Here is a 115,343-nt window from a genome sequence, read left to right as displayed (position 1 = left end):
CGCGCAGTATGTTTCCAAGGTGCGTATTAATCCTGGAAATTTTTACGACAAACGAGCGCAGTTCAAAAATAAAATATACACCGATGTAGAGTACAATCAAGAGCTTGCTATTATTGAAAAGCAGTTTGTACCTTTTCTTCAAATGCTGAAAGATACAAAAACAGCATTGCGAATTGGAGCGAATCATGGCTCGCTTTCCGACAGGGTGATGAGCCGCTATGGCGATACTCCGGCCGGAATTGCCGAATCGGTAATGGAATTTCTGCGCATTTGTAAAAAGGAAGACTTTAACAATGTTGTGGTGTCGATTAAGTCGAGCAACACACGCGTAATGGTTTATACCGTTCGTTTGCTCAACTTTAAAATGCGCCTCGAGAATATGAAATTCCCAATTCATTTGGGAGTTACCGAAGCCGGCGAAGGCGAAGACGGACGTATAAAATCGGCCGTTGGAGTGGGAGCTTTATTAAGCGACGGAATTGGCGACACGGTGCGCATTTCGTTAACTGAAGCACCGTTAAACGAAATTCCGGTGGCATTGAAACTGGTAAATCATTTTAAACGCTACCAGAATCACGAGCCTATTTCGGCACCAATGATTGCACAAACCAACCCGTTTGAATACGAGCGCCGCGATACCCGCCCGGTACTGAACATGGGAGGGAAAGAACTTCCGGTGGTGATTGCCGATTTAGGCGACAGAAGTTTGCGCGAAATGATACCGATCCGTGGGAAACTGGTTCCTGATTATTTTATCTCGGGAAACAAAATACTCGATATACAAGGCGAAGAATATCCGGTAATTACGCTCGAGGAGTACTTGTTTGAAAGTACACGTTGGGGACGAATGAAATTTATTCGTACCAACAAAGCGGAATTCGACAGATTTATGGATATGCATCCGGAGATCATCATGAAATTGAAGCAGACCCGGAAAACGGTACTGATTCTGGAAAGTTACAACGCGAATCCGATGGCCGAGTTAAGGGCGTTCTTTATGTCGCTTGAAACACACATTTGGAAAGTGCCGGTTGTGCTTTACCGCCGATACAACGAAAGCCGTTTGGATGATCTCCAGATCACTGCTTCGGCCGATCTTGGTGGTTTGCTGATCGATGGTTATGGCGATGGAATCTGCCTGTCGAACGACAACGAAAATATTACTTTCACCGAGCTGAAAGACTTGAGTTTTGGCATACTGCAGGCCAGCCGCATGCGCGTTACCAAAACCGAATTTGTTTCGTGCCCGGGTTGCGGACGAACCCTGTTTAATTTGCAGGAAACAACCCGCGCCGTAAAAGCACATTTTAAACATCTCGACCATTTGAAAATTGGTATTATGGGCTGCGTTGTTAACGGTCCCGGCGAGATGGGCGATGTGGATTATGGTTTTGTTGGAGCCGGTAATAACAAGGTTAACCTGTATAAAGGTTTGAAGCCGATAAAACGTCATATTTCGTACGAAAATGCTGTGGAGGAACTGGAGCAATTGATTCGCGAAAATGGCGACTGGAAAGATCCTGAAGATTAATATTTATACTATTATATAATAGTAAAGGATCCGATCATCAAATGATCGGATCCTTTTTTTTTGCCGCTTTTTCGATGGAGCTGTTCTGAATTTCGTCCGGAACAACCAACAGCCTTGAACGGCTTTCTTCGCCGGACGAGTTTTACTTCGTTTCGTTTCCTTTCCCGGCGCTTCATGACTGTCGTCAGTCGCACCGGGCTATTGACTGTCGCCCCTTTGGGGCTTTTATTTAGAAGCGCTGAAAGTGCGTTGTCTTTTAGCCCGGGGCAAAGTAATTCTTTGAATTGCGTCGCCCCGGGAAATAGAATAAAGATGTAAATCGTCCGGCGAAGAAAGTTGGATAGAAATGGTTCGCAGCCCCCGGACGAAATAAATCGAAAGCATCGTACTCAGTACGATTAAAGAAAACCCCGTGGGGAAGCATCGTACTCAGTACGTTCGAAGAAAATCCTGTGGGCGAAGCGTCGTACTCAGTACGATTGAAGAAAACCCCGTGGGTGGAGCATCGTACTCAGTACAATTGGAGAAAACTTCATGGGTGGAGCATCGTACTCAGTACGATTGAAGAAATACATCTGGGGTAGTAATGTACTTAGTACGTTGGCAGAAAGATTGAAAGAAGATGGGAAATTAATATTCACGCATTTCGATAAGAAGCTCATTCAATCGTTCCTGAAAGGCTTCCAAACCCTCAATTTCAGTCGAAGGATCATAACGGATTCCGTGTTCGTTATCAGTCTGTGTTATCCGAATAATATCATCGCAGCCATCAAAGCTGATGTTCATGGATTCGTAATCCAGTGTCAGGAAGAAATCAAAGTCGTACAGATTTGATAGTTCGGTCCATTCTTCATTACTTATCGATTTGCTTTTTGATTCTATGTCAGGGCTTTCCACTCCCAAAGATGTTCTGACATAGTCAACTTTATTCTCGCTAATGCTTATGAATTCGCCAACACCCCACCCGCATTCTTTACCATATTCAATAAGAATAGCAGGATTGTCGGGATTGTCGTTACATGCGAAAAGAGAGACCAAAAGAAATAATAGAAGTAGTTTTTTCATGCCTTTGTTTTTAAGGTAGATGTGTTAAATGTAGAAAAGGTTGCGCCGGCTTTATTATTGCAAAAGCCCTGTATTTCCTATCTTTGAGTAGAACTACATAAAACAAAGAATATGGCACGAACGTACTGGAAACCCGGAACAATTGTTTATCCCTTGCCTGCAGTAATGGTAAGCTGCGGCGAAAATCCTGAAGAATACAATATTATAACCATTGCCTGGACCGGCACCATTAACAGCGATCCGCCAATGTGTTATATTTCGGTTCGTCCGGGGCGTCATTCGTACGATATTATTAAACGTACCGGCGAGTATGTTATTAATCTAACCACCGAGAAGCTGGCAAAAGCAACCGACTGGTGTGGCTGCCGATCGGGCCGCAAATACAATAAATGGGAAGAAATGAACCTCACGCCCGCGCCTGCCAAAATGGTGAAAGCGCCCATTATCGAAGAGTCGCCGGTAAACATCGAATGCCGCGTAAAAGATATTGTTGAGCTGGGGTCGCACCACATGTTTATTTCCGAGGTGGTGAGCGTTTCAGTCGACGATACTTATATGAACGAAGAACAGGCTTTTAGTTTTTCAAAAGCCAATCCTTTGGTTTACAGTCATGGCCACTATTTTGGAATGGGAAAACGTATTGGCAAGTTTGGCTGGTCGGTTGAGAAAAAGAAGACGAAGAAAAAACGTAGGAAGACTGACTGAAACATATAACGGTTTACCCCCCGTTTCGGCCGCACTCCGTTAACCGGAGCTTGTCGGCCTCAACTGTCCCCCTACTTGTAGGGGGACGGCTGGAGCCGGTAAATTCGAAGAATTATCGGAGAAAGCCGGGGGGTACAGCACATTTTAATCTTGCATTTTGAATGAAATAAATCATTCTTTTTAAACAATTTCCGCTCTTTTTTTGTAATCCTTTAAACTTTCTGAAGACTATTCAGAATAATATTTAATTGTGATAAAAATGAAGAGCATCTATTTATTAGCAGTAATCTTTTTAATGAATTTAGGAATGGTAACAGCACAAACAAATCCGTTACTCGGAGATTTTAATACACCGCACGATGCGGCACCTTTCGACAAGATTAAAAACGAGCATTTTATGCCGGCTTTCGAGGAAGGAATTAAAGAAGGTAAGGCCGACGTGGAGAAAATTAAAAATAACCCGGAGGCACCAACATTCGAAAACACCATCGTTGCATTAGACGAGGTTGGCCGTTTGTTAACACGTACATCGGGTATCTTTTTTAACCTGATGAGTTCGGAAACCAACGACGAATTGCAGAGCATCGCGCAAGAAGTATCGCCAATGCTTACTGCTTTTCAGAACGACATTTCGTTAGATCCCGTGCTTTTTGAGCGCGTTAAAGCCGTGTACAACAAAAAGGACGAGTTAGATTTAACCATCGAGCAACAAACGCTTTTGGAGAATAATTACATTGGTTTTGTACGTAGCGGGGCAAATTTGTCGGACGCCGATAAAGAAAAGTTTCGCGAATACAGCACCGAGTTGTCGAAATTAAGCCTCGATTTTGGTGAGAACGTACTAAAAGAAACCAATAATTACGAACTGAACATTACCGACGAGAGCAAACTGGCAGGCATGCCGGAAGGAGCTTTGGAAGCTGCTGCCGGAAAAGCAAAGGCGAAAGATAAAGAAGGTTGGATTTTCGATATTTCGATGCCAAGCTATTTGCCGGTAATGAAATATGCCGACAACCGCGAGTTGAGAAAAGAATTGTACATGGCGTACGGTTCGAAATCGTTTAAAGGCGATGAGCTCGATAACCAGAAAAATGTAAAACGTATTGTTGAGTTGCGCCTGGAAATGGCAAAACTGCTGGGCTATGATAACTATGCCGATTACGTTTTAGAGCGTCGAATGGCAATGAATGCCGATGGTGTTTACGGTTTGCTTAACGACTTGTATGCTGCATCGTACAAAGTGGCGAAAGAGGAAAAAGCAGAGATTGAAGAATATGCCCGCAAGAGTGGTTTCGAAGGCGATTTAATGCCTTGGGACTGGAGCTACTACAGCGAAAAACTAAAGGTGGAGAAATTCGACCTGAACGACGAAATGCTAAAACCTTACTTCGAATTAAGCAGCGTTGTTGACGGTGTTTTTGGGTTGGCAACCGAACTTTACGGCATCACTTTTAAAGAGAACAAAGACATTCCGGTATACAACGACGAAGTTACCGCTTACGAAGTGTTTGATGCCGACGGAACTTTCCTTTCTGTGTTTTACACCGATTTTCACCCACGCTCCGGAAAACGTGGTGGTGCATGGATGAACGACTTTAAAGGTCAGTGGCTGGAAAATGGCGTTGATTCGCGTCCGCACGTAACCATTGTAATGAACTTTACCCGCCCAACTTCAAGTAAGCCGGCGTTGTTAACGTTCAGCGAAGTGGAAACATTTTTGCACGAATTTGGTCACGCGCTGCACGGAATGTTGGCAAAATCAACTTATGCAAGCTTGTCGGGAACCAATGTATACCGCGATTTTGTTGAGCTTCCATCACAAATTATGGAAAACTGGGGAGTGGAAAAAGATTTCCTCGATCGTTTTGCCAAACATTACGAAACAGGCGAGCCTATTCCTGCCGAACTGGTTCAAAAGATTGTTGATTCGCAAAACTACCTGGCCGGTTACCTTTCAATTCGCCAGTTGAGTTTTGGTTATTTAGACATGGCCTGGCACACGCTTGAAAAGCCTTTCGAAGGCGATGTGAAAGATTTTGAAGAAACGGCGTGGAAGAAAACACAGATCTTCCCGGCAATCGACGGCGTTTGTATGAGTACACAATTCGGACACTTGTTTGCCGGCGGTTATGCAGCCGGTTATTATGGTTACAAATGGGCCGAAGTGCTGGATGCTGATGCATTTAGCGTATTCAAAGAAAAAGGATTATTCAATAAAGATGTGGCAGCTTCGTTCCGTACAAACATCTTGGAAAAAGGTGGAACAGAGCACCCGATGATTCTTTACAAACGTTTCCGCGGACAAGAGCCAACTGTTGATGCTCTACTCGAACGTAGCGGACTGGTTGAAGGACATAAAACTGTAAATCCGTAAGGTTTAAAATCTATGATATTACAAAAGGCATCTCGTTGGGAGGTGCCTTTTTTTGTGAATTTTATTAAGCCACGAATGGTTTGTGTCTTGCTGTTCAGAAACATAATATTTGTAGGTATTAAAAAGAGGTAAGATTTATATCTTTATAGATATCAATAGCCAATACAAACAATGAAAGCCAAAATCAAACAAACGCACCGAGGCCTCACAAAAACCGACAAAAAGAATTTAAGAAATCAATGTAGAATGGGAATGAGTTTATCATTGCTGGTCTTTGTTCTTGCAACAATTATTGGAGTGACGATTTACGAGTTGTCTTTTGACTCGGATCTTAATGGATTAAACATTAGAATGGCTGCTTCAATTGCAATAGTAACTTTGATCCTTTCTGCGCTGTTAAATCTTCTGCTAAATCGTAAATTTTATCGTGACTTACAATTCAATGAAAAGATTCAAATAATAAGGACATTGATGAGTAAATCGGAAAGAAAAGATTATCATGCAGCATCTCCTCGTAGTGGTATGTCGAAGGCTTATAATGAAATATATGAGTTCGTTGTTGATGATGTAAAGTTCGACGTTGATAAAGAGTTATTTGAGCTTTGCAGCGAAGGAGACAAACTCATTTTTAATTATGCTCCGAAAAGTGAATATTTATTGAGTATTGAAAAGAAGTAGGCTAAAGTGGTTTAATAAGACTTAGGTCTATTAAATAATATTGGAAAAGGCATCTCAAAACGAGATGCCATTTTTGTTGAGAATCAATTTTGAATTTATATGACCTCCTAAATCCCTGAAAGGGGACAATTTTTCTCCGCCAGTTGGCGGAAGGTTAGGTGGGGTTCAAATAGAAGTTATTTCTATTCATATTCCTTGTCGTTATGAATGTTTTTGAATAGAGTTTTAGCTTTGCAGAAAAAACAATGATCGAATTACTAAGAAACCGCCGTAGCATACGAAAATACACTTCTCAGAAAGTAGAAGCCGAAAAGATTGAATTGTTAAAAGAAGCTGCTTTGCGCTCGCCGTCGTCAAAAAATATCAATCCCTGGGAGTTTGTTTTTGTGGATGATAAGGAAGTGATTGAGAAGCTGAAAAGTTGCAAACCTCATGGCGTTACTCCGCTTTCAACAGCTCCGCTTGCCATTGTAGTTTGTGCCGATGAAACGAAAAATGATGTATGGGTGGAAGACTGTTCCATCGCCTCTATTTTGTTGCAGTTAGCGGCACAGTCGCTGGATTTGGGAAGCTGCTGGGTACAGATTCGAAAACGTATGCACGATGAAACAGTTCCAGCAGAAAAATACATTCAGGACTTGTTGAATATCCCGGAGAATTTCAGGGTGCTGAGCATTGTAACAGTAGGTTATCCTGAAAAGCAGCGCGACGGTAAACCGTTTGAGGAGCTGCAGTTTGAGAAGATCAGAATGAATGATTTTGAGAAGTAAGCATAAAAAAAGAACCGATCCTTTTTGAAAAAAGATCGGTTCTTTCAATTGTATTTTAGCTGACTCTAAAAGAAATCGTCGAATTCTTTAGGAGTCGAGTTCTTTTGCTCCAGTTCGTCGCAATCGAGGTTTATATTAAAGCCGGCTGGTCGTTTAAATTCCATCTCGTCTTCTTTGTAACCGATCGATTCGTCGGCCAAAACTTTCTTATAAAAGTAACCCCAAATTGGCAGCGCCATATTTGCACCCTGTCCGGATGCGATGGTTCTAAAGTGAATGCTTCGTAAATCGGCACCGGTCCAAACACCGGCAGTAAGTTTTGGTGTCGTACCAATAAACCAACCGTCGGAGTGGTTCTGTGTAGTTCCGGTTTTTCCGGCAATTGGCATGCTAAAACTTCCGTAGTCGGTTGTTACGCGATCGCGGAACAGGTTAGAAAAACGTAAACGAATTCCGGTTCCTTCGTCGATTACTCCTTGTAATAAGTTTAACATCAGGTAAGCAGTCTGTTCGTCGATGGCCTCGTGGCGCTCGGGAACAAAACGTGCGATAACATTGCCGTGGCGGTCTTCAATTTTTGTTACAAAATAAGGCTTGATAAACACACCCAGATTTGTGAAGGTATTAAACGCACCAACCATTTCGTAAAGCGTAACATCCGAAACTCCAAGGAACATCGAGTTTACCGGATCGATGGGGCTGTAAATACCCATGTGTTTCATTACATCGACCACTGCCTGCGGGTTGTATTGTTTGAGTACCCACGCCGAAATGCGGTTTTTCGAGTTCGCCAGTCCCCACTTTAAAGTTACCATTTGTCCATCCATTTCCGGATCAACATCGGCATCTTTTGGCTCGTAAATAGTGCCGTCCCACTGAATAAACTGCTGACTTACGTACGGAACTTTGGTACATGGAGTAAGTCCGTTTTGCATAGCCAGTGTATACAAAAATGGCTTAACGGTAGATCCGATCTGGCGTTTTCCGCCTTTTACCATGTCGTACATAAAATGCTGGTAATTGGGGCCGCCAACGTAGGCTTTTACTTTCCCCGATTCCGTATCCATAGCCATAAACGACGAGCGGAAAAATTTCAGGTAATATTTGATCGAATCCATCGGAGTCATCAAAGTATCTACTGCGCCACCCCATTTAAAAACGTTCATTTCAACGGGCTGGTTAAACGTTTTTTTGATCTCAGAAAAACTTTTTCCTGCATTGTTCATTACGCGGTAACGTTCGCTTTTACGTATTTCGCGGTTTAACAGATCGTCCACCTCGTTGCTGCTCATGTTATTCGCAAAAGGAGGGTTGTCCAAATCCGACAAACTTTCATCGAAAAGGGGTTGCAGGTCGTTGCGCAAATGCTGTTCAACGGCCTCAACCGCATATTTTTGCATGCGCGAGTCGAGCGTGGTGTATATTTTTAAACCGTCGGCGTAAATATCGTAAGGTTCGCCATTGGGTTTGGTATTTTTATTACACCAGCCAAACAGCGGATTGTTCTCCCACTCGTCCAGGTCTTCAATATATTTTTGTTCCTGCCACGAAGCATAATTTTCGCGCTCAGGTTTTTTGGCGGTAAGCGTTAATCGCAGGTATTCGCGGAAATACGGTGCCGGACCGAGTTTGTAATCCACTTTTTTATATTCCAGATCAAGCGGAAGCTTTTTGGCAGAATCGGCAACTTCGGGGGTGATGTAGCCGTATTTTTCCATCTGGCTCAACACAACATTCCGGCGTTGCAACACCATTTCGGGGCGGCGAACCGGGTTAAATAGCGATGAGTTTTTAGCCATACCCACCAACATGGCCGCCTGGTGAAGTTTCAACGAATCGGGTTGCGTATTAAAATAAACATCGGCAGCCGAACGAATTCCAACAGCGTTGTTCAGGTAGTCGTACTTGTTCAGGTACATTAAAATAATTTCTTCTTTGGTGTAACTGCGTTCCAATTTTACGGCGATTACCCACTCCTTGAATTTTCGCAGTACCAGTTCCATGCTGCTGGTAAATCGGTCGCGCGGAAAAAGCATTTTTGCCAGCTGCTGACTTAAGGTACTTCCACCTCCCGAACTAGTGTCGCTGGTAACAATACCTTTTATTACACGAATTAGTCCGCGAAAATCAATTCCCGAATGATCGTAAAAACGAACATCTTCTGTGGCCACTAACGCATTTACAAGGTCGGGTGGCAGATTTTCGTAATTTACGTAGGTACGGTTCTCCTGGTTGAAATATTTATCAATGGTCGGGCCGTCTTCAAAATAGATCTCCGAGGCCAGAATATTTTGTGGGTTTTCAAGCTCTTCAAAACTCGGCATAAAACCCAGCTTCCCTTTGGCTATCAGAAAGAAAAGCAGAAAAACGGAAACGATCCCCAGGGCAACGATCGACCAGAAAATTATGATGTATTTCTTAAAGCTTTTTTTTGTTTCGCTCATGAATTTCGCTCATTTTAATGTGGCAACAAATATATACGATTCTGTTATGGGAACCACCTAAATAACGCCCCGAAATTGGATAATATTTTATTTTTTAAAAAATAAAATCGTCATTTTCAATTAAATAGAAAATGAAAAAATAGCTCATTAAATTTTGAACTTAGCCCATCATTTTCTTTAATTTGCAGAATTTTTAGAACGGATTAGAAAGTATATGCACAAAAACCTGGTTATAGTCGAGTCCCCTGCAAAGGCGAAAACAATTGAAGGATTTCTTGGAGAAGGATATGTGGTGACCTCAAGTATGGGGCATGTTAGAGACCTGGAAAAGAAAGACTTCGGGATTGATATTGAGAACAATTATCAGCCCAGATACAAAGTTTCTTCCGATAAAAAGAAATTAGTAACAGAACTGAAAAAGTTAGCGAAGGAGGCCGAAACGGTTTGGCTCGCATCCGATGAGGACCGCGAGGGAGAAGCCATAGCCTGGCACCTGAAAGAGGTGTTGAAGCTGAAAGATGATAAAATAAAACGCATCGTTTTTCACGAAATTACCAAGGATGCCATTACGCGTGCTGTCGATAATCCACGCGATATCGACGAGCATTTGGTAAATGCACAACAGGCCCGCCGCGTTTTAGACCGAATTGTGGGTTTCGAAGTGTCGCCGGTTTTGTGGAAAAAAGTAAAACCATCGTTAAGTGCCGGTCGTGTGCAGTCGGTAGCAGTTCGCCTAATTGTGGAGCGCGAACGCGAAATCCGTGATTTTAACACAGAAACCTGGTTTCGTGTAAACGGATACTTTTTAGTGCCCGATGAAAATGGGAATACCACCGAATTAAAAGCAGAACTTTCAAAACGTTTTAAAACCCGAGATGAGGCCAATGCTTTCCTCGAAAAGTGTAAAACTGCCGAGTTTAAAGTAAGCGATGTAGTGAAAAAACCGGGTAAACGATCGCCGGCACAACCATTTACAACCTCAACATTACAGCAGGAAGCCAGTAGAAAGCTGGGATTCTCGGTGTCGCAAACCATGGCGGTTGCCCAGCGTTTATACGAAAGTGGAAAGATTACTTATATGCGTACCGACTCGGTGAATCTGTCGGGTTTGGCTATAAATACCTCGAAACAAAAAATTACTGAACTTCATGGTGAAAACTATGTGAAGATCAGGAAATTCAAGACTAAATCAAAAGGAGCACAGGAAGCTCACGAGGCTATTCGTCCTACTTACATGGAAAACCAAACGGTTGACGGATCGTCGCAGGAGCAGCGTTTGTACGAGCTGATTTGGAAACGTACGATTGCGTCGCAAATGGCCGATGCTATTTTGGAACGTACCAATGTAACCATCGATGTGTCGAATGCTGCTGAGAAGTTCCAGGCAACCGGCGAGGTGATTGTTTTTGATGGTTTCCTGAAAGTTTACATCGAGTCGACTGACGATGAAAATGCAAACGGAAACGGCCAGGCTTTAATTCCGCCGGTGCATGTAAACGATCCGCTTGAGATGACTTCGGTTGTTTCAACACAGCGTTTCTCTCAGCGCCCGCCACGATTTACGGAAGCGTCGCTGGTAAAACGTTTGGAAGAATTGGGGATTGGACGTCCGTCAACTTATGCGCCAACAATTACAACAGTTCAAAACCGAAACTACGTTGTAAAAGAAGAGCGTCCGGGTGTGGAGCGTAATTATACGGTTCTTACCCTCGAGAACGGAGAAATTAAAGAGGAAGAAAAGACCGAGATTACCGGTTCTGAAAAAAATAAATTGTTCCCAACCGATATCGGTATTGTAGTTAACGACTTTCTGATGGACAATTTCGATCAGATAATGGATTACAATTTTACCGCAAATGTTGAAAAGGAATTTGACGACATTGCTGATGGCAAGCGCGTTTGGAATGAGATGATCGATAAGTTCTATCAACCGTTTCATGGAAAAGTAGAACATGCTCTTGAAAATGCCGAGCGCTCTAAAGGAGAACGTATTTTGGGTGTTGATCCGAAAACCGGAAAAGAGGTGTCGGTTAAGATTGGTCGTTTTGGTCCGTTGGCCCAATTGGGTGAAGCATCGCAGGAAGAAGGAGCTGAGAAACCACAGTTTTCAAGCCTGCGTACCGGTCAGCATATCGAAACAATTACGCTGGAAGAAGCACTCGACCTGTTTAAATTGCCACGCGAACTGGGAAATTACGAAGACAAAAAGGTTACTGTTGCCATCGGCCGTTTTGGTCCGTATGTGCGTCACGACAATAAATTTGTTTCGCTCGGAAAAGAAGACGATCCGTATTCTGTAGAACTCGACAGAGCGATTGAGCTGATCGAAGCCAAGCGCGAAAAAGACCGTAAGGCGGTTATTAAGAAGTTTGATGAAGATGCAGAACTTCAGGTGCTTAACGGCAGGTGGGGGCCTTACATTAAACACGGAAAGAAGAACTATAAAATACCAAAAACGACGAAGGCTGAGGAGCTGAGTTTCGAAGATTGTATGAAGATCATCGAGACGGCTCCGGAACCAAAAAGCCGACGCGGTAGAAAAAAATAAAGAATAAAGGCAGGTGAATTGATCATTTGCCTTTATTTTTAAAAGCAAAAAAATGAATTTGTTTCCCTACTTCGATGCGGTTGATTTTTCGCAGTATGTCGACGATGTGCCTTTTGCCTGGAAATATTCGATGGGTGCTACCATTGAAAAGAATACCGTAAAATTACAGGAAGGTCGGTTGAGAAATATTGAACTGGCGATTGTTGGCGTTCCGTTTAACAGCGAGCACGATGATTTTAAACGAACAGCGACACCCGATAAATTGCGTAAGGCATTTTATGGTTTGGCCGGTGTTGGGAAACTCAACATCATCGATCTTGGAAACCTGAAGGCATCAACAAGCCACAAAGGAAATTACCTGGCACTGCGCGATGTGGTGGATTATTTGAGCGAACTGGATATTGTTACCATCGTTTTTGGTGGAAGCCAGGATTACAGTTACGGCATTTGCCAGGCTTTCCGGTCGAATCCGTTTTTTTCGTTTAGTGCCATCGATGCCTTTTTAGATGTGAAAAAAGGTGTTGAATCGCTAAGTTCAACAAATTATCTGTCCCAGGTTTTTAAGGCCTTGCCCGATCTTTTTCAGTTTAATTTGCTGGCGTATCAAAGTCATTATGTACCCGATATTTATTTCGAGAAAACCAAAGGAATTGGCGCGCACCTACGTTTGGGAAAATTACGTGATAATATCAGCGATGCCGAGCCAGTCCTTCGAAACAGCGACTTTTTGACTTTCGATATGGCTGCGTTCAAGTCCTCGGAAGCGCCAAACAGTCTGAATCTTCCGAATGGTTTATATGCCGACGAAGCCTGCCAGCTAATGAAATATACCGGAGCAAGTAATCGAATGAAAGTGTTTGGTTTGTTTGGGTTAAACATCGGAGAAGCGCCAACAGAATTGTCATTGAATCTGGCAGCACAACTGGTTTGGTATTTTGTACAGGGCTACCTTATCAGAGACAAGCGGAAACCGGAGCAAGGAGATGGATTCTCTGTTTTCAGTGTGGAAATACCTGAACTTTCAGCTCCACTTGTATTTTACAAAAACGACAATACCGGGCAATGGTGGGTGCAGGTGCAGGCAATAAACAACCAAACCAAATATTTTGCCTGTTCAGAAAAAGATTACGAAGTGGCCAGCGGGAATGAAATTCCAGAGCTTTGGTTGAAATATGTTCAAAAAACCGACGAAATAGTAAAATAATACCTCTTAATAACCGTTCTTTGCATACCTTGTTAACAGTTGATTGTTACAAACAACTAAAATTTGTTTCTTTGCCGCAGCAGAGAAAAGGCTAAATTGCCCTATGAAAAGAGAAGTATGAAGAAGGCTGTATCTTTTTTATTTATTATAATGTCGGTTACACTAGTTACGTACGGTCAGCAGGATCCTCAGTACACCAACAATATGTTTTATAAGTTAGGTGTAAACCCGGGTTATGCAGGTGCTGAAAACGCAATTAACGGCATTTTGTTAAATCGTTATCAGTGGGCAGGTTTCGACGGAGCCCCGAAAACACTGGTTTTTAGCGTTGATGCAGCAATTAATGCTTTTGGTTCTCCCGGAGGAGTAGGAGTGAATGTAATTAGCGATGAATGGGGATTTTTCCAGAATACCTGGGTGAATTTTAATTATTCATATAAAGTAACAACCGCATTAGGAACGCTGGGACTTGGAATCTCGCCCGGAATTTATAATTTTAATATTAATCCGGAATGGGACGTGCCACAAGGAGATATGTATACACAGCCCGAATCAGACCCTTCGGTGCCAAATGAAGAGTCGAGCCAGATTACCTTCGATGTAGGTTTTGGTGCATACTTGTATACAAATAAATATTACGCCGGATTTTCGGTTACGCACCTTAACCAGGGAGAAGTAAAGTACGACGATGTAGCGGTTGATTTTCTTACCCGGCACTATTATTTAACTGGTGGATACAATATTAAGTTATCCGATCCGTTATTTGAGGTGCGGCCATCGTTCTTGCTGAAATCGGATTTGGCTTCGTGGCAAATGGATTTGAATGCAAACGTGGTTTATAACGATAAATTCTGGGGAGGAATCTCCTACAGAGTGCAGGACGCGGTAGCCCTACTTATGGGAATGGAACTATTTAATGGGATGCGAATAGGTTATTCGTTCGATTTGGTAACATCGACAATAAAAAGTAACGGTTTTGCCTCGAATGAATTTTTTGTAAGTTATTCGCTTGATTTAGAGAGAAATCGTAACCAAAAATACAAGAGTATTAGATTTTTGTAAAATATGTTTAATGTAAATAAGAAAAGGAACAGAATTTAATATTTTATTATTTCATTGTTTCTACTTATTTTTAACGACTAATCAGAGCTCGTAAAGTATAAAAGACACATTATGAAAAAACTACTTTCTATTGCAACCTTATTCTTGATTGCACTTAGTTTTGCCGGCTGCTTTGGTGGTGGCGGGGGAGGAAACGGAGAGCTTACAGGAGTAGAAAGAAGGCAGCGATTTAAAGAAACACAGCCCCTGGGAATGGTTTACGTTCGTAGAGGGAGTTTCAATATCGGGCCCAGCGATGAGGACGCAAGTAGGGCAGGTGTTCCAACAAAAACGGTTTCGCAAGAACCATTCTGGATGGACGACACCGAAATTACAAATAACGAATATCGCCAGTTTGTTGAATGGGTAAAAGAATCGATGGCACGCCGAATGTTAGGCGACCAGTATCCTGAATTTATGATAACTGAAGACAGGAACGGAAATATCATCGATCCTCCACAGATCAATTGGAGAGAAAAGATTGACTGGGAAGATCCTGATATGCAAATGGCCATGGAAGATCTTTACTTACCCGAAAACGAACGTTTCTTTGGCAAAAAGGAAATCGATACCCGTAAGCTGGTTTATGAATATTGGTGGGTTGACCTGAATCAGGCAGCCAAAAGAAGTAACAGTTTCAACTACGAAACACAACGTTACGAAGGTAATGTGTATAACGTTGAAGGCGATCTTGTTCCAATCGAGAACCGCTCTTCATTTATGATGCGCGATCAGGTGCATGTTTATCCTGATACCCTTTGCTGGATCAGAGATTTCACCTATTCATATAACGAACCATTGGCAACCCGTTATTTCTGGCATCCCGGATTTGACGAATATCCGGTTGTAGGTGTTACCTGGAAACAGGTAAATGCATTCTGTAACTGGCGTACAAAAATCCAATCGGATTACCTGTCGGAAAGAGGAGAGCCAACATTAATGGCTTATCGTTTACCAACCGAAGTTGAGTGGGAATATGCCGCCCGTGGTGGTAAAGATTTCTCGATGTACCCTTGGGGAGGTTATTATACCCGCGATGAGGATGGTGTATTTTTAGCCAACTTTAAGCCGCTACGTGGTAATTATGTAGAAGATGGTTCGATAGCAACCATAAAAGTAGGAAGTTACGATCCGAACGAATACGGATTATACGATATGGCCGGTAACGTAGCAGAGTGGACAAGCACTGCATACGACGAAGCCGGTTACAATTATTTTAGCGATTTAAACCCAACTTTTACATACAATGCCCGTAAGGATGATCCTGCTGTTATGAAACGAAAAGTGATTAGAGGAGGATCGTGGAAAGATATCGCACAATTTGTGCAGGTTTCTACACGAAACTATGAATATCAGGATACGACTAAATCTTACGTTGGTTTCCGATGCGTTCGCTCTACATTTGGCGAAGAATTTTAGTACTTAAATCATAACTTTATACCAAACGATATGAATCTGGGAGAACTTTTTAAAACTAAGCGCTGGAAAACATTCATGGGTTTTGTTTATGGATGGGGAGCAGCCGTCGTGATGGTTGGTGCCTTGTTCAAACTTGAACACTGGAAAGGTTCCAGCGAGTTATTAACTGTAGGATTGCTTACTGAGGCATTCATCTTTTTCCTCTCAGCATTTGAACCGCCTGCCAACATTCCGGAATGGGAAAAGGTTTATCCGGAGTTAAATGAAGACTATGAGCTTGAAGAAGTGAAAGAGTTGAGGACCAGTAACAAAAGCAATGGTCTGGAAACACTTTTCGGAAGCTCAGAGCTTACACCGGAATTAATGGACCGCGTTGGAAAAGGTTTGTCAGAGTTGAGCAACACTGCCAAAGGAATCAGCGATATATCTTCGGCAACACTTGCCACCGATATGTACGTTAAAAACCTGGGATCAGCTTCGGAATCGATGAATTCGTTCGCCCAAATCAATAACAAGGCAAACGAATCGATCAACAGTTCGGTGAATACCTTACTCGATTCATATTCTGTTGCAGCCACTCAACTTACTGAAACCGGAAAAAATCTTTCTGCCGTTTACCAAAAATCATCAGATGTTATATCGGGTGAATTGGAGAATATTGGAAGCAGTTCAAAACAATATTCGGGTAACCTGGAAAGACTCAATAAAAATTTAGATAGCCTTAACAGCAATTTCGAAAACCAGCTGAAAGATACTCAGGATCAATTCAAAGCCAACCAGAAATTTAATCAGGATCTGGCTGAAATGAATAGTATCCTTAACTCTTCGGTTGATGAATTGAAAAAGTATAAAGAAAATGCTGAATCACTCAACAAAAACCTTGAAGCCTTAAATACTATTTATGGCAACATGTTGGGTGCAATGAGCTATAAAAAGTAAAGTCCTAGCGTATGGGTGCAAAGAATTGTCCGGAAACACCGAGGCAAAAAATGATAAACATGATGTACATTGTACTCACCGCAATGTTAGCACTTAACGTTGCGGCTGAGGTACTTGAAGCGTTTCGCGTGGTAGACAGTAGTCTGCTGCAAACGCTCGAGGCAGTGGACATGCAGAATGCGCAGATTTATTCATCGTTTGAGCAAGCTTATATCGAAAATCCAACTAAAGTACAGGAATGGAAAGATAAAGCCGATCAACTGAAGAATAAGTCGGAGGAAATGATCACCTACGTTTCGGAGTTAAAAGACGAAGTTGTTGCTTACTCCGGCGAGAAACCGGTTAATGAAGATAACCCGATGTATGAAGAGGGTTACTATCATACTAAAGTTGATGGTTCGGTTGTGGAGGTAGTTAAGAAGGATGACCTTAACGGACCTTCGGAATTGATGATTACCCAGAAAAGAGCTACTGATCTTAAAAATAAAGTTGCTGAATACCGCGAGTTCCTTTCTACATTGATCAATGAGGATGACGAAGACCTTCGCCAAACAATTTTAAGCGAGCTTAGAACTTCAGATCCTGAACGTGGATCGAAAGCAGAAGGAAATTATAAATCGTGGGAATCGGAGCACTTTGAAGACAAACCTTTAATTGCGGTAATGACTTTGCTATCTAAGATTCAGATAGATGTTAAAAACTCTGAAGCTTCTGTAGCAAAATATTTGTATGCCGAAATTGACGAAGGCTCATTCAAATTTAACCGTTTGGGAGCCCGCGTTATCGCCAATTCAAATGTAGTTTTGATGGGCGATGAATATAAAGCTGAAGTTTTCCTCGCTGCAGAAGATACTACGCAGCAACCTGTTATCCTGATCAATGGTAAAGAGGTTGACGTGGAAGATGGCAAGGCAACATTTATAGGAAATACAAGCCAGGCCGGTAAATTTACCTGGAGCGGTTTAATAAAATACAAAACGCCGGGTGGAATTATAAAGAGTTATCCTTTTGAGCAGGAATATCAGGTGTCGGAGCCAACAGTAACCATGTCGGCTACAAAAATGAACGTGTTCTACAAAGGTCTGAAAAACCCGTTTGATGTGGGTGGAGGAGCTATTCCGAATGAGGATCTGGAAGTTCAAATGACCAATGGTAGGGTTACAAAAGAAGGCGATGCCTATATGATTGTACCAACCGACTTAGATGAAATGGGGCGTAATACTAAAGTAAGTGTTTACGCAACAATTAACGGAAGCCGACGTTTGATTGGTACAACTGATTGGCGTGTGAAACGTGTTCCCGATCCGGTAGCGCAAGTTAACGGAATATCGGGAGGCGATATTCGTAAAGAGGTTTTACAAATTCAGGATGGTATTTTAGCAGTTCTTGAAGATTTTGATTTTGAATTTGGTTACAAAGTAACTCAGTTTACCATGGAAACAACAAGCGGAGGATACACCAACCGCTATCCGTCAAATTCAAATCGTTTTACGACCGAGCAAAAAAATGCTCTACGGAATGTAAATGTAAATAGTATAGTTTATATAGGAGATATTAAGGCTGTTGGAGATGATGGAACAACAAGGGATCTCGACCCAATATCATTCAAAATAAAATAGGTAGTTATGAAGAAGATAGTTGTTTATATAGGAATATTTGTTTTTGCGTTAGGTATTATGCATAAAAGTGCTGATGCCCAAATCGTAAATGGCGCATATAAACAAACCGATATTTACGAGAAAAAACCAATGCCGTTGGTATCGGTTCGCGAGGCAGATGTTTTCTGGCAAAAGACGCTGTGGCGTGTGATCGACTTACGCGAAAAGATGAATATTCCGTTGTATTATCCAACGATCCCAATAGCAGATCGTTCAAACCTGATTTCGTTATTATTGAAAGGAATTGAAATGGGACAGCTTACACCATATGATGCACAAGCTGATGACGATTTTAAAATTCCGATGAGCTATGCACAGGTAAAAGCTAGGTTTGGAGCGGAGGCAACTACAGAGGAAAAAATCGATTTCGATACAGGGGAAAGAACAACTGTTCAGGTTCAGGGCGAAATTCGTCCAACCGAGATCAAACAATACATGATTAAAGAACAGTGGTATTTCGATAAACAAACATCTACATTGAATGTGCGGATTCTTGGTATTTGCCCGATTCGCGAATACATGCGCGATGGCGATACTTCAGGCGAAGTACAACGTCAGAAAGTATTCTGGATCTATTATCCGGAAGCACGTCCGTTGTTGGCAACCAATTTGGTTCAAAATCCTTACAACGAAGCGCGTCAGCAATCTTTCGACGACATGTTCATAAAGCGAATGTTCAACAGCTATATCGTTAAAGAATCGAACATGTACAACAACCGCGACATTAGTTCTTACCTGGTAGGTAAAGATGCAATGTTGGAATCAAAAAGAATTGAAGACGAGATCTTCAATTACGAGCAAGATCTTTGGGAATATTAATGCGATAACCAGCATAAAAAAAGCCTTATGTTGCCATAAGGCTTTTTTTTGAAACAATTTTAAAATTGATAAGGCGTTTAGAAAGGTAGCATCGAATATTAACTGATGAGAAAAACCATTACATACTTGTTTATACTTACGCTTTTTCTCGCTTCGTGCAGAAACGAAAGCAATAAGTACCTTACTTTGGGTAAGGGAACAGGTGAAAAATGGTTTGAGCCAACGCCTTTCGGGATGGTTTATGTTGAAAGAGGATCGTACAACATCGGCCCGAATGACGACGAGTTGTACCCCATAACCCAAAGCCGAACCATATCAACAGAAGCATTTTGGATTGATGATACCGAGATTACAAATAACGAGTATCGACAGTTTGTTTACTGGGTGCGTGATAAAAAAGCACGCGAATTGCTGGGGCAAACCTACACCGATTTCCTGATAACAGAAGACAAATACGGTGCTCCGTTGGAAGAGCCAAAAATAAACTGGGACGAACGAATTGAATGGGACGACCCGGAGTATCAAATGGCGATGGATGAATTGTATATTCCGGAAAATGAACGTTTTGGATACAAGAAGGAAATTGATGCACGGAAGCTGGTTTACGAATATTACTGGGTAGACTATAAACAAGCAGCAAAACGAAGCAACGCTTATAATTACGAAACACAGCGTTACGAGGGGTCTGTTGTAAATTCTGATGGAGAATTGGTTCCTATCGAAAACCGAAGCTCATTTTTAATGCGCGAATCGGTACCTGTTTATCCTGACACCTTGTGTTGGATAAGGGATTTTGCCTACACCTACAACGAGCCTTTTACCATGAAATATTTTTCGCATATTGGATTCGACGACTATCCGGTTGTTGGTGTAACGTGGGATCAGGCGAGAGCATTTTGTAACTGGCGTAACAACCTGAGTGTAATTGTTGTCGATCGTTTTAATGAGGCTCCGGCGCACGATTACCGCTTGCCAACTGAAAGCGAATGGGAAATTGCAGCTCGCGGAGGTATGCACAACAATATGTATCCGTGGGGAAGTTATTATACCCGAAACGTAGACGGCTGTTTTGTGGCCAATTTTAAGCCATTACGAGGAAATTATGTTGCCGACAGTCCAACAACCACAACAGCCATGAAAGTGGGGCAATTCGATCCAAATCCTTATGGTGTTTACGATATGGCCGGTAATGTTGCCGAATGGACGTCAACAGCTTTTTTCGAAGCGGGCTACAATGCTATCGACGATTACAATCCGGAAATTCAGTACGATGCCCGTCCCGATGATCCGCCGGTAATGAAACGTAAAGTTGTTCGTGGTGGATCGTGGAAGGACATTGCATACTACATCCAGTCAGGAACTCGTACATTTGAATATCAGGACACAGCAAAATCATATATCGGATTTCGTTGCGTTCGAACTTCTTTCCGCGATGATCTTGGTGGCCGCCGTGGTATTCAGGAATAAAGTCTAATTCTCTTCTCAGAACATCAAACTCAACCCGCCAAACACAGTGATTTCCGGCATGGTATAATAACGGTTAACGGCGTAGTTGGTGCTTAGCAGATTTTCTCCACTAACGTAAAGTTTTACATTCCTCGTCAAGTTGTAACTGGCCTTTGCATTTAGTAGTGAGTAGCTTTCTAAATTAGTGACGGGTGTTGGGTCGTTATCCAGTCCCGAAATATGTTGCATATTGGCCACCAACAATAGCTTCTTAATGCGATAAGATGCATTGATGAAAAGATGATGTTCCGGCGTAGCATAAACCGGATTCTTCATGTTGGTATAGCTGTATGTAGCATTCAAAGTCAGTTCTTTTGTCGGTGTTGCATCCAGCGAGAACTCAATTCCTTTATTCGAAACTTCCCCCGTATTTTGATAACCGTTTGGCTGACCGGTATTAACGATCAGGTTATCGCCTTTTACCAAAAAGGCAGTAAGTTCTGCGCGCATCATCCCTTCAAAAAAGGCTTGCATAATGCCTGTTTCGTAATTCCAGATCGACTCCGGGTCGAGATTAGGATTTGGTCCCCACATAAACAGTTCGCGCATTGTAGGGCTTCTAAAGCCTTTTGAAATGGTTCCCTTCCATGTGGTTGCCGGCGAAAATGAATTGGCAAAACCTACCGAAGGAATCCAAACCGAACCATATTCGCTGTGATGATGATAACGAAGACCTGCGTTGACAATCAGTTTCTCGCCAATGCTTTGTTGCGAGAATAAGTAGGTCCCAATTTCTGTAATTGTCGTGTCGGCAAAGGTCAGCCCCTGGCCGCCCATTGCAAAAGTATTTTCAGCATCTCCTCCGTAATTCATCAAATCGATTCCGGCTGTCAGATTATTACCTTCAAAAAGCTGAAAAGTTTCGTACAGATTCAATCCATAATTGTGGTCGTTTGAATGGAAGCCATCAGTAATTTCGTGCTCTCCAAAATTATAGAAGAACTTTAGTGCACCCGACGCTCTTTCAAAATTATTCCGCAATGAGAAAGATCCGTAACCACGTAAAATATCAATTGTTTCTCCTGCCGATGCATTGAGTGTATCCGGGCCCGGATCAGATGCATCAAAGGCAGCCAAGCTAAAATCAGCTGCGGCATCAAAATGGTCGCTGATCTGGTAACCCAATTTCAGGTAACTATTTGTTATTTTGAAATCAGAATTGGGGCGGTGACCATCCGTCTGATCATGATTTCCTGAAATAAATACGCTGAATTTATCCTTCTTAAAACCAACCGATCCCATGTACTTTTGCGTGTTGTACGATCCGTAAGAAATGCGGGCATGACCATTAAATCCTTCTGTATCTTGTTTCTTTGTGATAATATTTATTACACCTCCCATGGCATTCGATCCGTAAAGAATTGAAGCCGGTCCGCGAACAACTTCCACACGTTCAACATCCGAAGCAACGTACGAATCGGGGAGTGGATGCCCCATAATTCCCATAAACTGTGGGTGCCCGTCAATCAGCATTAAAACGCCGGTAGTTGGACTGCCGCCAATTCCTCTGATCGAGATCTGACCTGCCGAACCGGCAGCAACACCAAAACCGGTTATGCCACGCTCGGTTACGAACAAACCCGGCACCCGGCCATTTAAAATCGGTAGAATTGCCGACTCATCACTTTCCTCAATTTGAGTGCGATTCACCACCGAAACAGCCATCGGTACATTGTTGCGGTTCACCTGAACCTGTGTTCCGGTAACCACCACTTCGTTGATTGTAATGGTGTCGTCGGTTGCATAGTGCATTTGTGCACTGGCAATTCCTTGGGTGATGATTAGGGTGAAAAAACTGAAGATTAATATTCGCATTATCATAGTTTATTGTGTTACGTATTGATTTAATCGTGCTACCATTTGACCAAAAAAATTATTCGGCTTTGCTCATTACCAATTTTCCGTGCTGAATTCCTTTCAGGCTGATGAGCTGATCAGAAATCTCAGTGAGCTTTCGCGATGGCCCTTTAACGGCAATGATTTCCATATAATTCAACTCGTTTAAATAGAAGCCCTGCGATGAAAGAATAAACTCTTTGTGTTCGTATTGAATCTCTGCCGACTTCTTTAGGATGTCCTTTTTCTCGTGGTTAAAAACAATGATAACGGCGCCAGCCACAATGTTATCGCACTTCCACTTTTCCTCCACCAAATTTTTTTCAATAAGGTGACGAATAGCGCGCGAGCGATTGGCAAAAGCATTGTCCTCAACATACTTGTCGAGTGCTTCAAGAAGTTCTTCATCTAACGAAACGCCAAACCTGGAAACGGTCATGGTAATACTAATTTTAAAATTCGTAACACGAATGTATGAAAATCGAACGAATCTGTGGCAGTAAAATCGGGATTGTTGAAAATGCTTTATCTTTAAACAAAACAAAATGACTTGGTATGACAACGATAAAAACAATTTACCTGGGCGAATTACGCACCGAAAATGAGCACCTGCAATCGGGTAATAAAGTGATAACAGATGCACCGACTGACAACCGTGGCAAAGGGGAGTATTTCTCGCCAACCGATCTGTTGGCAACGGCTTTGGGAAGTTGTATAATGACGATTATGGGAATAAAAGCCCGCGATAATGGGATTGATATTGAAGAAACGCAAGTTGACGTGACAAAAATAATGGCTTCCGATCCGCGACGTGTGGCAGAGGTGGTTGTGGAATTTACGTTTCCGGCAAAAAATTACAGTGACGAAGAAAAGCAATTGGTTGAAAGTGTTGCCGGTATTAGCCCGGTTCCGCTGAGTTTACATCCAGACCTGATTCAAACCATAAAGTTCAACTGGTAGTTTTACTGTTTGATAAAACGGCCTTGAAAGGTTCCATCAGAATTTTCGGCTTTTAGCAGATATACGCCGGGAGCGAGGTCTGAAATATTTATTTTTTCTAATTGTGTGGAGAAACGTTTCACTTCGGTTCCGTTCATATCGTAGATGCGGATGCCGGAGATTTCTGTCCCTAAAGGAATTTGCAAATGAATTTCTGTAGTAGCCGGATTCGGAAATATTTCTATCGATTGAGTATTGATTTCTGGCGAAACTCCAACAACCTCCTGCGTCTCAGAGATTAGCCAGAGATCAGGATCGATTACCAGTTCGGCAACACGGAAATCGGTGTCAATGATAAATTGTTGCTGATTGCTTGTATGATTCAGTCTGGCATCAACTGAATCAGTTCGACCAGCATTGTACAAACGAACAGGCACAGGTATTTCGAAAAAATCAACCGATTTGTGAGTGGTGGTCTGACTCAGTGTTATCACTGTTTTTCCTTCGTCAGTTGGTTTAAAACTGGCGGAGTAAACCGGAAACCTTCGCCGTACAACCAGTCGTTAAAGAACTCTGTTAAACTTGTATCTGCAGCTTGCTCAAAATGTTTTATTACGTCCTCGGAGTAGGCAAAACCATTGGCAACTTTTGGATCGGTGAAATAGTTTTTAAGGCCCTGAAAAAAGGCATCGTCACCAATAACCCAACGCAACATGTGCAGCAAGTAACCGCCTTTTGCATACGACAATCGACTGCTAAAAATGCGGGCCACAGATGTGGTATCGGTAACATAAACTGAACCGTCGGGTTCCTGTTTCACCTGGTCGGAATACACTTGTTTCCACACCGGCCACCAATCGGTTTCAATGTTTTCGTAGGACAGTCCGGTTAAGTAGGTCGCAAAACCTTCGTTTAGCCAGATGTCTTGCCACGAGCCCAATGTGATATAATCGCCAAACCATTGATGGGCCAGTTCGTGCGCAATTAGTCCGTAACCAAAACTACCCATAAAACTCATGGTTTGATGCTCCATTCCGCCGCCCCAGCCAAACTGTGCATGGCCGTATTTTTCAGCCGCAAAAGGATAATCACCAACCAGATTTTGGTACAACTGCATAATTTCGGCAGTAACCGGCGTTTTGCCTTTTGCATCTTCAAGATCTTCCGGATAAACGTAATTCAGAATTTCAATGGAGTCGCCATTTTCTGTCTCCAAATAATCGGAATAACGCTCGTAATTGGTTACAGCAATGGCAACCAGGTAAGTGGCAATAGGAAAACGGTGTTTCCAGTGCATTGTTCTGGTGGAGTCGTTCACTTGTTCAGAAACCAAAATTCCGTTGCTTGCTGTTTTGTATTGCTCCGGTGTTTTTACAATCACATCAATCGAGTCGATTTTATCGGCCAGCGATTGTTTGCAGGGCCACCATTCCATGGCGCCGTAAGGTTCTGAGAGTGTCCACAAAACGGGTGTAAACTCTGTGCCGTGAAAACTGGTTTCAAACGAACCAAAACCGGAAGTTGGCGGAACTCCATGATAGAAAATCGTGGCAGAATCAAGTTGATTGAGCAGAAGAGATTCCTGTAAATTAATTTCAACTTTATTATTCTGATGGGTAAATGCGGCGCTGTTGTTTCTAATAAAAACAGAGTCAACTATTAATGAGTCGGAAAGATCAAATTCAATCGTGTTCAGCAACTCGGTTTCGCTTTTAAAATAGGAGGTTACCTTTCCGGAAATATATCGGATTGCCGGATCGACCTGCCACTCCATCCGCTGATAAACGATGTCGGTAAGACTGTTGTTTTGGCTTTCAATAAAATTCGATTTTAACAGAAAATTCCTGCTTTCCTCCAGTGCTATTTTGTCGGAAATGAAAAGCTCATTTTCCTGTGCAATGGTAATCAGACCGAGACAAAGAAAAAGAAGGATGTGGACGAATCGTATCATTGCTTAAAGATACAATTCCGGATGAAGATTTAAAGCATAAAAAAAGCGAACCATAATGGTCCGCTTCTGATTTTATAAGGATTTACTGTTTATTTTTCCAGCTCTTTCCATGCCAATGCGCTAGCGCCAACAATAGCTGCGTCGCCAGGCTTAAGCTCCGATGGAAGAATCTTGATCTTCTCTTTAAAGATAGGAAGCAAGTGTTTTTCCATGTGCTTTTTAGTTGGTTTAAAAATGTAGTCGCCGGCAGCAGTTGGTCCGCCAAACAGGAATACTGCTTCAGGGCTCAGGTGGTGAACAGTGTCAGCCAAACCTTGTCCTAACCATGCACCGGTTTTTTCAAATACTTCCAACGCAATTTTGTCGCCTTTTTCAGCAGCGTCGTAAATCATTTTCGAGTCTAACTCGTTAAACGATTTGTCGGCCAAAATACTGTCGGTAGCGTTGTACTGAACCATCAACTCAAAAGCAGTACGTTTCATTCCGGGAGCCGAGCAATAAGCCTCTAAGTGGCCCAGTGCAGTACATCCGCAAAGACGTCCGCCAGGAATTAATGTAGTGTGACCACATTCGCCCGCAAAACCGTCGTTTCCGTACACCAAGTCGCCGTTTACAACAATACCGCTACCAACGCCGGTTCCAAGGGTGAACATCACAAAGTTTTTCATGTCTTTGGCGCCACCATAAATCATTTCGCCAATAGCTGCTGCATTTGCGTCGTTTGTAAGTGCAAGTGCTTCCATATCAGGGAAGTGTGCACGAAGTAGTTCAACTAAACGAACCACTCCTTTAAACGATAAATTTGGAGCATATTCAATTGTTCCGCTGTAGTAATTACCGTTTGGAGCGCCAATTCCTATACCGAAAACTTCTAAATTTTCATTCAATAACTTAACTGATTTGATCAGTTCTTTAATGGCCGCTGCCAAATCTGAGATGTATTGGTCGATATCGCCATGCGAAGGTGTAGAAATATTGTCTTTTACCATCACATTTCCTTCAGCGTCAACTACGCCAATGGCAGTATTTGTTCCGCCAATATCAACTCCAATTGCTACTTTCTTCATTTTTATTATGCTTATTAATTTAGATTTTGTCTGTTTTTTCTGCGTGTTAGCAAAATTAAAAATATTATGCAATTGGCAGGGGTGTGGGCATAGGTTTATAGCTATTTATTTTGAATTCAATTAAGCTTTAACGTTTTTTAAGATGAAACTGAAATTCAGATCACAAAACAACGATGAATTTTAATCGTACCTTTGTCGGCTGTATTTATTATGAAAGCAATTGGTAAAGCAATTCTGAAGTTTTTGGGGTGGATACTTTTAATTCCGATTTACATTTACAAATACGGAATATCGCCACTAACTCCTGCATCGTGCCGGCACGTTCCTACGTGTTCGGAGTATGCTGTAAAGGCGATAAAAATTCACGGTCCGTTTAAAGGATTGGTGCTGACAGTGAGGCGCCTTTCAAAATGCCATCCCTGGGGAACACACGGTTACGATCCCGTTCCGCCCAAAGAACCGCGCGAAAAACAGCATTAAGCTGCGTTCAATTTATTTATTCCAAAACATACAACTAAATTTGTGGAACATTGTTAAATTGAGACACCAAAATATACATTGATGAAGAGAATAATCCTTTTATTGGTTCTGGCTACTTTGTTTGCATCGTGCGGAAACCAAAAGAAAGCAGAAAATAGTGCCGCAGCCGACGTTGTAACCGTGAGTATTTTACCGCAAAAAACGTTTGTGGAGAAAATTGCCGGCGACGATTTTGAGATAAACCTGCTTATCCCGCCCGGATCGAGCCCGGCAGCATACACACTTTTACCCTCGCAGTTGAAAGATATTTCGCGTTCGGCCATTTGGTTCCGTATCGGGTACATTGGTTTTGAACACTCGTGGGCCGATAAAATTGAACAGGCGAACACCAAAATGAAGGTGGTAAATATTTCGGAAGGCCTGGATTTGATTGCCGATAAAATGGAGCAACATGGCGACCATGTGCATATCGATGGTGTTGATCCGCATGTGTGGCTGTCGCCAACAATGGTGAAGGATATGGCAAAAGTAATCCTCGACGAACTTTCGGCACTAAAACCCGAAAAGGCAGCAGATTACAAAGCTAATTACATGCGTTTTGTAAAAGAATGTGATCAGCTAAATATCGATCTTAAAAATCAACTGAAAGATTACGCCGGGCGAAAGTTTATCGTTTTTCACCCGAGCCTTTCGTATTATGCCCGCGAATATGGTTTAGATCAGTACTCGCTTGAAACCGGTGGTAAAGAACCAACACCGCAGCATTTGCGCGAAGTGGTTGACATGGCCAAATCGGAAGGAATAAAAGTGGTTTACATTCAAAGTGAATTCGACCGCGAGCACGCACGTGTTTTTGCCGACGAAATTGGTGGCAAAATTATTCAGGTGTGGCCACTTAACCCGGAGTGGGAAGAAAACCTAAGAACAATGACCCAAATTCTGATTGACAATTTTTAATGGATCCATTAATTAAAATAGAAAACCTGACGGTTGCTTATGATAAGGTGCCGGTGCTGGAAAATGTTGATCTCGAAATTCGGGAGAACGACTTTCTGGGTGTTATCGGTCCCAACGGAGGTGGCAAAACAACTTTGTTAAAAGCCATTTTGGGATTGAAGAAGCCGGAATCGGGGAAAATTCATTTCTCGAAAGAAATGAGCGGCCGGAAAAAACCAATTGGTTACTTGCCACAGGTACGGCACATCGATCGTAAATTCCCGATCACTGTTTTCGATGTGGTACTTTCGGGTGGCATTATGCAAAATCGTCAAAACGCAAAAAGCGTAGCAAAAGATAAAGCAGAGGCATTGCTGGAAGAAATGGGTGTTGCCGGTATTCGAAACAAAGCCATTGGCGAGTTGTCGGGCGGACAAATGCAACGTGTGTTTTTGTGCCGGGCCCTGTTAAGCGATCCCAAATTGCTAATTCTCGATGAGCCGGATACTTTTGTGGATAACCGTTTTGAAGGCGAACTTTACGAAAAGTTGGAGAAGTTAAATGAAGAGCTTGCCATCCTTTTGGTTTCGCACGATGTGGGCACCATTACCAGCTGCGTAAAATCTATCGCCTGTGTAAATAAGTACCTGCATTATCACCCCAGCAATGTAATTTCGCAAGAGCAGCTGGCCAACTATAACTGCCCGATACAAATTATCTCGCATGGCGAAATTCCGCATACCGTTTTAAAGCACCATCATCATTAATATGAACGCAATACTAGAATTATTTTCATACGATTTTTTTCAGAAAGCTTTTTTGGCCGCAGTGTTCGCCAGTATCTCATGCGGGATTATTGGTGCTTACATTGTTTCGCGGCGTATTGTGTTTATCAGTGGTGGAATAACGCACGCGTCGTTTGGCGGAATCGGATTGGCATTTTTCCTCGGATTTAACCCCTTGCTGGGAGCGGTGCTTTTTGCTGTTTTATCGGCATTGGGTATTCAGTTTTTTACCAAAGTGGCCGAAATCCGCGAAGATTCTTCCATTGCAATTTGGTGGTCGCTGGGAATGGCACTGGGAATTATCTTTGTATTCCTAACTCCAGGATATACACCAAATCTGATGAGTTACCTGTTCGGAAATATACTAACGGTAACCAATTCCGAGCTTTGGTGGATGTTTATGCTGAACCTGGTTATCGTGGTTTTCTTTGCCGTATTTTTGCGTAAAATCCTTTACATCGCTTTCGACGAAGAGTTTGCGCGCACCGCAGGTTTGCCGGTGGCTTTGTTCAACTACCTCATAATCGTGCTTATTGCGCTAACCGTTGTTTTGAACATCAGGGTTGTGGGCATCATTCTTATCCTTTCGTTGCTGACTATTCCGCAGGCAACTGCCAATTTATTTACCAACGATTTTAAACGCCTGCTGGTGTATTCGTCGGTGTTTGCTTTTGTGGGCACAATTGCCGGTTTGTTTATTTCCTACTTTCTGAATATTCCTTCGGGAGCAGCCATCATTTTTACGCTGGTTGTTATTTTCGGAATACTTCGTTTGGTTAAATCGTTTGTGTAATGTTTCCGCAGAAAAAGGAGAAAATATACACCTGTTCAAACTGTCTCTTTCAGTTTTCCAATCTCGATGTTCCACGGTCGTGCAGTAATTGTTTTGCCTGCACCGGGTGCGAAATTTATATTTGCCCGCAGTGCGAAAATGAAGTGGTTATCAAGCCCGTGCGAAAAAGATCTACAGGTCAGTAGAATAGAGTCTTTTCCTATCTATCCACAGAAAAAAACATGTTTAAAAAATGCAGGAATCGGTTGATTCTTGTTTGGTTCAATTGAAAAGAAAATGTATTTTCGGAGTGTGATATTCACAACTCAATTCGGGATTATTTAAATCAACTGCCCGCTCTGAATCATCAGGCGGGCAGTCATTTTTTATTCAAATCCAGTTGGTTTAAACTGATTCTTTAAAATACTTTACAGTTCCTACTTTTAGTTCCATTGTAGCATCTTCGTCGCAAACAATAATACCATTCGGGTGCATTTGCAGTGCCGATAATGTCCACATGTGGTTGATACCGTTTTCCACTACATTTTGCAGTGCCCGGGCTTTTTTGTAGCCGTTCACTAAAACCAACACTTCTTTCGAGTCGAGTACGGTTTGCACCCCAACTGTTAAAGCTTGTTTGGGTACCTGCTTCAAATCGTTGTCGAAGAAACGCGAGTTGGCTAAAATTGTGTCGTAGTTCAGGTCAACCAAACGGGTGCGCGACTGAATCGACGATCCCGGAATATTAAATGCCAGGTGACCATCGGCGCCCATTCCGCCCATAAACAGCTCAATGCCTCCGTACGATTCTATTTTGGCTTCGTAACGCTCGCATTCTGCGTCAAGGTCGGCGGCGTTTCCGTCAAGAATATTGATGTTTTCTTTTGGAATATCGATGTGGTTGAAAAAGTTCTCGAACATAAAACTGTGGTAGCTTTCCGGATGATCCTCGGCAATGCCAACGTACTCGTCCATGTTAAAAGTAACCACGTTTTTAAACGTTACTTTTCCTTGTTTGTATAAGTCTATCAGTGCTTTGTAAGTTCCCAGCGGCGTTGATCCGGTTGGTAAACCCAGCACAAACGGTTTTTCTGCCGATGGCTCAAAATCACTAATTCTTTCAGCAATATGGTTTGCTGCCCAAATGCTTAATCCATCGTAGTTATTATGAATTACTAGTTTCATCTTATTCTGGTTTTTAAAGTATATTTTCCATTGCTTTTCCCAGTTTCTGGGCTTCTTCAAGGAATTGCTCAACGGTTAGCTCACGGTGGTAAATTACACCGTGTGTAGCGCGTAACAGCGGCGATTCGTTTTGGTAGAAGAAGTTTTTACCCAACAGCAACTGTATTTGTTTGTGCTGATCGAACCAAACGCGTTGTGTAAGGTCGCTGAATTTTCCATCTAACTGGTAACTTGGGAACGAAGCATTAACCTGTGTAATGTAACACTCCGAGAATGATTTTCCCAGTGTTGCCAGCGAGTTCAACGATACCGGAACGATCACTTCAACATCCCATGGGTTATATTTAAACCACACGTTACGGTAACCAACAATTCGCAGCTTGCTCAGGTCTTCTTCTTTGCTCCAGTCTTCAACAGCTTTTGCAATGGCCATCAACACTTTGTAGTGCGTGTCGGGGCCGCTTCCCTGCGGATCCATGGCCAAACTGATAACTGTTGGCTTGTATTTTCGGAAGTCTTCCAGAATTGGAAGAATGTCTTTGTCGTAGTTCGATTCGCCTGAGTAAAAGCCCAAATGTAGGTGGTGAACATTTTTCACCATAATACCGTAGTGCGCCCAAACCAGTTCCTCTTCAAACTCGCGGATCATTCCTTTCAGCTTCTGAATTTTTGGTGGATTTTTTCCGCCGTCGTAAGTGCTTTTCAGGCTGGTAAGGATCTCGAAAATAGTCTCACGAAGTTCATCCTCGTTTTTAATTCCCCAAATAGAAACCAGCGCACGAATTACACGGTGGCAAACACCGCGGCGTTTTTCCTCTGCATCCTGCGCTGCAATATTGTCGAGGTAGTGGTAAATGTCCTTGTCCCACTTGTATTTGTACCCGTCTTTAAAAAAGTCGGGGAAGTTGATCATTTCAATTTTGCCCTGGTTCATCAGGTCTTTCGTGTCAACCAGCAGGTTGTACAAGAAAGTGTTTGTAACCGCCGTGAAACCCGATGTAGCTACCGAAAAATGTAGCTCGTTGCTGGCGTCGCGCGATTGGCGGTTGGTCGATGGCATAATGCCAAGCATAATATCGTCGTGGTGTGGGCCGGTATGGTAATACACCTGATCCACCTCTTTTTTCATTCCTTTTTGCAGTTTCGCCAAAATTGAATCGATAACCGACTGAACTGTATTCTCGTTCAGATCAGGAATCATACTGCAGTATTTGTCGGCTTTCAGGTCTTCCAATTCCAGTTTCGAGCCGAACTTGTTTATCTTTTTGCAGAGCTCAATTACCGCTCTTTCTGTTTTCTGATGGTTCCATGGCGTGCAAGTGTAGTAACACTCAATGCTATCCTCAAGAGTTACCGATGCACCTTCAGTGAGGTAAAAACGGGCATTCTTCAGTTTTTGCAGTGCTGTTGCCGGATAGGTTACCGAAGGTTCTTTTTCCAGCGATGCTTTTATCGTGTCGGCAATGGCTTCACCGGCAGCATAAACAATTGCTTTGTTATCCGGATTAAAAGTAAGTGTACCCAAACCAATGGTAACAACCAGGCGGTTTTTCGATACCTCAATTCCACCCAAATCGGCAGCCGTTATGGCTTGCGTTTCAAAGTTCGTTTCGGTTAAACGTGTTGATGAAAAATGATCGGATCCGCGTGTGTTGAAAGCAATCAGTCCATCAGGGCCAATGCCGCTGAGGAAAAATCCGATTCCACCTTTTTCGCGGATTTTATTTTCGTAGGCTGTACACCAGTTGTCGATCTTAAAAATCGATTCTTGTTGCAATTGTTCCTGGTGAGTTTTTGCTTCGCGGTAACGCAGCGACAGGTCGATTTTAAAATCCGGGAAGATCTCGGAATAATGTTTGCCTTCTGCCAGTTTAATATCTTCTGAATTAATAAGCAGGGCATTTTCTTTCTTAAATCCTAAACCTTCAATATATTGTTTTTCTGCATAGTTGAACAGGCTGTTGTGTTGCTCCGGATTAATCGGGAAAAACTCGCCCATTTGTACAAAGGTCAGCTCGCTCAGATCAGGCTTTTTTACATCGGCCAAACCATATTTCTCCAAAAAGTCTTTTCCTTTCTTGTTATTCCAGTTATCAAGCAAAAGATGGGTGAAATCCAGAAAATACTGCGCCGTTTTCCCTGTTGGTAAACACGCTACGCCATTCGGGTTTTTACTTGCCCACTCCAAAAAACTTAATGCTGAAAGCAGCCCCAGTTTTGGGAAACTTTCTGTAGTGATATACGGAATTCTGGTCGAAATTTTCTTTGACTTTGTTTCTTCGAAAAATGCTTCTTCAACCTTTGTAAAATTGACTGTCATATTTTATTTTTTTGAGATTCTTTCCAGCGCATAAGCTGCAGCTCCCATGGTTCCTGCTTTGGTGCCCAGTTCCGAAAACAGAATTTCGGTCTGGTTGCTTATGTCGCGGTTACTAAATGTATGAATGGCCTGTTGAATAGGCGCCAGAATAAACTGACTGGCCACAGCAACTTGCCCTCCAATAATGATTAACTCAGGATTAAAAATCTGAATCAGATAAGCCATTCCGCGTCCCAGCCATTTTCCTACTTCTGAGAATAGTGAAATGGCAAACTGGTCGCCGGAGTTGGCAGCCTGAATAACTGTTGAAATATCTATTTTGTTTAAATCGTCTTTTACCAGCTCTTTTATGAGCGAAGAATGGCCTTGCTCAATTCCCTCGCGCGCCTGGCGTGCAATGGCGTTGGCCGAAACAATGGTTTCCAAACAGCCCTGTTTGCCGCACACACAAAGTACGCCGTTGTCGGCCAGTGGCAGGTGCCCAAATTCGCCCGAGAAACCCGATTTTCCAGTATATAATTTCCCGTTAACAATAATACCAAGTCCCAAACCCCAGTCGGCCTGCAGCATTAACACATTTTTCTTTCCTTTTGCCAGTCCAAAATACTGTTCGGCAAAGGTGCGCAGTTTGGCATCGTGGTTGATGAAAACCGGTATTCCGAATATCTTTTGCAGTTTCGAGAACAGGTCTTTTTCTTCCGGGAAATAGGTTTGGTTAACGCCTTCTTTTTGGTTGATCAAACCCGGTAATTCAAGTCCTGCAACCAAAATTTTGTCGCGGTCGATATTGCTGTCTTTTATAACTTTTTCAAGCTCGGCATTTACCTGGTTGAAAATGTTAATGTCCGACGACATTTTTATCGGGAAATAGTGCGGGCCGCTAACTTCCTGGTTGCAACTGTTAAAAATGGAAATAATAGTGCGGGCCACATTTATGGTTATTCCAACTACATAAAAACCGTTTTCAACAAGTCCGTAAATATTGGGGCGCCGGCCACCACTCGAATCGCCACGTCCCAACTCGGTTACCAGTTGGTCTTCGATTAGCTCGAGTAATAAGCTGTTAATTTTTGGTGTACTTAATTTTATCTGGCGGGCAAGATCGGAATTTGAAAGTGGGCCGTTAAAATAGATTGAACGAAGAATCTGTTTTTTCTGGGCAATCTTTTTTTGCTCAACTGCCTGACTTTGATTTCCTGTTGTTTTAAATAGTTTTTCCATAACTGTGGTTGCAAAAATCAGAATATTTTAAATATGAAACAAGCTTCTTTTTAAAAAAATTAAAAAGAATGTGTTAATTCTCCTAAATTTAACCATTCATTTACAATTCATAAAAAATTAATATGATAATATTTTAATGTTGGTTACTTTCGGGGATATTTACAATCGGATAATTTTAAATAAAACTTCCGGCATGATGAAAAGATTTGGGTTTATAATTGTACTGCTCGTTTTAAGCAGCGGGTTACTGAATGCACAGGCACGACGGATAATTAATATTCCGGATATTAACGGTTACAAAACGCTGAAGTGCGATTTGCACATGCACACCGTATTTTCTGATGGAACTGTTTGGCCAACCGTTCGTATTGAAGAGGCCTGGAACGAAGGTTTAGATGCCATTTCAATTACTGATCATATCGAATATCGTCCGCATTCGATTGATGTGGTGGCCGACCATAACCGTTCGTACGATTTGGCAAAACCATTAGCCGATCAGTCGGATATTTTATTGATTAAAGGAACTGAAATTACACGCAGCATGCCACCGGGGCATTTAAATGCTTTGTTTATTTCCAACGCCAATTTATTGGAACTGGAAGATGTGCAGGCCGCTGTAAAAGAGGCGCGCGATCAAGGTGCGTTTATTTTTTGGAATCATCCGTGCTGGGATGCACAACAACCCGATTCGGTGCTTTGGTGGGACGAACATTCTTATTTTTTCGAGAATGATATGTTGCACGGAATTGAAGTTTACAATTGGGAGTTTTGCCCCGAAGCCATGGATTGGGCCAACGAAAAAAACTTAACCATGTTGGGAAATTCCGATGTGCACGGACCAATGGATGTTAACGACGGACATCGTCCGCTAACCCTTGTTTTTGCTAAAAGCCGCACCATTGGCGGAATTAAAGAAGCCTTGTTCGCCAAGCGAACTGCCGTTTATTTTGATAATACCATTGCAGGTCGTTCTGAATTTCTGGAGCCACTTTTCTTCGAGTCGCTGGAGTATAAAAACACGCCACTAAAACTAAGGAATAAAGAATCGAAAGTGATAAACATTACGAATAATTCGGATGTAGATTACGAGCTGGAGCTGGTTCAGCCAGGAGTTGGTTTCGATGCTCCTGAAACGATTACGCTAAAAGCGCATCATGTTTCGGCGCTCAGTTTAAGCGGCAATTCGGATGAAGTGGCAAATACCAACAACCTCGATGTTTATTATCGGGTAAATAATATGCTTACCGGCGTTGACGACCAATTGGTGATAACCTTCACTTTCCGAAACAATTAACCGGATGTATTGTTAAGGTGCTACAGTTTTTCTATTCGAATATAAATGTCAGCAAAAGCAAAAAAGGAACCACAATTATTTAAGCAGGTAGTTACCAATAACGAAGAGATTTCGCCTGGTGTGCACGTGATATCGTTTCAACGAAACTCGGAATTCTTGCCCGGTCAAGTGGTGAAAATCGGTGTCGACACCGAACATCCGCCGCGTATTTACAGTATTTGCAGCGGTAACCAGGAAGACGAGATCCGAATCCTGTTCAACATTAAAGACGATGGTTTTTTAACCCCAAAAATGGCTGCCATGATTCCGGGAGATATTTTATACGTGTCGGAGCCATACGGAAGTTTTCTAGGGACAAACGAGCCGGCCTGGTGGATTGCCACCGGAACCGGAATTGCACCTTTTTATGCCATGTATCGATCTGGAATTTCAGAGAATAAAACGCTAATTCATGGAGTGAGACATTTGAATCAGTTTTATTTCGAGGATGAGTTGGAATGGTCGATGGGAAAAAATTATGTTCGGTGCTGCTCGCAGGAACAATCGTGCGATGTTTTTACCGGTCGGGTAAGCAATTACCTGGAGGGGCTGACCGATTTGCCAGATGTAAAATATTACCTCTGTGGAAAGGCCTTAATGGTTGTGGAAGTGCGCGATATGCTGATTGAAAGAGGTGTGGATTACGCCAATATTATCGCCGAAATTTATTTTTAAACCCCTTATTTGAATCCGAGTGTAATATTTGTACATTAGTGGTACTAATTCTGCACACTTAATTTTATAAAACATAATCAAAATGAAACGTACCTTTTTATTAACCGCCTTAATGCTTTTTGCATTAATCAGCACACAAGCACAATCACTCGACAAAGTATTGGATAGTTATTACAAAGCCAATGGACTGGATAAAATGGCCGATGTAAAAACATTCAACGTAAAAGCAAAAGTAAGCGTAATGGGAATGGAAATGCCCATGGAAATAAAAGTGAAAAAGCCTAATAAATTCCGTGTCGACATGGAAATGATGGGACAGAAAACCACCAGCGCTTTTAATGGTGAAAACGGATGGATGGTAAATCCGATGATGGGCGCCGGAGTTCAGGACCTTGAAGGCGACCAGTTAAAACAAGCAATGGGCCAGGCCGATATGGAAGGTGCCCTTTACAATTACAAAGCCAAAGGCAGTAACATTGAAATGCTGGGCAAAGTTGATGCAGATGGCGCTGAAGCATACAAACTGAAACTGACTGACAAAGATGGCGTTATTCAAACGTACTACATTAATGCCGACGACTACATGATTTCGAAAGTGGAGTCGAGAGCCGAAGCCATGGGCCAAACCATGGATATTGTTACCAAAATGGTAGAGTACAAAGAGGTAAAAGGTATTAAAATGGCCAGCAAAATGGAAATTGAAATGCCAATGGGTAAACAGTCGGTTATAATGGAAGAAATTAAAATTGATGAACCAATTGACGATGCTCTTTTTGAAAAACCTGCAAATTAGAAATCACTAAATAAAAATGTTAAAGGGCGGTTTTCCGCCCTTTTTTAATGCACAATTTTTAAGAATAGAAACATAATTTAAGAATCGGCGCAACTCCTTTAAGTTTGTTAACGATTAACATAAACAGGTTTAACTTCTTTTAGCTGTATTGGGGCAATAATTGGGGCATCTTTGCTCAAAATCTTAAATTAATAACTATGAAAATAAAATTTCTGTTGTCTGCGGTTGTAATGCTTTGCATTGCTACGGTTACAAACGCACAAAAGCCATTAAAAATCGGGCATGTAAATATTCAGGAGCTGGTACAAAAACATCCATCGATGGATAGTCTTCAGACTATTATTGACCGAGAATCAAAAGACATGCAAGAGATTTACGAGGAAATGATTGCGGAACACGAAGCTGCCATTGAAAAGTTTGAAGCCGAAAGCGATACCTATTCCGATTTTGTGAAACAGACCAAACAAAACGATATTTTGGAGCAGTCGCAAAAAATACAGAATTACAGTCAATCGGCGCAACAGCAGTTGCAAAACCGTAACATGGAGCTCATTCAACCCATTTATAAACAAATAAACCAGGAAATCAGCAACATCGCCGGCGCACAAAATTTTACTTATGTGCTCGATGTAAGTGCCGGAAACGTGGCCTACATTTCGCCCGAAAGCGAGGATTTAACACCTTTGGTTTTGAAGGCGATAAAAGGGGAATAAAGTATCAGATTTTTGCCCCAAAATACGTTAGGAAGGAATGTGTGAAGTATGATTTTCTGCAAATGTTAAAAACCTTAATTGCTTAGCTATTTAAAGTGCTCTTTATTAACTTGCTAAAACAAATTCAAGGTTATGAAGACAATAGTTGTTTTGATGTTTGTTTGTTGTTTGGGCTTTACTTCATTTAGCCAAAATGAGTACGCTATAAAACCGCTTCCGCGAATTGAATTCGATGATTTTCAGAAACAGCAGCAGCCCGATTATTTAACTATTTCACCTCAACTGAAATTGGAGGACGAATTACCTCAATCTTTGTTTAATGACAACATAGAAAACCCGATTGATAATTCAAATCTAAAATCAACAACAGAAGTATTTATTGCTTTTGGAGATAATATGCCGGTGGTAAAACCTTCAGGTAATTATTGGAATATGCCAATCGCGGTTCCTGATTCCACAAATATGTATTTTATAAAGGAAAAACGATTTGGAGGTGATCCCAGGAAATAGTGATACCCTCACTTCAAGTGAGGGTATCACTATGATTCAATATTTTTCTCAGCGCGCTTAGCGAAACCTTCGCGTCTTTGCGTGAACTTCTTTCTAGATTGAATTATTCTTGATAAAATCAATGAGTTCTTGCTGGTAAGCAAACGCCATTCCTACAACCGTATCGGCAGCACCGTAATAAACGGCAATTTTTTCACCGTCGCTAAGTGCGGCGCACGGGAAAACCACATTTGGCACATCGCCGGCCAGTTCGTAAGGTGCGGCAGGAGCCAGTAAATAGGGCTGCGTGCGATACAATACTTTCGATGGATCTTCCAGATCGAGAATTGCAGCACCCATCGAGTAACGGAATCCGTTGCAAGTATTGATTACACCGTGGTAGAATTCCAGCCAGCCTTCTTCCGTTTTAATCGGAACAGATCCGGCGCCAATTTTTGTACACTGCCAGGCACTCAGTTCAAACGGAGTCACTTTCATGGCACAACGGTGTTCGCCCCAGTATTTCATATCCGGGCTGTAACTAATATAAATATCACCAAATGGTGTGTGGCCGTTGTCACTTGGGCGGCTTAACATGGCATATTTCCCGTTGATCTTTTCCGGGAAAAGCACACCGTTTCGGTTAAATGGCAAAAAGGCGTTTTCGCATTGGTGAAAAGTTTTAAAATCGAAAGTGTAAGCAATCCCGATTGTTGGTCCGTGATACCCGTTACACCAGGTAACCCAGTAGCGGTCTTCAATCCAGGTAACACGCGGGTCGTATTTATAATCCGACTCGATCATTTCCGTGTTTCCGGCAACCATTTCAATCGGTTCGTGATTGATCTCCCAGTTGATTCCGTCTTTACTAAAACCGGCAAAAATATTCATTTGCACAGCTTTGTTGTCGCAGCGAAAAACGCCGGCAAAACCGTCTTCAAAAGGTACGACAGCACTGTTGAAAATACTGTTTGATGTTGGAATCGCGTACCGGCCAATTACCGGATTTTGTGAATAACGCCACATTACATCGGTGCAACCTTGCGGACGTTCTTCAAAAGGTATGTTTACTTTTTTACTCATTTGTCTCTATTTCTTTTGTTTCTTCATCAACATTATCGGGGTGTCCGAAAGGAACGAATCGTGCAGCAATAAATGCAGGAATGGTAGCAATTAGTACCCAGGCAAAAAACAATTTATAGCCCAGCCAGTCGCTAAAATAACCGCTCAGCATCGACGGCACCATAAAACCAAGATTCATAATTCCGGTGGCAAAAGCGTAGTGCGCCATTTTGTATTTTCCGGGTGCAACCTGCTGCATCATAAACAGCATCAGGCCAACAAATCCAAAGCCATAACCAAAATATTCGAACACCACTGCCGCACCAACCAGGTAAAGACTTGATGGTTGATAGTGGGCTAGCAAAGCATAAACCAAAAATGGAATATTAAAGGTGCTAACCAGAATAAACAAGGCCCGTTTTAAACCACGTCGCGCAATAAAATAACCTGCAAGAAGCGAGCCTCCCACAAAAGCTGCGGTTCCGAATGTTCCGTAAACCACACCAATTTCGGTTGTTGTTAATCCTAAACCACCATCGGCAACGGCGGCTTTAAAGAACAGCGGTGCAATTTTTATCGCAAATCCTTCGGCAAATCGGTACAATACAATAAAGATGATGTACCAGTAAATATGTTTTTTCTGAAAGAATGTTTTTAGCACATCCCAAAGTGTGGCAAATCCTTCTTTCAAACTTTGTACTTCTGATGTAGATGCTTCTCCGCCCGGTAGCATTCGCGAGTGATAAAGGCCTACCAAAGCCATCACGGCACCAATTCCAAGCATTACGGCTACCCAGGCATTTACGATGCCCATTTGTTTTTCGAGAATTCCGGCTATGGTAACAAAACCCCCGTAGGCCAGGAATTTACCCACATTGTACGACGCTCCCTGCCAGCCAATGTAACGTGCCTGATCTTTTGATGAAAGAACGCTGAGGTAAACGCCGTCGGTTGCAATATCGTTGGTGGCACCGCTAAAACCAATAACGCCAAGCAGCGCAATGGTGTAGGCAAAAAAGTTAGGCAGCGGAAGTGCAAAAGCAATCAATGCAAAAGTTATTGCGGTAATAAACTGGCTGGTAACCACAAAAAACTTCTTCGATTTAAACATCTCCAAAACCGGACTCCATAGTGGTTTCAAGGTCCACGGAAGCATAATCAGCGAGGTCCAGAATGCAATTTTGGAATCGGAGATCCCCATATTTTTATACATGATAGCCGTTGACTGTGCCAGCACCATGAATGGTAAACCCATTGCAAAATAGGCCGTAGGAACCCACATTGCCGGATTAGTAACTTTGTTTTTTGCTTTTACCATCGGTAAATAATGTCGTTAAAGATTGATGATTGAAAAGTAACGTTTTTATTTTTTTAAAAACTTACCAGGGCAATTTTAAAAAAATTTAAAAAGTATGTGCACAAATTTCTTGGAAAACAATCGGTACGACGACAAAAATTTAATATGAACAATAATATTTTACAATTATCAAATTTTTATGGCGCTTGTCTTTCTTTATGCAGAATGTTGAAAATCAGAAAATAAAAAAGGCCTCCGTCAACTGACAGAAGCCTTAAAACTGAAAAATTGTATTAAGTAGAATTATTTATAAAATGGTAGTACGATATAAGTGTAAATGATGCATCCCATGCAAATACCCAAAGCAAATTCGAGCGATGCAAAAAATATCAGCATGCCCGCTACAACCATTGCTGCCGTGCTTAGCTGAGCTAAAAACAGCCCAACAATAACCAGCGACATTACAAAACCAAGTCGTGCAGCAAAAACCTTTGGAGCTTTCGATGTTGGTTTCTCTTTTAAATTAAGTGCATTCGACAAGCGATGGCTAACATAGCTAATCGGGCTGTGTTTTACCTGCGTAAAAGCGCGCATAAAAAAGTCGGCCATCAGCACAATCAAAAAGATTGACGAATTCATCACAAAACCTGTTATAATCAGCAAAATACCGATCAGTGCGTTTATTCGGGTAATTTTTTCATCCACCACATCTTTCGATATGGGGCAAACTAATTGTCTCATAGCTGTCGTGTTAATAGTTGTTGCAAATAAAATACAAATAACTCTTTTAATTGAGAAAAGGATGAATTACACTTTAATTCCTTACAAATAATTAACAAAGTATGTCATTCGTCATCATATAAAAGTTAAGTGTAGCTATATTTAGCTTTTCAAAAAAAATAAGCTTGTCACCCCTGTTTTTTGGGGAGGGGAATCATAAAAAACTGTAATAAAAGTAGTCCGGGGCCGATTTTTTATATCGCTTTAAGGACTGTATAAAATTTTGAACGAATGAAGATTAGAAAAAAGCTGAGTTTAAGTGTTGTCTGTTTGATGCTTGTTCAGTTGTGGTCTGTTGATAGCCGAGCGCAACAAAACGAGCAGGCAAAGCCTTTTTTTAAAGATGGAGAGGCACAAATTGTAAAAGCGTTTGAAGATCCGGATTACTGGATTCGTGAAGACCTGTGGGTGGAAACTGAATTTGATTCGGATGGCGATGGCCTGTTAGACCGCATGCACGTTGATGTTACACGTCCGCGACAAACCGAAAGCGAAGGATTGAAACTTCCTGTTATTTATAATTCGAGCCCTTATTTTGCCGGTGTGGCAGGTAACAATCCCGAGTTTTTCTGGGATGTTAAGCAGGAATTGGGTGAGGAACCAAAACAACATGTGCACCCGCCCGAAATTCAGCGCAGGGGAGAACGGCCAATTATTTCGAAGGCTCAGATAAAAACATGGGTTCCCCGTGGTTTTGTTGTTGTACATTCATCGTCTCCGGGAACCGGCTTGTCTGACGGCTCTCCAACAGTTGGTGGCGACAACGAATCGCTGGCTCCAAAAGCGGTAATCGACTGGCTTTGCGGACGTGCAAAAGGTTACAAAACCAGAAGAGGGAATGAAGAAGTTGAAGCATACTGGTGTACAGGAAAAGTTGGAATGACCGGAACTTCGTACGAAGGAACTTTACCTTTGGCTGCCGCAACTACCGGTGTTGAAGGACTGGAAGCGATTATTCCGATTGCACCAAATACTTCCTATTATCATTATTACCGTTCAAACGGATTGGTTCGCTCTCCGGGAGGTTATCTTGGCGAGGATGTGGATGTGCTTTTTGATTTCATTCACAGCGGCGATTTGGATAAAAGAGCTTATGCACGAGAACATGTTCGCGATACTGAAATGAAAAATGGTCAGGATCGAATTACCGGAGATTACAATGATTTTTGGGCCGGCCGCGATTACCTGAATGATATGGAGCCGATGCATGCTGCAATGTTGATGTCGCACGGTTTTAACGATTGGAATGTGGTGCCGGAGCATAGTTTGCGTATTTACGAGGCAGCTAAAGCAAAAGGTATTCCGCACCAGATTTATTACCATCAGGATGGACACGGCGGACCACCACCACTTAGCATGATGAACCGTTGGTTTACTCGCTATTTATTTGGTATTGAAAATGGCGTGGAAAACGATCCAAAAGCGTGGATTGTGCGCGAAGATGCTGATCACGATCACCCAACATCTTACGCTGATTATCCAAATCCGGATGCAAAACCTGTGACTTTCTTCCTGACTTCGGGAGCACCGGAGAAAGGTGGTCTTGTAATTGAAAAACCATCGAGTCAGAAAGAAGAAACGCTGGTCGACAACTATTCATTTTCGAGCGAGGCCTTGGCACAGGCCGATATTACCGAGCATCGATTAATATATGTTAGTCCGGAATTTAAAGAAGACGTTCATATTTCAGGAAAGGCAAAGATTACGATTAAAGCGGCCAGCAGCAAACCGGCAGTTAACCTTTCGGTTTACCTGGTTTCATTGCCTTGGAATAATTCACAATGGCGTCGTCCAAAAATAACCGATAATCTGATCACCCGTGGTTGGGCCGATTTGCAGAACTATAAATCGCTGCGCGAAAGTGAGCCCTTAAAACCGGGTAAATTCTACGAAATGACTTTCGAGTTACAACCCGATGATCAGGTTATTAAAGCCGGACAGCAGATTGGCTTGATGATCATTTCGAGCGATAAAGATTTTACACTTCATCCAAAACCGGGAACAGAATTAACTGTTGATTTGAACGGAACAAGCATTGAAATTCCGGTTGTTGGTGGGGCAGAAGCTTACAACAAAGCCATTCAATAATACGGGTTTCTAAATTTTAGATTGATGAAGCAAAGATTATTTATTGCAGCATTGTTGGTTGTTTTGGGATTGAATGTAGCTGCACAAAAAACAAATTTTACGCACCAGGATTCGTTGCGTGGAAGTATCACGCCCGAAAGAGTTTGGTGGGATCTCACTTATTATCATTTGGATGTTAAAGTAGATCCGGCTGACAGTACGATTTCAGGTAGCAACCTGATTCAGTATAGGGTTTTGGAACCGAATCAATTGATGCAGATCGACCTGCAGCCACCGATGAAGATTTCGAGAATTACTCAAAATGGCAAAGTGCTCGATTATACTCGAGATGGAAATGCCTGGTTTGTGGAATTGGAAAAGCAGCAAAATCCGAATGATGTGAACGAGTTGCTGGTTGAATATTCGGGGAAACCGAAAATTAGTAGAAGACCTCCGTGGGATGGCGGTATCAGCTGGCAAAAAGATGCCAATGGCTACGATTTTATTGTAAATACCAACCAGGGCGACGGTGGCAGTTTGTGGTGGCCGTGCAAGGATCATCCTTACGACGAGCCCGACAGTATGCTGATAAGCGTGACTTTCCCCGATCATTTAATGGATGTGTCTAATGGTCGTTTGCGCGAAGTGGTACAAAATGATGACGGCACAAAAACGGCGCATTGGTTTGTAAACAATCCGATAAACAACTACGGGGTAAATATTAATATTGGCAATTATGCGCACTGGCACGAAGTTTTTAAAGGCGAAAAAGGCGATTTGGACTGCAATTATTGGGTGCTGAAACAAAACCTCGAAAAGGCAAAAGAGCATTTTAAACAGGCGCCAATGATGCTGGAAGCTTTTGAGCACTGGTTTGGTCCGTATCCGTTTTACGAAGATGGTTACAAATTGGTGGAAGTACCTTACCCGGGAATGGAGCATCAAAGTTCGGTGACCTACGGAAATGGTTATAAAAATGGTTACGGTGGCCGCGATATCAGTTATTCGGGCTGGGGCTTCAAATTTGATTTTATCATTATTCACGAATCGGGACACGAGTGGTTTGCCAATAACATTACCAATTGGGATGAGGCTGATATGTGGATTCATGAAAGTTTTACCAATTACTCGGAGAATCTGTTCGTGGAATATTACTGGGGAAAAAAGGCCGGCTCGGAATATATCCGGGGAAGTCGTCTGGGTATTCTCAACGACCGCCCGGTTATTGGGGTTTACGGCGTAAATTACCCGGGATCGGGAGATATGTACCCAAAAGGAGCCAATATGTTGCATACCTTGCGACAAGTGGTTGACGACGATGAAAAATGGCGCGGAATTCTGCGCGGTTTAAATAAAGAATTCTATCATCAGACGGTAAAAGCTGAGCAAATTGAAGGCTATTTAATGAAACATACCGGGCTTGATTTACAAGGCTTTTTTAACCAGTATCTGCGCGACACACGAATCCCGACTTTTGAGTTTGCAATGATCGATGGTGAGCTGCAATATCGGTGGGCCAATTGTATCGACGATTTTAAATTGCCACTGAAAGTATACATCAATGGAGAGTTGAAATGGTTGAATCCTTCAGGTCGCTGGCAATATTTCGATTCCGACGAGAAAGTAAAAAAAGTAGAAGTCGATAAAGACTTTTATGTGGCTAGTTTTCAGGTTGTAGACCTATAAAACAAAAGGCCATACAGATAAGTAAGATTTGGAGTGGCCTTAAAAGGCAGCTGAATGCTAGATGTGGAAAACAACGAAATGCTCTGCTTTCTGCCTGCCGGCGGCCTTCATTTTTGCCTTGATGCAAAAACGAAGCAAAAAGATCAAGGCTACTTTTGGGCTTAATCCTTCGTTTTCATAAAACCTAAGTTCGGACGGGTGATCTTCTCAATTCTTCGAAGCTTCCCGTTCTCTCTAAGATTTTATTTCAACTCCGGACAAATCCCAAAAGAGGCCGTTCATTGATGTAACGTCAGTAACATCGAAGCTGGGCCTCGGCCGGTGAGCCGGAAAACAAGTGGTGGCAGCGCAACAAATTACTGATGTTTGAGGAGGTACGACGAGTTTCAGGAATTTTAGCTGGCATCACGTAGCTTTTCCGAGGGAAGCGGGCGCAGCCTTGGGTTTTCTGTCTCCTCTTTGGGCTAAGCCAAAGAGGAGAATCTGCCTGATAAGGCAAAAGCAAGTGTTTCTATACTCTGCGACAGCATATAAAACAAAAGAGCCTTACATTGATCGATAAAAGATCGTAAGGCTCTTTTTATATTCGAATTGGTTGGTGCCAAGTCAAGCATAATCTATCGCCCCAAGCCTTGTTCTTTTTCGGTTTTGTTTCGTCATAAAAAGACTCGCGTAGCTATGGCTATGCTTACTTTTTCTAACTTCACAAAACACAAAAAAATAACTGCGGCTTAACCAATACCTTATACTTGATTTGACACTAGGAAACCGGAACTGATATCGTTCCGTCCATAAAAACTTCCAGTAAATCGCCCGATTCATTAAACACTGCAATTCGTTGTTTTTCGATCCACATAGCACAAAGTGGTCCGCAGTAATCCATCCAGTATAGATCGAGCGTTACCACATAAACTGATTCAAAACTTTGAGGCTCCACTGTTTCGCCCATTGAGTTTTTATCCGGTGAAGTATAAGCATCATGGAACTCGACATTTGCCGTGTAGGTAAATTCAGCTGTATAAAAGAAAACATCTTCTTTATTGGCGTTGAACTCATCGATTAAGGTCGAATAATAATCAATGGCTTCAGTGGTGATGCAATAAGGAATCATTACGCCATCAAAATGGTTGTAGTACCAATAATCTGTCTCGGGCACCTCTATCCCTGACCACTCTGTGGCATCAATAACATCTTGCTTTGGAGGATAGTATGACTCTGCTTTGGTGATCAGTTCGGCTTCAAATGAAGTATCTGAATTTCGTTCGATAAGTTTGGTATAACTACGTTCCGGCATCTCGAATTCGTTGTCGTCAGAACTGTCGCTACATGAAACGAAAGCCAGTAGTAACAGGCTTAGGAGGAAAAAGTAATTAGCTCTCATTGTCTTTTGTTTAGTAAACAGATGGACAATGAGAGCTAAAGGTTGCGTGGTTTAATTTTTTGCTGTCATAAAAAACTCCAGCGTGCCACCATTCATCAAGTCTTCGTGCGTAAAGAAAGGCTCTTCAAGCGTTTCGCCGTTGAGCACAATTTTTTCGATGAATTTATTCTCTTTTGAATTGTTGTGAGCAATGATCTCAAAAGTACCACCCGGAACTCTGATCGAAGCCTTGTCAACAACCGGGCGGCCAATGGTATAGGTCGGATCGCCGGGGCATACCTGGTAAAAACCAATGGCATTCAGTACATACCATGCCGACATCTGGCCGCAGTCTTCGTTGCCAATAATTCCCGCAGGTTCCGGCAGGTAGAAATCGTACAATACCTGATCGAGGTATTTTTGCGTTTTCCACTTTGCATTGGTGTAATTGTACAAATATGCCATGTGGTGACTTGGCTCGTTTCCGTGTGCGTATTGCCCGATCAAACCGGTGATATCGGCCGATGCATTTTCTCCCAGAATTTCGGAACTGGTAGTAAACAAACTATCCAGTCTTGATTCAAAAGCTTCCTTTCCGCCAAACAGATTTACCATTCCATCCATATCGTGCGGAGCAAAGTAGCTCCATTGGTAAGCATTTCCTTCGGTGTAATCGGCGTGATTATGGTCGGAATATTTTGGATTAAAAGGTGTTCGCCAGCTACCATCTCCGTTTTTGCCGCGCATAAATCCTGTCGAGGCATCAAAATAATTTTCGTAGTATTTCGACTTTTTGTAGAACTCATCAGCTGCTTTATTGTCGCCGGCGGCTTTTGCAATTTCTGCTACACACCAATCGTAATAAGCCATTTCAACACCATACGAAACAGAGGCAGTGATAGAATCAGAAGGAACGAATCCGTATTTTTCTTTGTAATAAATGTGTTTCATCATTACTTCTGCACCGCGTGTTCCTTTATGTTCCTCTAACCATTCCGGTTGCCAGGTAGCCGATTTTACGGCAGCTTCTTTCCAGTCGTTCAGATCAGCATTCGGCACCAATCCTTTTGCCAGCGCATCGGCCATTACCGATGTTGCCGGGTAACCCACCATTGTCCCGGTGTAATTCGATGCCAGTGGCCATTTCGGAAGAAGACCACCTTCGCGGTATTTTTGTACCAGCGCCTCGGCCCATTCGCCGGCCTTTTCAGGTCGGATAATGGTAATGAGTGGGTGAAAAGCGCGGAACGTATCCCACAACGAAAAACCCGTGTAGTTAGTAAATCCTTCCGGTGCCTGGCGGATCGTTTTGTCCATCCCTCGATACCGGCCATCAACATCCTGTGCTGTAAATGGCGACATCATACTGTGATACAATGCCGTGTAAAAGTTGGTTTTAACTGCTTCGTCATCCGTTGAAATGGTAATTCCCTGCAAGGCTTCCCGCCATTCTGCTTTTGCTTGTTCAACGGTTTTTTGAAAATCCCATCCTGTAAGTTCAGCCTGCATATTTTTATTGGCGCCTTCTTCGTCAACTACAGATAAAGCAACTTTTACCAGCAGGGCTTTGTCGTTATCCGGAAATTTGAAATGTAATTTTATGTCTTTCCCTGTCAGACTGGTTTCGGTGGTAGGTTCTCCTTCGGCAAAAGTTTTTAGCTGATCAAATGCTTCGGAGAATTCAATTCGATAAGCCACCAAATGATCTTCGGCCCAACCTTTCGTAAGTTGAACGCCTTCAAAAGTTTTATCATCAATCTGATGAATCGTATTTTCTACAATGCTGTGTCCCCAGTTGGGTTGCAAAATGTGTCCGAGGTCCAGCATTATATTTCTATCGCTGCTGTCGTCAAACGAATATTTATGAAAGCCCACACGTTTGGTAGCTGTTAATTCTGCTGTAACATTCAGGTTTTTCAGGCGCACTTTGTAGTATCCGGGCGACGCTGTTTCGTCTTTTTTATCGAATAGTCCAATGGGTTTTAACTCATCCGAATTTGAATAGGGGAGCAAAAGCACATCGCCAAGATCGCCAATTCCGGTACCACTCAAATGCGTGTGGCTAAATCCGTAAATGGTTGAGTCTTCGTTGTGGTAACCACTGCTGGCATCCCAACCCATGATGTGTGTATCCGGACTCAGCTGAACCATGCCAAACGGAGTGGTTGCGCCGGGAAAAGTGTGCCCGTGAAATCCGGTTCCAATAAACGGATCAACGTAGTTTAAAATATCCGGTTCGGTTTGTTTTTGCTCCGAAACACATCCGGAAATCAATAAAGTCAGGGCGATAAGTACAGTTAGTGCTCTCATTTTCTGTTGATATAAATTTTGCGCAAAGTTACTTTTTAAAAATTTTAAAAAGAAGAGAAATCGTTCCATTCGATCATTTTTATATGGCGTGAGGCGACAGAGTGAAAGCAATCCGAACATTTGTCATAGTCTGAAATGGAGAATTTACTACATTCACGGACTCATAAAAAAATTGCAAAAATGTTTCAGAAAGAGATTTACATCGAACGAAGAAAAGTTCTAAAGGAGAAGGTTGGGGAAGGATTGATTTTGTTGTTTGGTAACGACGAATCATCGATGAATTATGCTGATAACACCTATCATTTCAGGCAAGACAGCACCTTTTTGTATTATTTTGGAATTCAGCATCCGGGCCTGGCTGCGGTAATCGATATTGATAACGACAAGGAGATTGTTTTTGGAGATGATTATACCATCGACGATATTGTGTGGATGGGACCACAGCCAACTATTGCGGACCGAGCTGCTCAGTGTGGCGTGTCGACGGTTTTTCCGATGAAAGAATTGGCTTCGGTTGTGGAGAAAAGCAAGAAGATTCATTTCCTGCCGCTTTACCGTCCGGAGAATAAAATTAAGTTGCTGGAGCTGATTGATGTGGCACCAAAAGATGTGGCGAATACCTACTCGCTTGATTTGGTAAAAGCCGTGGTTAGCCAGCGTGAAATAAAATCTAAAGAAGAGATCGAGCAGTTGCATCAGGCGGTAAATGTGTCGGTTGACATGCATGTTGCAGCCATGAAATTTGCACGTCCGGGAATGACGGAAGCTCAGGTAACAGCCGAAATCCATAAAGTAGCATTGGCAGCCGGCGGAAACATTGCTTTCCCTATAATTGCCACTAAAAACGGGCAAACATTGCACAATCATTTTCACGGAAATACCGTAAAAGAGGGCGACTTGTTTTTGGTTGATGCCGGTTACGAAAACGAACTGAGCTACTCGGGCGACTTATCGAGTACCTTTCCGGTAAGCAAAAAATTCACGCCAGAGCAAAAGGAGATATACGAAATTTCGCTTGCAGGACACGAAGCTGCAATTAGCGCACTCGAATTGAACAAACCATATAAAAATGCGCACATTGCAGCGGCTACCACTATTTTCGACGGACTAAAATCAATGGGCTTCACAAAAGGAAATGCCATGGATGCTTTTGAGGCCGGTGCGCATGCTTTGTTTTTCCCTTGCGGAACCGGTCACATGATGGGCATGGATGTTCACGATATGGAAGATCTTGGTGAAGTGTGGGTTGGTTACGACGGGCAGCCAAAAAGCACGCAGTTCGGGCTGAAATCGCTTCGCCTGGCAAAACCGCTGAGAGCAGGTCATGTATTTACCATCGAGCCTGGGGTTTATTTTATTCCTGAACTGATCGATCTGTGGCGCGGACAAGGCAAATTCAACGATTTTATTAACTGGGAAAAGGTTGATAGCTATCGTAATTTTGGTGGTATGCGAAACGAGGAAGACTTCGTAATGACCGAAAATGGTGCGCAGCTTCTCGGCAAACCAAAACCAAAAACCGTTGAAGATGTAGAAGCACTTCGATGATAATAGGCTGATGCTTACGGGTTTCATGTTAAGTATGAAACGTATTGCCGTGAAACCTGTAAGCAGTAGCGATCTTAAATCAATAAAAACTTTACTTTTGCCCCAAATTAGCAACAATGAAGAAGGGAAGTATTCTTGCGGTTTTATTATTGAATTCGTTGTGGCTTTTTGCCCAAAACGAGGTCGGCCCCGAAGGGCATAAACTGCTGTGGGTATTTCTGATTCTGGCTGCAATTACCGTGGCTTTTATTGTAAGTGGCCGTTCTTTTAACAAGAAATCGAAGAGGGAACGCAGGCCGTTTTTGCAACTCAAAAAGCTAAGTATCAAACTGGAGAAGAATACAAATTTCTATCCCGATAATTTAATTCTTACCGTAAAAAACACCGGCACCACAGCTATTGATCTGGATCAGCCGCTTTTGATTTTCGATAATTTTTGGATGAAACGAAAGTTCAAACTCAAAGGAATGGATAATTACAGCTTTTATCCACTTTATCTCGAGGGAGGGAAAACGCATCAGTTAACGATTGATCTGAATCGGTTTTATTCGCACGATAAATCGTTGAAGAAATATCCAAAAGCCAAGATATATTTGAAAGATGTGAAGGGGAAAAGGTTGGGGAACAAAGCGGTTTTTTTACGCAAAACATTAGTTAAATTTTAATGCGAAACTGGAAATTTAACCATATCGATTTTTCTACTTATCCCGGCTATTCGGGTAAGGATTTAGGTGTTTTTTGGTCGCCTGAAAAGACCACTGTAAAAATTTGGGCACCAACGGCACAAATGGTGGAACTGCGCCTGTACAAAGATGGAGTGCGTGGCGAATCGTATTATAAAACCAACCTGCAGAAGAAAGAAAACGGCATTTGGGGAACGGTTTTAACCGGCGATTACGAAGGGAAATTCTATACTTTCAGGGTGAACGATGGCGAATGGTTAGATGAGGTTGCCGGAATTTATGCCCGCTGTGTCGGTGCGAACGGTTTGCGTGGAATGATCTACAATCCGAACACCACAAATCCTGAAGAATGGGTTTACGACAATGGTCCGCGTTACAATAGTTTTACCGATGCAGTAATTTATGAAACGCATGTTCGTGATTTCTCCATTGCCGAAAATTCAGGGATTGAAAACAAAGGCAAGTTCCTGGGATTTACCGAAGAAGGAACACGAACGCCGGAAGGAGTAAAAACGGGTATCGATCATTTAAAAGAATTGGGAGTTACGCATGTTCATCTGTTGCCGGTGAACGATTATGTGACGGTTGACGAAGAAAAACCACTTGAAAAATATAACTGGGGTTACGATCCCATGCATTATAACGCGCTGGAAGGTTCGTATGCAACGGATGCTTACGACGGGCGCAAACGAATTGTGGAATTTAAGGAGTTGGTAAAAGCTTTGCATGGCAACGGAATTGGTGTAATTCTGGATGTGGTTTTTAACCACACTTACTACGCCAAAGAATCGGTTTTTAACCAAATCGTTCCGGGGTATTTTTACCGCCAAAAAGAGGATGGTTCGTTTTCAAACGCATCAGGTTGTGGCAACGAACTGGCGTCGGAGCGCGAAATGGTACGTAAATATATTATCGATACGCTTAACTACTGGGTGGAGGAATTTCATGTTGATGGTTTTCGTTTCGATCTGATGGGTATTCACGATCTGAAAACCATGCAGGAAATCCGAAAGTCGTTGGATAAAATCGATCGTGGCTTGTTTCTTTACGGCGAAGGCTGGGCTGCCGACCAAAGTCCGATGCCGGAATCGAAACGGGCAGTGAAAAGGAACACTTCGGCAATGCGAAGAATAGCCAGCTTTAACGACGATTTTCGCGATGCTTTGAAAGGAAACCACGGCGATAAAAAGTCGAAAGGTTTTGTGAGCGGACTTAACCTGCGCGAGGAGGCTGTGAAATTTGGAATCACCGCGGCTGTTTATCATCCTCAGGTGAATTACGGCTACATCGATACAGTAGATACGGCGTGGGCTGCCGAGCCCGACCAATGTATCAATTATGTATCGTGCCACGATAATTATACGCTTTGGGATAAACTGAAACAAAGTTTGCCAAAAGCAACAGATGAGGAGTTGCGCAAGCGCGTAAAACTTGCCGGAGCACTGGTTTTGACTTCACAAGGCGTACCGTTGTTGCATGCCGGAGTTGATTTTTGCCGGACAAAAGGTGGGAACGGAAACTCCTATAAATCGCCCGACTCGGTGAACCAGATCGACTGGAGCCGCAAAAATGAATACATCGATGTTTTTGAATACTTTCAGAAATTGATTCAGCTGCGGAAAAATCATCCGGCATTCCGAATGACTTCTGCCGATGCGATCAGAAAAGATTTGAATTTCTGTGCCGAATATAAAATCGGGGTAGTTTCTTATTGTATAGACGCAAAAGCGGTTGGCGACAACTGGTCAAAAATATTCCTCATTTTTAATGGAAACGAGGAGGAGGTTGAATTTCCGTTACCCGAAGGACGGTACAAAGTTATAGCTGATGCCAATAGCATTAATGAAGAGGGAATAGAACTTGTTGAAGATACTGTTACGGTAGATCCTGTTTCGCTAATAATCTTGGTTCAGGCTGAAAACGTGTGAATGTTTCGCGAAAAGTAGCCCGAGAATCCCAGTAACGAATAGGCAGTTCTCCGTAATTTTTCCTTTCTGAAATCAGCGCTGTAAATGCGTTGTGTCGTATTGTCTTCCATATCCCGTACAAACGGATCAAATGTTGCCTGGTTTAAAATCAGGTGATCTACATTTTCAAAATCGGCAGGCTGAGAATCAAATAATTCTCCTTCAGCTATTATCTTTTTCCCTGCGGCTTTACACTTGTCAATAAGTTTTACTGTTGACGTTCTTTGCCTTGGATCGGCTTTAATAATGACATAATCGGCCCACGCTAAATCTTTTGTATTTAACTTCTCCTGGTTCAGATCACGTAACTTTCTTTCCCAGGTAATTGGCAGCTGAATCGAAATCTCAATCAGCGCCAGCGGATCTTCAGTGGTCTTGTTAAAAAGCTTTTGGAAGAAAGCCTCAAATCCCTTTGAATTGTTCTCTTTTTCCGGATAAATAAGTAATATATTCATGGCAATAAAATTTACATTGTTTTCGATTTTTCAAATAAACGGCCATTTTATTCGAAAAAAAAGTTTTTGGGATTTATGGCTTTTATTAGTGATGATTTGCGTGTTTTTGGGATTTATGTCATTTATCAGGGATAAACGACGTTAATCCCACGTTCAGCTTTTAGTAGGCGATCTGAAAGGTTTTTTAAAACCTTAGAAAGAAAAATAAGGCGAAATTTAATCGGATCAGGATGCTTTTAGTGCTTCTTTTAAACGAAGTACGTATTGCCTCGAAACGTGAATTACCTGCGGGTAATCGAAGAGATTCAGCTCCAATCCATCGGAGCCGCGCGATACTTTTTTAATGTAGTTTTTGTTTACCATGCACGAGCGATGACAACGAATGACTTCCGGATATTTTTTCAGCAAGTTTTCAGTGGTTTTCATGGTGTTCCGGATCAGCTTTTTCTTGATCTCGTCGTTGTGTTTATAAATCACTTCAATGTAATTGTTGGCTGATTTTATAAGGATCAGCTGCTCAAGAAAAAGCGTGAAATATTCGGTTTTGTTCTCCGATTCAAACTCAATTTCTTCGGGAGCTTTTACCGGTTCATTTTTACCGGTTTCTTGCGGTGCAAGTTCCAGCTTTTGGACTTTCTTTTTTAACAAATAAAACTGGTTGGTAACAACAACAACTGCGGCAGCTGTTATTGAAATGATCACGATATTGATAACAATACCAAAGGTCATTGGAATGTGCCCAACATAACGCGCAAAAAACGCAAACGCTACCGAGTTGCAAGCAACAAAAAGCAGATCGATGATGATCTCTTTTAAAACCGTCCAGCGAGGTTCTGAAAAGGCGGTGATGAATATGGAAGGAATTACAACACGAAAAATGCTGAGTAAAACCAGTGTTATGGCACCGAAGGTTGCAAGGATGATGAGGCGGTTATTGAAATCGGGATTTTGAACCTGGAAAGGCTGAAAGAACAAAAGGAACAAAAAAATACCGAGGCTCACGGATGAAATGGAGCGTGTATTTACCTTTAGGTTGTCGTTAAACGGATATTTTTTGTTTAGCGAGTTCAGCATTGGAACTTAATCTTGATTAAAAAACTGCCAGCAGCAAATCGATGTCTTTCGACGGGATGTTGAACATGCGCCCCACATCGTGGTTGGTGAGAATTCCGTGGTAGATGTATACACCTTTTCGGAAACCTTTCGACACTTTTATGTAGTTTTCAACCCCGCCGTTGTCGCCAATGGCAAGCAAAATCGGAATTAAAATGTTACTCAACGAAATGGAAGCGGTTCGTGCCACCATGGCCGGAGTGTTGGGTACACAATAATGCACCACGCCGTGTTTGGTGTAAGTTGGATTTTTAAAATCAGTACACTTCGAAGTTTCGAAACAGCCACCCTGACTCACGTTCAGATCGATAATTACCGATCCTTCCTTCATCTGTTTTACCAAATCTTCCGACACTTTAAATTTTGGAGGCGTGTTAAATGAGGTTGCTCCAATAACCGCATCGGCCGAAATAAGCGCTTTACGTAAAACTTTAGGGTAGAACACCGAAGTAAAAATACGTCGGCCAAGTTTCTCTTCCAGCTTGCTGAGTTCGTATACCGAAGTATCAAAAACCTTCACGAAAATACCCAATCCGAGTGCTGCACGTGCTGCATATTCGGCGGCAGTGCTGGTGCCGATAATCACCAACTCGGCAGGTGTAACGCCGGTAACCTCGCCAAACAAAACGCCTTTCCCGTTGCGCGAATTACTGAGGTATTCGCTGGCAATGGTAATGGAAGTAACCCCTGCAATCTGGCTCATTTGGTGAACGAAAGGAAGAAAACCATCTTCGTTTTCGAGGTATTCAAAGGCAATGGTTGTTACCTTTTTTTGCATCATTTTCTGGATCGATTCGTTGCAATGTGCCTGAATCTGCATGTTTGAAATGATAACCTGGTTACCGCGCAGGGCATCGATCTCGTCGCAATCGAAAGGTGCAATACGTAAAATTATGTCGCACTGAAAAGTTTCTTCTTTGGTTTCAGCAATGGTAGCGCCGGCTTTTTGGTAATCTTCGTTGCTGTAGCTGGCTGATTTTCCGGCATCACGTTCAATCAGAATTTCGTGCCCGTACGAAACCAGCAAATCAACGGCTTGCGGCGATAAAGGTACCCGGTATTCAACTTTCGACAGATCGGAAGGAACGCCAATTTTTATTTTCTGGCCCTTCTTTTTTACCTCCAACATCTCCTCTTTGGGCAGAAGCATGGTCTTTGGTATCGATACCTTTTCTTTTGCTTTTTCCATAGTTGAACTTAATGAATTTATCTGACGAAATCAACAGCACCAATTTACAAGCAAAAGGGGAGTTTTCAAAGAAAATTAGTCGTGAAGTAAAAAGCGGTATCGGAAACTAAATTTCCTGCGCAGTAATCAGGCGGGTATCATCCTCCTGAACTTCGATTTTTACCTCCACCATTTTTTCGGGCAGAAGCGATTCGATCATTTCCGGCCATTCAATAAGGCAGTAGCTTCCGCTGTAAATGTAGTCTTCGTAGCCCAGATCGTAAGCCTCTTCGATGTCTTTTATCCGGTAAAAATCGAAATGAAAAATCGAATCAAGATTAGCAGTGTTGTATTCGTTTATCAACGCAAAAGTAGGACTGGTAACGTTGTCGTCCGATCCCAGCGCACGGCAAATCGACTGGATAAAAGTTGTTTTTCCTGCACCCATTTTGCCGTAAAATGCAAAAACGCGGTCGTCACTAAATCCTGTAATCAGCTCCTTTGCAGCAACTTTAAGCTCGTCGAGCGAATTGATCTTTTTTGAATACATCTCTTTCAACAATTTTTGCAATTATACAAAAAGAGCCACATATTTTGCACCTCTTGAAATAAAATGCGATAAAAATCAGGGAAATGCATGGGTATAAGGGGGTTGTTTTTCATTAAAATGTTTTAATTTTGGCAAATATCTTGATGCGAAATGCACCCGGCGAATTTTAAAAAGCGATAGATTTAACGGGCGGCTTTCAAGGAATTCGATTTAAATAATTTAAAACTAAAAATATGAATATTCCAGCTGATTTGAAATATACGCAAGACCACGAATGGGTACGCGTTGAGGGAGATGTAGCTGTTGTAGGTGTTACCGATTTTGCTCAGGGAGAACTGGGTGATGTTGTGTTTGTTGAAATTGAAACTGAAGGTGAAACATTGGACAAAGGTGAAACTTTTGGAACAGTTGAAGCAGTGAAAACCGTTTCGGATCTGTTTATGCCAGTTGGAGGTGAAGTTGCCGAGTTCAACGAAGATTTAGCCGACGACCCTGAATTGGTAAACAAAGATCCATACGGAAAAGGATGGATGATTAAAGTAAATATTGCCGATGCATCGGAGTTAGATGACTTGATGGATGCTGACGCTTACAAAGCAATGATTGAAGCTTAAGAAATTTTACAGCATAAGTAAATGCCTCATCGTTTTTCGGTGGGGCATTTTTTTGTGCCAAAAACTGAAATATCGATGTTTACATGAAGGCTACTTGCTTATAACCTAAGGCGCCTTGCCACTTTTTTGGGATCAGTTGCCCTGATTTTTAGTTAGGTGGTTAATTTTGATTTTTAATTTAACAGAGTATTTGTTTAGTTTGAACAAAAACTAAAATATAAATCAATGAACACAATTTTACTTGGATTTATCGGTCCGCAGGAAATTATAATTCTCTTAATTCTAATCCCAGGCCTGTTAATCGTTTTGCCGGTGGTATTGCTGATAAGATATCTGATTAGAAAAAGTAAAGCTCCTAAAACAACTACACAACTGGACACCCATACGAATAATCAGCCGGAGCCATTGATTACGGAAGAGAAAATTAAAGAATATTATCCCGTTAAAGAGGGGAATAAAATTACGCTCATTCGTTTTGATGAGATCGTTGATCTTTCGGCAGGGAATAACTTTGTTTTTCTAACAGATGTAACCGGAAAAGAATACGTGGTTGATAGTACGCTTGCTGATTTAGAACAGAAATTTCCCGAGGAGTTTATTCGTATTCATAAATCAACAGTGGTGAATAAGAATCTTATTCACGAGGTTAAGAAGCTGGGTAATGGCCGGTTTGATCTGGTTATGAAATGCGATAAGGAAAGAGTAGTTTCCTGCAGTAAAAGTTACAACGAAAAGATCAGAGACTTAATAGATTTTTAAGCATAAAAAAGCCGGAATCGAAACGATCCCGGCTTTTTAGTATAGTTTCTCGAATATATTATCCGCATTTTGAGCATCCGCAAGATAGGCAGGTTAAACAGCCTTCCTGGTAAACTACATCGTCCGATCCACATTCGCCACATTTTGCATCATCGGCAATTGTTCCGTCCGGAATGTATTTCTTCAGTGCACGTGCCACACCCGCTTTCCACGAGTTAATGGTTTCGTTATCCAGTTGCAGACTGGTTACCAGTTCAACAATTTTATGAATTGGCATACCGTGGCGCAAGGTTCCCGAAATTAACTTGGCGTAGTTCCAGAATACCGGATTGAATTTGTGCGACAATCCTTCAATAGTGGTTTTGTAACCACGTTTGTTTGCGTATTGGAAATCGTAGCGCGAATCTTCGCCTTCCCAGCTTTTAATGATATAACCTTTGGTTATCGAGCGAGGCAGCAAAATTCCGTCTTCATCGTCGTGCAAACCGGTGAAAATCTCGTAAGGTTTGCCATCCATTAAACCGATAAATGCAATCCACTTTTCCTTGTTGTTTTGGAAACGTACAACGTCGGCTTCCAGTTTTTCAGGACGTTTCAGCGGGAATGCGCCGTCTTCAGTTTTTTTCTTGTTATCGTCGTTCGAAATAAGCACACCCGAACGTGATCCGTCGCGATAAACGGTAACACCTTTACAGCCGCTTTTCCAGGCTTCGAAATACAAGTCGCCAACCAGCTCTTCTTTTACATCGGCAGGCAGGTTAATAGTTACCGAAATCGAGTGGTCTACCCATTTCTGGATTCTTCCCTGCATACGCACTTTATTCAGCCAGTCAACATCGTTTGATGTAGCTTTGTAATAAGGCGACTCTTTTACCATTTTGTCCAGGTCTTCCTGCGAATATTCAACAGATGTGTCGTAACCATTCGCTTTCATCCAGGTTTTAAAATGGTGGTGGAAAACAGTGTACTCTTCCCATGAATCACCAACTTCGTCAATAAAATCAACACGAACATCTTTGTCGTTCGGATTTACTTTACGGCGACGTTTGTACACCGGAAGGAAAACCGGTTCGATACCTGATGTTGTTTGAGTCATCAAGCTGGTTGTACCTGTTGGAGCAATGGTTAACAGCGCAATGTTTCTACGGCCGTATTTTACCATTTTTTCGTAAAGACCATTATCGGCATCTTTAATACGGTTGATAAGCGGATTATTCTTTTCGCGCTCAGCATCGTAAATGGTAAATGCACCACGGTCTTTTGCCAGGTGTACAGACGAACGGTAAGCTTCAATGGCAATTGTTTTATGAATTTCTTCCGAGAAATCAGTTGCATTATCGCTACCGTAGCGTAATCCTAATGCAGCCAGCATGTCGCCTTCGGCAGTAATACCAATTCCGGTACGGCGGCCTTCTTTTGCTTTTCTGCGAATGCTTTCCCAAAGATTTCTTTCCGTAAATTTAATTTCTTCAGCTTCAGGGTCTTCCTCAACTTTTTCTAAAATGGCATCAATTTTTTCCAGCTCAAGATCGATAATGTCGTCCATAATACGCTGTGCATAATGGATGTGTTCTTTAAATAGTTCGAAATTGAACTTCGCGTCTTTGGTATATGGATTTTCTACGTACGAGTACAGGTTGATGGCTAACAGGCGGCAGCTATCGTAAGGACACAACGGAATTTCACCACATGGGTTGGTAGAAACCGTGCGGTAACCCAGGTCGGCATAACAATCAGGCACCGATTCTTTAATAATGGTATCCCAGAAAAGAATTCCCGGTTCGGCTGATTTCCACGCATTTTTTACAATCTTTTTCCAGATTTTACCGGCGTCGGTATTTTTGGTGTACTGTGCTTTTCCGTTGATCGGGTATTGCTGCGTGTAAGGAGTTCCCGATTCAACAGCTTCCATAAAATCGTCCTGGATTTTTACCGATACGTTGGCTCCGGTTACTTTGCCTTGTTCCATTTTTGCATCGATAAAACTTTCCGAGTCGGGGTGTTTAATCGATACTGAAAGCATCAATGCACCGCGGCGTCCGTCTTGCGCAACTTCGCGTGTTGAATTTGAATAGCGCTCCATAAACGGAACAATACCGGTTGATGTTAATGCCGAGTTCTTTACCGGAGAACCTTTTGGGCGGATATGAGACAGGTCGTGTCCCACACCTCCGCGGCGTTTCATCAATTGCACCTGTTCCTGGTCAATTTTCATAATTCCACCATACGAATCCGAGTCACCGTCGTTTCCAACAACAAAACAGTTGGATAGTGATGCGATTTGATAGTCGTTGCCAATACCGGTCATTGGTCCTCCCTGTGGAACAATGTGTTTGAAATCTTTTAGGACGCTGTAGATTTCTTCTTCGGTTAATGGATTTGGGTAGCGTTCTTCAATGCGTGCGATTTCTTTTGCAAGGCGTTTGTGCATGTCGTCAGGTGTTCTTTCGAAAATATTTCCGAACGAATCTTTAAGGGCGTATTTGTTTACCCATACTCTTGCTGCCAAATCGTCTCCTTTGAAGTACTCTAGCGAGGCATTTACTGCTTCTTCCTGAGAGTAAATTTTTTTGCCCGCCGGGGCTTTTACAGATACTTCGTTTACTGCCATTTTTTTCCTGTAAGTGTATTAAAAGTTATAAGAATGTATATTCGATTTTCTTAGATGTCAATCACAACAAATTGTGTAATGCAAGATAGAATAGAAATCAAATATTTGGAATTTTTTTGAGGGCTAATTAATTAAAAGTTATCAACTTTGATTTGTTATGTAGCAGAGGGATAGTGGGTTATATATTTGATAGTTAAAAAAAGTTTACCAAAACTGAAAATTATTATTAGCTGATGAAGATTTTTGTTAACGGAATATTACTTGTAAAAATTCAATTTTTCGAAGAATAATTTGCTAACAAAAAGCGTGCAAATTTTCACTTTTTGTTAAAAACTTTATTTATGATAAGTGTTGTTGAGCCCACGTTTTTTTCTATATATTTTTTGCAAATTTCGGAGGCATTTTGCAGGCTTGTTTTATCGTTGATGAGCTTGTTGAGTGTAGCTTTCAGCTCGTTAAAATTTTGGATAGGGAAGGCGCCTTTTTCATCTACCAGATCAACCGCTTCTTTAAATTTTAAATAATTCGGTCCGAACAAAACAGGCAATTTAAAAGTGGCCGCTTCCAGAATATTATGGATGCCAACACCAAAGCCACCGCCTATGTACGCTATGTTTCCGTATTGGTACAGCGACGATAATATTCCGATTGAATCAATTATTAACACATCGTAGCTGTCGATGTCGGAAATATCGGCTTTACTAAAACGAATAGCCGGTTTTTTCAACAATTCCTGAATTCTGTTGATATTTGCCGGTGCAACCTCGTGTGGCGCGATTATAAACTTCACGTCGCTGCTGTTGTTAATAAACGCTGCAAGCAGCTCCTCATCGGGTTTCCAGGTGCTTCCGGCAATAAGGGTTACATTATTACCCCTGAACTTTTCCACAATGCTGAACTTTTTTGCACCGCGGGCAATTTCGGCTACCCGATCGAAACGTGTATCGCCCGAAATCGTGTAATGTTTGATGCCGGCCTGTTCAAGTAGTTGGGCAGAAGTTTTGTTCTGGATAAAAATATGCTCGAAGCTGTGAAGCATTTTTCGGTACCACTTTCCCCAGGGAGTTGATTTGAAAAACTGCTGGTTCTCACGGAAAATGGCAGAGATAATATAAAGCGGAATTTGCTGACGTTTGAGTTCTGTAATGTAGTTGTACCAGAATTCGTATTTCACAAAGAATACTTTCTCGGGGCTAACCAGGTGGATAAACTCCTGCGCATTCTTTTTGGTGTCCATGGGTAAATAGGCAACAATATCGGCGCCTTCATAATTTTTCCGGATTTCGTAACCCGATGGCGAAAAGAAAGTGAGTACGATCTTGTATTGCGGATATTGCTTTTTAATTTCCTCTAATACCGGCCTTCCTTGCTCGAATTCGCCCAACGATGCACAATGAAACCAAATGTACGAGGCATTATTGTCAACTGCTGAACTAAGCTTATTTTTCCAGTTTTTACGCCCGGCAACAAACAGTTTTGCCTTCTCGTTAAACAAGGCTGCAACACGGATAAAAAATCCGTAAAACAAAATTCCAAGGTTGTAAAGTAAGCTCATCGTTTTCAGAATTAGTATTGCTTTCGGTTGCTCAAATATTCGTAGATCGTTACGTTAATGAGTAAAAGTAAAAACAGGTAGCCGATCTTTTCAACAGGAACGCCAAACAGGGCTAATCCCATGGTGTGGGCCGAATCGTAAACAATTGCCGGAAGCGAATTTAAAATTGCCGAGACAATTAAAAAGGGAATTAATGAGATGGCCAGCGCCAGGTAAAATTTGGTGTAATATCTTTTAAAACGGTTACGAAAAACGGTGTAACCCAGGTAAATTGCCGACAGGAAAAATGTAAAGAAACTAAACATCCGGGTGCGGAAAATGTAGGCTAAAACTCCGGTTATCAGTAAAAGTACAAGGCTGACAATCAGAAAAACATTGGGTTTTTCGAAATCCTCGAAACGGACTTTTAACCACTCGTAAATATAAATGGATGACAGCGGAATAACTAAAAATGCCAGCCACTCTTCAACCGGTAATCGTAACAGTTCAATGCCGGAAAGGTAATCGGGATTAAAGGTCCAAATCCTCATTTGGGTAAACCGAAGGTCCCACATCACAAAAATGGCTCCGGCAAAAATTACGGCAGGCAAAATATACTTTAGCCTGAAAACAAACCGCACCTTTTTCTGAAAGCTGAGGGCCACCGGAATCACCAGAAATATCAGCAATAACAACAGGTACGACAGGTTTTGAATTTCCATTTTTCTGAATTTTGAGCAAAGGTATTGGATTTGTTGGAATTTTAAATTTGGGATTTTGTTTTTTTCGGCATTTTAGTTGATTCGGGAGTTTTTACATTTTGCAGTTCTGTTGATTAATAATTCACTACCTAACAAAAGTTGTTACACTTCTGCCGGGTACCTGGATTGCCTTGTCCAGGTTTTGTTTTCCTGTTAATGTAAGATTGTGTTTATCAGAGGTTTCGTAGACTCTGGCTTCTCCGGAAAGCTTAAACTGAATATTTTCTGCTGCATCTCCCCGGTTGATGCAAACCACAACTATTTGGTTGTTTGAATTCTTAAAAGCAGAAATTTTGAGATTTGAATTCGGTGTTGATTCTACAAAAATACGTCTCGCTCCGGGGCGAATAAAACGGGCGTAATTCCCAAGTGTCCATAGCAGTTTCGATTCGTAGAAATTGCCGTCGGTTTCACTTTTATCAATGTATACAAGTCCGTCTTTGAAATCATAAGGGCTAATAGCAAGCCACCAGTGCCACGCACTAGCGTTGGCTATGGTAAGATCTGCATGAATAACATTGGCAACAAATAATGCTGTTTCCATACCTAAATCGCGGCCATTTCCGGTAAATCCGTCGTTGTTGCCCAGCACGCAAAACTCACTCATCCAAAATTCCAGTTGTGGGTCAACTTTGTTTATCTCATTTTTCACTTTGGATCTTACAGCATTTAAAACCGAATCGTTGGTGGTTGTAAAGTAGCTATGCCCGGCAATTTTGTGTGCCATATTGGGTACGTTGCCAACGTAGTTTTCTGATTCAGGCGAAAAAAAATCTTCTACCTGCAAGCCCCTTTCCACATCATTTGCTTTTTCATAAAAGTGGTTGAGTTGACCGGCCTCCGAAATCTCAATTTTTGTTGAAAGTCCGGCTTTTTTCAAATCGTTGCCAATAATTTTACATATTTCGGCTACTTCAGAATTTGTCCATGGCGAACCTTCCTGTCCGTCCTTCCAGTCCCATTGCGGTTCGTTTACAGGCGACAGATAATCAAAAAGAACCCCCTCGTTTTTTTTAATGTTCTTTGTTACATCAATTAAAAAACGGCTGTATTTATCGAAATTTTCGGAAAGTAAATTTGTTGAGTTTCCACCATCGGAATTTGCCCGTTTGTTTTTGGTTAGCCAAACCGGTGGGCTGTTTACAAAGCCAATAAAGTCTTCAACTCCACGTTCTTTGGCAGCGCGTAAAAACCAACGCTGACCTTTTTGTTTGTTCCAGTCATACGTCGCATCTTCCTGCAAAAAACACTCGGCTTCTCTCCATGGATCGGAGATCTTTGTGTCGCCGGCCTGATCGGCACTCCCTCCTCCGATATTAAAGCGCCAGCAACTTAATCCAATTCCTGCAGGTGAACCATCTTCCTTTTCTTCAAGACTAAAAAGTAAATCGGCAATTTTATTCTTTTGCTCCTCCGGCCAGTTTCCCACAAACTGACAGCTCCATGCATCAGAAGCTCCAAAATTATGAATGGCCTGAAATTCAACTTCTGAGTTGATGTTCACCTTTATGGATTGCTTATTGTTGGCAGTCTTATTATTGAGCTGACAACCGGCAGCTAGAATCAGGAGGATAAGGTAAAGTGGTTTCATAATGAGATGTTTAGCGAAAAAAAGGCGTATCGACACACCGGGTGTTGATACGCCTTTTATTGATTAGTTGATTTCTTTTTTAATATTTTGCCTTTGCTTTTTTCGCCGCATCTTCTTCAGGCGAAATAAAGCTTATTTTAAACGCATAGCTGTATTCTTTATCGGTCAATCGGTACTCGTCGTGTGTCCATGCACCCCAACTGTCGTCGCCACCAACACCCATTTGTTTGTAGTCGATGTTAACCGAAGTCAGGTCGCGCGGTTTTACGTCGTTAATGTGTCGGTTGATCACTTCAACGCCTTCTACCTGGCGGCCATCGGTACGCTCAACACTTTCAAAGTCTTCCATAATATTGTGGTGGGCGCTAACTTCCAATAGTGGCATTCCCGCGAACAACAAACCGTTTCCGGCGTCGTCGGTAATGGTTACCCAGCGAACATCGGTTTTGTTACCGTTTTCCTGCGGACGAAGATATGCCCAATACTGATCGGCAACGCTACCGCTATACAAGCCAACGAAAGCTCCGGTTTTTCTGTCCCAGTAAGACTCCTGCGGGCCACGGCCAAACCAGCTCATCTGGTCGAATTTGCGTGGCATTACCAGATTCATTCCCATTCGAACGATTTCCGGCAATTCGTCGGCTGTCATTTTAAAGTTGTTTTCAACCATAATGTCTCCTGTGCCGTAAACCGTGTAAATCGATTTGTACGAAGCAATTTTTTCTTTGTCCTCGTTTACCAAATCAAAGTTGAAAACTACCTCTACAGTGTTCTTGCTTAACGCTTTTACGGCAACGTCTGCAACCTCGCGGTTTTCGCCGGCTTTACGCCAAACGCGGCTACGGTTGTACAGGTTGTTACCAAAATCGTTGTCGATTGGTGCGCGCCAGAAATTTGGAATCGGGCCGCTGATCAACATTTCAGTCTCACCTTTTTTAAGGCTTGAAATAATACCGGCTTTCTTATCGAAAGTTACTGAGAATCCTTCGCCCGACACGGTTGCTGCTTCTACTGTTTCTTCGAGGCTTACATCCGGCATTTGAGGAATTTTGTATTCCAGTGTCATTGGTACAACAAACGGAATTTCAAATTGCTCTTCGGCCAAAATCCAACCGGCTTTAACAAGGCTCCAGTCTTCTTTTAGTTTTGCATGTACATTCAGGAAATATTCAACTCCGGCTTCCGGTTTTACATCAAAACCGATGGTTACTTTTTTGCTTTCGCCCGGAGCTAAATCAAAGCTTCCGAGGTCGCCGCTGTCAACTGTTTTTCCGTCGGCAGTAACTTCCCAAACAAAGTCGAAAGCCGACAGATTCATAAATACATATTTGTTCTCGATCGAGATAACTCCTTTTTTCAAATCAACGGCATTGAAACCAATGTGCTGGTAAACTTTCTTCACCTCTAAAAGATGTGGTTTTACAGCACGGTCGGGATCAACCAAACCGTTATTACAGAAGTTGCCATCAGAAGGAACGGTGTCGGGGCCAAAGTCGCCTCCGTAAGCCCAGAATCCTTCTCCGGCGTCGTTGGTGGTCCACAAGCCCTGGTCAACCCAGTCCCAGATAAATCCACCTTGCAGCACATCGTATTTTTCAATCAGGTCCCAATAGTCTTGCAAGTTTCCAACGCTGTTACCCATGGCGTGCGCGTATTCGCACTGAATTAAAGGTTTGTCGGCTTTTTCTTTGGCAAAACGTTCCATGCCGTCCAATCGCATGTACATTGGGCAATTGATATCGGTGTTTGCGCCACCGTGAGCCTGCTCGTATTGCACAGGGCGCGTATCGTCTACCGATTTAAGGAAATCGTAAGTCGCCATAAAGTTTACGCCATTTCCGGCTTCGTTACCCAAACTCCAGATTACCACACAAGGTTGGTTTTTATCGCGTTCAAACATATTTTTTGTGCGATACAAATGCGCCGCTTTCCAGGCTTCGTCCTTGGCCAGAGATTCAGGTCCGTAACCCATTCCGTGCGATTCGATATTTGCTTCGTCAACAATGTACAAACCGTATTTATTACATAGCTCGTACCACAGTTCCGGTTGCGGATAGTGTGATGTGCGAACGGCATTCAGGTTGTTTTCCTTCATGGTTTTAATATCCAGCAACATCGTTTCCTTATCCTGAACGTGACCGGTTTTGTCGTTGTGTTCGTGCAGGTTGGCACCTTTTATGTAAACGTATTTGCCGTTCACGCGAAGTGTTGCATCGATAATTTCAATGCGGCGGAAACCAACATCCTGACGAATAACTTCAACAATATCTTTTCCGTTTTTAAGCGTAATTACCAGTTCGTAAAGATTTGGAATTTCGGCCGACCATTGTTTTACGTTTGGAATTTCAGCGTCAAAACTCACTGATGTTCCATCGGTAGTTTCCGAGAATTCTTTTACAACATTTCCGTTATTCGAAAGAACAGCTTCAACTGTTAAGTTGCCATTGTTTGCCAGTTCTACGTCCAGTGTAAACAAACCATTTGTGTATGTGTCATCCAATGATGAACCAACACGGAAATCTTTTAACGCTTGTGCGCCACGCGCAATAAGATACGCATCGCGGGTGATACCACTTAAACGCCAGAAATCCTGATCTTCCAAATACGAAGCATCGCTCCAGCGGAAAATCTCAACAGCCATGGTGTTTTCTCCTGGAACCAAATATTTGGTGATGTTGAACTCGGCAGGTGTTTTACTGTCTTCGCTGTAACCCACGTATTGTTCGTTCACCCAAAGATTCATGTTCGACGAAACCGCGCCAAAATGCGCAATGATATCGCTACCATCCCATTCGGCAGGAACTTCGAAAGTACGTTTGTACGATCCAACCGGGTTGTAATCCTTCTGGATCAGCGGTGGAGTTCTGTCGTGCGGGTATTTTACGTTCGTGTAAATCGGGTAATCAAAGCCAACCACTTCCCAGTTGGCAGGCACCTGAATTTCGTCCCACTCACGGGTGTCGAAATCATTTTTGAAAAACCAAAACGGACGCTCCGACGGGTTTTGCGCCAGGTGAAATTGCCATGTTCCGTTCAACGATTTTAGTAGTGGCGATTGCCATTTATCTTCGGTGCGTGCTTGTTCGGCCGATGCAAAAGGAATAAAATGTGCATGCGGCTCGGCTTTGTTTATCTGGTAAATTTCAGGGTCTTCCCAGGGTTTTGGACTGGGCTCATCGAACGGCACATTGGAGTAGTCGGTGTAATTATTACACGAAACCAATGCAACCAGTGCGATGGAAAATAATGTTAGTGTCAAATAAGATTTTTTTATCATGATAGTGTAATTATATGTTTCTACTTAAAGAGACAGCAAATTTAAATTTTGTACCTACTATTCTATGTAACAAAACGGGCAAAAATATATAACAAAACGGGCAAAATTCAGATTTCGCATGCAATTGATATGTGCAGGCACATTTTCAACGATGATCTACGTGAAATTGAAAAGAATGGTTAGCTAATCAGAAACAAAAGTTGGCTCCCCTTTTTAATGCTTCCTCGTACTTGTCTTTGTTGAACCGATACAAGAATGGTCGCTTGTGTGAAACGCCTTCTTTACGTTCTTCCAGCCTTTCGTAAATTCCCCAGTTCAGCATTTTTCGCTGAAAATTACTTCTGGTTAATGGCTTGTCGAGAATGATTTCGTAGATGCGTTGCAGTTCAGGCATTGTAAATTTTTCGGGCAGAAGATTGTAGCCTATTGGTTCGAAAAAAAGTTCTTTTCGAAGGGCGTTCAATGCTTCGGTAACAATTAGGTTATGGTCGAACATTAACTCGGGAATCGCATCAATATCTACCCATTCACTCATGATATTAATAATGCCGCCCGTTGGCTGAACGGTGTCAAAATTGACTAACGCAAAATAGCCTATCGTAAAAACTCTGTCGGGAATGTCGATATCCTCGGGGGGTTTGTAAGTTTCTTCCCGGAGTTCGTTATAAACAGTAGAATATGAAAATCGATCGGGTTCGCTAAATACACGAAATTGTTTAAGAAATATGTCTCCAAGACCTGTGGATTCTTTTAGTACTCGGTTGGCTGCATCATCGGCATTTTCATTTTTTAATATGGCTCCGCCGGGAAGCGACTTTTTTATACGGGGGTCGAAGGTGGCGATAAGAACTTTGAGCTTGTCTTCTGATACAGAAAAGATTACAGGGTTGACGCCCACCGTTAAACTTGTGTTTTTAACGTAATTCTTAAAATTAAACTTCTGGTTAGTAGCCATATTTAATGTTAAATCTTCATTGTATCATCCCGATACAATGAAGATTGTTTTTTTCTTTGTAATACACAAATGAACGCAATCTTTATTTAAAATTCTAAAGATTTCAGTGTGAATTAAAGCATTCTTTTGAGATATATTTTGATATATCCCATTTCCATACAAGAATAGAAAAACCCGTATACTGATCATATACGGGTTTCGTTTTTTATATGTAGAAATATTTTTTAGCTACTAAGAAAAAAGCTTTTCCACTTTTGCTTTTACCTCTTCTTCGTTCGGATTAATATCGAAAACGATCTCAGGTTTTAAATAGAACAGGTCATTTTCGGCTTTGAATTTCTCTTCGCCACCGCCTGTAATATTCAGCATAATCAGGTCATCTTTTTTAACCGTGCCGTCTTTAACCGCTTCAATTAATGTTGCAGTTGCAATAGCCGACGCCGGGTGAATATCATTTCCTTCCGATTTCAGGAACAGTTCTCCTGCATGGTGAGCCTGCTCATTACTTGCCAGCAATACTTCGCCGCCGGCATCTTTCATCGCATCAAATAATCCTCCTGCAATCGGGTACGGAGGTTTGCGGTTCGATAACACTTTCGCCACAATTGCTTCTACCTGCTCGCGGGCCAGGTTATCATCAAGCGACAACATTGCACGCGAATCAGCTTTCCAGGCATCGTGTATTGGTGTAAACGGCGTGTTCTGCGAAACCATCAGTTTCATTTTTTTGTTGCCGAAACGTCCGTCTTCGATTAAACGCAAATTGGCTTCCCATGCTGCAATCGCACCTGTCCCGCTACCAATGGCCTGAAAATAGTAATCAGGAATTTCGCCGATTGTGGTAGTTGCCGAAAGCATTGTCGTTGCCATTCCATCGCGGCGTGCAACATTTTTCGCACCACCTTCAGCAACAAAACCTTCCATGCCGGCTACAATATTCGACAGATGAATGGCATCGAAATAGTCGCTGCCCGATTTGCTGCAAATCAGTTTTACGCAATCGTTAATCGGAGCGTCGAACCAAAGTGCACCGATATTATCTTCAGGAACACAAATCAGCAATGGGATATTATTTTCAGAGCAAACTCTTGCAAAAGCACGCGAAGTATTTCCGGCAGAAGCCACCACCAAGACCTGGTGCATATCTTCTGTCATACGACCGCAAACCGAGTAAGCTTCGGTTTCTTTAAACGAGGCCGTTTTCATGTTTGTGCCTTTTTCGGGCCAGTAGCCGCTAAAGGTGATCCAAAGATTTTCGAGCCCCAATTCTTTTGCTAAACCTTCGCTTTTGTAGGTCACCGGTGCCGATGAACCTTCAAGCATCCGGCCAATTGGTAACCAGTCGGCAAATTTGTACAAGCCCCACGAATCGTCTTTTACGTCAATTTGTTTTTTATCGTAAATAGCACGAATTAAAGTTGGTTCGGCCTCACCCGGAGCATCCAGCATCCAGCCAGCATCTTTAAACTCCTTGCCTGTTTTAAACGATTTCAGGATGTATTTTGTGGGCGAAAAATCTTTGCTCATTCTACGTCTGTTTTATTTTAAGAATGACAAATGTAGAAAATGCAGACATAAAACAAGCGAAATTTTTTAAATCTTAAAATTAGGATTAACAACAAATTGATAACTTTAAGCGATTTCAACAAAACCTAAAACTATGAAAAAACTATTGCTGTGTCTATGCTTTTTAGCAATTGGCAGTCTTTTATCGAATGCTAAAATCAATCCAACACAACTTACTTGCGAATACCTTAAAAATCCTTCAGTAGTTGATGTGCTGCAGCCTCGTCTGGGCTGGATAAATGTGGCAGAAGAAGGAGAAAAAGGACAGCTTCAAACGGCTTTCCAGATTCGGGTAGCTACCACAAAAACTCAACTTTCAACTCCCGATTTATGGGACAGTAAAAAGGTTGAAAGCAACGCATCAACCCGCGTAGAGTACGACGGCGACAAACTGGTTTCACGTCAGGATTGCTGGTGGCAGGTGCGTGTGTGGGATAAAAACGGTGAAGTTTCGGAATGGAGCGAGCCTGCATTCTGGCATATGGGATTGCTGAATGAAAGTGACTGGCAGGCAAAGTGGATTGGCGTTCCGTGGCAAGGAGAAGAAACTTTGCCAAAACCTGCCCGTAATTTGGGAAGCGATGGTAACCGTCTGCAGGAACTTCCACCACCTGCACCACTATTTCGTAAAGAATTTAACGCCACAAAACAGGTTGAAAAAGCTGTGGCTTATGTAACCGGACTGGGTTATTTCGAAATGTATCTGAACGGGAAAAAGGTTGGCGACGATGTATTGGTTCCCAACCAGACCAACTATGGCAAACGCCCCGGACTTCCGGAACAGTTTATTCCTGTTGATGACAATTTCAGAGAATACAAAGTGATGTACCTAGCCTATGATATCTCGGATCAGATGGTTGACGGGGCGAATACTTTTGGGGCGATACTGGGAAACGGGTTTTATAATCCGGCCAAACACTGGGATTTGGGTTATGGTTCGCCTCGTTTGTTAATGCAGGTCCATGTAACTTACGCCGACGGTACCGAGGACGTTATTGTGAGCGATGAGAGCTGGAAGGTTTCAAAAAGTCCGATTTTGATGGACATGGTATTTTACGGTGAACATTATGATGCGCGTTTGGAGCAAGACGGCTGGTGCACTGCAGATTTTGACGATTCGGCATGGGAAAATGCAGTTTTAAGAAAAGCGCCCGAAGGAAAGTTGATGGCACACACTGCTCATCCCGACAAAGTTTATGAAACACTTGAACCGGTGCGGATCGAGAAAATGTACAACGGTAATTATAAAGTTGATTTTGGTGTTGAGATTTCGGGTTGGGTGCGGCTGAAAAATGTGGAAGGCCCTGAAGGGCATAAAGTAGAGATAAACTATATGTCGAATACGTTCTCGGGAGATAATTCATACATTTTTAAGGGTGAAGGCAAAGAAAATTATGCGGCTCGTTTTAACTGGTTTGTTTTCCGCGAGGTGGAAATTGTAAACTGGCCGGGCGTGCTGGAACCTGAAAATATTTGTGCCGAAGCGATAAATACTTACATCGAAGAATCGGCCAAATTCGAAACTTCAAATCCGCTTTTTAACGAGGTAAATAAGATCTGGAAACGTAGTCAGACCGATAACATGCACGGTGGAATTGCCAGCGATTGTCCGCACCGTGAACGTTCGCCATACACCGGCGATGGGCAGGTGGCGTGTGTTACCGTGATACACAACTTTGATGCACAAAACTTTTATCACAAGTGGATTCAGGATATTATCGGAGCTCAAAATGTGGAAACCGGCTATGTACCGAATGGTGCACCGTGGCAACCCGGTTGTGGCGGCGGTGTTGCCTGGGGAGCAGCAGTAAATATTATGCCCTGGGAGTTTTATGTGCATTACGGCGCTGTTGACATGCTGGAGGAGGCTTACGAGCCGATGAAAGAATACGTGCGCTACATGCAAACCTGGGTGGATGATGAAGGAATAATGTACTCGCAACGTGTTGGCCTAAATGGCAACGTTTTGCGGTGGTTCAACCTGGGTGACTGGGTTACACCGGGCGATCTTCCGGCAGATGAACTGGTACACACTTTCTATTTCTGGCGTTGTGCCGATATTACCGCAAAAGCTGCTGAGGTTTTGGGGAAAAGTAAGGAAGCGAAAAAGTATGCTGAGCTGGCAGAAGCTACCAAAGAAGCATTTCACAAGCGGTTTTTCGATGCAGAAAAAGGAACTTACGGAAACTCGGGAGCCAATATTTTTGCTCTGAAAATGGGTGTTCCTGAAGCTGAATACCAACGTGTGATAAAAGCGCTGAAGGAAAACATTAAAAAGAACAAAGGGCATTTGGATACCGGAATATTTGGTACGCAGTTTTTCTTTGAAGTGCTTACCGAAAATGGGATGCACGACCTGGCTTATGAGGCCATGAACAAAAAAGAGGAGCCCGGTTATGGTCGCTGGTTAACGCTGGGAGCTACAACAAGCTGGGAGCATTGGGATACCGGTGGCTCGCACAATCACCCGATGTTTGGTGGGGGATTGGTATGGTTGTATCGTCAGTTGGCAGGAATGCAGGCCGATGAGAAAATTCCGGGATACCGTCATATTATTTTTCATCCTCAACCGGTTGACGAAATGGAATTTGCCAAATATTACAACAAAACACCTTACGGAAAGGCCGGAATAAAATGGCAGCAGGATGAGGGGAAATTGAATGTTGATATTACTGTTCCGGTTGGTTGCACTGCAACAGTGATTTTGCCGACGACAGATTTTGTTGCCGATGGAAAAACGCTGAGTACCAATGCTGACGTGAAGATTGTTTCGCAAGCCCAAAACGAACTGGTGCTGGAAGTTGGATCGGGCACCTATAATTTTAGCAATTAATTGTAGTATAAATTAAAGCAGTCCTATGAACTGGAAAAAACTCATCATCACCATTTTTAGAACAGCAATTGGCTGGCACTTTTTGTACGAGGGAGTCGCAAAACTCGCTGATGGCAACTGGAGTGCTGCCGGATATTTATCAAGTTCTACTGGTCCATTATCGGGATTGTATCAGTGGATGGGCGGTTCTGAAAGCATCATGAATGTTGTGGATCCGCTGAATATGGCTGCTTTAGTTCTTATCGGTCTTGGGCTCACACTTGGTTTGGCAATTCGTATTTCGGCTGCTTCGGGCGTGGTTTTGCTATTGTTGTACTACTTTGCTCATCCGCCATTTGGAGGTTCCTTGCTGGCCAATACCGAAGGAAGTCTGTACATAGTAAACAAGAATGTGATTGAAGCGCTGGCCTTGCTCGTTTTGTTGGTTCTAAAAGAAAAAGGCTGGGGATTATATGCGCTACCCTTCTTCTCAAAGAAGAAAGAAACGGGTGGCGAATCGGCTTCCGTGAAATCCCGAAGAGAGGCGTTGAAAAACCTGGCCACGATTCCTGCATTGGGCGTTTTGGGATTGGGAGCTTTTAACGAAACACAAAAATTTGGTGTCGACACACTTTCGGGAGCGACCATAAAAGTCGGTGGAGCCGGTATAAAAGAACTGAAAGGTGAACTTCCGAAAGGAAAGATCGGGCCGCACGAAATCAGTCGTTTGGTGGCCGGTGGAAATCTGATCGGTGGTTGGGCGCACTCGCGTGATCTGCATTATGTGCCGTCGCTTTTTCGAGCCTACAACACTGAAAAGAAGATTTTTGAAACGCTGATGCTGGCCGAGGAAGCCGGAATTAATACCATCAATATCGGGTTTCCGACAAATGCCACCATGCAGAAGTATAAAAAGTTGACCGGCAGTAAAATTAAAGTGATCACGCAGGTGCACCCCGATGCGGAGAACAACGACTGGGTGGTGAATATTAATAAAGCCATCGATTTTGGTGTGGACATAATTCAGATTCAGGGGAACTGGTGCGACTGGCTGGTACGCGACAATAAACTGGATAAAATCGATTTAATGCTGAACCATATCCGCGAGCAGGGATACACTGCCGGACTGGCTTCGCATACGGTTGATTCGTTGATTGCCTGCGAGGAGCAGGGAATTATTCCCGATTATTACATGAAAACCATGCACCACGATAATTACTGGTCGGCACACCCGTGCGAGAATCGTTTCCCGTTTGAAGTGGATGGTAAAAAATATGCCGATCACAACCGTTTTCACGACAATTTGTTTTGTTTGTATCCGGATAAAACGGTTGAATTTGTTAACCGAGCCACTGTTCCGGTAATGGGTTTTAAAGTGTTGGCTGCCGGAGCTATTCAGCCCGAAGATGGTTTTAACTGGGCCTTTAAAAATGGTGCCGATTTTATATGTGTGGGTATGTTCGATTTCCAGGTGGTAAACGATGTGAATATCACCATCGATACGCTGAATAATCTACAAGGACGTACACGAAAATGGTATGGTTAAACTCTTTTATTGACTGCTTACAACCTGTGCAATTTCTTCCGTTGCAATTTGGTTTGGCGTTAAATCGCTAAGATCAACTTCAACGCGCAGAGCCCGTAAACCCGAAGCACCCACCAAATCTTCCAGTTCAACATCTTCAATATTGTTGGTCAGATATCCCTTTGCAATCATGTAATCGATGTACTTTTTATAATCTCTTATTTCATCGGCATGCGAGTAAATTATTGCGATTTTACCCGGCTGCGTTACACGTTCATTTGTTCCATTAATCAGCGCTTTATCAATACGTTTTTTGGTAATCTCGTAACGAATATTGTAGGCGCCGGCCACATCAAACTTCTTCTCATCCTGCCTGAAAGCAATGCTCAGCGGATTTGAATGAACCAGTATCAGTTGTGTAATATCGAGTTTTGTTGCCAACTGAGGTTGCAGCAATTTAATCCTGCGTGCAATTTTAACTTTTACCAGCAGTTGCCACAGCCTGATATTCTTCAAATAAATGTCGTTGTACTTTAATCCTTTTACCAGCGACTGGCCAATGTAAGCGTTGTATTCAATTCCATCGGTGCGGTATTTTTCAAAATAATGCGGGAAAACTTCCTGGGCTTTTTCCTGCTCGGTTTCAATTATTTCACTAACCTCTTCATTAATCAGGGTCAGGCTTTCCTCAAAATCCTTCCGTTTTTTGTACACCACATTCAGGTGCGGATCAAGCGAACTGAAATAATCTGTTACCGGTTCCTCAAGCTCCGAAAAACGTTCTTTTAGCAAGCGCAAAAACGGATCAACTTCTTTTGTGAGAAATTCAATTATTACAACTTCATCTCCGGCTTTTAGTCCGTTTTGTACCGTGTCGATATTTTGCTGGATATTAAAACAGATATCTTCAAGCAAAGGCATCTCTTTAATCTGACGGGCGTAGTCCAGAATTTCACGCGCATGTTTTAGTTGTTCGGTGAGGTCAGTCTGAATAGCCAGGTTGCGTTCCAGCGATGAGCCACGTACATCGGAAGCACCGTAAATAGGAACTACATCGTTGAAAACAATGGATTCAACCGCCGTTTTCCCACCGTTCTTATTTTCAGAAAGAAAGTGGCCAACGGCTTCGCGAAAACGCCACTCCACGGTTGGGTGAATAGCCGTGAACTGATCCTGGATTACCGCTCTTATCTTGTCGTTCCATTCTTCTTTCGATCGTTTCAGGGCCAGCGCAAATGTTGGGAAAACATCGTAAAGTCGCTTGATCTGCATCATGCTGATGCTGTTTGGTTTTGTGCAGGCGAACTCGAGCATCCCAACCGGCGTTTCGTCGATAAACAGCGGAACGATTGCGAGGCTTCTTATTCCTGCATCGATCAGATTCTGAATAACAACATCCTGCGGCAATTTTGTAAGATCAGGCGTGTTGATGATGCGGTTTTCGTTAAAAGCCTGTTCGTAGATTGTTCCCATGTACTGATCGCATTTTAGCTGAGTACGGGGAATAATGGTGTCCCAAATCAGGTTCAGATTCATGTTTGCATCTTCATCGGGAGCCACTGCCATTCCGAATTTTAGTTTCGGATTGTCGAACAAAGCACGCATCCGTTTTTGCAGCACTTCAAAACCTTCGTTTGTTTCAATCGTCTTTTTATCGAGCAAATCGGTTTTCAACTGCGAGATCACAAAATCCTGCGTAATATCAATCAGGTTGAAATGAATAAATCCGGAAAATTCAAAGTTCTCCAAGGGAATTATCTCGTTCCACACCGCCAGATCATCGGTATTATCAAGCAGTTTGGTAATATCTTCAGGTGTAACTTTTGTGTGCTTTTTTAATTCGCGAACCTGCACATAGTTGGTTGTTACATGCTTCCGAATGTATTTGATGTAGCCGTCTTTTGTGTCGGTAAGGCGATAGGTGAAAGGAAGATCAACGTCAATTTTATAGTTGTAAAATTTCTCCAGAATCAACAGGTAAGCCTGATATAATTTGGAAATCAGTGAGAGATCCTGCTCACCACTTTTGGCAATTTCCAATAATTTGTGCTCGCAACTTAGGCTGTTTTTTAGCAATTCGGTAGCAAAAAAAGGATCTTGCCCGATTGGAGCCGTACAAGCTTCCATGCTGTTTTGGTGACGTAAGGGATTTATTACAAACGCCATAAGTTGATTCACCAGATCCTGATTCTCATTCAGTATTGAAGTGTTGTGAATCGGCTTTTTTAACGCAGGAACTTTATTCAACGCATTCAGCGTACTTTTTGCCAGATCTTTCATCGGGTGATTAGCCGTCGATTCAATTCGCTCGATATCCTTTATCAGCATTTCAAAACTAAGAACTGAACTGAAGGGGATTTGGGAGAATGGGCAGCTAATCTGTTTATCTGTTTTCATCGGACTGTTTTCAAAAGAGTGAGTTATTCCTCTAAATGCTTTTGAGAATAACGTTTTAATACCTGTCAAGGTTTTGGTACATACAACTTTGTACCAAATTACGGAACAAAAATACGGCAAGAAAGAAAACAGGCAATCGGAATAGTTCTCCAATTGCCTGTTTGCCAGCGCTGAGTGCGATTATATGTACGTGAATAAATTCTGCCGACTCCTAATTTCTGAATCCGCTTTGTGGCACCTTGTTAAAGCGCCTGTTCATTTTGTGTTCACCATCAACGTAAATCTCCATCACATAACGCCCTTCCTTCAAATGCCGCAGGTCAAGCCCTGTTTGAGCATCTTTAATGTTGGTGTACTCGTGTGTTTCAATGTACTCGCCATCTTTTGTAATGCGCACTTTTAGTGTTGATGGTTTGTTGGTAGTAGTATAAATTGTGGCGTAATCTTTTACCATTCGTGGGTAAATATTTACCGACAGATGCGAGATGGTAGTGTCCACTTTAAAATCGTCGTCGGTTTTGAAAGCATAAAACTGTCCGTTCCCGCAGTCGCTTTCAAATAAATGAATCAGATTTCCTTCGGTATCTTTTAAACGCAAACGCCCGTAACCGGCATCTGCCAGAAACCAAAATTCCAGTCCTTCGCCGGCAGTGTCAATCAAATTCAGGAAATATGAACCTTCTTCCAGTTCCAGGGTGTCGATGTAAGTTGTGGCCGAATCGAGCATTTCGGGTGTTTTGGAATAAACGGTGTCGTAGCTGCTGCTAACAACATGTACCCAATTGTCTTCGGGTTTGTTGTTGGTCATAAATTCCACCACAAATTTCGATGGGATTGTTGGAATACTCTCAAATTCAACATTCATATTGTTATCGCCGTCCCATTCGTCTTCTTTACCGTTGGGTTCTTCCAAAATCACCGAAAAGGTATTTATGCCATCCTTCATATCGATTTCTCCCGGAAGTGCGATTATAGCGGCTTCATAAAAACCAAGGTTGCCCTTCCATTGAAATGTCTTCTCTTCAAATCCCTTGGTTGTATAAAGGATAGTCAGCTTTTTTAAATCGCTGCTGCCAAGGTTTCTGATTTTGATGAGCGGACTGAAACCGCGTGGATTAAATCGGTTGTAATTGTCTTTCAGGTTTGGAGCAATAATTTCTTCAATGGCTACATCGTTTTTGTTATTTGGTGCGGCATATTGGAACAGGTACGACGTGATTTGCTCGTGTGGCTGGTCTGTATTGTTCGCTGTAAACGGTTCCATATCCAGGTCGAGTTCGTGGCTCCCTTTTGTCAGAGGGATATCAACAACGTCGGGCACCTGCAAGTCGCCGGGACACCAGTATGCGCGGTCGAAAATCCAGGTTCCACCTTGCGGATAGAGCGGATTATTGCCGCAGTCTTTCCACATGTCTCGGTGGTCAATAACTTCCCCGTCAAACTTCAACTCGCGCCAACGGCTGCAAAACTCGCTGCATCCGCTAGGTTCGTCCATTCCGTGTCCGGTATGCTGAATGCGAAAACGGGCAAAATCAGCATTTTCTGCCGTGGTAACCGTTTTTGGAGCAAGCTGTTCTTCGATAGGATCTTCCGGATCGCCGTAACGGTAATTGTCCTCCCACATTTTTTCAACCGAAATAAAATCGGCCACCTGCGGGCCAAAAGTTATGTCGAAATCAAGGGTTAAATCCCAACCCAAATCTGGTGATTCGTAACCCGAGTGAATGTATTCAATCTCAACACTGTCGCGCAAAAATGCCTGAAAATCGGTAACATCAATACTCCAGGTGTAACTCCAGCCTTCTTTAAAGTTGCTTCCGTACGGAGTTAGCATTCGGCCAATTTCGTAGTTTACCATTTCGCCATTAACACCTCCTTTTCGCAGAATTTTTACGCGATCCATATAATCCCAGTGGGCAATGGCACGATCTTCCGGGTAGGCAAGTGTCAGGTTCAAAACAATTCTTCTGATCTTTTTTTCGGTTGAAGGAAATTCGCCCCACTTTACAAAGCTTTTCACGCCTTGAGACGGATCAGTGTTGATAAGGACTTTGTTGTGCGTGACTACATTTGTGGTTTGTGCCAGCAAGTGCTGAGCAGCAATTAGGAGTGTTAGAAATACAATTAGTTTTTTCATGGATTGTTCAAAGCTTAATTATTAAAAAAATTTAATAACACAGTAAAATTAGTAAAAAAATTAATTTACCCATTGTCGACGATACCGGCCTAACATTGCTTTTAGCTAAAAAAGAGCATATTATTTCAGGTTTGGATTCAGAATGTTCTGATTCCTATTTTTCTGCCAGTTGAATAATGTCTTTTGGTTTAATAATTACAGAATTATAGCCATACAATGTGCAGTTGATCATTGCTTTTCCAACTTGCGTGGTGTTAACCACTGCGTTTGGCGCCACGACTTTGAACAGGCGCACCAACCACATAAAATAATCGTAGATAAATTGGTAAGCTTTTGTTCGCGATTTTATTCCGCGCAAGGGAATGATAAAACCCGGCCGAAACATAAAAGCCTGTTTAAATCCAAGCTTGATCAGGTCGTTTTCGGTCTTTCCTTTTACCCGCGCCCACATCACTCTGCCTTTTTCTGATGAGTCAGTTCCTTCGCCCGAAACGTAAGTGATTGTCATCTCAGGATTAAGCGGAAATAGCTCGCGGGCGAGAACCAATGTATAATCGTAGGTGATCTTTTTAAAGTCGTTTTCTTTCATTCCAACCGAGCTGATTCCCATGCAAAGAAAACAGGCATCGAAACCAGAGAGTTGCGCTTTTACATTTGAAAAATCGGAAAAGTCTTGCTGGATGAGTTCTTCCAGTTTTGGGTGCGAGATATCAACCGGATTTCTGCCAATTATCAAAACCTTTTCAACCGACTCATGATCGAGACATTCCAGTAAAACACCTTTTCCCACCATTCCGGTGGCGCCTGTAATTATTACTTTCATATCATTCGGGTTTTAATTTCAAAATTACGATTTCGCTTTTGGTACCAACGCGCATTGGCGGTCCAAAAGTTCCCACTCCCTGCGAGGTGTAGATCCGTGTTCCTTTGTAATCGCCCAATCCTTTGTTGTATTTGTAGATCATGCCTACCACGAAATTGAATGGAAATAACTGACCGTTGTGCGTGTGCCCGGCCAGGTAAAGATCAACCCCGTGCTGATTGGCGAATTCAATACCATCGGGACTGTGATGCAGCAAAACCGTTGGTTTCCCAGGGAAGAGGTTCAACTCATCAAGAACGGAACGGATGCTTGGTCGGTTTCTTCTTTCCGGAATTTCCTGTTGGCTGTTATCGGCCCGCATGTGGTCGAGTCCGATAATTTGTATCTGGTTAAAATGCGTCACCTCGTTTTCCAAAACGGTAACGCCGATTTCGCGCAGGTTATCTTTTACTTCTTTTGCGCCCGAGTAACCGTCGTGGTTTCCTTCCACAAAATAAACCGGGGCATTCAGTTGTTTCAATGGCTCAAGACTTTCGCTGTTCAATCGGATCTTTCCATCAAAAAGATCGCCGGTAATAAATATCACATCCGGATTTTGGGCATTGGTTTTATCCACTATTTTCTGCAGGGTTTTCGGCCCCCAGAAATGCCCGATATGAATATCCGAAAGGTGAGCAACCGTAATCTTGCTGGTCAGGCCTTTCATCGGAATTTCTACTTCGCTAATCCTTCGGTACTGGGCGTTTATAATTCCTGCTCCGGTAACAAAAACAGCCAGCGACAGTGCGGAGATTCCCAGCAATCGGGGAACTGATTTTGTAAAAAGATTCACCAAATCGACAACCGCAACCGAAAGCAGAAGGTAGAGCAAAAATCCCATTACTATCGATGCCGCGATGTAAACCATATTGCCAAAAGCTGCTTGGGTATTGGTGGTTGTGGCAATGCCGGCAATCATAAAAGCAGTTAAGGCGCCAAAAGTTATATACAGGTAGCGCGCTTTCCGGATGTCGAAATAAAATGTAAATCGTTTGGCCAAGTACACATTTGCCCCAACCAGAAATGCGATAAATGCAATGAAAAATAACCAGGGAATAATCTGTCTCATGGCCTATTTAGTTTGTTGCATGCTTTTTACGGTTTTCAAAAGCAGCTTTTTGGGCATAAACGGAATAAACGAAGTCATTATTTTTTGAGCCGTTGTTAATCCTGAAACCACATTGATTTTTCCTTTTAACATCGCGTTGTATCCGGCTTCGGCAACTTTTCGCGCGCTTGCAGTTTTCTTGAACATCGCCGTTTTATCCATTCCCGATGAGGCGCCAAATTCGGTTTCGGTGGCTCCGGGCATCAGGTTGGTAACCGTAACATTTGTTTTGGCAAGCTCCTCAGAAAGTGCATTGCTAAAAGACGTTACATAAGCTTTTGTGGCAAAATAAACGGCTTGTAGCGGGCCGGGCATTAAACTGGCTGTTGATGAGGTATTCAGAATTTTGCCGGAGTTGCGTTCAACAAAATCGGGCAGGAATAAGCGCGTCATGGCGGTTAACGATGTAACATTCAGATTGATCATGTCCATGTGTTGTTCGTAATCCAGCTCGTGGAAAATACCCACTCCTCCAAAACCGGCGTTGTTAATCAGAATCTCAATTTCGATACCTGCCTGTTTAATTTCATCATATACTTCTTGTGGCGACTCAGGCAATCCTAAATCTTTCGCAATTACATAAACCTTTATCGCGTGTTTTTTTTCCAATTCCGTTTTTAATGTTTCCAGCTTGTCTTTGCTGCGGGCAACAATTACAAGGTCGCCCCCTTTTTCGGCATGTATGTGGGCCAGCTCCCGGCCAATTCCGGTTGAGGCGCCGCTTATTAATGCAACATTCTTCATTGTTCTAATTTTATGTAGCGTTTTCAAAACTTTAATATTAAACAAAATTATAGAGGGATTGATTAAGGAACACAACTTTTTCGGTGAAGAAATAATGAGGTTCGACCCGAATGGTCTTAAGATGTTTGTTGAACAAAACCGGCAAAAAATTCTTAACTTATTAGAATTAAAAATCTAAATCAACGGTAATGAAATCAATAGCTTTTGTAGTCACCTGTTTAATCCTCGTTTTTTCATTTTCGGCAAATGCTCAGGATGGCGCGCAGTTGTACGGGCAAAATTGTGCTTCGTGCCACGGTGCTAATTTGGGTGGTGGAAATGCAGCAAGTTTGGTTGACGGAATCTGGCAGTTTGGTGCCGAAGACGGTTATGTTTTCCGAAATATAAAATTTGGAATTGCGCATTTGGGAATGCCGTCGTACGCCGAAACGCTTAGTGATGGCGATATCAATGCGATCCTTTCTTACATCCGTGAATCTGAAAATAAAGTTGGGGCAACAAAGCCGCCAATTGCCAAAGAGATAGAAACGCTGGATTATAAAGTTGATGTGGAAATTTTTGCCGAAGGATTGGAAGTTCCGTGGGCCATCGATTTTATTGATGAAAATACAGCTTTGATTACTGAACGTCCGGGAAGGTTGCGAATAGTGCAGAATGGGAATTTACTTGATGAGCCGGTAAAAAACACGCCGGAAGTTTTAAACGAAGGGCAGGGAGGTTTGCTGGAAGTTGCAGTTGATCCGGATTACGCTGAGAATGGATGGATTTATCTGGCTTACAGTCATGTATTAACAAGTGGCTACGATGGAAACCGACCACCTGCAATGACAAGACTTGTTCGTGGTAAAATTGAAGATAACACCTGGACCAACGAGGAAGTATTATTTGAAGCACCTCATGAAACTTACCGAACTACACGCCACCACTATGGTTGCCGTATTGTTTTCGATCCGTGGGGACATTTATTTTTTGCCATTGGCGACCGCGGAGCCGGTTACCAGGCGCAGGATTTTACGCTACCAAACGGAAAAGTGCATCGCATTTATAAAGACGGAAGTATTCCGGCCGACAATCCATTTTTTAACGAGGAAGGTGCAGTAAAATCGTTGTTTTCGCTGGGTAACCGAAATATTCAGGGAATGGCCATTCATCCTCAAACAGGAGAATTGTGGGTAACCGAGCATGGCCCAATGGGAGGCGATGAACTGAACCTGATCGAGTGGGGTAAAAACTACGGTTGGGAAACGATAACATATGGAAAGAACTACAACGGAACGACTATAACTGAAGTGACACATAAGCCAGGAATGGAACAACCCAATTTGTATTGGCGGCCTTCGATTGCTGTTTGTGGTCTCGATTTTTATCGCGGCGACCTTTTCAGCAAGTGGAAAGACAAACTGTTGGTTGGTGCTTTAAAATACGAAGAGGTGCGTTTGCTCCAAATTGAAGGTGACAAAGTGGTTCACCAGGAGGTAATTGTAAAAAACCAGGGACGTGTGCGCGACGTGTCAACCGGGCCGAAAGGTGCTATTTACGTGGTGCTGAATAAACCGGGAACGGTAATTAAATTAACTCCGCAGTAAGAGGCCGAAAACGAATCTCACTTAATTAACAATATCGTCGAGTTTTGCCTGGTCGTTCATCAAATCGGCAATGGTGGTAGATTTCAGGTAAGCAATAATTTGGTTGTTCAGTTTGCCCCAAAAACCGCGCGATGCGCAAACACCTTGTCGTTTGCAGGTGTAGTTGTGCGAAAGACAGTCGACTACGCAAATGCCGGGTTCAAATGCATTGTGTACGTCGTAAATCGTAATTTCTTCGGGTTTCTGGGTCAGAATGTAGCCACTGCGTCTTCCGCCGGCTTTGCTTACTAAACCGGCAACTTTTAGTGAGTTGATAATATGATCGAGATACTTGTACGATATGTTCTGGTTAGCTGAAATATCTTTCTGATAGATTCCGATTTCCGGATCGCTCTTAGCTATTTCAAGAATAGCCCGCACACCATATCTCGTTTTCGTGCTAAATTTCAAGGTTTTTGGTTTTTATTTTACGAACTCATGTTTAAAAGCAAATGTAATAAAAACTTCATCATTCACTTTTATGGTTCCTAATACTTTTTTAGGCGGCTCGATATTAAAATCGGTTAGGTTGACTTTTAGCGATCCTTTTATCATGATTTCGGAGGAATCGCATTCGCTTATTTTGCACGGAACAACATACTCGTGTTTTTGTCCGGCCAGGGTAATTGTTGCATTAATGTCCCTTTTTTCAACGTTCTCCGAAAGTTTTTTTTCGGTTTTGGGTTCAATATCAATTTGTATAACAGGATATTCAGAGGCTTTAAGCAATTCCAGAAAATCTTTGCGCATGTGTTGGTTGCTGCCGGTAAATTCTTTCACCGGAACGATAACTTCCTGCTGCCAGTTAAAACGGTCGGATTGCTGGTTGTTGCTTACCAGCCGGGGCGCTTCGTGAATAAATTCGAAACGGTTGATGTTTGATGAGCCCTGAATAAGAACAAAATTGCTGCAATTTTCAGGTGTCTTTCCATTCGGGTTATCCGAGGCTGAAGCCCCAAAAATTGCGAAAGACAAGAAAAGCGATAAAAAGTAATATTTCAGCAAAGTTCGTTTCATGTAAGGAGTTTAGGAATGCCCGCAATAACCCGGGCATTCCATTTTTTTCAAACTGTCCAATTTAAAATGAAATGGCTGCTTCTAACACTACGCCATTAAATTTCCCTCCATCAATCTCTCCATGAGCAGGTCCATCATATTTTTGATTCACATAGTCGAGTTTTACAACTACGTTGTCGGTCATAAACCAGCCACCGCCAATGTTGGTGCGGTTAACTTCTGTGTCAAGACCATCAGAAACGTGGTTATAACGCGTTCCAACGTAGAAACTACCAATGCGGTATAATGCCTGAATAGCTGACTGTGTAAAGTCCTGGTCGGCACCACCTCTAATTCCGTTCATAGTTTCGTAAACTCCGAATACTTCAAGTCCTTTGTATTGTAAGAATACGTTAGCCATGTAGCTGTTCAATTTTGTTTGGCCACTACCCGGGCTCCATCGTCCTGAGCGGAAATTGTCGCCTTCGGCTGCAGCTGTTTGCATTACGTTGTAGTAACGGGCACCGGCACGGTCGCCATCCCACAAGTACGCACCACTGTGTCCGTCGGGAGCGTGGAAACCTGAAAATGATGCACGAACGCGCAAATCGTCGTTAATGTTTTTGTCGTACGCCAGTTTCCAGTTAAAAGCAAGGTCGTCGCCAATGTCGTTACCGCGGCCGTAGTTCATACGTCCGTTGTTTACACCTGCAACAGCAATAAAACCGTCTTTTCTGAACATGAATTCCATGCCCGGATTGCTGGTGTATGCATCCATAATCCAGTTACCCACAAATGGGTTGTTAATTACATTACCGTTGTTACTGCGGAAATAGTGCGCATCGCCGTAATCGGGCATCATAACACCTGCTTTAATGGTCAGGTATTGCATCAGTTTCTCACTACCTTTCAGGAAAGGCATGTAATCAATGATCAGGTATCCACCTTCAACCCAGGCCTCGTTATGGTGACGCGACGACATGTAGTTGTTAATGTACAGTTGAATACCCGGAGCCAAATCGGTTGTAATGCTCAGGTTCGCAGTTGGTAAATTGAAGTTATGTTTCAGATCGATCAATTCCACATCGGCTTCATGATCGAGTGCCTGCAACTGAATAGCAAAATCGCCTCCAACTTTAACTTTCACATTTTCGAAAGTCGTAGGATCAAGCTTGGCTTTTTCAAATTGTCCGTAAGCCACAGATCCGATAAGGAAGACTGTCAATAATAATGCTAACTTTTTCATTTCTAATTAAATTTTAAATGGTTATATATGAATTAAATATGTGGTGTGGTGTTAATTTGCTTTGCTGGTTTGCATGTTTTGTAGAACGATGTCGAAATGGATAACCACTTCGTCGCCGGTTTTTAGGGTTCCCATCATTGCTGTTGGCGGATCAATGCCAAAATCGCTCATTTTTACCGGAATCTTGCCGCTAACTTTAAACTGGTCGGCTTGTGCTTCATCTACCGAAAACTCAAGCTCAACTTCTTTTTCTTTACCCGCAATCTGCAGTTTACCTTTTGTTTTGGTAACCGATTTTGTGGCTGCCGAAATGTTTCCGTCCGAGCTAAAACTGATCTTCGGATGATCATCAGAATCGAGTGCTTTGTGCGCTTTGTTGTCCATAATTTTGTTATGGGCTTTAATGCTTTCGGCTACACACGAAAAGTTGATGGATTCGATCGAAATTTGCTGATTTTCGTCTGCCGAAGCCGACACCAAACAGTCGTAATCTCCAACCTCCATTTCCCAGTCGTGAATCGATGATGTTCCTGTTACCATCAGTTTACTGTTGCTCTCATTTTGTTGGTAGCTTACTTGAGCTACGGATAAGTTACTTGCCAGAAGAATAGCAAATAGGCTTATAATCAATTTGTTGTACGGTTTCATTTTTTTCATAACTACTAAAACTATATGTCCTATAGAAAAACTAGGATAAAGATAAATAAAGAAATATTTCACGAATCATGACCAATGTCAGATTTGTTAATTTTTGCTAAAAAAATAGCTTCTTCTTAATGTTTAGTTTACAATGAAAATAGGATAGGATTATCCATTGGTGAGTAACTTTAATAACCCCACTTCGTTAATAAATTGAGGCTGTGATAAATAGATTAAACGATGAGGTTTTTGTTTTTAATTTTTGGCTTAATAACAGCAGTGGAATGTAGTTCGCAAAACGATGCATTTTTTAACGAGCGCCGGAAAATGGTAGAAGTGCAGCTTAAAAACCGGGGAATTAAAAACGAGTCGGTTTTAGATGCATTTCGGGAGGTTCAGCGGCATGAATTTGTTTTGCCCGAATATATGAAGTGGGCTTACGCCGATGGTCCTTTGCCGATAAACGAAGGACAAACCATTTCGCAACCGTACGTTGTTGCTTACATGACCGAGGCTCTGGAACTTCAACGAACTGACCGCGTTTTGGAAATTGGAACCGGCTCGGGCTACCAGGCAGCTATTTTGTCGCAATTGTGCGATTCGGTTTTTACCATCGAGCTTTTTGAGGAGTTAAGCAAATCGGCCACAGAGGTTTTCCGGAAACTGGAATACAATAATATATATAGTAAGGTTGGCGACGGTTATTTGGGCTGGCCCGAAAAAGCGCCTTTCGATGCTATAATTGTCACCTGCTCGCCGTCGCATGTGCCCGAACCGTTGCAAGAGCAGTTGGCTGAAGGTGGCCGAATGATTATTCCGGTGGGAGCAGGGAACATACAAAAGCTGGTTCTGCTGCAGAAAAAGAAAGGAAAGATCAGGAAGAAAGATGTGTTGCCTGTACGTTTTGTGCCGATGCTTGATGAGCGGGGGGAGAAATATTAATTGAACCACAGTAGTCACATAGAAAACAGTAGGTATTGTTAGCACTGTTAAATTGTTTTATTGTTAAATTGTAAAACTGAATACTGCGACTGCAAACTTTCTTTCCCCTTCTGAAATCTAAAATCTAAAATCGTTAATCTTCATTCGTTATTCTCCTTCCTTCTGCCTACTCATTCACTCAATTACTCATTCAGGTTACTAATGCTAAATTGTTCTATTGAGAAATTGTAAAACTGAAAACTGCGACTGCAAACTTTCTTCCACATTCACTCAATAACTCATTCACTATTTCTTCTTCGACTTTACTTCGGATAACATACCAATAATCTAATATTCCCCTTTCCTGCAATCCATTACTGTTTGTTACAAAGCGCCAAACTTCATAATCCAGCCGTCGCTTCTGGTGTTGGCTTCTTCTTGTGTTCCCGGGCCAATTACTACAAAACCACCATCGGAACTGTTTATAATGCGCGATGCATTATCGTTATTAAAATGCAGGTTCAATAATTTTTCGTTTAGCTCATTTCCATCCGGGTCGATATTTAATAACCATGGGCCAATTTTTCCGAGAAACGACGTGGCTTTAATTCCGGCAACCATAAAAGAGCCATCGGGGCGAATTGTAAGGGCATTTCCACCTTCCGAACCTTCACGGTCTACACTTTTGGTCCACAAAATCTCGCCGCTTGCATCAATCTTGTTCAAAACCAGGTCGTAATCAAAAATGGGATCGGCCGAGTTAATATCGTTTAAGCATTTTCCGTTCCAGCCAACAATCATAAAAGCACTGTCGGAGGAACAACAAATACATTCGGGCCATACCTTTTGGTTGGGCGTTTTAATCCACGAATACCATTTGGCTTTTCCCAAATAACTGAGGCGTACGGCTACAATGTCGCAATTGTTTTTGCCGGTTTCGCTAACCTGGGCGGCAAGGGCATAATCGCCGTCCGGCAGTCGTTTTATCGCCCGGGCGCACCCCGACATGTTGGTCATCAGTAATCTTTCCATAGTAAACTCGCCATTTTCATTCAGGGTGGCCATTAAAACTTTAGGATCGTCGGCGGTTTCGCTTTTCGAGCCGGCAATGGCAAAGCGGTTTTCAGGCAGCGAAATAATATCTTCAACCGACAAGTATTCGGCATCTAATGTTTTTTCCCACAATTTCGTTCCGTTTTCATCCAGTCGTACCAAAAGACAACTTTCTTTTTCACCATCGAAAGAAGTGCCCAGCAAAACATAGCTTTTATCGGTGAGCTGAGTAATGCGTTTCGGAATTTCCTTTTTTTCTGTTCCAACGGTTTTTGTCCAAAGCGTATCGCCATTTTCGGCAAAACGAACCAGCTGAAAATCGAAGGAGTGGCCTGCAACTTTTATCGCGCCGGCAATAGCGTAACCTTTGTTGGCGTCTTCAATAATATCGGTATAAAAGTCGCAGCCCCTGGTGCCTGATTGTTTTTGCCACTGGGGTTCGGGTATTTGCGCGAGCGAATATACGAGGCCGGCAAAGAAAAAAACGATGGTGTAAATCAGAGTTTTTTGCATGTTATTAGTTGTCGATTGGTTATAGCGGAATTCATCGATTGCATGCAATGGCGGATAGCGCGTTTCCGAATAATCGGTTTCATGTCTTTATACCCAAAATGCTGAGAATGGGTTTCAGCAGATTTATAATGTGTGCCGGGAAAATTAAAAATCAGGGTTTTGAGAACGGTCAACTTTCACTAAATTAGCAAAAGCAAAATCAAATCACATGTTGAAAATCAAATCGTTCCTCACCTTATTTGCAGCAATTTTATATTTGTCGGCCTTCGCGCAGCAAATCGATCCGTCGCGGCAATGGAGTATGTACCGAGGCAATTATATTTCCGGCTATTTGGATAATGCCAACCTGCCCGAAACGTGGGATGCCGCAACCAATAAAAATATTGCGTGGCAAACGGCCATTCCAGGTTTGGGGCATTCGTGCCCAATTGTTTGGGGCGATAAGATTTTTGTAACAACAGCTGTTAGCGAGCAAGATGGTGGAGATGTAAAAACCGGTATTTACGGATCGATAGGTTCAGTGCCCGATAGCTCGATGCATTATTGGCGGGTGTATTGTGTGAATAAAAATTCGGGAAAGATTGAGTGGGAAAAAACCTCGTACACTGGTATTCCCGAACAAAAACGCCACCCCATGTCGTCGCACGCCAATTGTACGCCGGCCACAAACGGCGAGTTTGTCGTGGCCTTTTTCGGATCGGAAGGACTGTATTGTTACGATATGGATGGAAACCTGCAGTGGTCGAAAGATTTTGGTGTTTTAAAATCGTCCTTCTTTTTGGTGAAGGAAGCCGAATGGGAATTTTCAAGTTCGCCGCTTATTTATAAAAATGTGGTGATCATTCAGTGCGATGTGCAGGAAAATTCTTTTGTGGCGGCTTACGATATAAAAAGCGGCAAACAGCTTTGGAAACAAAATCGCGATGAATATCCCGGCTGGTCAACTCCAAATATTTATTCTGATGGCAAAAAGGATATTGTTGTGGTGAACGGATATAAACACCGGGGAGGCTACGATTTTAAAACCGGTAAAGAAATATGGCGAATGGCCGGGGGAGGAGATATTCCGATTCCGTCGCCGGTAATTGGTGAAGATTACATTTATTTTAACAGTGCCCACGGCAAGGTTTCGCCGGTTTTTGCCATTCAGAAAGATGCGGTGGGCGATATTACATTGCCTGAAAGAGCGACCTCGAATGAATTTGTAAAGTGGGCAAAACTACGTGGTGGCTCGTACATGGGAACGATGTTATTGTACGATGATTACCTGTATAATGCGCGTTGGAACGGTCGGCTTACCTGCTACAACGCCGAAACCGGAGAAGAAATGTACTCCGAAAAAGTTGGGAGCGGAAATAGTTATACATCGTCGCCGGTGGCTGCCGATGGAGTGATTTATATAACTGATAACGATGGCAATATGTATGTTGTAAAAGCGGGTCCTGAATATGAACTTTTAGCGACGAATAAATTGGAACAAACGGTGATGTCGACACCGGCCATTACCGACGGATACCTCCTGGTGAGAACGGCCAAAAATCTCATCGCTATTTCTAAAATGGAATGATGAATTTTAAAAAGTTTTAAATTCGCTTAACCTTGGAATGAAGCATTTTTCAAAACTCAGGAATTTGTATACTTTCGTCGCTTATTTAGAAATTTAAACATGTGGATTAAACTATCCAGACTAATCCTTAGGAATCGAATCCTCTTTCTTTCAGTTTTGGCTGTTATTACCGTCTTTCTGGGATATCATGCACGAAAAGTGGAGATGTCGTATGAGTATGCGTCGTTGTTGCCAAAGAAAGATCAGGCCTATAAAGATTATCAGAATTTTGTAAAAGTTTTTGGTCAGGAGGGGAACCTGATCATTGTTGGTGTGCAGGACACAAATTTTTTCCGTCTCGATCATTTTAATGCATGGAAATCGCTGTGCAGTGATTTGAAAAAAGTGGATGGCGTTGAAAATTTGCTTTCGGTATCGAACACCTACAACCTCGAAAAAAACAAGGACGAAAAGAAATTTGAAGTTGTAAATACCTTTCCGGATACGATTACAAGCCAGGAACAGCTGGATGAATACGTGGCCGAATTTAAGCGGCTGCCGTTTTACCGCAAGCTGGTTTATAACGACGAAACCGACACGTATTTGCTGGCTATTACGGTAAATAAAGATAAAATGGCAAGCAAGGAGCGCGAAGACCTGGTTGCCGGAATTCAGGAGGTTTGCCATAATTTCGAGCAAAAAGAAGATGTTAAGCTTCATTACTCGGGCGTACCTTACATCAGGGTAGTGAACTCGGTAAAAATCAAACGCGAGTTGTACATGTTCAGTGTGCTGGCGCTGCTAATTTGTATCGTGGTTTTATTCCTGTTCTTCCGGTCGTTTAAAGCTGTTTTTGTTCCGGTGCTCATTGTAATTGTTGGCGTAATCTGGGCCATGGGGATGTTGTCGCTGTTTGGCTACAAAATCACCTTGTTATCCGGAATGATCCCGCCGTTGCTGATCGTTATCGGAATTCCGAACAGTATTTACATGCTGAATAAATTCCACCACGAATACGTTAGCCACGGAAATAAAATAAAGGCGCTGCAGCGTGTGATCATAAAAATTGGTAACGCTACCTTTTTAACCAACCTTACCACGGCTTCGGGTTTTGCTACCTTTATTATTGTAAAGAGCGATATTTTGCGACAGTTCGGTATCATCGCCTCGTTGAATATTCTGGGGCTTTTTATCCTTTCGCTGTTGCTTATTCCAATTATATTCAGTTTTATCGGAGCGCCGTCATCGCGCCACGTTGGTCACCTCGATAATAAAATTGTGACTACGATAATCCGTAAACTGATGCACATTACCCAAAATTACCGCAAGGTGGTTTATTTTGCTACCATCGGTATAATTGTGGTAAGTATTTACGGAATTACCCTGATGAAAAGTTCGGGTTACATGCTCGACGATATTCCTGAAGATGATCCGGTGTATGTCGATCTGAAATTCTTTGAAAGCAACTTTAACGGCCTGATGCCTTTGGAAATTATGGTTGATACCGAAAAACCACAGGGTGTTATGCAGCTAAGCACTTTCCAAAAAATAGAGCAGTTGGAAGAGCGCCTGGCCGAATATCCTGAACTGTCGGCATCAATTTCCTTGCTTAACCTGTTGAAGTTTGCCAAGCAGGCGTTTTATAATGGGCATGAGCGCTACTACAGTGTACCCAATAACCGCGAAAAAAACTTTATTCTGCAATATGCGTCAACCGGCGAAGAGAATGCTGGATTATTGCATTCGTTTATGGATAGCACCCGGCAAACTACCCGAATCAGCATCCGGGTAAAAGATGTGGGCACCAAAAGAATGGAAGAACTGTATACCCAGTTTAATGCCGATATCGACTCGATATTTCCTGCCGACAAATACAATGTAACCGTTACCGGTTCGAGTATCATTGCGTTTAAAGGAAACCAATATTTATTAAAGAACCTTTTTTCGAGTTTGGGGCTGGCAATTTTGCTGATCTCGACGTTTATGGCCATCATGTTCTCGTCGTGGAGAATGGTGATTTTATCGCTAACTCCAAACATTATCCCGCTGATTTTTACGGCGGCGGTGATGGGGTTTACGGGAATTCCGATAAAGGCGTCAACTATTTTGGTGTTCAGTATCGCCTTTGGTATTTCGGTGGATAATACGATTCACTTTTTGGCCAAGTACCGGCAGGAGCTGAACATGACCAACTGGGACATCCGAAAATCGGTTGTAATTGCCTTAAAAGAAACCGGCGTAAGTATGTTATACACTTCGGTGGTGCTGTTCTTTGGTTTCGGAATTTTTACCATTTCCAATTTCGGAGGAACGCAGGCCATGGGAATTTTAGTTTCGCTGACACTGTTGGTAGCGGTAACATCAAACCTGGTGTTGCTGCCATCGTTGTTGTCGGGTCTTGAGCGCATTACCACAACCGAGGCCTTTAAAGAACCGCTGCTTCATATTTACGACGAGGAAGAAGATATTGAACTTGACGACCTTGAAATTGTTCCTGATGACGAATTAAATCTGGGAAACTGATGTATACCGTAGAAGAACTTCAAAACAGAGTGAGTGCCGAAATTGAAAAGCGCTCGAAAGAACTGCTCGATAACCAACCGGTTGAACTGTACGACCCTATAAAATATTCGCTCGATATGGGCGGAAAACGTTTACGTCCGGTGTTGGTTTTACTGGCCTTCAATATGTTTTCTGAAGCTATTGAAAAGGCCATGCCGGCGGCAGTTGGTATTGAAGTCTTCCACAATTTTACGCTGCTTCACGATGATATTATGGATAAAGCGGATGTGCGCAGAAGCCGTCCAACCGTTCATAAACAGTTCAGCGAAAATGCAGCAATTTTATCCGGCGATGCCATGGCTTTTCAGTCGTACAGGTATTTTCTTGAAGAACGATCGGAAGCGCTTCCCGAAGTTTTGGAGGTATTTAGTAAAACCGCTTTGGAAGTTTGCGAGGGGCAGCAATTCGACATGGATTTTGAACAGCGAATGGATGTTACTGAAGCGGAATACCTGGAAATGATCCGTCTGAAAACGGCTGTTCTGTTGGCTTGCAGTTTAAAGGTTGGCGCACTTTTAGCTAACGCTCCCAAAACGCTGGCAAACCAACTTTATGATTTTGGCATTAACCTGGGGCTGGCTTTCCAGTTGCAGGATGATTTGTTGGATACCTTTGGCGACCAGGCTGTTTTTGGTAAACAAATTGGTGGCGATATCCTGGCCAATAAAAAAACATTTTTGCTGATCAATGCTTTGGCAAAAGCTTCGGAAAATGAAAAAGCAACGTTAATAAGCTGGATTGAAAAAACGGACTTTGATCCGAAAGAAAAAATTGCTGCCGTTACCGATCTGTATCAGTCGATAGGCGTGAAAAATATGGCCGAAGAGAAAGTAAATGACTTTTTTAACAGCGCTATCCACATTTTAGATGATTTAAATGTGCAGGATGTTGTAAAACAGCCACTTCGAAACCTCGCACACAAAATGCTTACCCGTAAGCATTAAAGCCCGTCAACTAAGTTAAATTATCACACAAAAGCCAAATGCAATCTTGCATAAAAACAAAACAATGCTAAATTTGTTGGGTCTATAAAATTTTAACGAAAAACGGGTTAAACCGGACTTAAATCTAATCCAATATGGCTCAGAGCATAGGAAAAATATTGCAGGTTATCGGACCTGTAGTGGATGTTAGTTTCGATAGCGAAGGCAGCGAACTTCCTTCAATTTACGATGCACTTGAAATTCCCCGCGAAGGCAAAGAAAGTTTGATAATAGAGTGTCAGCAACACATTGGCGAAAATACAATTCGTTGTGTAGCAATGGACTCAACGGATGGATTACAGCGAGGGACGGCGGTAAATGCTTTGGGTAGTCCGATTACAATGCCAAAAGGAGAGATTGCACTTGGTCGCTTGCTGAATGTAGTAGGTGATTCGGTTGACGGATTGGAGCAATTGCCAAAAGAAGGTTTGAATATTCATAACGAACCTCCGAAATACGAAGATTTAACAACAGAAACAGAAGTTTTATACACCGGTATTAAGGTAATCGACCTGATTGAGCCTTATGCAAAAGGTGGTAAAATTGGTTTGTTCGGTGGTGCCGGTGTGGGTAAAACCGTATTGATCCAGGAGTTGATCAACAACATTGCGTTGGCTCACTCGGGATTATCGGTGTTTGCGGGTGTTGGAGAACGTACCCGTGAAGGAAACGACTTGCTTCGAGAGATGATTGAAGCCAACATCGTAGATTACGGTGAAGACTTCAAAAAATCGATGGAAGAAGGTAGCTGGGACCTTTCGAAAGTAGACCCTGAAAAATTGAAAAAATCGAAGTTGGCCATGGTATTTGGTCAGATGAATGAGCCACCGGGTGCACGTGCTCGTGTTGCGCTTTCAGGATTAACAATTGCTGAAAGTTTGCGCGATGGTGACGGTACTGCCGGAAGTGGACGTGACATTCTTTTCTTCGTCGACAATATTTTCCGTTTTACACAAGCAGGTGCTGAAACTTCGGCGCTGCTCGGTCGTATGCCATCGGCAGTAGGTTACCAGCCAACGCTGGCTACTGAAATGGGTGTGATGCAGGAACGGATTACTTCTACTAAAAATGGTTCGATTACATCGGTACAGGCGGTTTATGTGCCTGCGGATGACTTGACCGACCCTGCACCGGCAACAACATTTGCGCACTTGGATGCAACAACTGTATTGAGTCGTAAAATTGCTGAGTTGGGTATTTATCCTGCGGTTGACCCGCTCGATTCTTCTTCACGGATTCTTACTCCTGAAATTGTTGGCGATGAGCACTACAGCTGCGCACAAGATGTGATTATGTTGCTACAACGCTACACCGAATTGCAGGATATTATCGCAATTCTGGGTATGGACGAACTTTCGGAAGAAGACAAGTTGGTAGTTCACCGTGCACGTCGTGTTCAGCGTTTCCTTTCGCAGCCGTTCTTTGTTGCTTCGGCATTTACCGGACTGGAAGGAAAACTGGTTTCGATTGAAGATACCATCAAAGGTTTCAGAATGATTATGAACGGCGAGGTAGATAAATATCCTGAAGCTGCATTTAACCTTGTTGGTACTATTGAAGAGGCCATTGAAAAAGGTGAAAAATTGTTAGCTGACAACTAAAATCAGAAAGGAAAATCATGCATTTAGAAATAATTACACCGGATAAAAAGGTATTTGAAGGAGATGTAAGTCTGATTCAACTACCCGGAAGTAAAGGTGGTTTTGAGATACTTAAAAACCACGCTCCGATAATTTCAACACTTGAAAAAGGTGTTTTGAGGATTAAAGAAACCAACGGAGAAGAGCAGCAATTTGAGGTTGATGGTGGTGTAATTGAAAATAAAGCAAATAAAATTATTGTATTGGTTGAATCGACATAGTACAATAATTATAAGATAGTTGAAGAGTCCCCGCAGAAGTTTTCTGCGGGGATTTTTTGTGTGATCAATTCGAGTTCTCCAAAATTTCAATATCTTCGATACTTTGGAAAAAATGAAGGTCAAATTTCTGGTAATACGTTTTAGCTCCATTGGCGACATTGTTCTTACAACGCCGGTTGTTCGTGGATTGAAACAGCAGGTGGAGAATGCTGAAGTGCATTTTGTTACCAAAAAGAAGTTTGCCTGCCTGGTTTATTCCAATCCGCATATCGATAAAGTTCATTTTCTGGAGGATAATATGGGAACGCTGATTCACGAATTGGCGAAAGAAAACTACGACTATATTATCGATCTTCATAACAATTTTAGGAGCAACAAAATAAAGCGCAGGCTGAAAATGCAGTCGTTCGCGGTGAATAAAATCAATTGGGAGAAGTTCCTGATGATTCGTTTTAAAATGAACCGTTTGCCCGATGTTCACATTGTTGATCGGTACCTGGAAACGCTTTCGGTTTTTGATGTGAAAAAGGACAATGAGGGGCTCGATTATTTTATCGATGAAACCACTTCGTTTAAGCAGGATGATTTGCCCGAGCCTTTTCAGAATGGGTATGTGGCGTTTGTAATTGCCGGGACTTATTTCACAAAAAAACTGCCTGTTCACAAGGTCAGCGAAATATGCCAGCAGATTCCGTATCCGGTAATTTTACTGGGCGGCAAAAATGAATACGACGAGGGTGAAAAGGTGCTTTCGCAGTCGAAAGGAAATGTGCTGAACTTTGCCGGAAAGATATCGCTAAATCAGTCGGCTTCGCTGGTGCGCGACTCGCGTTTGGTATTAGCCAACGACACCGGATTGATGCACATTGCAGCGGCCTTTAAAAAGAAGATCTATTCGTTTTGGGGGAATACCATTCCTGAGTTTGGAATGACGCCCTACCAGCCCGGCGAGTCGTCGGAAATTATGCAGGTAAACGATTTGAAATGCCGTCCCTGTTCCAAGTTGGGTCATCATAAATGCCCGAAAAAGCATTTTAAATGTATGGAAGATATCGATATTGAAAAGGCTGTTGAGTGGATAAATAAAAACTACTAGCAAGTCGACCTGGAGCTACGTTACGTCATGCTGAATTTATTTCAGCATCTCTCTTTTTTAGAGATTCTGAATCCGTCATCTAACGGACGGAATGACGTACCCGAAATTTGAGACTTGACTTTACACTAGTAGCCACACTGCTGTGCTTTTTTCTGAATAGAAATTAATTCGTATTTTCCATCCCATTCTGTGTTGTACAATCAAAAAACTGCAATAAATGAAACGTCGTTCCTTTTTTAAAACAACCGCCCTTGGTGGTTCTGTGGTGGCTTTAAGTGGTGTAACTGCTTGTGTTCAGGAAACAAATACGCCTGCCGAAGTTGATCTGGCTTCATTCGATCTGAATGAAACATCGGCATTGGAGCTTCAGCAAAAAATGGAGTCCGGAGAACTGACAGCCGAAAGTATCTGTAAAAAATACCTCGATCGTATCGCCTTGGTCGATCCGCATTTAAAGTCGGTAATCGAACTAAATCCCGATGCTTTGGAAATTGCCAAAAAGCTGGATGAGGAACGAAAAAACGGATCAGTTCGCGGTCCTTTGCATGGCATTCCGATAATGATAAAAGACAATATCGACACCGGCGATAAAATGCAAACCACTGCCGGATCGCTAGGTCTGGAGGGAAATGTTGTTGAAAAGGATGCATTTATTGTAAAAAAATTACGCGATGCCGGAGCTGTGTTGCTGGGAAAAACCAACCTCAGTGAATGGGCGAATTTCCGTTCTACTAACTCTTCAAGTGGTTGGAGCGGACGAGGCGGGCAGGTACGAAATCCCTTCTGTCTCGATCGTAGTCCGTGTGGTTCAAGTTCAGGAACCGGGGCCGCTGTTTCGGGGAATCTTTGCACGATTGGTATAGGAACTGAAACCAATGGTTCTATTGTTTGTCCGTCAGGGATTAATGGTGTTGTAGGTATTAAACCAACGTTGGGGACTTGGAGTCGACAGGGAATTATTCCCATTGCGCACAGTCAAGATACAGCCGGACCGATGTGCCGCAATGTTACTGATGCGGCAATTTTATTAGGTGCTTTGGCCGAATTCGATCCGAACGATGCTGAAACGCATTTGGAACAAGGTAAAATTTACGATGATTATACTTCTTTTCTAAAGTCGGATGGATTAAAAGGGAAGCGAATTGGGATTGCTTCGCAAATGATTCCATCGCATGAGAAGTTAAAGGGATTGTTGAAAGATGCCGTTCAGGCGATGCAGAATAGCGGGGCAGAGTTGGTCAAGGATTTGAAATTTGAAACAAACAGGAAATGGGGAAACCCTTCTTACGAAGTGCTGTTATACGAATTTAAAGCCGACCTGAATAAATATTTGGAGGAACATCCATCTGCCCCAAGAAAATCGCTGGCAGAACTGATTGAGTTTAACAATGCCAATGCCGACAAAGAGATGCCGTGGTTCGGGCAGGAGATTTTTGAAGCGGCACAGGAAAAGGGTGATTTGAATTCGGAAGAGTACTTGCAAGCGTTGGAAGATTCAAAACGTTATGCAGGAAAAGAAGGAATAGATGCCTTGATGGATGCTCACAATCTGGATGCGATAATAGCACCGACAAACGGCCCGACATGGAGTATCGATTGGGTAAATGGCGACAGTTTTACCGGAGGCAGTTCGTCACCTGCAGCAATTTCAGGCTATCCGAATATTACGGTGCCCATGGGATTTGTTGAAGGTTTGCCGATTGGACTTTCATTCTTCGGTCGCGCCTGGAGCGAACCTGTTTTACTTGAAATTGCCTATGCCTTTGAACAAGCCACCCAACATAGGAAAGCTCCGGATTTCAAAAAATCGTTAATGGGATAAAACTCTTCTACCTAATTGTTGTTTAAGAAACCTGCATTGGATATCAGCAATCAATTTTAGCGAATAGTATTCTTTGCACAGTCTTTTAAGGCGGTGATACAATGTAGTTGAGTCTATTTGATTTTTGAGGATTTTTGTAAAATAGAAAGTACAAAAATCCTGAAAAATCTCAGGTATTCTTTTTGTTTTTACCACCGCTCTAAAGAACGGTGCAAAAATTATTTTGAATAGGTTCTGAATTCATCGAAAGAAATCTCGCAAAAAATTTTGCGTTATCTTTGCAGCAAATTTACAGGTATGAAGGAGCGATTATTCGGGAAAACATTAGGGGAACTGCAGGAGTTGGTTGTAGAGCTGGGATTGCCAAAATTCACTGCAAAACAAATAACAGATTGGCTGTATAAAAAGCAGATCAGTTCGATTGAGGAGATGACAAACCTCTCGAAAAAAGCCCGTGAATTGCTGGATGAGCGCTTCGAATTTGGCTTAACACCTTATACAAAAGTAAGTGCCAGTATTGATGGTACGCGAAAATACCTGTTCCCGACAATCCAGAATAAATTTATCGAAACCGCGATGATTCCTGAACGCGACCGTAAAACGGTTTGTGTGAGTTCGCAAGTGGGCTGTAAAATGGGGTGCCTGTTTTGTTTTACCGCCAAACAAGGTTTTCAGGGGCAACTTTCTGCCGGCGAGATCATCAACCAGATTAAAAGTATCGACGAAGTTGAAGAGGTGAGCAACATTGTTTACATGGGAATGGGCGAACCTTTTGATAACCTGGAAGAAGTTCTTAAAAGCCTTGAAATCCTTACTTCGGAATGGGGATTTGCAATGAGTCCGCGACGGATAACTGTTTCAACAATTGGTATCATTCCCGGAATGTTGACTTTCCTGGAAAAAAGCGAGGCGCACCTTGCAGTGAGTTTGCACACTCCTTTCCACGAAGAACGCCAGAAAATTATGCCGGTTCAGGTGGCTTATCCGATTGAGGAAGTGGTTGAAGAAATTAAAAGCTGGGACTTTGGGCGTCAGCGCCGTGTGTCGTTCGAGTACATTTTGTTTGAAGATCTAAATGACTCACAGAAGCATGTGGATGAGTTGGCCCGCTTACTAAGTGGTTTAAAATGCCGCATTAACCTGATTCGCTTTCATCCGGTGCCCGGAACACCGCTTAAAAGTCCGGGAGAAGCAACCATTCAGCGTTTTAAAGATGGCCTCAATAAAAAGGGAATTCTTACCACTGTTCGTGCGTCGCGTGGCGAAGATATTTATGCTGCCTGTGGTTTGCTGTCTACCAAGGAGTTGGTGAAGTAGACTTTGGGCTATTATACTGGGATATTTTTGAGCAAACACGCAACTTTAACAGAGAATACTCCATCATAAAAGAAACAACATTTACAATGAAACGAGCAAAATTGATACTTGTCTTTTTTGTGGCGAGTCTGCTATTTAGTGCCTGTGATGATGACTGTAATTGCGACAGTAAACTTGTTGGACAGTGGGAGGTTGATGATTTTATGTCTGTTGAATCGGCTGTCTACCCCAAAGATGATAATTACAATCCGCTTATTGAGTTTAATGGTGACGGGAGTTACAATATAGCATTGGATGTAAATATCTGTGGAGGTGATTATTCTTTGAATTCAACTGATAGTATCAGCATTTCCGGGGCGGGTTGCACAAAGATTTGTTGCGATAGTGAATTTTCAAAGAAAATTGCGACAATGCTACCTCAGGTTTCTGCCTATACAGTTGACGGAGATGAACTCCGCTTGTCGGTTGACGGGTGGGGATGGATGAATTTAACCCGAGTGTCAGAGTAATTCTGCCAGGCTAAATTTCTCCTTTAGTTGCACGCCTTTTTCTGTTTCCTGTACCGAAGCACATTCCGTATAGTAGTCGTGCTCGAAAAATAAAATGTAGTTATTTTCAGCAGCTTCTTTCAAAAATTTTCCTTTCTCTTCCATAACCTGCGCCGGATCAAGATCGTAAGCTGAAATCCACAGCAAAGGAATGTTTGCGGCAGTAGTAAACAGATCTGATGTATAAACAAAAGAGTGTTTTTCGGTGTGAAGGATAGGTAGCATTTGTCCCGGCGTGTGACCATCGAACATCCTAATTTCAAAACCAGGAAGAAATTGACCTTCTTCTTCAATCAATTGTAATTTTCCCGAATCCATCATAAAATCCAGCACCGGGCGATTAAATGCTGCCCGTTCGCGGGGATTCGAAATTTTAGCATGTTCCCACTGCTCTTTGCTGCTCCATAATGTTGCATTCGGAAAGGCAAGCTCCAGTTTCCCGTCAACATTTTTAACGGCTCCGGTGCAATGATCCCAGTGCAGATGCGTAAAAAATACATCGGTAATATCTGCGGCTGAATAACCGTTTTCTGTTAGTGATTTTTCCAGTTCGTAAACCGAAGTTACTCCATTGTTTCGGAGGTGTTTCTCGGGGTAGTGATTTCCAATTCCGGCTTCAATCAATATTTTTCGATCATCGATTTCAACCAGCAGGCAACGTAATGTAAGCTGGGTGAAATTATCGTCGTTGCATGGGTAGACTTTGTTCCACAATATTTTTGGAATGGCGCCAAACAAGGCTCCTCCATCGCAATGAAAATGACCGGCTGATACTGGAATAAGCTTCATATAAATAATTTGAAGTCGGAAGTTGAGACCACGAAGTTTTCGCTGCAGTTCCTTTTCCAACTTTGTTATACGCTGTAAAAGTAAATGAATTTAATGGGGCACAAGACCGTGGCGTTGCTGAAAAGTTGAATCTAACGAAAAGTTCATAACGTGGTCAACTACGCCGGTATAATCTTTTATCCCCGATTTTATATTGTTGTGTTTTAAGTAGGCATCGTTGATTTTCGACGCCGTTTTGTCCATGGTTGCGTTGCGTAGTTTTCTCCAATGTTCGCTTATTTTATTAATGTCGGACTGTACTTCCGGAGAGATTTCGGCAACTAGTTTTTTATACTCTTTCAATCCTCGGGCCTGCCTGAAAAAATGGAATGAAATAAACAACTTCGCCGAATACCGAATTTGTTGCGACGAGCTATTGGTGCAAATCAACCACGAGTAAAAATTGGCTTCGGCTTCACCGGTAACACCCAGTTGATGGGCTTTTTCGTGTGCCAGAACAAATGGATATTCGATGGGTAAAACCATTTTATTTACATGAACTTCGTTAAAAAATGGACCGAAATAACCGGTGATTCCTGATTTTGAATAGAATTCGCTAAACGTAATTTTTTTGTCGGGGCGTTTTCCCATCGGGTAATCGAACTGTAAAACCGGTGCCAATTGTTGATACGATTCTTCTATAATTCGGTCGATTTTAGTTTTGTCGATGGTGTCAAAATCGCAATGTAATTCGTTCAATTCTGCAATGTACTGATGAATAAATTGCACAAACTCCTCTGTATCGGGTTCCCTGTCTTTTATTCCAAGCCGGTCGGGTAACGATAATCTAAAATAGTTGAATCCCCAAAGCACATAAAACAGGATATATATTGAGGCAAGAATGTTGAGCAAAAATTTTCCTGCAGCTTTCCATCTTGTTCTTTTTCTATAAATCTGAACAAGCAGAACTACAGGTGTTAAAATCAACACTGCGTAAAAAATATCATCAAGCGAAAAGGGAAAAACAAAAGAAAGGTTCGAAAGTAGCGATGCGATATAAGGATAGAGTCCCCGAGCGTACCAGGTTTCAACAAGGCCGGGGTGCTGGCGCAGGAAAACTGTAAGTACAAAAATTACTCCCGCCAACGCCGGAAGAACAAGCCATTTGTATTTTGTATTTATTCGCAATTTTTTGTGTAAAGATACAAGACTAAATTAAAGATTTTTTGGCGTGCGATTTCTTCCCGATTTGTGCAAGGTCGTTACAGGTGTAAAATATGTATAGGTATTTTGGCATTCGGAGAGGAGTTGATGCGACTAAAATTTATTTTTACTTACAATTCGAATTCTTTTTGGCAGAAAATTGTTCATTATAAAATACATTTGTTATAATTGTTTTCAATTTAAAATCAAAAAACTTTATAATGATTAAGGCATATTCTTTTTTGCTGATGGTTGGGGGACTGTTAGCGGGTTTAAATGGATTTTGTGAAGGAAAAGACGGAAAAGCAATGGAAGTTCATAAACGTGCAATAACAATTGATACACATTGCGATACGCCAATGGCGCTGTTAGAAGGCGGTCTGGATGTGGGTAAATCAAACGAATCGCCGGGTAGCCGCGTTGATTTTCCGAGGATGGAAGAAGGTGGATTGGATGCCATCTTTTTTGCAGCTTTTACCAGCCAGCGTCCGCGCACCGAAGAGAATACGCAAAATGCCTACGAAATGGCAAATAAAATGATCGAGAAAACATACGAGGTATGTGAAAAATATAATAACATGGCCGAGGTTGCCACCGATCCCGAAGATGTTGTTCGCCTTGAAAAAGATGGGAAACGTGCTATTTACATTGGTATGGAAAACGGATTTCCGTTGGGTCAGGAACTCGACCGCGTTGAGGAGTTTTACAATAAAGGAGTTCGTTATATAACGCTTTGTCACTCGTCGAATAATGACGTTTGCGACTCTTCAACTGATAAAAATGGACCGGAATTCAATGGATTAAGCCCTTTCGGAAAACAGGTGGTGAAAGAAATGAATCGCCTGGGGATGTTGATCGATGTGTCGCATATTTCTGACAAATCGTTTTACGATGTGGTAGAACTGAGTAAGGTGCCTGTTTTTGCTTCGCACTCGAGTGTGCGTGCTATTGCACATCATAACCGAAACATGACCGATGATATGATTAAAGCACTGGCCAAAAATGGCGGCGTAATCCAAATTTGTCTGCTCGACGACTACATTAAAGATCCTGACACTACTACTGTTCGTTATCAAAAAGAACAGGAAATAAGAAAGATTTTCAATACCCGCTTTGCAAAAATGAGCGAAGCTGAACAGGCAGAAGTTCGCAAACAATGGCGCGAACTGGATGAGAAATATCCAAAACAATTGCCAACTGTTGCCGATTGTGTAGATCATATCGACCATGTGAAAAACCTGGTAGGAATTGATTACGTAGGAATCGGTTCGGACTTTGACGGCGGTGGCGGACTGGCCGATTGTGCCGATGTTAGCCAGATGCCAAACATTACTGCCGAAATGCTTAAGCGTGGTTATACTGAAGAGGAAATCGCCAAAGTTTGGGGAGGAAACTTTTTGAGGGTCTTTAAATCCGTGCAAAATTTCGATTAAATGCAATGATTTATTGTTAATAATTTCTTTAAAATTTTAGTTTTGCGTCCTTAATTTGACGCAACTGTCGAGTTGGGGTGTTTGTTTACCGAATCCCTTGTCTGAAGTTGCAGATAGGAGTATATAGGAGTGAATAAATCCTTGATTTTCGGTGGTTAAATGTAATCAGTACCAGACATTTAGAATAGTTGTCGTAACGATAATTATATTCATAACGTATTTTAGAGCCAGTTCAGCTGAAAATGCATCTGGAATTCTCTGCTCTAATTTATCTGGGTTACCTTTTATTAATGTATCAAGAACTTCGGATAATTTCAAAATTGATTCGGTTGGAGGATTATCTTATCCGGAAAATATTATTGTTCCTGCCGAATTCAATTCTTGCTCGCGGGCCATATCGTCAGGCTTAAAAATACAGGATCCCGATGGGAAAATCTTGTCGTTAACCTGGGAAATGTCAGGTGCAACAACCGACTATTCATCAGCTTTTGGAGTGAATCAACTCGAAAGTTACGTTTTCCAGGTTGGAGAAACCATGGTCGTTTATCGCGGGATGAATAAAAATGGCAGGGAGATTAACTGTTCTTTTACAGTGTTGGTAACCGATAATAATGCTCCACGCTTAATCCGGTCGCCGGGTAATCTGCAGGTGAGTAACAGTAAAGGCGAATGTGGTGCAAAAGTGTTTTGGACATCACTTGAGGCAAGCGATAATTGTGTTCCAAAAGATAAGATAACAATCAATGGGAATTATTCTTCGGGCGAATATTTTCCAATAGGAACAACAATAGTTAGTTACGAGATAAGCGATGGAAGAAATGTTGCACACCATAATTTCCGGGTAACCGTAACAGATGATGAAAGCCCTGTTATAATGGCCCCCGAACCTTTTACGACCCGATGTGGTGAGGCTGTTCCTGATGCCTTCACCACTTGGGAGCAATTTGAACAGGCAGGCGGAAATGTTACTGATAATTGCGAACCCGATTACAGTAGTTTTAAATATCTTGGCCAAATAAGCAGTAGAATTTTTTGTCCTTATACCGTAACGCGTTTTTATGAAATCAGCGACATTAATGGAAATATTAGCCGAACGGAGCATTACATCAATGTTGTTGGAAGCGAAGTTGATCGGGAAATCAATACGGAGCAAACAAAGTCTGAGGGAGTGCTAAAATCAGGAGCTGCTAATGCAAATGTTTCAATAATCCCTGTAAATATTGTTGATGTTTCCTGCTATGGCGGAAATGATGGCAGCATTGATTTAGATACGAGTTCAACAAATGGAGGGATAACCGCTATTCAATGGTCACATGGACCAACAACTTTAGATGTTTCAGGTTTATCGGCCGGTACTTACACTGTTCAGGTTACGGATGCTGACGGTACTGTTTTGCAGAATTTTACCATTGATCAGCCCGGAGAGTTAACGCTAAGTGCTGTGGCTGTTGATGTTAGTTGTAATGGTGGTAATGATGGAGCTGCTGATGTAATGGTTAGCGGAGGAACCCCTCCTTATTCTTATTTGTGGAGTAACGGAGCTACCATTAAAAATCCGAATGCTTTAATTGCCGGCAGCTATAACCTCACTGTTACCGATGCAAATGGATGTAATGCATCGGCTGCTGTAACCGTTGACGAGCCTTCAGTTTTAACCGCAGGTGCTGTTGTGTCTGATGTTAGTTGCCACGGAGCAAATGACGGCTCGGTTACTCTTTCGGTAAATGGTGGTATCCCACCCTATAGCTATTTATGGAATAATGGAAGTACCGACAAAGATGCCACGGGGCTCTCTGCGGGTTCCTTTTCGGTAACTATTACCGATTCCAAAGGTTGTACAACTGATGTTTCTGCAATAGTAAACGAGCCGTTGGTTTTGTCCGCTTCCGCAACTTCGGTAAATGTTAGTTGTAATGGAGGCAGCAATGGTTCGGTAAGTTTAAGCGTGAATGGAGGAACTCCTCCCTATTCGTATTTATGGAATAACGGGAGTACAAATAAAGATCTGACTTCGCTGGTTGCCGGTAATTACAGCGTTACAATTTCCGATTCGAAAGGGTGCCAGGCAAGTGCCACTGCAATGATTCGCGAACCATCAGCATTATCCATTTCAACAGCTGTTAGCGACGTGAGCTGTTATGGCGGTACTGATGGTTCAATAAATCTGACAGTGAATGGCGGAACCTTGCCTTATGCGTATTTGTGGAATACGGGCAACAGTGCTGAAGATTTGAACGGACTTGCAGCAAACACGTTTGCGGTAACCGTAACCGATGGGAACGGTTGTGTTGCATCAACCAGTGCAGCAGTTACTGAGCCGGATGAATTAAATGCCTTGGTTTCATCAACAAACATTTCGTGTAACGGGGCTGACGATGGAAGCATAACCGTTTCTTCGGCATCAGGAGGCTTGGGTAACTATGAATATCGTTTAAACAGTGGAAACTGGCAGACGAGTGGTGACTTCTCTGGATTGCCTGCAGCATCATATTCAGTACAAATCAGGGATGCTGATAATCCAGCTTGCCTGGTAAATCTTGGAGATGTCAGCCTTTCAGAACCAGAACCGATAACTGCTCCAATGTTAACCGGCGATGCAACTATATGTTACAATTCTGCGCCAGGGGAAGTTTCTGCCAGTCCTGCGGGTGGCGGGAATAATGTTTTTTCTTACCAGTGGCAACAAAGCACCGATGGAACTAGCTGGAGTAATGCCGGCGAGTCCGGATTAAGTTACTCCCCGCCGGTTTTAACCGCCACTACTTATTATCGCCTCGAGGCAACCGACGCCGGGAGTCCTTCGTGTGGAACGGTTTACAGTGATACAATTGAAATTAAAGTTGTTGACGACGAGAAACCAACATTTACGGTTCCGGGTGTTGTTACCGTTTATGCCGTTAGTGACTGTTCGCCACCCGATATTTCCTCCTCAATTTTGGGAACACCTACCGGAATTCAGGACAATTGCTCGGCATTAGCCGAAATTACAGTTGAATACAATGATGATCCCACATATTATTCAACCGGGAGCTGTAATGATTACATTATTCATCGAACCTGGACGGTACGGGATTTAATGGGAAATGAGGCTACTGCTATTCAGAAAATTACAGTTGTCGACAATCAGGTTCCTACACTAAATGTTCCCGAAGATGCTACCATTGAATGTCACGAAGATAGCAGCCCCGCCAATACCGGACAGGCAACTGCAACCGATAATTGCGACGAAAGTGCATCGCTTGTTATTACTTATTCCGATTCGGAAGTAGCCGGAAATTGTTATGGGAGAAAAGTAATAACAAGAACGTGGACGGCTACCGATTGTAAAGGGAATTCATGGTCCGATGATCAAACCATAACCGTTGAAGACAATACTCCACCCGTTATCAATTGTCCGTCAGATATGAATGTAGCCACTCCTGATGATATTCCTTTACCCAGTGAAATTGTTGTTACAGCTACTGATAATTGTGGAGCGCCTGTAAGAGTTGAATTTGTTGATGAAGAATACACCGGTTTGGAAGATGGTACCGGGTTTTGCCCCAAAACGGTAACAAAATACTACGAGGCAACCGATTCGTGTGGGAATAAATCAACCTGTAGTTTTGTAATTTATGTTGATGATGTTAGCGATTGTTATATCTGTCAGGGCGATGTACAAACCCATTATGTTGATTTAAGCGACCAGCCTAGTGGTTCTGTGGAGTTAACTAATATACGCAGAGACGAAGAAGGAGTTTGCTGCGATTTTAAAAGTAAAAAGAACATGCGATGCACATCTTTTAATATTGAGTTGGATGATGCTGCTGTTGGTGTTACTATATTGGTTGATGGAGCATTGCCTAATTCAAAAGACTACCGGATCAATTGTTTTGATATCGATCCGATTGACCATGTGGTTTGTATTCCCGGCGACGATATTCAAAAGTCAGAATTTTACAACTTTGTGTATTGTAAGGAAGGAAATAACGCTAACGATTTTACTTTTATTTCAGTGCCGGGTGCTGTTGCTACCGGAGACTTAACTACTCGTGTTGATTGCAGCGGAGAGATAGAGATTGAGGGAGTAACAGAAAGTTCTGTTTACTTTACCGATTTATCAGGTAATGGTTATGAGCGTTTTCTCGATCCTCCTTCCGGAAGCCTGAATCCTACTTTCACCCCTGATTCTACTGCTCCCGCTATTGTGCGTTACGAAGTATGTGGAAATATTGCGGATGAGGGATCGGTTTGTGCCGGAGGTACTGACTGCGATGTTGTGGAAATAGTTGTACTTCCAAAAATCGAAATCGACTTTAATATCGATCCGCAGGCAGTTTGTAAGAATGATCCGCCAATCATCGATGTTACAATTCATCCGGCGCCGTCAGGTTCTTACACCTACGAATATTATTGGTACAACGGTTACGATGCGCAGGGTACGCCGCTAAATGCTGTTTCAACTTCAAGTTATCAGCCCTCAACAACAGGGCCGTATTCCTTAAAAGTAATCGAGACTAAAACTGGTGTAATCTGCAATGAAGCCATCCGTAATTTCGATTGGGAATATGATTATACGCCCTACAATGTGTTTGCGCCTGGAAATGATTTGACGATTGAATGTGCCGACTATGATCCTCAGGACATTATAGATTGGTTGAAATTGGCCTATGTTGAAGATGAATTTGGAAATTTGCTTCCCGACAATGTGACGAACAACTTTGCCGGAATCACACAGGCTTGCGGAGAAGTTGTACCAGTGGTTTTTAGTGCATCTGATGATTGTGGAAACCTGGGAACCGATACAGCATTTATTTATGTGAATGATAATGCCAACCCTGTAATTGATACCGAAGCCACTGTTGGAACGGCAGAATGTACCGGCTCCAATCCCAATGAAAATCCTGCCTACATAGCCTGGCTGGCAAATCATGGGAATGCTTCTGCTTCCGATCTTTGCGACGATAACTTAACATGGTCAGCCGATACTGCTACCGCAACATGGAGCAACGATCCGGCAAATAACGAGATTACCGTTACATTTACTGTTACCGATGATTGCGATAACAACGAACAAACATCGGCAACATTTACCATTAGCGATACACAAGCACCTTCAATCATTTGTCCGGGGAATGTTAGCGATACGGCTTCGTTTAATTTCTGCGCCAAAACATTGGGTGCAGTTACAGATCCTACTATGGACGATAATTGTTCGGTCCCCGCCTTGACCTATACACGTGTTTTTCCCGATGGTACCAGCGACTCGGGCAATGGTACCGTTACCGGATTGTCCTTCCCGGTTGGTGTTACCACTGTTAGTTACTTGGCAACTGATGCCGCAGGACTTACTGCCGATTGTTCTTTTCAGGTTCGTATCGTTGATGTTACACCTCCCGGGATCGGTGTTGGCTGCGGGGTGAGTGTGGAAGATACGGTAAGTGATAATTCCTGTTCAAAAATATCGGCGAAAATACCTGAGCCAACCTATTTTGATAATTGTTGGCCTAACGATTCGCTAACCATGGATTGGAGCATGACTGGTGCTACCTCGGGTAATGGTTCCGGACCGGTAACCGGCGAGTATTTTAATGTGGGACTGACAACAGTAAAATATATTGTTAGCGATCCGGATGGTAATGCTGATTCTTGTTTTTTTGATGTCCGTATCCACGATATTACACCACCCGGAATTAATATAACAGGGTGCGAAGATGTTGAGGAGATTGCAGATGCTGATAGTTGTTCCAAAGTGCCCGTTACCCTGTTGCCTCCCGATTATTTTGATAATTGTTGGCCCAATGATTCGTTGGAACTCACGTACCGAATCAATGGAGCAACATCCGAATCGGGCACCGGGTCGGTGGTGGGAAAACAATTTGATATCGGGGTTTCAACAGTTACCTATACAGTAACGGATCCTGACGGCAATAAAGACTCCTGCTGGTTCGATGTAAGGATCATTCACAATATTATCCGGCCGTCAAATTACACTTGTCCCCAGGCAATTGTAACGGCAACCGCAGAAGTGGGTGAGTGTGGTGCAAATCTTACACTGGGTCAGCTAACTTATGTCGATCCGTGTAACGAAATCGATTCAGTTTGGAATAACTCGCTTTTCCGAACCTCGGCTTCCGATGCCAGCGGATTTTATCCTGTTGGAACCACGCATTTTAACTGGTATATTACCGACATATCCGGAAATATAGATAGTTGTGAAGTAGCTGTGACAGTTGAAGACCTCCCGCCGTCCATTTCCTGTCCGGGAGATTATCTTTTTGATGCTGACCTAAACCGGGATTTTGCAAGCGGAAAAACCATTGCTTTGCCAACTTTCAGCGATAACTGCCCCGACTCAGTTTTAACGTGGGAAATGATTCGTCCCGATGGAACAATTGTGAATTCTTCCGCATTCGGAATCAATTTTATCCCTGACAACGATACATTTTTAGTTGATACTACTACCATAACTTATACTATTGCCGACAGAAATGGAAATAAGGAGAGTTGTTCGTTTTTGGTAATTGTGCGTGCCCGACCTGAGATTGACTGTCCTTCGGATACTACTATTAATCTGGATGGCACAGAAAATAATTGCGAGGCAACTTTTGATCCCGGTGTTCCTTATTTAGTTCAGGGAGTACCGCCAATTGAGTGGACGTATACGGTTATTTTTGCTGATGGACGACCGGATCTTACAGGTAATTATTCAAGTCCGGCACCCGGAACTGCAACTCCTTTGGGCGACATTGACTTTCCCGCGGGTGTTAATATGATATCGTGGCGGGCAGAAAATGCTTCCGGTTTCGATACTTGTTCTCACCGGGTAGTAGTAATTGATACCATACCTCCGGATTTTACAACACAACCATACGAGAATTGTGTTGATCCGATTCAATGGGCGATTTATAATCCGTCAAATCCAAATCCTGTTTACGGTGTAAATCCTAATATTGAAAAAAGTCCAAGCCCCGATTACAGGCTGTTTGAAATTGGAGATACGTCGTTGGATCTTTTATTGCTTGAAGATAACTGTTGCGATTCGGTTGATATGACTGTTCATTGGCGAATCGAGTTTTCAGCTACACCGGATCCGTTAAATCCAACCGGGCCATATTTAACACATCCCGATATCGAAGGAACCGGGCAACCATCGACCTATATTCATCCAATAACAGGGTTTGCAAACGATATAAATCTTTGGGGCGATGGTGTGTTTTTTACCGAAGTTGTTCATCGTATTTATTATTGGGTCGAAGATTGCAACGGAAACATGTCGGAAACAAGAGAGGAAGAAATTAAGATTACACCACGTCCTGAAATCATAAAAAATAACTATTGAATCCCTGTAAATATGAGTGATGTGTAGCCTGCTCGCTTGATTTTTAATTTTCCAATAACTATGTTTAGAATGTTTTATTGTTTGTTTTTTGCATTCCATTGGAGTTATTAACAATTCCCAATGTGGGACTATTAACAAGGAAAATTTCAAAATCCCTGAATTCGTTAGGGGTTTGTGAATATCTTTTTGTACAGCATATCGTTGCATTTGTTAATAAAATGTCGTAGTTTGCCATAGTTGTAAAGAGAAAATTTGTATCGTCATTAAAAGAATTGTTGTACTAGGGATATTTGTCTTGCTAATATCGCTCAGATGTGGTGCACAACAAGATCCTATTTTTACCTCATATATGTATAATGGCCAGATTATTAACCCGGCATATGCAGGTATTTGGGAAAAAATTGGTTTTACCACATTAGTAAGAAAACAGTGGGCCGGGATTAACCGCTCGCCTCTGACTGAATACATTTCATTTCACTCACCTTTAAAAAACGAAGCTGTTGGTGTTGGTCTTAACATCATGAACGACCGTTTTGGTTTAGAACAGCGATTAACAATACTAGGCGATTATGCCTACGAGGTATACCTGTCGCGCCGTACCCGCATGCGAATGGGAGTGAAATTCGGCTTTACCAACTACAAAAATCCGCTTACCGAATACGAATTATATCCCGACGGAGAGTACGACAGGGCTTTTGATGAAGATGTAGATTTAAAATTTCTGCCGAATTTCGGTTTCGGACTATTTATTTACCAGGATTATTTTTATGCAGGATTCTCTATTCCAAAGATCGTTGAGAACGATTTGAAAGAGAATTTCCACAACTATTCTACCAGTGCCGAGGTGCGCACCATTTACTTGAATGGTGGCTATGTACTTCCGCTCGATCCGTTTAACTATTTTGTTTTTAAACCCACTTTGCTGGTAAAAGCAACCTGGGGAACGCCTTTACAAGTTGATGCTGCCGCAAATTTTATGATTCGCGAAAGCTTATGGCTTGGTGTACTTTTTCGTACAGGGGGGGCAGTGTGTTTTACAGGCAACTGGATGTTCGCTAACAAGTTTAGAGTAGGATTTGCAATGGATATTACAACAAACGATATATATCCATATCAGAACGGAACCTTTGAATTTACGTTTGGTTTTGATGTGGACTTTTTTGGACGAAGTTATTTAAGATCAAGATATTTTTGATGATACAGATGAAATTTTTAACAGAGTGTTTTATACCCAAAAAACAATACGAGATGAGAACTAATAGAAGTATGCTAACCGGAAAGTAGAACAGTAAAGGTTCAAAATCCGGACACGTATAAGATCCAAAAAATTTAGGATAGGTGTAAAATAACACCAATTCTGAATTAGATGCTTGGTAACTGCTATACAAATGGGTAGCAGGTGTGTTGATGAGACTCATGAAATTGTTTAATTGTTTGAGTGGCAGAAACTTTACGTAACCGGACTTTAAGAATAGCATTAATAGTAGTGGCTGTTATGGCTGGAATTATGGACGCTAAATCTGTAAGTTGGGAATTCTCTGTGCCTGAGTTAAAGGAAAATATCGAAGCCGCAGAGTTGTTGCCTGTACATGGTAATGGAATTACTATGAATGGCGACAGGGTTACGTATGCTTCTTTTATCAACGATACCACAGCTTTAATTTGTCCCGAAAATATTACATCATATACCGACCTGAACTCGTGTGTAGCGGTAATCAGTGCAGGTTTAGAAATTGAAGATCCCAACCAGATAATATCATCCCTTACCTGGGAAATGACAGGGGCAACAGAAGCTTCGTCAAACAGTTCCGGCGTTAATCAGCTTAACAGTTATTCTTTCAATGAGGGAACAACAGTAATTACTTACCGCGGTGCAACTCATTACAACAACTCAATTTATTGCACCTTTACTGTTACGGTTTCTGATAACCAGGTTCCACGCCTGGAAAACCCTCAGGAAGATATAACTGTCAGGGCTGATGCTGGCGACTGTTATGCATTTGTCGACTGGCCCGATCCTGTGGTAAGCGATAACTGTGCCAGCCCCAGCCAGATACTGATAACCGGAAGTCATGAGCCGGGCACTTCTTTCCCCGTGGGAACAACCGAGGTAAGTTACTCCATTAACGACGGTATTGAATACAACAATTTGGAGTACAGCTTTACCGTTACAGTGGTTGACGAAGAGGTTCCTGAAATTTTTGCTCCGCACGACATTACGCTTAACTGTGGCGATGCGATACCCGATGCGTTTACCAACTGGCAACAATTTTACGATGCCGGCGGAATGGCATTTGATAATTGTAATATCGATCAAAGTAGCTTTAAGTATCAAGGACAGCAGAGTTCAGGAATTCGTTGCCCTTATACCATTACCCGAACCTACAGTATTGCTGATGCTGATGGAAATTTGGCAGAAGTAGAGCATTTGATTTATGTGGGTGAGGAAGCGGAAGAAGAGCAGCAGGAAGCGCCGGTGGTTTTGAAATCGGGTATGGCTGAGTGTACTGCCAGCTCAGGAAACTGGAGTGATGCTTCAATATGGAGTTGTGGACATGTGCCAACTTCTGTAGATAATGTTTCTATTTCTGATACAGTTACGGTAACGATTGACGTAGCTGCAGAGTGTGATGATATTACATTAGCAGGAACGTTGAACCACAGCGGTGCTACTTCTTTAAACGTAAATGGCGACTGGATCAATGATGGTACCTACTCCGGAGGAAGTGGTATAGTAGAATTTACTGGATCAACAAGTGCTACTATTAGTGGTGATTCAGCTACAACGTTTAATGAGTTCATTTTGAATAAAGGATCAGATGTGACGACTGATTTGAATGTTCAAAGTGATATCACCATTACCGATTTGACTTTCAATAATGGAGTCCTTGATATTGAAAGTTCGACAACACATATTACAGATATTGTAAATGCAAATAATACGATTCCGTCAACATCCGGCTTGAGAGTGTCGGGTGGAATATTAACAACCGGTTATTATTCAATTATAAATGAAGGATTAATCGAAGTAACATCGGGAGGTGCAACTTTTGGAACAGGCATTGGAAATAGAGTACATACCCAAATTGATGGCGCTTTTATTGTTTCTGGAGGAACGGTTAATATTACTGGTAGACTTGAAAATACCGCAGGAGGAACCTTGGCAGGTTATCCATCTGGGATTAATATTAGTGGTGGAATAATAACATTAGCAACTGCTGGAAATAATGAAAGTGGAACTGGATCTTTAGATGTTACTACCAACGGCGCTTTTAATTTCACAGGAGGGACTATTGTTTTCCAAAATCCTAGTACAGCGGGATCTGCTCTAGATTTAGGAGTAATTGATGGAACTGGTAATGGTGCAAAAACAACAATTGGGGGAACCTTCCAATTTGGAAACGGGTCAACACCTGCCAGTTCTACCTTTACTATTTCGAGTGAGATTCCGCTTGATCGTATTACTTCCTCCACTAATGCAGACTTGGTTTTAGGGGGTGATCTTACGGTTAATGATTTATCGCTTAACAGTGCAACTTCAATTAACTTAAATGGAAATTCATTAAGACAAACCATTTCTGGCATCGGGACTTATTCTTTCCCGCTTGATGATGGTTCAGGAAACGATGTTTCAGTTGACATCACGATAATCTCCGTAAGTTCTTCCGGGGTTGATCCGTTTATCGAAATTATGACAACCGATGTAAAATACAGCGATAACGCAAGCAGCACGAACTTCCTGTCGCGTTATTGGACTATTACTTTTAATGACCTGACAGTTAACTACTCGCTTTCGGCCAATTACTCATCTGCTGATATTGCTGGAACAGAGTCGGAAATTGCAGCCGGAGTTTGGAGCGGAAGCACTCCGTGGATTAAAGGTGATGCTGCAAGTGGCAATACAATTTCTGCTACTGGATTATCCGGCGACGGGACAATTATTCTTTCAGGAATTACCCTGGATGCACCAACCGTTGAAATAAATGGTGGAGTGGCAAACGAAGAAATTTGCGATGGAGCTTCGGTATTACTAACAGCCGTTCCTACAGGAGATCCCGGGTGGATCTATTCCTGGTCTTCGACTCCTGTCGGATTTAGTGCTTCAAGTTCATCTGTTTCAGTAAGTCCAACTTCAACAACAACGTACACAGTTGTGGTTACCGATGGAAACGGTTTTACTGCGAGTGATTATGTTGATGTGGTTGTTGATCCGACCAGTGTAGGAGGAACAGCTAGTGCTGACCAGACGATTTGTGAGAACAGTAGTCCATCGGATTTGACACTTACCGGTTATACGGGAACAATCCAGTGGCAATGGTCACCTGACGGAACATC

Annotated in this window: 85 protein-coding genes (1 of these 85 running past the window's edge); 47 read left to right on the top strand and 38 right to left on the bottom strand. The window is 42.4% G+C overall.

Translation table 11 applies throughout. From position 1 onward, the window contains the following. On the top strand, positions 1-1,531 hold the 3' portion of the coding sequence (gene ispG, locus QZ576_RS11140) for a (E)-4-hydroxy-3-methylbut-2-enyl-diphosphate synthase (protein ID WP_297097099.1). 329 nt of this gene lie to the left of the window's left edge; only the last 1,531 of its 1,860 coding nucleotides appear in the window; its start codon lies off the left edge, out of view; its stop codon occupies positions 1,529-1,531. 630 nt (positions 1,532-2,161) lie between these two features. Here the strand turns inward: ispG and QZ576_RS11135 are convergent. Beyond that, the gene (locus tag QZ576_RS11135; protein ID WP_297097096.1) at positions 2,162-2,596 is read right to left on the bottom strand and encodes a hypothetical protein; all 435 of its coding nucleotides are present in this window, start codon (positions 2,594-2,596) and stop codon (positions 2,162-2,164) included. Between the two features lie 111 nt (positions 2,597-2,707). On the opposite strand from QZ576_RS11135, the gene QZ576_RS11130 reads away from it, so the two are divergent. From QZ576_RS11130 to QZ576_RS11115, 4 genes are all read left to right on the top strand, one after another. Beyond that, on the top strand, positions 2,708-3,301 hold the full coding sequence (locus QZ576_RS11130; protein WP_297097094.1) for a flavin reductase family protein: 594 nt from the start codon (positions 2,708-2,710) through the stop codon (positions 3,299-3,301). A gap of 259 nt (positions 3,302-3,560) precedes the next feature. Next, on the top strand, positions 3,561-5,675 hold the full coding sequence (locus QZ576_RS11125) for a M3 family metallopeptidase (protein WP_297097092.1): 2,115 nt from the start codon (positions 3,561-3,563) through the stop codon (positions 5,673-5,675). 171 nt (positions 5,676-5,846) lie between these two features. Beyond that, positions 5,847-6,353 carry a hypothetical protein gene (locus QZ576_RS11120; RefSeq protein ID WP_297097088.1) on the top strand — a complete coding sequence of 169 codons (507 nt, stop codon included), beginning with the start codon at positions 5,847-5,849 and terminating at the stop codon, positions 6,351-6,353. Between the two features lie 245 nt (positions 6,354-6,598). Further along, positions 6,599-7,123, top strand: a complete 525-nt coding sequence (locus tag QZ576_RS11115) for a nitroreductase family protein (RefSeq protein WP_297097085.1) — start codon at positions 6,599-6,601, stop codon at positions 7,121-7,123. Between the two features lie 65 nt (positions 7,124-7,188). Here the strand turns inward: QZ576_RS11115 and QZ576_RS11110 are convergent, their stop codons facing one another. Beyond that, positions 7,189-9,567 carry a transglycosylase domain-containing protein gene (locus QZ576_RS11110; protein ID WP_297097083.1) on the bottom strand — a complete coding sequence of 793 codons (2,379 nt, stop codon included), beginning with the start codon at positions 9,565-9,567 and terminating at the stop codon, positions 7,189-7,191. A 214-nt stretch (positions 9,568-9,781) separates the two neighbouring features. On the opposite strand from QZ576_RS11110, the gene topA reads away from it, so the two are divergent. The 8 genes from topA (at position 9,782) to QZ576_RS11070 (ending at position 20,722) form a co-directional block, all read left to right on the top strand. Beyond that, positions 9,782-12,115, top strand: coding sequence for a type I DNA topoisomerase (gene topA, locus QZ576_RS11105; protein ID WP_297097081.1), 2,334 nt, complete (start codon positions 9,782-9,784; stop codon positions 12,113-12,115). Positions 12,116-12,167: 52 nt separating this feature from the next. Continuing rightward, positions 12,168-13,319, top strand: a complete 1,152-nt coding sequence (locus tag QZ576_RS11100) for an arginase family protein (protein ID WP_297097079.1) — start codon at positions 12,168-12,170, stop codon at positions 13,317-13,319. Positions 13,320-13,436: 117 nt separating this feature from the next. Then, entirely contained in the window at positions 13,437-14,381 is a 945-nt protein-coding gene (locus QZ576_RS11095) for a type IX secretion system membrane protein PorP/SprF (protein ID WP_297097078.1), read from the top strand. A gap of 111 nt (positions 14,382-14,492) precedes the next feature. After that, positions 14,493-15,839, top strand: a complete 1,347-nt coding sequence (locus tag QZ576_RS11090) for an SUMF1/EgtB/PvdO family nonheme iron enzyme (RefSeq protein WP_297097076.1) — start codon at positions 14,493-14,495, stop codon at positions 15,837-15,839. A gap of 30 nt (positions 15,840-15,869) precedes the next feature. After that, positions 15,870-16,778, top strand: coding sequence for a gliding motility protein GldL (gene gldL, locus QZ576_RS11085; RefSeq protein ID WP_297097074.1), 909 nt, complete (start codon positions 15,870-15,872; stop codon positions 16,776-16,778). Between the two features lie 11 nt (positions 16,779-16,789). Further along, the gene (gene gldM, locus QZ576_RS11080) at positions 16,790-18,397 is read left to right on the top strand and encodes a gliding motility protein GldM (protein ID WP_297097072.1); all 1,608 of its coding nucleotides are present in this window, start codon (positions 16,790-16,792) and stop codon (positions 18,395-18,397) included. Positions 18,398-18,403: 6 nt separating this feature from the next. Continuing rightward, entirely contained in the window at positions 18,404-19,255 is an 852-nt protein-coding gene (gene gldN, locus QZ576_RS11075) for a gliding motility protein GldN (RefSeq protein ID WP_297097070.1), read from the top strand. A gap of 105 nt (positions 19,256-19,360) precedes the next feature. After that, on the top strand, positions 19,361-20,722 hold the full coding sequence (locus tag QZ576_RS11070) for an SUMF1/EgtB/PvdO family nonheme iron enzyme (protein WP_297097068.1): 1,362 nt from the start codon (positions 19,361-19,363) through the stop codon (positions 20,720-20,722). A 15-nt stretch (positions 20,723-20,737) separates the two neighbouring features. Here QZ576_RS11070 and QZ576_RS11065 read toward each other — a convergent pair whose 3' ends face one another. Continuing rightward, positions 20,738-22,576 carry a TonB-dependent receptor gene (locus QZ576_RS11065; protein ID WP_297097065.1) on the bottom strand — a complete coding sequence of 613 codons (1,839 nt, stop codon included), beginning with the start codon at positions 22,574-22,576 and terminating at the stop codon, positions 20,738-20,740. A gap of 58 nt (positions 22,577-22,634) precedes the next feature. Continuing rightward, on the bottom strand, positions 22,635-23,036 hold the full coding sequence (gene nikR, locus QZ576_RS11060) for a nickel-responsive transcriptional regulator NikR (protein ID WP_297097063.1): 402 nt from the start codon (positions 23,034-23,036) through the stop codon (positions 22,635-22,637). A gap of 116 nt (positions 23,037-23,152) precedes the next feature. On the opposite strand from nikR, the gene QZ576_RS11055 reads away from it, so the two are divergent. Next, positions 23,153-23,557: an OsmC family protein gene (locus tag QZ576_RS11055; protein ID WP_297097061.1), complete on the top strand. Its 405-nt coding sequence runs from the start codon at positions 23,153-23,155 to the stop codon at positions 23,555-23,557. Between the two features lie 2 nt (positions 23,558-23,559). Here the strand turns inward: QZ576_RS11055 and QZ576_RS11050 are convergent, their stop codons facing one another. The 3 genes from QZ576_RS11050 to QZ576_RS11040 form a co-directional block, all read right to left on the bottom strand. Next, positions 23,560-24,030 (bottom strand): T9SS type A sorting domain-containing protein, encoded by a 471-nt coding sequence (locus QZ576_RS11050; protein ID WP_297097058.1) that lies wholly within the window; start codon positions 24,028-24,030, stop codon positions 23,560-23,562. Then, positions 24,027-25,487: a M1 family metallopeptidase gene (locus tag QZ576_RS11045; protein ID WP_297097056.1), complete on the bottom strand. Its 1,461-nt coding sequence runs from the start codon at positions 25,485-25,487 to the stop codon at positions 24,027-24,029. The genes QZ576_RS11050 and QZ576_RS11045 overlap by 4 nt, the downstream gene beginning before the upstream one ends. An 89-nt stretch (positions 25,488-25,576) precedes the next feature. Next, a complete protein-coding gene (locus QZ576_RS11040) occupies positions 25,577-26,554 on the bottom strand; it encodes an ROK family protein (protein WP_297097054.1) in 978 nt (325 codons plus the stop codon). Positions 26,555-26,764: 210 nt separating this feature from the next. Between QZ576_RS11040 and yidD the strand changes: the two genes are divergently transcribed. The 4 genes from yidD (at position 26,765) to QZ576_RS11020 (ending at position 29,548) form a co-directional block, all read left to right on the top strand. Further along, the gene (gene yidD, locus QZ576_RS11035; protein WP_297097053.1) at positions 26,765-27,034 is read left to right on the top strand and encodes a membrane protein insertion efficiency factor YidD; all 270 of its coding nucleotides are present in this window, start codon (positions 26,765-26,767) and stop codon (positions 27,032-27,034) included. A gap of 81 nt (positions 27,035-27,115) precedes the next feature. Continuing rightward, positions 27,116-27,991: a zinc ABC transporter substrate-binding protein gene (locus tag QZ576_RS11030; RefSeq protein WP_297097052.1), complete on the top strand. Its 876-nt coding sequence runs from the start codon at positions 27,116-27,118 to the stop codon at positions 27,989-27,991. Next, positions 27,991-28,737 carry a metal ABC transporter ATP-binding protein gene (locus tag QZ576_RS11025; protein ID WP_297097050.1) on the top strand — a complete coding sequence of 249 codons (747 nt, stop codon included), beginning with the start codon at positions 27,991-27,993 and terminating at the stop codon, positions 28,735-28,737. Before QZ576_RS11030 ends, QZ576_RS11025 begins: the two co-directional genes overlap by 1 nt. Position 28,738: 1 nt before the next feature. After that, the gene (locus QZ576_RS11020) at positions 28,739-29,548 is read left to right on the top strand and encodes a metal ABC transporter permease (protein WP_297097048.1); all 810 of its coding nucleotides are present in this window, start codon (positions 28,739-28,741) and stop codon (positions 29,546-29,548) included. A 384-nt stretch (positions 29,549-29,932) separates the two neighbouring features. Here the strand turns inward: QZ576_RS11020 and nagB are convergent, their stop codons facing one another. Genes nagB through QZ576_RS11005 form a run of 3 tightly spaced genes read right to left on the bottom strand, consistent with a single transcriptional unit; the run spans position 29,933 to position 34,253 of the window. Next, complete coding sequence (nagB, locus tag QZ576_RS11015) at positions 29,933-30,712, bottom strand: glucosamine-6-phosphate deaminase (RefSeq protein WP_297097046.1); 780 nt, start codon at positions 30,710-30,712, stop codon at positions 29,933-29,935. Positions 30,713-30,725: 13 nt separating this feature from the next. Further along, positions 30,726-33,032, bottom strand: coding sequence for a glucosamine-6-phosphate isomerase (locus tag QZ576_RS11010; RefSeq protein ID WP_297097044.1), 2,307 nt, complete (start codon positions 33,030-33,032; stop codon positions 30,726-30,728). Positions 33,033-33,035: 3 nt separating this feature from the next. Further along, positions 33,036-34,253 (bottom strand): ROK family transcriptional regulator, encoded by a 1,218-nt coding sequence (locus QZ576_RS11005; RefSeq protein ID WP_297097042.1) that lies wholly within the window; start codon positions 34,251-34,253, stop codon positions 33,036-33,038. 193 nt (positions 34,254-34,446) lie between these two features. Here QZ576_RS11005 and QZ576_RS11000 point away from each other — a divergent pair, with 193 nt between their 5' ends. The 5 genes from QZ576_RS11000 to QZ576_RS10980 all read left to right on the top strand — a co-directional run bounded on the left by QZ576_RS11000 (position 34,447) and on the right by QZ576_RS10980 (position 38,277). Further along, positions 34,447-35,547 (top strand): Sb-PDE family phosphodiesterase, encoded by a 1,101-nt coding sequence (locus QZ576_RS11000; RefSeq protein ID WP_297097041.1) that lies wholly within the window; start codon positions 34,447-34,449, stop codon positions 35,545-35,547. Between the two features lie 45 nt (positions 35,548-35,592). Next, entirely contained in the window at positions 35,593-36,261 is a 669-nt protein-coding gene (locus QZ576_RS10995; RefSeq protein ID WP_297097040.1) for a ferredoxin--NADP reductase, read from the top strand. An 82-nt stretch (positions 36,262-36,343) separates the two neighbouring features. Further along, on the top strand, positions 36,344-37,054 hold the full coding sequence (locus QZ576_RS10990; protein ID WP_297097039.1) for an outer membrane lipoprotein-sorting protein: 711 nt from the start codon (positions 36,344-36,346) through the stop codon (positions 37,052-37,054). 197 nt (positions 37,055-37,251) lie between these two features. Then, positions 37,252-37,767, top strand: coding sequence for an OmpH family outer membrane protein (locus QZ576_RS10985; RefSeq protein ID WP_297097037.1), 516 nt, complete (start codon positions 37,252-37,254; stop codon positions 37,765-37,767). Positions 37,768-37,899: 132 nt separating this feature from the next. Continuing rightward, entirely contained in the window at positions 37,900-38,277 is a 378-nt protein-coding gene (locus QZ576_RS10980; RefSeq protein WP_297097035.1) for a hypothetical protein, read from the top strand. Positions 38,278-38,370: 93 nt separating this feature from the next. Here QZ576_RS10980 and QZ576_RS10975 read toward each other — a convergent pair whose 3' ends face one another. The 3 genes from QZ576_RS10975 to QZ576_RS10965 all read right to left on the bottom strand — a co-directional run bounded on the left by QZ576_RS10975 (position 38,371) and on the right by QZ576_RS10965 (position 41,356). Continuing rightward, complete coding sequence (locus QZ576_RS10975) at positions 38,371-39,339, bottom strand: glycoside hydrolase family 130 protein (RefSeq protein WP_297097034.1); 969 nt, start codon at positions 39,337-39,339, stop codon at positions 38,371-38,373. Next, entirely contained in the window at positions 39,332-40,636 is a 1,305-nt protein-coding gene (locus QZ576_RS10970) for an MFS transporter (protein ID WP_297097033.1), read from the bottom strand. The genes QZ576_RS10975 and QZ576_RS10970 overlap by 8 nt, the downstream gene beginning before the upstream one ends. Positions 40,637-40,918: 282 nt before the next feature. Beyond that, entirely contained in the window at positions 40,919-41,356 is a 438-nt protein-coding gene (locus QZ576_RS10965; protein ID WP_297097032.1) for a DUF4395 domain-containing protein, read from the bottom strand. A 270-nt stretch (positions 41,357-41,626) separates the two neighbouring features. On the opposite strand from QZ576_RS10965, the gene QZ576_RS10960 reads away from it, so the two are divergent. Next, complete coding sequence (locus QZ576_RS10960) at positions 41,627-43,483, top strand: Xaa-Pro dipeptidyl-peptidase (RefSeq protein ID WP_297097031.1); 1,857 nt, start codon at positions 41,627-41,629, stop codon at positions 43,481-43,483. A 24-nt stretch (positions 43,484-43,507) separates the two neighbouring features. After that, entirely contained in the window at positions 43,508-45,148 is a 1,641-nt protein-coding gene (locus QZ576_RS10955; protein ID WP_297097028.1) for a M1 family metallopeptidase, read from the top strand. Positions 45,149-45,908: 760 nt separating this feature from the next. Here QZ576_RS10955 and QZ576_RS10950 read toward each other — a convergent pair. Continuing rightward, entirely contained in the window at positions 45,909-46,529 is a 621-nt protein-coding gene (locus tag QZ576_RS10950; protein ID WP_297097026.1) for a hypothetical protein, read from the bottom strand. A 51-nt stretch (positions 46,530-46,580) separates the two neighbouring features. Next, positions 46,581-48,818 (bottom strand): GH92 family glycosyl hydrolase, encoded by a 2,238-nt coding sequence (locus tag QZ576_RS10945; RefSeq protein ID WP_297097024.1) that lies wholly within the window; start codon positions 48,816-48,818, stop codon positions 46,581-46,583. A gap of 180 nt (positions 48,819-48,998) precedes the next feature. Between QZ576_RS10945 and QZ576_RS10940 the strand changes: the two genes are divergently transcribed. The 3 genes from QZ576_RS10940 (at position 48,999) to pulA (ending at position 52,977) form a co-directional block, all read left to right on the top strand. Beyond that, complete coding sequence (locus QZ576_RS10940) at positions 48,999-50,366, top strand: aminopeptidase P family protein (protein ID WP_297097023.1); 1,368 nt, start codon at positions 48,999-49,001, stop codon at positions 50,364-50,366. Between the two features lie 116 nt (positions 50,367-50,482). Continuing rightward, the gene (locus QZ576_RS10935) at positions 50,483-51,031 is read left to right on the top strand and encodes a hypothetical protein (RefSeq protein ID WP_297097022.1); all 549 of its coding nucleotides are present in this window, start codon (positions 50,483-50,485) and stop codon (positions 51,029-51,031) included. After that, positions 51,031-52,977, top strand: a complete 1,947-nt coding sequence (gene pulA, locus QZ576_RS10930; RefSeq protein WP_297097020.1) for a type I pullulanase — start codon at positions 51,031-51,033, stop codon at positions 52,975-52,977. Before QZ576_RS10935 ends, pulA begins: the two co-directional genes overlap by 1 nt. On the opposite strand, the gene QZ576_RS10925 is transcribed toward pulA, so the two are convergent. The 4 genes from QZ576_RS10925 to tsaE all read right to left on the bottom strand — a co-directional run bounded on the left by QZ576_RS10925 (position 52,959) and on the right by tsaE (position 56,302). After that, on the bottom strand, positions 52,959-53,471 hold the full coding sequence (locus QZ576_RS10925; protein WP_297097018.1) for a hypothetical protein: 513 nt from the start codon (positions 53,469-53,471) through the stop codon (positions 52,959-52,961). The genes pulA and QZ576_RS10925 overlap by 19 nt on opposite strands. Positions 53,472-53,696: 225 nt before the next feature. Further along, complete coding sequence (locus QZ576_RS10920; protein ID WP_297097015.1) at positions 53,697-54,545, bottom strand: LytTR family transcriptional regulator DNA-binding domain-containing protein; 849 nt, start codon at positions 54,543-54,545, stop codon at positions 53,697-53,699. 16 nt (positions 54,546-54,561) lie between these two features. Beyond that, on the bottom strand, positions 54,562-55,773 hold the full coding sequence (locus tag QZ576_RS10915) for an alanine dehydrogenase (protein ID WP_297097014.1): 1,212 nt from the start codon (positions 55,771-55,773) through the stop codon (positions 54,562-54,564). A 106-nt stretch (positions 55,774-55,879) separates the two neighbouring features. Beyond that, positions 55,880-56,302, bottom strand: a complete 423-nt coding sequence (tsaE, locus tag QZ576_RS10910; RefSeq protein ID WP_297097012.1) for a tRNA (adenosine(37)-N6)-threonylcarbamoyltransferase complex ATPase subunit type 1 TsaE — start codon at positions 56,300-56,302, stop codon at positions 55,880-55,882. Between the two features lie 233 nt (positions 56,303-56,535). Between tsaE and gcvH the strand changes: the two genes are divergently transcribed. Together gcvH and QZ576_RS10900 are read left to right on the top strand one after the other, a co-directional pair. Further along, entirely contained in the window at positions 56,536-56,916 is a 381-nt protein-coding gene (gene gcvH / locus QZ576_RS10905; RefSeq protein ID WP_163325881.1) for a glycine cleavage system protein GcvH, read from the top strand. A 225-nt stretch (positions 56,917-57,141) separates the two neighbouring features. After that, complete coding sequence (locus tag QZ576_RS10900) at positions 57,142-57,675, top strand: LytTR family DNA-binding domain-containing protein (protein WP_297097009.1); 534 nt, start codon at positions 57,142-57,144, stop codon at positions 57,673-57,675. Between the two features lie 58 nt (positions 57,676-57,733). Here QZ576_RS10900 and QZ576_RS10895 read toward each other — a convergent pair whose 3' ends face one another. The 7 genes from QZ576_RS10895 to QZ576_RS10865 all read right to left on the bottom strand — a co-directional run bounded on the left by QZ576_RS10895 (position 57,734) and on the right by QZ576_RS10865 (position 69,931). Continuing rightward, positions 57,734-60,286 (bottom strand): adenosylcobalamin-dependent ribonucleoside-diphosphate reductase, encoded by a 2,553-nt coding sequence (locus tag QZ576_RS10895; protein WP_297097008.1) that lies wholly within the window; start codon positions 60,284-60,286, stop codon positions 57,734-57,736. A 316-nt stretch (positions 60,287-60,602) separates the two neighbouring features. Next, positions 60,603-61,841 carry a glycosyltransferase N-terminal domain-containing protein gene (locus tag QZ576_RS10890; RefSeq protein WP_297097007.1) on the bottom strand — a complete coding sequence of 413 codons (1,239 nt, stop codon included), beginning with the start codon at positions 61,839-61,841 and terminating at the stop codon, positions 60,603-60,605. A gap of 11 nt (positions 61,842-61,852) precedes the next feature. Then, positions 61,853-62,542, bottom strand: coding sequence for a lycopene cyclase domain-containing protein (locus QZ576_RS10885; RefSeq protein ID WP_297097005.1), 690 nt, complete (start codon positions 62,540-62,542; stop codon positions 61,853-61,855). 124 nt (positions 62,543-62,666) lie between these two features. Continuing rightward, complete coding sequence (locus QZ576_RS10880; protein WP_297097003.1) at positions 62,667-64,172, bottom strand: glycoside hydrolase family 30 protein; 1,506 nt, start codon at positions 64,170-64,172, stop codon at positions 62,667-62,669. Between the two features lie 79 nt (positions 64,173-64,251). Then, positions 64,252-67,431 carry a glycoside hydrolase family 2 TIM barrel-domain containing protein gene (locus tag QZ576_RS10875; RefSeq protein WP_297097001.1) on the bottom strand — a complete coding sequence of 1,060 codons (3,180 nt, stop codon included), beginning with the start codon at positions 67,429-67,431 and terminating at the stop codon, positions 64,252-64,254. A 205-nt stretch (positions 67,432-67,636) separates the two neighbouring features. Beyond that, a complete protein-coding gene (locus QZ576_RS10870; RefSeq protein ID WP_297096999.1) occupies positions 67,637-68,404 on the bottom strand; it encodes an NUDIX hydrolase in 768 nt (255 codons plus the stop codon). Positions 68,405-68,635: 231 nt separating this feature from the next. Further along, a complete protein-coding gene (locus tag QZ576_RS10865) occupies positions 68,636-69,931 on the bottom strand; it encodes a cysteate synthase (protein WP_297096997.1) in 1,296 nt (431 codons plus the stop codon). A 133-nt stretch (positions 69,932-70,064) separates the two neighbouring features. Between QZ576_RS10865 and QZ576_RS10860 the strand changes: the two genes are divergently transcribed. Both QZ576_RS10860 and QZ576_RS10855 read left to right on the top strand, forming a co-directional pair. After that, on the top strand, positions 70,065-72,803 hold the full coding sequence (locus tag QZ576_RS10860; protein WP_297096995.1) for a family 78 glycoside hydrolase catalytic domain: 2,739 nt from the start codon (positions 70,065-70,067) through the stop codon (positions 72,801-72,803). A gap of 25 nt (positions 72,804-72,828) precedes the next feature. Continuing rightward, the gene (locus tag QZ576_RS10855; protein WP_297096993.1) at positions 72,829-74,328 is read left to right on the top strand and encodes a DoxX family membrane protein; all 1,500 of its coding nucleotides are present in this window, start codon (positions 72,829-72,831) and stop codon (positions 74,326-74,328) included. 6 nt (positions 74,329-74,334) lie between these two features. On the opposite strand, the gene QZ576_RS10850 is transcribed toward QZ576_RS10855, so the two are convergent. The 5 genes from QZ576_RS10850 to QZ576_RS10830 form a co-directional block, all read right to left on the bottom strand. Further along, complete coding sequence (locus QZ576_RS10850) at positions 74,335-76,704, bottom strand: GAF domain-containing protein (RefSeq protein WP_297096991.1); 2,370 nt, start codon at positions 76,702-76,704, stop codon at positions 74,335-74,337. Positions 76,705-76,915: 211 nt separating this feature from the next. Beyond that, positions 76,916-78,841: a peptide-N-glycosidase F-related protein gene (locus QZ576_RS10845; RefSeq protein WP_297096989.1), complete on the bottom strand. Its 1,926-nt coding sequence runs from the start codon at positions 78,839-78,841 to the stop codon at positions 76,916-76,918. Between the two features lie 154 nt (positions 78,842-78,995). Beyond that, positions 78,996-79,664 (bottom strand): NAD-dependent epimerase/dehydratase family protein, encoded by a 669-nt coding sequence (locus QZ576_RS10840; RefSeq protein ID WP_297096987.1) that lies wholly within the window; start codon positions 79,662-79,664, stop codon positions 78,996-78,998. Between the two features lies 1 nt (position 79,665). Beyond that, positions 79,666-80,772 (bottom strand): metallophosphoesterase, encoded by a 1,107-nt coding sequence (locus QZ576_RS10835; RefSeq protein WP_297096985.1) that lies wholly within the window; start codon positions 80,770-80,772, stop codon positions 79,666-79,668. 3 nt (positions 80,773-80,775) lie between these two features. Continuing rightward, entirely contained in the window at positions 80,776-81,555 is a 780-nt protein-coding gene (locus tag QZ576_RS10830; protein ID WP_297096983.1) for an SDR family oxidoreductase, read from the bottom strand. 188 nt (positions 81,556-81,743) lie between these two features. Here QZ576_RS10830 and QZ576_RS10825 point away from each other — a divergent pair, with 188 nt between their 5' ends. After that, a complete protein-coding gene (locus QZ576_RS10825; RefSeq protein WP_297096981.1) occupies positions 81,744-83,141 on the top strand; it encodes a PQQ-dependent sugar dehydrogenase in 1,398 nt (465 codons plus the stop codon). 21 nt (positions 83,142-83,162) lie between these two features. Here the strand turns inward: QZ576_RS10825 and QZ576_RS10820 are convergent, their stop codons facing one another. The 4 genes from QZ576_RS10820 to QZ576_RS10805 form a co-directional block, all read right to left on the bottom strand. After that, positions 83,163-83,591: an Rrf2 family transcriptional regulator gene (locus tag QZ576_RS10820; RefSeq protein ID WP_297096979.1), complete on the bottom strand. Its 429-nt coding sequence runs from the start codon at positions 83,589-83,591 to the stop codon at positions 83,163-83,165. A gap of 12 nt (positions 83,592-83,603) precedes the next feature. After that, complete coding sequence (locus QZ576_RS10815; RefSeq protein WP_297096977.1) at positions 83,604-84,197, bottom strand: YceI family protein; 594 nt, start codon at positions 84,195-84,197, stop codon at positions 83,604-83,606. Between the two features lie 61 nt (positions 84,198-84,258). Beyond that, positions 84,259-85,422, bottom strand: coding sequence for a hypothetical protein (locus QZ576_RS10810; protein WP_297096975.1), 1,164 nt, complete (start codon positions 85,420-85,422; stop codon positions 84,259-84,261). Between the two features lie 51 nt (positions 85,423-85,473). Next, on the bottom strand, positions 85,474-86,079 hold the full coding sequence (locus QZ576_RS10805; protein ID WP_297096973.1) for a YceI family protein: 606 nt from the start codon (positions 86,077-86,079) through the stop codon (positions 85,474-85,476). A gap of 222 nt (positions 86,080-86,301) precedes the next feature. Here QZ576_RS10805 and QZ576_RS10800 point away from each other — a divergent pair, with 222 nt between their 5' ends. Beyond that, the gene (locus QZ576_RS10800; RefSeq protein ID WP_297096971.1) at positions 86,302-87,003 is read left to right on the top strand and encodes a protein-L-isoaspartate(D-aspartate) O-methyltransferase; all 702 of its coding nucleotides are present in this window, start codon (positions 86,302-86,304) and stop codon (positions 87,001-87,003) included. 363 nt (positions 87,004-87,366) lie between these two features. Here QZ576_RS10800 and QZ576_RS10795 read toward each other — a convergent pair whose 3' ends face one another. Next, complete coding sequence (locus tag QZ576_RS10795) at positions 87,367-88,548, bottom strand: hypothetical protein (protein ID WP_297096969.1); 1,182 nt, start codon at positions 88,546-88,548, stop codon at positions 87,367-87,369. 208 nt (positions 88,549-88,756) lie between these two features. Between QZ576_RS10795 and QZ576_RS10790 the strand changes: the two genes are divergently transcribed. The 9 genes from QZ576_RS10790 (at position 88,757) to QZ576_RS10750 (ending at position 100,244) form a co-directional block, all read left to right on the top strand. Further along, complete coding sequence (locus QZ576_RS10790) at positions 88,757-90,115, top strand: PQQ-binding-like beta-propeller repeat protein (protein ID WP_297096967.1); 1,359 nt, start codon at positions 88,757-88,759, stop codon at positions 90,113-90,115. A 99-nt stretch (positions 90,116-90,214) separates the two neighbouring features. Then, on the top strand, positions 90,215-92,617 hold the full coding sequence (locus tag QZ576_RS10785; RefSeq protein WP_297096965.1) for an MMPL family transporter: 2,403 nt from the start codon (positions 90,215-90,217) through the stop codon (positions 92,615-92,617). Beyond that, the gene (locus QZ576_RS10780) at positions 92,617-93,600 is read left to right on the top strand and encodes a polyprenyl synthetase family protein (protein ID WP_297096963.1); all 984 of its coding nucleotides are present in this window, start codon (positions 92,617-92,619) and stop codon (positions 93,598-93,600) included. Before QZ576_RS10785 ends, QZ576_RS10780 begins: the two co-directional genes overlap by 1 nt. A 134-nt stretch (positions 93,601-93,734) precedes the next feature. Beyond that, positions 93,735-95,240 carry a F0F1 ATP synthase subunit beta gene (atpD, locus tag QZ576_RS10775; protein WP_297096962.1) on the top strand — a complete coding sequence of 502 codons (1,506 nt, stop codon included), beginning with the start codon at positions 93,735-93,737 and terminating at the stop codon, positions 95,238-95,240. 17 nt (positions 95,241-95,257) lie between these two features. After that, positions 95,258-95,500: an ATP synthase F1 subunit epsilon gene (gene atpC / locus QZ576_RS10770; RefSeq protein WP_297096960.1), complete on the top strand. Its 243-nt coding sequence runs from the start codon at positions 95,258-95,260 to the stop codon at positions 95,498-95,500. A 112-nt stretch (positions 95,501-95,612) separates the two neighbouring features. Then, a complete protein-coding gene (locus QZ576_RS10765) occupies positions 95,613-96,596 on the top strand; it encodes a glycosyltransferase family 9 protein (RefSeq protein ID WP_297096957.1) in 984 nt (327 codons plus the stop codon). A gap of 217 nt (positions 96,597-96,813) precedes the next feature. After that, positions 96,814-98,418 (top strand): amidase, encoded by a 1,605-nt coding sequence (locus QZ576_RS10760; RefSeq protein WP_297096956.1) that lies wholly within the window; start codon positions 96,814-96,816, stop codon positions 98,416-98,418. A gap of 297 nt (positions 98,419-98,715) precedes the next feature. Further along, the gene (rlmN, locus tag QZ576_RS10755; RefSeq protein WP_297096954.1) at positions 98,716-99,735 is read left to right on the top strand and encodes a 23S rRNA (adenine(2503)-C(2))-methyltransferase RlmN; all 1,020 of its coding nucleotides are present in this window, start codon (positions 98,716-98,718) and stop codon (positions 99,733-99,735) included. A gap of 86 nt (positions 99,736-99,821) precedes the next feature. Beyond that, positions 99,822-100,244, top strand: a complete 423-nt coding sequence (locus QZ576_RS10750; RefSeq protein ID WP_297096952.1) for an META domain-containing protein — start codon at positions 99,822-99,824, stop codon at positions 100,242-100,244. Here the strand turns inward: QZ576_RS10750 and QZ576_RS10745 are convergent. Next, complete coding sequence (locus tag QZ576_RS10745; RefSeq protein ID WP_297096951.1) at positions 100,236-101,072, bottom strand: MBL fold metallo-hydrolase; 837 nt, start codon at positions 101,070-101,072, stop codon at positions 100,236-100,238. The two genes, QZ576_RS10750 and QZ576_RS10745, sit on opposite strands and share 9 nt — an antisense overlap. Before the next feature lie 90 nt (positions 101,073-101,162). Then, positions 101,163-102,239 carry a DUF3810 domain-containing protein gene (locus QZ576_RS10740; protein ID WP_297096949.1) on the bottom strand — a complete coding sequence of 359 codons (1,077 nt, stop codon included), beginning with the start codon at positions 102,237-102,239 and terminating at the stop codon, positions 101,163-101,165. A gap of 236 nt (positions 102,240-102,475) precedes the next feature. Between QZ576_RS10740 and QZ576_RS10735 the strand changes: the two genes are divergently transcribed. The 4 genes from QZ576_RS10735 to QZ576_RS10720 form a co-directional block, all read left to right on the top strand. After that, positions 102,476-103,687 (top strand): dipeptidase, encoded by a 1,212-nt coding sequence (locus QZ576_RS10735; RefSeq protein WP_297096946.1) that lies wholly within the window; start codon positions 102,476-102,478, stop codon positions 103,685-103,687. Between the two features lie 436 nt (positions 103,688-104,123). Next, positions 104,124-111,008 carry an HYR domain-containing protein gene (locus QZ576_RS10730; RefSeq protein ID WP_297096944.1) on the top strand — a complete coding sequence of 2,295 codons (6,885 nt, stop codon included), beginning with the start codon at positions 104,124-104,126 and terminating at the stop codon, positions 111,006-111,008. A 250-nt stretch (positions 111,009-111,258) separates the two neighbouring features. Continuing rightward, positions 111,259-112,203, top strand: coding sequence for a type IX secretion system membrane protein PorP/SprF (locus QZ576_RS10725; RefSeq protein WP_367270484.1), 945 nt, complete (start codon positions 111,259-111,261; stop codon positions 112,201-112,203). Between the two features lie 243 nt (positions 112,204-112,446). Further along, the coding region (locus QZ576_RS10720; protein ID WP_297096942.1) for an HYR domain-containing protein at positions 112,447-115,343 on the top strand (2,897 nt) is incomplete at its 3' end.

Source organism: uncultured Draconibacterium sp. (assembly GCF_913060805.1).
Taxonomy (GTDB): Bacteria; Bacteroidota; Bacteroidia; order Bacteroidales; family Prolixibacteraceae; genus Draconibacterium.
The sequence above is the reverse complement of the archived record's forward strand: the minus strand, read 5'-3'. Positions and strand labels throughout refer to the sequence as shown.

Excerpts from the sequence above, each read along its gene's own strand:
- QZ576_RS10915 (WP_297097014.1), bottom strand. The coding sequence starts at position 55,773 with ATGGAAAAAGCAAAAGAAAAGGTATCGATACCAAAGACCATGCTTCTG.
- QZ576_RS10815 (WP_297096977.1), bottom strand. The coding sequence starts at position 84,197 with ATGAAACGAACTTTGCTGAAATATTACTTTTTATCGCTTTTCTTGTCT.
- nikR (WP_297097063.1), bottom strand. The coding sequence starts at position 23,036 with ATGACCGTTTCCAGGTTTGGCGTTTCGTTAGATGAAGAACTTCTTGAA.
- gldL (WP_297097074.1), top strand. The coding sequence starts at position 15,870 with ATGAATCTGGGAGAACTTTTTAAAACTAAGCGCTGGAAAACATTCATG.
- gldM (WP_297097072.1), top strand. The coding sequence starts at position 16,790 with ATGGGTGCAAAGAATTGTCCGGAAACACCGAGGCAAAAAATGATAAAC.
- QZ576_RS11065 (WP_297097065.1), bottom strand. The coding sequence starts at position 22,576 with ATGCGAATATTAATCTTCAGTTTTTTCACCCTAATCATCACCCAAGGA.
- QZ576_RS11090 (WP_297097076.1), top strand. The coding sequence starts at position 14,493 with ATGAAAAAACTACTTTCTATTGCAACCTTATTCTTGATTGCACTTAGT.
- QZ576_RS10845 (WP_297096989.1), bottom strand. The coding sequence starts at position 78,841 with ATGAAAAAACTAATTGTATTTCTAACACTCCTAATTGCTGCTCAGCAC.
- QZ576_RS10895 (WP_297097008.1), bottom strand. The coding sequence starts at position 60,286 with ATGGCAGTAAACGAAGTATCTGTAAAAGCCCCGGCGGGCAAAAAAATT.
- gcvH (WP_163325881.1), top strand. The coding sequence starts at position 56,536 with ATGAATATTCCAGCTGATTTGAAATATACGCAAGACCACGAATGGGTA.
- QZ576_RS10975 (WP_297097034.1), bottom strand. The coding sequence starts at position 39,339 with ATGAGTAAAAAAGTAAACATACCTTTTGAAGAACGTCCGCAAGGTTGC.
- QZ576_RS10790 (WP_297096967.1), top strand. The coding sequence starts at position 88,757 with ATGTTGAAAATCAAATCGTTCCTCACCTTATTTGCAGCAATTTTATAT.
- QZ576_RS10810 (WP_297096975.1), bottom strand. The coding sequence starts at position 85,422 with ATGAAAAAGTTAGCATTATTATTGACAGTCTTCCTTATCGGATCTGTG.
- QZ576_RS10940 (WP_297097023.1), top strand. The coding sequence starts at position 48,999 with ATGTTTCAGAAAGAGATTTACATCGAACGAAGAAAAGTTCTAAAGGAG.
- QZ576_RS10925 (WP_297097018.1), bottom strand. The coding sequence starts at position 53,471 with ATGAATATATTACTTATTTATCCGGAAAAAGAGAACAATTCAAAGGGA.
- QZ576_RS10750 (WP_297096952.1), top strand. The coding sequence starts at position 99,822 with ATGAAACGAGCAAAATTGATACTTGTCTTTTTTGTGGCGAGTCTGCTA.
- QZ576_RS10760 (WP_297096956.1), top strand. The coding sequence starts at position 96,814 with ATGAAACGTCGTTCCTTTTTTAAAACAACCGCCCTTGGTGGTTCTGTG.
- QZ576_RS10800 (WP_297096971.1), top strand. The coding sequence starts at position 86,302 with ATGAGGTTTTTGTTTTTAATTTTTGGCTTAATAACAGCAGTGGAATGT.
- QZ576_RS10965 (WP_297097032.1), bottom strand. The coding sequence starts at position 41,356 with ATGAGACAATTAGTTTGCCCCATATCGAAAGATGTGGTGGATGAAAAA.
- QZ576_RS10950 (WP_297097026.1), bottom strand. The coding sequence starts at position 46,529 with ATGAGAGCTAATTACTTTTTCCTCCTAAGCCTGTTACTACTGGCTTTC.
- QZ576_RS10980 (WP_297097035.1), top strand. The coding sequence starts at position 37,900 with ATGAAGACAATAGTTGTTTTGATGTTTGTTTGTTGTTTGGGCTTTACT.
- topA (WP_297097081.1), top strand. The coding sequence starts at position 9,782 with ATGCACAAAAACCTGGTTATAGTCGAGTCCCCTGCAAAGGCGAAAACA.
- QZ576_RS10795 (WP_297096969.1), bottom strand. The coding sequence starts at position 88,548 with ATGCAAAAAACTCTGATTTACACCATCGTTTTTTTCTTTGCCGGCCTC.
- QZ576_RS10985 (WP_297097037.1), top strand. The coding sequence starts at position 37,252 with ATGAAAATAAAATTTCTGTTGTCTGCGGTTGTAATGCTTTGCATTGCT.
- QZ576_RS11100 (WP_297097079.1), top strand. The coding sequence starts at position 12,168 with ATGAATTTGTTTCCCTACTTCGATGCGGTTGATTTTTCGCAGTATGTC.
- QZ576_RS11110 (WP_297097083.1), bottom strand. The coding sequence starts at position 9,567 with ATGAGCGAAACAAAAAAAAGCTTTAAGAAATACATCATAATTTTCTGG.
- QZ576_RS11000 (WP_297097041.1), top strand. The coding sequence starts at position 34,447 with ATGATGAAAAGATTTGGGTTTATAATTGTACTGCTCGTTTTAAGCAGC.
- QZ576_RS10870 (WP_297096999.1), bottom strand. The coding sequence starts at position 68,404 with ATGGCTACTAACCAGAAGTTTAATTTTAAGAATTACGTTAAAAACACA.
- QZ576_RS10945 (WP_297097024.1), bottom strand. The coding sequence starts at position 48,818 with ATGAGAGCACTAACTGTACTTATCGCCCTGACTTTATTGATTTCCGGA.
- QZ576_RS11125 (WP_297097092.1), top strand. The coding sequence starts at position 3,561 with ATGAAGAGCATCTATTTATTAGCAGTAATCTTTTTAATGAATTTAGGA.
- pulA (WP_297097020.1), top strand. The coding sequence starts at position 51,031 with ATGCGAAACTGGAAATTTAACCATATCGATTTTTCTACTTATCCCGGC.
- QZ576_RS10835 (WP_297096985.1), bottom strand. The coding sequence starts at position 80,772 with ATGAGACAGATTATTCCCTGGTTATTTTTCATTGCATTTATCGCATTT.
- QZ576_RS10920 (WP_297097015.1), bottom strand. The coding sequence starts at position 54,545 with ATGCTGAACTCGCTAAACAAAAAATATCCGTTTAACGACAACCTAAAG.
- QZ576_RS11055 (WP_297097061.1), top strand. The coding sequence starts at position 23,153 with ATGACAACGATAAAAACAATTTACCTGGGCGAATTACGCACCGAAAAT.
- QZ576_RS10970 (WP_297097033.1), bottom strand. The coding sequence starts at position 40,636 with ATGGTAAAAGCAAAAAACAAAGTTACTAATCCGGCAATGTGGGTTCCT.
- QZ576_RS10990 (WP_297097039.1), top strand. The coding sequence starts at position 36,344 with ATGAAACGTACCTTTTTATTAACCGCCTTAATGCTTTTTGCATTAATC.
- QZ576_RS10745 (WP_297096951.1), bottom strand. The coding sequence starts at position 101,072 with ATGAAGCTTATTCCAGTATCAGCCGGTCATTTTCATTGCGATGGAGGA.
- QZ576_RS10855 (WP_297096993.1), top strand. The coding sequence starts at position 72,829 with ATGAACTGGAAAAAACTCATCATCACCATTTTTAGAACAGCAATTGGC.
- QZ576_RS10785 (WP_297096965.1), top strand. The coding sequence starts at position 90,215 with ATGTGGATTAAACTATCCAGACTAATCCTTAGGAATCGAATCCTCTTT.
- QZ576_RS10885 (WP_297097005.1), bottom strand. The coding sequence starts at position 62,542 with ATGGAAATTCAAAACCTGTCGTACCTGTTGTTATTGCTGATATTTCTG.
- QZ576_RS11045 (WP_297097056.1), bottom strand. The coding sequence starts at position 25,487 with ATGATACGATTCGTCCACATCCTTCTTTTTCTTTGTCTCGGTCTGATT.
- QZ576_RS10765 (WP_297096957.1), top strand. The coding sequence starts at position 95,613 with ATGAAGGTCAAATTTCTGGTAATACGTTTTAGCTCCATTGGCGACATT.
- QZ576_RS10880 (WP_297097003.1), bottom strand. The coding sequence starts at position 64,172 with ATGAAACCACTTTACCTTATCCTCCTGATTCTAGCTGCCGGTTGTCAG.
- nagB (WP_297097046.1), bottom strand. The coding sequence starts at position 30,712 with ATGAAACTAGTAATTCATAATAACTACGATGGATTAAGCATTTGGGCA.
- QZ576_RS10890 (WP_297097007.1), bottom strand. The coding sequence starts at position 61,841 with ATGAGCTTACTTTACAACCTTGGAATTTTGTTTTACGGATTTTTTATC.
- QZ576_RS11095 (WP_297097078.1), top strand. The coding sequence starts at position 13,437 with ATGAAGAAGGCTGTATCTTTTTTATTTATTATAATGTCGGTTACACTA.
- QZ576_RS10780 (WP_297096963.1), top strand. The coding sequence starts at position 92,617 with ATGTATACCGTAGAAGAACTTCAAAACAGAGTGAGTGCCGAAATTGAA.
- QZ576_RS11030 (WP_297097052.1), top strand. The coding sequence starts at position 27,116 with ATGAAGAGAATAATCCTTTTATTGGTTCTGGCTACTTTGTTTGCATCG.
- QZ576_RS10865 (WP_297096997.1), bottom strand. The coding sequence starts at position 69,931 with ATGAGCAAAGATTTTTCGCCCACAAAATACATCCTGAAATCGTTTAAA.
- QZ576_RS11135 (WP_297097096.1), bottom strand. The coding sequence starts at position 2,596 with ATGAAAAAACTACTTCTATTATTTCTTTTGGTCTCTCTTTTCGCATGT.
- QZ576_RS10840 (WP_297096987.1), bottom strand. The coding sequence starts at position 79,664 with ATGAAAGTAATAATTACAGGCGCCACCGGAATGGTGGGAAAAGGTGTT.
- QZ576_RS11120 (WP_297097088.1), top strand. The coding sequence starts at position 5,847 with ATGAAAGCCAAAATCAAACAAACGCACCGAGGCCTCACAAAAACCGAC.
- QZ576_RS10960 (WP_297097031.1), top strand. The coding sequence starts at position 41,627 with ATGAAGATTAGAAAAAAGCTGAGTTTAAGTGTTGTCTGTTTGATGCTT.
- QZ576_RS11115 (WP_297097085.1), top strand. The coding sequence starts at position 6,599 with ATGATCGAATTACTAAGAAACCGCCGTAGCATACGAAAATACACTTCT.
- rlmN (WP_297096954.1), top strand. The coding sequence starts at position 98,716 with ATGAAGGAGCGATTATTCGGGAAAACATTAGGGGAACTGCAGGAGTTG.
- QZ576_RS11010 (WP_297097044.1), bottom strand. The coding sequence starts at position 33,032 with ATGACAGTCAATTTTACAAAGGTTGAAGAAGCATTTTTCGAAGAAACA.
- QZ576_RS11025 (WP_297097050.1), top strand. The coding sequence starts at position 27,991 with ATGGATCCATTAATTAAAATAGAAAACCTGACGGTTGCTTATGATAAG.
- atpD (WP_297096962.1), top strand. The coding sequence starts at position 93,735 with ATGGCTCAGAGCATAGGAAAAATATTGCAGGTTATCGGACCTGTAGTG.
- QZ576_RS11020 (WP_297097048.1), top strand. The coding sequence starts at position 28,739 with ATGAACGCAATACTAGAATTATTTTCATACGATTTTTTTCAGAAAGCT.
- QZ576_RS10735 (WP_297096946.1), top strand. The coding sequence starts at position 102,476 with ATGATTAAGGCATATTCTTTTTTGCTGATGGTTGGGGGACTGTTAGCG.
- QZ576_RS10935 (WP_297097022.1), top strand. The coding sequence starts at position 50,483 with ATGAAGAAGGGAAGTATTCTTGCGGTTTTATTATTGAATTCGTTGTGG.
- QZ576_RS10805 (WP_297096973.1), bottom strand. The coding sequence starts at position 86,079 with ATGAAAAAAATGAAACCGTACAACAAATTGATTATAAGCCTATTTGCT.
- QZ576_RS11130 (WP_297097094.1), top strand. The coding sequence starts at position 2,708 with ATGGCACGAACGTACTGGAAACCCGGAACAATTGTTTATCCCTTGCCT.
- yidD (WP_297097053.1), top strand. The coding sequence starts at position 26,765 with ATGAAAGCAATTGGTAAAGCAATTCTGAAGTTTTTGGGGTGGATACTT.
- QZ576_RS10900 (WP_297097009.1), top strand. The coding sequence starts at position 57,142 with ATGAACACAATTTTACTTGGATTTATCGGTCCGCAGGAAATTATAATT.
- QZ576_RS10850 (WP_297096991.1), bottom strand. The coding sequence starts at position 76,704 with ATGAAAACAGATAAACAGATTAGCTGCCCATTCTCCCAAATCCCCTTC.
- QZ576_RS10995 (WP_297097040.1), top strand. The coding sequence starts at position 35,593 with ATGTCAGCAAAAGCAAAAAAGGAACCACAATTATTTAAGCAGGTAGTT.
- QZ576_RS10860 (WP_297096995.1), top strand. The coding sequence starts at position 70,065 with ATGAAAAAACTATTGCTGTGTCTATGCTTTTTAGCAATTGGCAGTCTT.
- QZ576_RS11040 (WP_297097054.1), bottom strand. The coding sequence starts at position 26,554 with ATGAAGAAAGTAGCAATTGGAGTTGATATTGGCGGAACAAATACTGCC.
- gldN (WP_297097070.1), top strand. The coding sequence starts at position 18,404 with ATGAAGAAGATAGTTGTTTATATAGGAATATTTGTTTTTGCGTTAGGT.
- atpC (WP_297096960.1), top strand. The coding sequence starts at position 95,258 with ATGCATTTAGAAATAATTACACCGGATAAAAAGGTATTTGAAGGAGAT.
- QZ576_RS10825 (WP_297096981.1), top strand. The coding sequence starts at position 81,744 with ATGAAATCAATAGCTTTTGTAGTCACCTGTTTAATCCTCGTTTTTTCA.
- QZ576_RS10955 (WP_297097028.1), top strand. The coding sequence starts at position 43,508 with ATGAAGCAAAGATTATTTATTGCAGCATTGTTGGTTGTTTTGGGATTG.
- QZ576_RS10830 (WP_297096983.1), bottom strand. The coding sequence starts at position 81,555 with ATGAAGAATGTTGCATTAATAAGCGGCGCCTCAACCGGAATTGGCCGG.
- tsaE (WP_297097012.1), bottom strand. The coding sequence starts at position 56,302 with ATGTATTCAAAAAAGATCAATTCGCTCGACGAGCTTAAAGTTGCTGCA.
- QZ576_RS11070 (WP_297097068.1), top strand. The coding sequence starts at position 19,361 with ATGAGAAAAACCATTACATACTTGTTTATACTTACGCTTTTTCTCGCT.
- QZ576_RS11005 (WP_297097042.1), bottom strand. The coding sequence starts at position 34,253 with ATGGAAAAACTATTTAAAACAACAGGAAATCAAAGTCAGGCAGTTGAG.